We start from the raw sequence: 115,343 nt of genomic DNA, 5'->3' as shown, positions 1-115,343 counted from the left end.
TGCCCTTCCAGGCGATCCGGGTTGCGGCGTTTTTTTGCTTTGGCCCCACCGTCCGGGGTCGGCGGGTCGCCATGACGGCGCCCCACCTCGAAGCACTGACTCATTACCCGAGACTTTAACCGCTGAGGTGCGCGATGAACTCAAGCTTCTGGAAATCCGGCCACACCCCGACATTGTTCGCGGCCTTTCTCTATTTCGACCTGAGCTTCATGGTCTGGTACCTGCTGGGCCCCCTGGCGGTGCAAATTGCCGTCGACCTGCAATTGACCACCCAACAACGCGGCCTGATGGTAGCGACGCCGATCCTGGCGGGCGCGGTACTGCGCCTGCTCATGGGTCTGCTGGCCGATCGGATTTCCCCCAAGGCCGCCGGCATGGTCGGCCAGGTGATCGTGATCGGCGCACTGTTCTGCGCCTGGAAGCTGGGCATCCACAGTTATGAGCAGGCATTGTTGCTGGGGTTGTTCCTGGGCGTGGCCGGCGCATCGTTCGCCGTCGCCCTGCCACTCGCCTCCCAATGGTATCCGCCGCAGCACCAGGGCAAGGCCATGGGCATCGCCGGTGCCGGAAACTCGGGCACGGTCCTGGCCGCGCTGATCGCGCCGATCATGGCGGCCACGTTTGGCTGGAGCAATGTCTTCGGTTTCGCGCTGATCCCCCTTGGCCTGACCCTTGTTCTGTTCGCCTGGCTGGCCAAGAACGCGCCTGAGCGGCCGAAAGCCAAGTCCATGGCCGACTACCTCAAGGCCTTGGGCGACCGTGACAGTTGGTGGTTCATGTTCTTCTACAGCGTGACCTTCGGCGGTTTCATCGGCCTGGCCAGCGCCCTGCCCGGCTATTTCAACGACCAGTACGGCCTGAGTCCGGTGACCGCCGGCTACTACACCGCGGCCTGTGTCTTCGGCGGCAGCTTGATGCGACCGCTGGGCGGCGCCCTGGCGGACCGTTTCGGCGGCATCCGCACCTTGCTGGCGATGTACACCGTAGCGGCCGTCTGCATCGCAGCGGTAGGCTTCAACCTGCCGAACTCCTACGCGGCACTGGCCCTGTTCGTCTGCACCATGCTCGGTCTCGGCGCAGGCAACGGCGCGGTGTTCCAACTGGTGCCACAACGCTTCCGTCGCGAAATCGGTGTGATGACGGGGCTGATCGGCATGGCCGGCGGCATCGGTGGTTTCGCACTGGCGGCAGGCATGGGCGCTATCAAGCAGAGCACCGGCAGCTATCAACTGGCGCTGTGGTTGTTCGCCAGCCTCGGTGTACTGGCCTGGTTCGGCCTGCACGGTGTCAAGCGTCGCTGGAGGACCACTTGGGGTTCGGCAGCCGTCACCGCGGCTCGGGTATAAATAACGCATGAGCCTGCAACTGAGTTTCGCCGAAGCCAGTGCCATCGGCCCGCGTGAGGAAAACCAGGACGCCCTGCGCCTGGTCACGCCGGCCCCGGCGCTGGCCGCCAGCAAAGGTTACCTGTTCGCCATCGCCGATGGCGTGAGCCAATGCGCCGATGGCGGACTGGCCGCCCGCTCGACGTTGCAGGCGCTGGCCCTGGACTACTATTCCACGCCACAAACCTGGGGCGTGGCCCAGGCGCTCGACCGGTTGTTGCTCGCACAAAACCGCTGGTTACAGGCCAACGGCGGCGGGCAGCCGTTGCTCACCACTGTCAGCGCCCTGGTCCTGCGGGGCCGGCGTTTCACCCTGGCCCATGTCGGCGATTGCCGGGTCTATCGTTGGCACGGCGATCACCTGCAACGCGTCAGTGAAGACCACGTCTGGGAACAACAGGGCATGCAACACGTGCTCAAGCGTGCCTTGGGGCTGGATCAACACCTGATTCTCGACTTTCTCGACGGCGAATTGCGCACCGACGAAACCTTCGTCCTGCTCAGCGACGGCGTCTGGGCGGTACTGGGTGACACGGCCATCGCTGGCATCCTGCGGGACCAGACGGACCTGAACCTCGCCGCCCAGACCCTGGTCAACGCGGCGCACCTGGCCGGCAGCCAGGACAACGCCAGCGCCTTGCTGGTGCGGGTCGATGCGCTGGGTGAAGCGAGTATCGGTGATGCCCTGATCCAACTGCAGCAATGGCCCCTGCCCCCGACCCTTAAACCGGACCAGATGTTCGAGGGCTGGCGGGTCGAAGGGTTGCTCGGCCAGAGCCAGCAATCGCTGCTCTACCGAGTGCACGACAGCCAGGGCCAGCCCTGGTTGCTGAAGACCCTGCCCGGGCATCTGCGGGACGACACCCGGGCGGGACAGGCGTTGCTCTCGGAAGAATGGTTCCTCAAGCGGGTTGCCGGCCGGCAGTTTCCGGAAATCCATGGCGTTCCCCTGCGCCAGCATTTGTACTACTTGATGCGTGAATATCCGGGCATGACCCTGGCCGAGCTGTTCGACCGGGGTGGTGCCTTGCCGCTGGCTCAATGGCAAGACCTGGCGCAGCGGTTGGTGCGGGCGGTGGGGTTGCTGCACCGACGGCAGATCTACCACCGCGACATCAAGCCGGAGAACCTGCACCTGGGGGACGATGGGGAACTGCGCCTGCTGGATTTCGGCCTGGCGTACTGCCCGGGTCTTTCCGAGGACCAGGCCAACATCTTGCCGGGCACCCCCAGTTATATCGCCCCGGAAGCCTTCGGCGGCATCGCACCGACAGCGCAACAGGACTTGTATGCCGTGGGCGTGACTCTGTATTTCCTGCTGACCGGTCATTATCCCTACGGCGAAATCGAGGCCTTTCAACGACCACGCTTCGGCGTGCCCGTCAGTGCCAACCGCTATCGTCCTGACCTGCCGGACTGGCTCGGACAAAGCCTGGAGCGGGCGGTCGCGGCGGATCCGGTTCTACGTTTTGAAACGGCTGAAGAGTGGCTATTGCTGCTGGAACAGGGCGAACGCCGGAGCTTGAGCGTACGACCCCGACCGTTGCTGGAAAGGGAACCGCTGAAGGTCTGGCGGACGTTGGCGCTGGTGTCTTTGATGGTGAATCTGGTGCTGCTGTTCATGGTATTTCATAGCTGAGATCCGGTCGCGCCCATCGCGAGCAGGCTCGCGATGAGGGCAGGACTGCCAAATACACATCTAGCAGTCGGGCGCTCCATTACCGGGCAACACGCTTTGATTCGGTGCAATAAATCCTCCCGCAAACGCCTATCAGTGCCCTCATCCTCAATAAATCCGCACCCCTAACTCACTTGGCACAACCACTGCATAACCTCTTTCAACAGACATAAGGCAGCGCCTCCAACGATGAAGGCGATGCTTCCCGAGAGAACGGGACCAGGACAAAGGCGTCCTCGCTGGATCACCAGCGAGACGCCTTTTTTTGTTTTCGTGAAAATGACCGAGCCAGTCCGATCGCCGTGATGAAACGGACCTGAGTTCGCGGAGAAGCCTGATGAAAAAACTCAAACTGGTGATGATCGGCAACGGCATGGCCGGCGTGCGCACCCTAGAAGAGTTGCTCAAGCTCAGCAACGAGCTGTACGACATCACGGTGTTCGGCGCCGAACCGCACACCAACTACAACCGCATCCTGCTATCTCCCGTGCTCGCCGGTGAACAGACGTTCGAAGAAATCGTGCTCAACGACTTGAGCTGGTATCAGGACAACAACATCAACCTGTTGCTTAACCGCAAAGTCGTGCAAATCGACCGGGTCAAGCGCAAGGTCATCGCCGAAGACGGCACCGAGGCCGAATACGACCGCCTGCTGATTGCCACCGGCTCCACGCCGTTCATTCTGCCGATTCCCGGCCACACCCTGGAAGGCGTGATCGGCTACCGCGACATTGCCGACACCCAGGTGATGATCGAAACCGCCAAGACCCACAAGCATGCGGTGGTCATCGGTGGCGGCCTGCTGGGCCTGGAAGCGGCCAATGGCCTGAAGCTGCGGGGCATGGATGTCACCGTGGTGCACCTCGGTGAATGGCTGCTCGAACGGCAACTGGACAAGACCAGCGGCCAACTGCTGCAAACCGCTCTGGAAAGCCGCGGCCTGAAATTCCGCCTCAACGAACAGACCCAGGCCCTGCACGACGCTGGCAACGGCCGGGTCGGCTCCGTGCAGTTCAAGAATGGCGACATCATTCCCGCCGACCTGGTGGTCATGGCTGCCGGTATCCGGCCCAACGTCGAACTGGCGGAAAAATCCGGCATTCCGTGCAGCCGTGGCATCCTGGTCAACGACACCATGCAGACCTATGACCCGCGCATCTACGCCATCGGTGAATGCGCCAACCACCGCGGGACCGCCTATGGTCTGGTGGCCCCGTTGTTCGAACAGGCCAAGGTTTGCGCCAACCACCTCGCCCAGTTGGGTTTCGCCACCTATAAGGGCTCGGTGACCTCAACCAAACTCAAGGTCACCGGCATCGATCTGTTCTCCGCCGGTGACTTCATGGGCGGCGAAGGCACCGAGACCATCACCCTCTCCGACCCCATCGGCGGCGTGTATAAAAAACTGGTGATCAAGGATGACGTGCTGGTCGGTGCCTGTCTGTACGGCGATACGGCAGATGGCGGCTGGTATTTCCGCCAGATCCGTGAGAATGCCGCCATCAGCGAGATCCGAGATCACTTGATGTTCGGCGAAAACGCCTTGGGCGACGTAGGACATCAGGGCCAGAACAAAGCCATGAACATGGCCGACTCCGCCGAGGTCTGCGGCTGCAATGGCGTGTGCAAGGGCACCATCGTCAAGGCTATCCAGGAACACGGCCTGTTCAGTGTCGACGACGTGAAAAAACACACCAAGGCCGCCAGTTCCTGCGGCTCCTGCGCCGGATTGGTGGAGCAGATCCTGATCAACACCGTGGGTGGCGCGGCGGACGTCAAGCCGAAAAGCGAAAAAGCCATCTGCGGTTGCAGCGACCTCAACCATGGCCAGATTCGCCAGGCGATCCGCGACGAACACTTGCTGACGGTCGCCAGCACCATGAGCTATCTGAACTGGCGCACCCCGAACGGCTGCGCCACCTGCCGCCCGGCACTGAACTACTACCTGATTTCCACCTGGCCCGGCGAAGCCCATGACGACCCACAATCGCGCCTGATCAACGAACGCGCCCACGCCAATATCCAGAAGGACGGCACCTATTCCGTCGTTCCGCGCATGTGGGGCGGGGTTACCACGCCTTCGGAGCTGCGGCGCATTGCCGACGTGGCCGACAAATACAGCGTGCCCATGGTCAAGGTCACCGGCGGGCAGCGCATCGACTTGCTGGGGATCAAGAAGCAGGACCTGCCCGGTGTCTGGAAAGACCTGGACATGCCGTCCGGCCATGCCTACGGCAAGTCCATCCGCACCGTGAAAACCTGCGTAGGCAGTGAGTTCTGCCGCTTCGGCACCCAAAACTCCACACAACTGGGCATCGAGCTGGAGCATGACCTGTTCAATATGTGGTCGCCGCACAAGGTGAAACTGGCCGTCTCCGGTTGCCCACGCAACTGTTCGGAAGCCGGCATCAAGGATGTAGGCATCATCGGCGTCGACTCTGGCTGGGAGATGTACATCGGTGGCAACGGCGGCATCAAGACCGAAGTCGCCGAGTTCTTCGTCAAGCTCAAGACCGCCGAGGAAGTCCGTGAATACAACGGCGCCTTCCTGCAGTTGTACCGTGAAGAGGCTTTCTATCTGGAGCGTACCGTGCACTACCTGCAACGGGTCGGCATGGAGCACATCAAGAAAGCCGTGCTCGAAGACCCGGCGCGGCGCAAAGCGCTCCACGAGCGCCTGAAGTTTTCCCTGTCATTGGAACAGGACCCGTGGAAACAGCGCCTGGAACAACCCCAGTTGAAAAAAGAGTTTGAAGTCATCCCTGTGAAGAACCTGGAGGTGCCGGCATGAACTGGCTGGATATCTGCGCACTGGAAGACATCAATGCCCTGGGCTCGCGCATCATCAGCAGCCCGAAAGGCGATATCGCGATTTTTCGCACCAGCGACGATGAGGTTTTCGCACTCGATGACCGTTGCCCTCACAAAGGGGGCCCGCTGTCCCAGGGCTTGGTCTATGGCAAACGCGTGGCCTGCCCGCTGCATAACTGGCAGATCGACCTGGAAACCGGTCAGGCCCAGGCCCCGGACGTGGGCTGCGCCCATCATCATTCGGCACGGGTCGAAAACGGCCGGGTGCTGCTGGCATTGCGGGACGCAAGCCGATGAGCCGCCAGACCACTGCCTCGACCTGCTGTTACTGCGGGGTCGGTTGCGGCGTGCTGATCGAACATGACGACGAGCGCATCCTCGGCGTCAGCGGCGATCCCGCCCACCCGGCCAATTTCGGCAAACTGTGCAGCAAGGGTTCGACCCTGCACCTGACCGGTGACCTCGCCGCACGCGCCCTGTATCCCGAACTGCGCTTGGGCAAAGGCCTGGCCCGGACCCGTATCGACTGGGACAGCGCCATGGATCACGCCGCCAGCGTGTTCGCCGATACCATCGCCGAACACGGTCCCGACAGCGTGGCTTTCTACATCTCGGGCCAGTTGCTGACCGAGGATTACTACGCGTTCAATAAACTCGCCCGAGCGTTGGTCGGCACCAACAACATCGACAGCAATTCCCGGCTGTGCATGTCATCGGCGGTGGTGGGTTACAAGCGCAGCCTCGGCGCCGACGCGCCACCCTGCAGCTATGAGGACCTGGAACTGAGCGATTGCGTGATGATCGTCGGCAGCAACATGGCCTACGCCCACCCAATCCTGTTTCGTCGCCTCGAAGAAGCCAAATCCCGCCGGCCGCAGATGAAAATCATCGTCATCGACCCGCGACGCACCGACACCTGCGATCTGGCTGACCTGCACCTGGCGATTCTGCCTGGGACCGACGTCGCCCTGTTCCATGGGATTTTGCATCTGCTGCTGTGGGAAGACTGGATCGACCGCGACTTCATCAAGGCCCACACCGAAGGTCTGGCGGACCTGAAGAATCTGGTGCGCGATTACACACCGACCATGGTCGCCCAACTGTGCGGCATCAGCGTCGAACAACTGCACCAGTGCGCCGAATCCATCGGTACCACATCGAGTTTCCTCTCGTTGTGGTGCATGGGCTTGAACCAATCCACCGCCGGCAGCGCCAAGAACAGCGCGTTGATCAACCTGCATCTGGCCACTGGGCAGATCGGCCGGCCGGGCGCCGGGCCCTTTTCGCTCACCGGCCAGCCCAATGCCATGGGCGGCCGGGAAACCGGCAGTCTGTCGAACCTGCTGCCGGGCCACCGCGAAGCGGCCAACCCGGAACATCGCGCCGAAGTCGCCCGCTACTGGGGCGTTGAGCAATTGCCCGCCACCACGGGACTGAGCGCCATCGAACTGTTCGAGCAGGTGCGCAACGGCAAGATCAAGGCGCTGTGGATCGCCTGCACCAATCCGGCCCAATCGATGCCAGACCAGACAGCGGTGCGCGAGGCCCTGCAAGCCTGTCCGTTCGTGGTGCTGCAAGAGGCCTTCCGGACCACCGAAACCGCCGGCTTTGCCGACCTGCTGTTGCCGGCAGCCAGCTGGGGTGAGAAAGAAGGTTCGGTGACCAACTCTGAACGGCGCATTTCCCACGTTCGCCGCGCCATCGCGGCACCGGGCGAAGCACGGCCGGACTGGGCGATCACCGTGGATTTCGCACAACGCCTGGAGAAACGTCTGCGCCCTGGCCAGCCCAGCCTGTTCGCCTTTGACGCGCCCGCCCAACTCTTCGACGAGTACAAGCAACTGACGCGAGGACGAGACCTGGACTTGTCCGGTATCAGCCATTCGTTGATCGATCAACTGGGCCCTCAGCAATGGCCGTTCCCGGAGGGCGCCACCGAAGGCACGCCTCGTCTGTACGTGGACGGGATTTTCCCTACCGACAGCCGCCGTGCCCGTTTCGTGGCCGATCCTTATCACGCCGCCAGGGAACTGCGCGACGCCCGCTTCCCGCTGACCCTCAACACCGGTCGGCTGCGGGACCAATGGCACGGCATGAGCCGCACCGGCACCGCTGCACAGTTGTTTGGCCATGTGAACGAGGCCGTGCTCAGCCTGCACCCCGACGAACTGCTTCGCCATCGCCTGAAAACCGGCGACCTGGTCAGCCTGAAAAGTCGTCGCGGCAGCGTGATCGTGGCCGTGGACAGCGACGAAAGCGTTCGGCCCGGCCAGGCCTTTTTGCCTATGCACTGGGGCGACCGCTTCCTCAAGGGTGGGGTCAACACCCTGACCCAGCCGGCGTTCGACCCACTGTCGAAACAACCGGAGCTCAAGCACAGCGGCGTACGCCTGGAACCGGTGAACCTGCCCTGGCAGCTCTTCGCTCTGGTCGAAGGCGATGTCCAACAGCATCTGGAAACCCTGCGACCACTGTGTGAGGCGTTTGCCTACGTCAGCCTGAGCCTTACCGGTCGTGAGCGCCCGGCGCTGCTGATTCGCGCCGCCAGCGCCCTGGCCCCCGAACCACAACTGCTGCAGGCTATTGATGAACAACTGGGCCTGATCGAGGGGCCAGTACTGGCCTATGACGATCCGCGCCGCGCCATCGGCAAACGGGTGCGGATCGAAAATGGCCGCATCACCGCTATCCGTCTGGCCGGTGAAACCCTGGCCCGGCACTGGCTGCAGAATCTATGGCTGGAAGGTCGTGCCGACGAGCAGCTGCGACGCTGGTTGCTGGCGCCGCTGAGCGCACCGCCGGGGAATACTGGCGCCGCGCTGGGTGGCGGTAAAACCTTGTGCAACTGCATGAACGTCAGCCAGCGTGCGGTCTGCGCGGGCATCGAACGCGGCCTGGATCTGCAAGGGCTGAAACAGGAGCTGGGGTGCGGCACGCAATGCGGTTCCTGCGTACCGGAAATCAAGCGTCTGCTGGTCGCCACTGCGCGTCCGGTGGCGGCAGTCTCGTGAGGAAAACACTATGAACGCGAAAGTCTGGCTGGTGGGTGCAGGTCCTGGCGACCCCGAATTACTGACCCTCAAAGCCGTGCGCGCCCTGCGCGAAGCCGACGTGGTGTTGATCGATGACTTGGTCAACGAGGCAGTGCTGGAGCATTGCCCCGGTGCCCGTGTCATCGCCGTGGGCAAGCGCGGCGGATGCCGGTCCACGCCACAGGCGTTTATCCATCGTTTGATGCTGCGCTATGCCCGCCAGGGCAAATGCGTGGTACGCCTCAAGGGCGGCGACCCGTGCATCTTCGGTCGGGGCGGTGAAGAAGCGCAATGGCTGCGCGACCATGGCATAGCGGTGGAGTTGGTCAACGGCATCACCGCTGGCCTGGCGGGAGCGACCCAGTGCGATATTCCACTGACGCTACGCGGCATCGCCCGAGGTGTGACCCTGGTCACGGCCCATACACAAGATGGCAGCAGCCTGAACTGGCAAGCCCTGGCCCAGAGCGGGACGACATTGGTGGTGTACATGGGCGTGGCAAAACTGAGCGAAATTCGCGAGCAGTTGCTGGCCGGTGGCCTGGCAGCGGATACCCCGGTCGCCATGATCGAAAACGCCTCCCTGCCCCACCAACGGGACTGCCGCAGTGACCTGGCCTCGATGGAAGCCGACGCCAGCACGTTCGAGCTCAAGAGCCCGGCAATTCTGGTCATAGGGTCAGTAGCGGCCGGCGCACAGTTAACCCAGGCACAACAGACCTGGGTCCAGGCGGCAGCGCTGTAACCGCAAACGACAACGAACCTGTGGGAGCGAGCCTGCTCGCGCTAGCGGTCAGTCAGTCAACCCCTCTGTTGGCTGATCCGGCGCATCGCGAGCAGGCTCGCTCCCATAATCGATCGTTTGCGCTCACAAAATCACCACTCACCGCAGCCTCATTTCATGAATCGCAGGCAAAGAAAAACCCGGCCTGAGCCGGGTTTTTCCATAAGCCTTGGGGTAATTACTTGGCTTGGGTTTCTACTTCAGCTTCTACGCGACGGTTTACAGCGCGGCCAGCTTCAGTGGCGTTGTCAGCGACTGGGCGGGATTCGCCGTAGCCAACAGACTGTACGCGGGACGATTCAACACCGTACTGCTTGGTCAGAACGTCCTTGACGGCTTGCGCACGACGATCGGACAGCTTCTGGTTGTAAGCGTCAGTACCGACGGAGTCAGTGTGACCTTCAACAGTGGTGGTGGTCGATGGGTACTGCTTCATGAAGTCAGCCAGGTTCTTGATGTCGCCATAGCTGTTTGGCTTGACGACCGACTTGTCGAAGTCGAACTTGACGTCCAGCTCAACACGTACGGTTTCAGCAACAGCTGGGCAGCCATCAGCGTCAACGGTAACGTTGGCTGGGGTGTCAGGGCACTTGTCGACGTTGTCGCACACGCCGTCGTTGTCGCTGTCGGAGCAGACTTCAGCCGGAGCTGGAACTGGAGCAGCAGCAGGCTTGGAGCCGCCACCGAAGTTCACACCGATACCAACGCTAGGCGCCCACTCGGTGTCGCCCTGGTCGATGTTGTACTGAGCTTCAACGCCGGCACGGGCGTAGAAGTTCTCGGTGAAGTACAGCTTGGCGCCGCCGCCAACGTTGGCGAAGGTCGAACGGTTACGACCGTTGCTGCCATTCTGGTCGATGCTCTGGTCGGAGAAACCGGCCGAGACGTAAGGACGCAGCATGTCACCTGGGTTGTTGAAGTGGTACAGAGCGTCCAGAGCGGTGTTGGCGCCCTTGACGTTGGTACCATCGTCAGTGCGAGCGTTGTGCACTTCGTCGTAGGCCAGACGCAGTTCCACGTCGTCGGTCAGGAAGTAACCAACCGAACCGCCGAACAGGTTGCCGTTGTTCTTGAAGTTACGAGCGCTGTCGAATTGCTCTTTCTTGGCGAAGCCTTCGATTTCAACTGCGCCTTGGCCTTGTGCCAGAGCGCCGAACGAAGTGGCAGCAATAAGAGAACCAATGGCAAAGCCCAAGGTGTTTTTCAGTTTCATCCGTTAAATCCCCATCTGGTGATTGTGAAGCAGTCCCGCAAACCGGGGGACAACTCGGCGGCAAGTCTATCAGAACTTGCCTACACGTAAGAGATATTTGCGCCGAAGTTAAGTTTCGGCAATGCCTGCAAATTTCTCACGCAGCTTATCAAGAGCGCGCTTGTAACGCATTTTGGTCGCGCTCAAACCCATATGCATTATGTCTGCGATCTCCTGGAACTCCAGTTCTGCGACAAATCGTAGCACCAGAATCTCCCTGTCGATCGGGTTCACATAAACCAGCCAGCGATCGAGTCCGCCTTTTTCCTCCGGCTTGGGCGCCTTTTCATCAGACGCTTCCTCGAGAGGATCCAGGCTCAACGCATCCATCAAGCGACGCTTTCGCCGTTCCTTGCGGTACTGTGTGATGCATTCGTTGTAGGTGATGCTATATAGCCATGTCTTGAACTTCGATTTCCCCTCGAAGTTCTTCAGGCCGTAAAGCACCTTCAACATCACCTCCTGACAGACATCATCAGCATCGCGATCGTTCCCCAGATAACGTGCACAGACGTTAAATAATGTTCTCTGGTAACGGCGCATCAACTCTTCGTAAGCACGTGTTACGTGGAACAGCTCCGTATGCGCGCGCGCGACCAACTCCTCATCGGAGAGATCACGGGGGTCATAGCGCGTGGATAGCGATTGGGGTTTGTTCAAAACAAGTCGGGCCGACGGTCTAGGTCAATGTGCGCCGCAGCCTGCGGTAGCAGGCATTTTGCGGCGGCATACATTAGCAGAGTTTGCCGGGTTAGCGGCTACTCACATGCTGCTCCAGCAGGATCCGATTGGAGAGCGACACCAGTTCGCCCTCTTCGGTCAGCAATGTGGTCTTCACCGTGCCGATCTCCTCGATCTGGCCTTCGACCTCGCCAACACGCACTTGTTGTCCAACCTCATACAGCTCACGCACATAGATTCCCGCAAGAATCTGGCCGGCAATTTCCCGGCTTCCCAGCCCCATGGCCAGCGCAATCGCCAGACCAACGGTAATCAATACGATCACGATCACATGGTTGAGCAGGTCGGTCTTGACCTCCAACTGGCTGATCGCAACGGAAATACTGATGATGATCACCAGACCCTGGGCGATACGTCCAAGACCCGATGCATAATCCAACCCCACGCCTTCGGCCGCGCCGCGGACCAGGCCGTTGACCAGTTGCGCCAGCAGGACCCCGACCAGCAATACCAACGCAGCGCCGAACACTTTCGGCAGATACAGCGCAAGCATGTCGAGCGTAGCTGAAACGCGCTGCAGGCCAAGGGACTCTGCCGCGGAAACCAGGAAAATAAGCAATACGAACCAGTAGACGATCTTGCCGATCAGGGTCGAGATCGGCACCTGGATACCGCCACGGGACAGCAGCTTGGTCAGGCCGGTGCCCCCCATCAGGCGGTCAAGGCCCAGTTTGGCAAGCAGCTTGGACAGCAGCGTGTCGAGCAACTTGGCCACCACGAACCCCAGCAACACCACCACCAGGGCGCCGAACAGGTTCGGGATGAAGTTGGCCACCTTGGTCCACAACGCAGTCATTGCCGCGACAAGGCTCTGGGTCCAGAGATTCAATTCCATATTCAGTCAGCCTTATGAGCGGTGCGAGTAGCGGGTTTACGACGGGAAACCGGCAAGACGTGGGCCGAGCCGTTGTTCAAGGCGATCATCAGCGCGGGCAGCCAGCGGCCCAGCAGGCTGAACAGATCGCCGGCGCCCACCTGGCGGTTGGCGGTTTTCAGTACACGCCCCAGGCAGGCATCGTCGTCCCGGCTGGACGGCGAGGCCTTGAGCATGTCGCGCAAAGACTGTTCAAACGGATCGTGCATACGCACCTCTCGTGATGTCTGTGGAAGACGCGATCAACATTCGTCGGGTCACATGAAAGCCCCATCACACCCAGCGCAAGCGGCGGAACAGCCACCACTGCCCCGAGGCCACGCAGACCATCAGCAGGCAGGCGACCAGGAAACCGTAAGGGCTGTCGGAAAACGGAATACCGCCCACGTTGATGCCCAACAGGCCGGTGAGAAAACTCATGGGCAGAAAAATCCCGGTAATGATGCCGAAGCGGTACATGGTGCGGTTCATGCGTACCGAAAGGCGCCGGTCCTCGGCCTCCAACACCAGCCCCACGCGCTCCCGGGCCAATTCCAGCTCCTCCAGGTAGCGGGTCAGGCTGTTGTTCAATTCATTCCAGTAATCACCGTCGTCCTCGACGAACCAAGGCAACTTGATGCGCGACATCTGCCCAAAAATGTCTCGCTGTGGCGACAGGAAACGCTTCAGTCCGGCCGCTCGGCGACGGATATGCAAAATGGCGTCGTGCTCGGGGGTGTACCGTTCGTCGGCATCGAGCTTTTCTTCCTCGCCGTCGACGATTTCCGAAAGCTGGGACACCAGGTCCTGCACCTTGTCGGTCAGGTACTGCGCCATATACAGGATGAGTTCGGAGCTACTCTTCGGCCCTTCGCCCTCGGCCAGGTGCGCCAGCAGTTCATCTGTGGCGCGCAACGGACGAAGGCGCAGGGAGATGACCCGTTGGGCGGAAGCGAAGATACGCACCGACACCATGTCTTCCGGCTCGGCCCCTGGGTTGAGGTTGATTCCCCTGAGGAACAACAACAGCTCGGCGTCGGGCAACGGCAACAGGCGCGGCCGGGTGTTCTCCTCCAGCAGCAGGTCACAGTTGAATTCGCTGAGGCCGCTGGACTTGCGCAGCCAGGTATGCGTCTGGGGATGGCTGCGGTCCCAATGCAACCACAGGCTCTCATGTGCCTGCAGCTGCAGATCGTCAAGTTCGGTCCGGGCTATGGAACGCGCACCACCTTTACCATCAAGCACCAGGGCATGCACCAGCCCCCACTGCGCGTTTTCTTCCTCGAACATCCTCATCCCTTACGGCTTTGACGCTTCATTCAGGCATTTGCAACGGGCTGGGTGAAACAATCACGCCGTTGTTGTCCGCGTAGACATACTCGCCCGGACGGAAGGTCACGCCGGCAAACGTCACGACCACATTAAGATCGCCGATGCCGCGCTTGTCGGTTTTCATCGGATGGCTGGCCAGAGCCTGGACGCCCAGATCGGTCTGGGCAATGACGTCCACGTCGCGGATGCAACCGTAGATCACCAGTCCTTCCCAGCCATTCTTTGCGGCTTTCTCGGCCAGCATGTCGCCCAACAAGGCCCGACGCAGGGAACCACCGCCGTCGACCACCAACACCTTGCCGTTGCCCTTGAGCTCAACCTGCTCCTTGACCAGCGAGTTGTCCTCGAAGCATTTGATGGTCACGATTTCGCCACCGAAGGAGTCGCGGCCACCGAAGTTGCTGAACATCGGCTCCACCACCTGAACCAGGTCCGGATAGGCGTCGCACAGGTCGGGCGTGAGGTAATGCTTCATCGAATGACTCCCGCAAGGGCCCTGCAAGGGCTTGAACGTCAGGCTGAATGAACAACCGTTTATGACCGGAACAACGTAACGCGTCATATCTTAGCCGCAAGCCGGGAAGAGCGAAATGCCCTTGTCAGAGCCTGTGCTTCAAACCGCCTCGGCCAGAATGGGCTGGCTTGCCGGCAATGGCGCACGCTGGTTCTCCAGCCAATGCGCCACCAGCGGCCAGACCTCGGCCTGTGCGGCCTTGCTGACCAGCATCGCCACGTGGCCGAAATCGTCACTGAAACCATGCTGCCGGCCGAGGCAGACGAACTGCTTGTGTTCGGAACCGATCTGCTCGAAGAGCTTGCGACAAGCCCAGGTCGGATCCTGATGGTCGCCGACAGCGCTCACCGCCAGCACCGGCACAGGCACATCGGCCAAGCCGGCCCACCAGTTTTTCTCGGCATCGCCGAAACGGCCGAACAGGCCATACCAACGCATGCTCTCCAGGGCCAGGCCAATGGGCTCGTCCTCCGGGCCGCGCTTGAGCCTTGAACCGGAGAGTTGAGCAAACCGCTTGAGGATAAATCGTCCGCCCCACTCCACCGGTGGAATTTTCAACGGCCAGTAGGTGCGACTGACCTGGGTCCCGAAAAATGCCGCCGACGCCACGGCCGGCTCGCCCAGGTAATGACCACCCAGCGCCGCCGCCAGGGTGATACCACCCAGGGAGTGGCCGATCCAGTGGGGCACTTGCCCGCTCTGCTCGCGCACAAAGGCGCCGATGGCCGGCAAGTCGTAACGGGCGTAGTCGGCCACACGGTTCTTGCGGTAATCCTGATTACGCTGGGACAACCCGTGTCCGCGCATCTCGGGAATCCACACATCGAACCCCAGCCGCGTCAGATACGCCCCCAGGCCCAGGCCCTTGGGCGAATACCAGAAGCGCCGGTTGGAAAAACTGCCATGCAACAGGATTACCGGGACCCCGCGGGCCGCCTCGGTGGCATCGGCCATGCCCAGCCGGGTGACAGCCAGTTCGACGGTGCAGTCGGGACTGTTGCCAGGTTTCAAACGATAGACATCTTCGCTCAGATCGCCACGCCGCTCGGCGCTGATCAGGGCGACAGGAAATAGGTGACTGCTGCTTTGCATGATGCTCTTGCACAAAAAAGGGCGGCATCTGTCAGGAGCCCGCCCTACTTCAATCAAAAAGGACCCGGCTAAGCGCTCCCACCTGTGGGAGCGGGCTTGCTCGCGAAGACGGCAGAACAGTCAACATTGATGTTGTCTGACGCACCGCTTTCGCGAGCAAGCCCGCTCCCACAGGTTCGACGGTTAACTGGCCGGCTTTAGTCGATCAGGCCCTTCCCTCGATCAGACCGCGCCCTGCCCCTCAGCCAGGAAGAACCAGGTTTCCAGCACGGAGTCCGGGTTCAGCGAAACGCTTTCGATGCCCTGCTCCATCAGCCATTTGGCCAGGTCCGGATGGTCCGAAGGCCCCTGGCCGCAGATGCCGATGTACTTGCCGGCCTTGTTGCAGGCGGCGATGGCATTGGCCAGCAGTTTCTTGACAGCCGGGTTCCGCTCGTCGAACAGGTGCGCGATGATCCCGGAGTCACGGTCCAGACCCAGGGTCAGCTGGGTCAGGTCGTTGGAGCCGATGGAGAAGCCGTCGAAGAACTCCAGGAATTCTTCCGCCAGGATCGCGTTGGACGGAAGTTCGCACATCATGATCACGCGCAGCCCATTGTCGCCACGGGCCAGGCCATTTTCCGCCAGCAGGTCGACCACCTGACTCGCTTCGCCCAGGGTACGCACGAACGGCACCATGATCTCGACGTTGGTCAGGCCCATCTCGTTGCGCACGCGCTTGAGAGCGCGACATTCGAGCTCGAAGCAGTCGCGGAACGATTCGCTGATGTAACGCGAGGCGCCACGGAAGCCCAGCATCGGGTTTTCTTCCTCAGGCTCGTAGAGCTTGCCGCCGATCAGGTTGGCGTACTCGTTGGACTTGAAGTCCGACAGGCGCACGATGACCTTTTTCGGGTAGAACGCCGCCGCCAGGGTGCTGATGCCTTCCACCAGTTTCTCGACATAGAAGCCGACCGGATCGTGGTAACCGGCGATGCGTTTGTCGACGCTGTCCTTGATCTCCGATGGCAAGCCATCGTAGTTCAGCAGTGCCTTGGGGTGCACACCGATCATGCGGTTGATGATGAATTCCAGGCGGGCCAGCCCTACGCCAGCGTTCGGCAGTTGCGCGAAGTCGAAAGCCCGGTCCGGGTTGCCGACGTTCATCATGATCTTGAACGGCAGCTCCGGCATGGCGTCCACGGAGTTTTTCTTGACGTCGAAACCCAGTTCGCCTTCGAAGATATAGCCGGTATCGCCTTCGGCGCAGGACACGGTCACGCCCTGGCCGTCCTTGAGCAGTTCGGTGGCGTTACCGCAACCCACCACCGCCGGGATACCCAGTTCGCGGGCAATGATCGCCGCGTGACAGGTACGGCCGCCGCGGTTGGTGACGATGGCGCTGGCGCGCTTCATCACGGGCTCCCAGTCCGGGTCGGTCATGTCGGACACCAGGACGTCGCCGGCCTGGACCTTGTCCATCTCCGAGACGTCCTTGATGATCCGCACCTTGCCGGCGCCGATGCGCTGGCCGATGGCACGGCCTTCTACCAGTACGGTGCCGGTTTCCTTGAGCAGGTAGCGCTCCATGACGTTGGCCTGGGTACGGCTCTTCACGGTTTCCGGTCGGGCCTGCACGATGTACAGCTTGCCGTCGTCACCGTCCTTGGCCCATTCGATGTCCATCGGGCACTTGTAGTGCTGCTCGATGATCATCGCCTGCTTGGCCAGTTCGCTGACTTCGGCGTCGGTCAGGCAGAAACGGGCGCGATCGGCCTTGTCCACGTCGACGGTTTTCACCGAGCGACCGGCCTTGGCTTCGTCGCCGTAGACCATCTTGATGGCCTTGCTGCCCAGGTTACGGCGCAGGATGGCCGGGCGACCGGCTTGCAGGGTGCTCTTGTGAACGTAGAACTCGTCCGGGTTCACGGCACCCTGGACGACGGTTTCACCCAGGCCATAGGCGCCGGTGATGAATACCACGTCACGGAAGCCCGATTCGGTGTCCAGGGTGAACATCACACCGGCGGTGCCGGTTTCGGAACGGACCATGCGCTGCACACCCGCCGACAGGGCCACCAGCTTGTGGTCGAAGCCCTGGTGCACGCGGTAGGAAATGGCACGGTCGTTGAAAAGGGAAGCGAAGACTTCCTTGGCCGCGCGGATGACGTTGTCCACGCCACGGATGTTCAGGAAGGTTTCCTGCTGGCCGGCGAAAGACGCATCCGGCAGGTCTTCGGCAGTCGCCGAGGAGCGCACGGCGACGGCGATGTCGGGGTTGCCTTCGGACAGTTTGGCGAAGGCGGTGCGAATTTCGGTGTTCAGTCGCTCGGGGAACTCGGCTTCCATGATCCATTGGCGGATCTGGGCACCGGTCTTGGCCAGGGCATTGACGTCATCGACGTCCAGGGCATCGAGCGCATCGTGGATCTGCTTGTTCAGGCCGCTCAGTTCCAGGAAATCACGATAAGCCTGAGCCGTCGTGGCGAAGCCACCTGGCACCGAGACGCCGGCACCGGCGAGGTTACTGATCATCTCGCCCAGGGATGCGTTCTTGCCCCCCACATGCTCCACATCATGGACGCCGAGCTTATCGAGGGAAACTACGTACTCTACCAAGGTGATCTCTCCACTAACTGTGTTGGAAAAGCTCAAGGCACCGGTGGCTCCAGGGGAGCGAGTGCCGGCGATATGGCCTGGACCTGGAAAATAAGTGAGAATGCGGGCCATCGGCGGCCGGCAAATCGCGCCTATCATATCCAAGAATCGTCACTAGCTCACTAGGGCCCAAGGCGCAAATGAAACGATCCGCTTTCTTTATCTCCGACGGCACCGGCATTACGGCCGAAACGCTAGGTCAAAGCCTGTTGGCGCAATTCGAAAACATTACCTTCACCAAGTTGACACGCCCGTACATCGACAGCGTCGACAAGGCGCGGGCGATGGTACAGCAAATCAATAAAGCCGCCGAAACAGACGGCTTCCGCCCGATTATCTTCGACACCATCGTCAATCAGGACATCCGTGAGATTCTCGCAACGTCCAATGGTTTCATGATCGACATTTTTTCCACCTTCCTGGCGCCACTGGAGCAGGAACTGAGCGAGCATTCCTCCTACTCGGTCGGCAAATCCCATTCCATTGGCCACAACTCCAATTACATGGAGCGGATCGAGGCGGTCAACTTCGCGCTGGACAACGACGATGGCGCCCGCACGCATTATTACGACAAGGCCGACCTGATCCTAGTGGGGGTGTCGCGCTGTGGTAAGACGCCGACGTGTCTGTACATGGCGATGCAGTTCGGCATCCGCGCGGCCAACTACCCGCTGACCGAAGAAGATATGGAACGCCTGCAACTGCCCAGCGCCCTGCGCGCCCACCAGCACAAGCTGTTCGGCCTGACCATCGACCCGGACCGCCTTACGGCGATCCGCAACGAGCGCAAGCCCAACAGCCGCTATTCGAGCTATGCCCAGTGCGAATTCGAAGTGCGCGAAGTGGAAAACCTGTTCCGGCGGGAGAACATTCCGCACATCAATTCCACGCATTTTTCTGTGGAAGAGATTTCGGCGAAGATTCTGGTGGAGAAAGGGGTGGAGCGGCGGTTCAAGTAAACCCGCACAACACAAAACCCTGTGGGAGCGAGCCTGCTCGCGATTGCGCAGTGTCAGCAGAATTTGTGCTGGCTGACCCACCGCTATCGCGAGCAGGCTCGCTCCCACAAGGGATCAGGGTTTACTCTGAGTTCAGTGACTCAACCGCTCAACCAACTCCTGCCCCACCGCCAGCGCCGACGCCGGGTTCTGGCCTGTGATCAGTTCCCGATCCTTCACCACATGAGCAGTCCACGGCGTGGTGTTGCCGCTGTACTGCCCGCCGGCCTGTTGCAGCGCGGTCTGTGGGTAGAACTTCATGCTCCCGCCGCCCAGCAGTCCCTTGGCCAGTTCTTCTTCCTGATTGCTGATCACGGTCATTTTGTACCCGGCGTAGATCCAGTCCGACGGGGCCGAGGCCTGGCCTTTGGTGGTCAATTGACCGACGAAACCCTGGGCGTCTGGCAAAGCCGATAACAACGCTATCGGCCCGTGGCAGACCAGTGCAGTGGTTTTACCCTTGCCATGAAAATGCGCCAGCACCCGACCCAGTGGCGCGCTGGTAAGCAGATCCTGCATCGGCGCATGGCCGCCGGGAATGTACAGGGCATCGAAACGGTCCAGGCCCTGCTGTTCGACACGGGCCAGGCTGACCACGGGCGATTCGGTGGCCGAGGTGATCTTCAGTTGCGCCAGCAGCGCCTGGTAGCGCTCCAGCTCCGCCACATCATTGTTGAAATACATCTTGTCCACCGACGACCGATCCAGGGTCGGGGCCTTGCCCTCGGGGGTGGCGAAAGTGACCTGATGACCGGCGTCCAGCAACAGCTTGACCGGCTGCAACAGTTCGTTGAGGTAGAAACCGGTGGAAAACACCTTACCGTCGCGCAGATCCAGGTGATCGGCATCCGACAGGACCACCAGCACATTGTCGGCCTGGGCAGCGACGCTGGTGGCAGCCAGTGCAGCGGATAACGCAAGGGTGGAAAGCTTTTTCATGATGACTCCGAAGGCTGTGGAAGAAGACAGCCCTCACTGTATTGATGCCTTCACTGGAGATAAACTTGCCAACGAGAACATCACTTGGCCTTTGGAGACAATAATGGCCCGTCGATTCGATTACCTGGCCGACGTGGAAGCCTTCGTCACCGTTGTGGAGAAAGGCACGCTCAGCGCCGCCGCCGTGACCCTGGGCACCACGCCTTCGGTACTGAGCCGCGCCATCTCCCGCCTCGAAATCCGGCTCGGGGTGCAATTGTTGCGCCGCACGACTCGACGGCTGAACCTGACCGATGCCGGCACCTTGTATCTGGAACAATCACGTTCGGCCTTCGCCTTGATCGACGACGCCGAACGACGGATACAGGGTCAGGAGGGTGTCTTGACCGGCCGGGTACGCCTGAGCGTACCGACCACCTACGGCCATTACCGCCTGCCATCGTTGCTGGCACGCTTCGCCCAGGCGTTCCCACAGGTCCGGGTCGAGCTGAGTATTACCAACCGCAACGTCGACCTGGTCGCAGAAGGGTATGACCTGGCGATCCGTCTCGGTCAGTTGCCGGACAGCGGCCTGGTGGGGCGCAAGCTCGAAGATGCCCGCCTCTGCCTGGTGGCCTCTGCAAAATACCTGGATAGAGCAGGCATACCCCGGCAGGTCGATGAACTGATCACCCACAGTTGCCTGCCGTTCGTCATGCCCAGCAGCGGACGTATCGCACCCTGGTTGTTTTGCGAAAAGGGCGAAAATCGGGAGTGGATGCCGGCGGGTCACGTGCAGGTGTCCGACGACGTATTGGGCATCGTGTCGCTGGCGCTGGCTGGACTGGGGATCTGCCAGACCTACGATTTCATCGTCCGAGAGCGGATCGAACGCGGAGAACTGGTGGAGGTATTGGAGGCATTCGGCGGCCGCAGCCGCCCATTTTCGGTGATCTACCCGCCCCACCGGCAATTGCCGGCGGCGGCACGGGCGTTGATCGATTTTCTGGTGGGACAGGGCTGAAGCCGAAATCACGATCAACGTCGGACCACTGTGGAGCCCAGCTTGCTGGCGATGACGGCTGCATATCCAACATCATCGATGCAGACAGACCGCTATCGCGGGCAAGCCCAGCTCCCACAAAAATGCGTTGGCGCTATCAATGAACCGCAGTCGCCTGCTCTTCCATCTTCTTGCGCAGGCTCAAGGGCCGCATGTCAGTCCAGACTTCTTCGATATAGGCCAGACATTCCTTTTTGAAACCGCTTTTGCCAACAGTACGCCACCCCTCCGGGATGGCCTTGTAGTCGGGCCAGATCGAATATTGTTCTTCGTGGTTGACCACAACCTGGAAAACGATGTCCTCGCGGTCGAATATTGACGTCATGGGTGTCTCTCCATCTTTGCTCGAGGTTCGCTGCGCGGCACGCGCAGGCGGGGTATGAAAGGAACGTTTTGGGCCGGGCGAAAATTAAGCCTCGGTGACGGCCGCCTTCAAGGCTCGCCCGAAGATTTCCGCGACCCGGTCGACTTGCGTCGCGGTGATGATCAGCGGCGGCAGGAAACGTACCACGCCGCCCTGACGCCCCCCTAGCTCCAGGATCAGCCCGCGCTTGAGGCACTCGCGCTGCAACCGGGGCGCCAACCGTGCATGCACCGGCGGATGACCGAGGGTATCCGGCGCACCTGCCGGATCCACCAGCTCGACGCCGAGCATCAGGCCGCGGCCACGGATGTCGCCCAATTGGGGGAAATCCTGTTGCAGATTGCGCAGGTGCTCGCTCAAGCGCCGGCCCATGGCCGCGGCATGAGCCGGCAGGTCATGCTCCAGCAGATAGCGCATCACTGCGGAACCGGCGGCCATAGCCATCTGGTTACCCCGGAATGTCCCGGCGTGAGCCCCTGGAAGCCAGGTATCGAGCCACTCGCGGTAGACCACGACCGCCAGCGGCAGACTGCCCCCGATGGCCTTGGAGAGCACCACCACGTCCGGAATGATCCCGGCGTGTTCAAAGGCGAACATCTTGCCGGTGCGGCCAAAGCCGCTCTGGATTTCGTCGACGATCAGGGCAACCCCGGCCTGCTCGGTGATCCGGCGCAACCCGCGCAGCCAGTCGATGTCGGCCGGTATCACCCCGCCCTCGCCCTGCACGACCTCGACAATGACCGCCGCCGGCAACTGCACGCCGGCTTCGGGATCGTTCAGCAGGTTCTCCAGATAATGCAAATTGGCCTTCACGCCCTCGGCGCCGCCCAGCCCGAACGGACAGCGGTAATCATAGGGGTACGGCATGAACTGCACACCGTTGGCGAGCAAGGCTCCCAGGGGCTTTTTCGGCCCCAGGCTGCCCATCAGGCTCAACGCACCCTGGCTCATTCCGTGGTAACCGCCCTGGAACGACAACACGGTGCTGCGTCCAGTGGCGGTACGCACCAGCTTGAGCGCGGCTTCCACCGCGTCGGTGCCCGTGGGGCCACAGAACTGGATTTTTGCTTCAGCCGCAAACGCCGCCGGCAACAGGCCGAACAGGTCCTGGACGAAGCGATCTTTCACGGGCGTGGTCAGGTCCAGGGTGTGCAGGGGCAGCTCATCGGCCAGCACCTGCTGGATCGCCTCGATCACCACCGGGTGGTTATGTCCCAGCGCCAGCGTACCGGCACCGGCCAGGCAGTCGATGAACGTCCGGCCCTCGACGTCTTCGACATACAGCCCTCGGGCACGCTTGAGGGCCAGGGGAATCCGCCTGGGATAACTACGGGCGTTGGACTCCTGCCGGCTCTGTCGAGCCAACAGAGGCGATTCATCGAATTGGTAAAGCGTCTCTGCCGGAACGGGGCTGACCCGCGCCGGTTGTGCTTCGATAAGACTGTTGGCGACTGACATCTCTCGACCTCGCTGTGCACACATGTGCAGGTTTCCTGCTAGGGAAACGCATCAGCGAGGGAGGAATTTAGCTTTTGGGAACAGAGCCGGGCAGCGATTGCACCGGGACCGTCAACTCCACCCGCAAGCCATCTCCGCGACTGTCGAAATGCAGCCCACAGCCGCAGCGTTGAACGATGGCCTGGACAATCGCCAACCCCAGGCCACAACCGGTGCTCTGGCCATTGCGCCAGAAACGCTGGGTAAGGTGCTGCAGATCGTCGGCGGCAATGCCGGGCCCATGGTCGCGGACCTGGAAGCGCACCCGCTGGCCGATCATCTCCAGGTTCAGTTCCACATCGGTATCGTCCGAGGTGTGGCGCAGAGCGTTGTCCAGCAAGTTACGCAGTGCCGCGATGGAGAGCACCGACGGCATTTGCACCGGCGCCTCGGACACTTCGGGAGAAACCTGCAATTTGATCCGCTGGCGAGCCCCGCCGGCCGCGTCCTGGATCGCCAGCCGCGCCACCTGTTCGGCACTGCATTGCACGCCGTCGTCGAACGACAGGCTGCCTTCGACCCGGGCCAGCAGCAATAACTGCTCAAGGGTACGGTGCAACCGGTCGGCACCCTCCTCGGCCCGGGCCAGGGATTGATCCCGGGCGACGCCATCGGTCATGCGCGCCACTTGCAGATGCGTCTTGATGGCCGTGAGCGGGCTGCGCAGTTCATGGGCAGCGTCCCCCGTCAGCCGGCGCTCGCGCTCGATGGTCTTGCCGATGCGTTGGAACAGCTGGTTCTGGGTTTCCAGCAGCGGTCGCAGCTCACTGGGCAGCGGATGAATCTGCAGAGGTTCGAGGGAGTCGGCATTACGCCGCATCAGCGCGTCGCGCATGCGATTGAGTGGCGCCAGGCCCTGGCCGATGCCCAGCCACAACAGGCACAGACAACCCAGTAGCGCCACGCCAACCGGCACCGAGGCCGCCAGGAGCACTGACATGTTCAAGGCTTCGCGTTCGATCTGGCGGTCAGCGGTGGTGATACGCACGTCACCTCGGGCCAGGGTAAAGCTGCGCCACGGCGCGCCGTCGATGATCTGGTCATGGAACCCCATCTTCTCGGCTTCCAGGGTCTGTTCCGGAGTGCTGTGGCTGCGAGCCAGAATCTCACCGCGCAGGGAGCTGACCTGACAGGCCATGCCACCCGGTATGTTCAGTTGCTCGGCGCTGAAGTGCGTGCCCTCGCCCTTGCTGGATATGGGGGGCAACTGTTCCAGCAGCCCGGCCACCATCCGCGCCGAGGCCACCAGGCGTTGGTCGAGGGAAAACATCATCTGGTTGCGCAGATCGCTGAGCATCCAGGCCGCGGCCAGGGTCCAGATCAGGATGAAGGCAGCTCCCAATGTCAGGCTCAGGCGCAGTCGCAGGCTCATCACTTGGAAGGCTCCCCGCCATCGGCCGGCCCCAGTCGATAACCCAGCCCGCGCACCGTCTCGACAATTCCGTTGCCCAGTTTGCGCCGCAGGTGATGGATATGAACGTTGAGCGCATTGCTTTCCAGCTCGTCGCTGAAACCGTAGACGCTGTCCTTGAGTTGTTCGGTGGACAACACCCTGCCGCGGTTGTGCAACAGCGCCTGCAACAACGACTGCTCGCGACGCGACAGGTCCACCGGCTGGCCATCCAGGGTGGTTTCGCGGCTGCTGGGGTCATAAGTCAGGCGGCCATGCTCGATCAGGTTCACGCTGCGCCCCGCCACGCGCCGCAGCAGCGTATGCAGGCGCGCCGCCAGCTCACGCAGGTCGAAGGGTTTGAGCAGATAGTCATCGGCGCCGGCCTGCAACCCATCGACCCGGTCGGTCACTGAGTCCCGTGCGGTGAGGATCAGCACCGGAATTTCCAGGCCTTGCTGGCGCAATTGTCGCAGCAGCCTGAGACCGTCCTCGTCGGGCAACCCGAGGTCCAGCACCATGACGTCGAATGTGGCCACGGCGAGTATCGCCCGCGCCGCCGACGCCGTCGCCACGTGCTCTACGACCAGGCCCTGGGCCGTCAGGCCGGCGACGATGCCGCTGGCGATCAACTCATCGTCTTCGCAGACCAGTACGTGCATGGTAAGCCTCGTGGAAAAAGGTACATTAGGCCGCCGGCCGATTAAGCCGACATTATGCGACGAGCACCGCCCTATGGGCGATCATTGCGGCAAACCCGTTGTCGCCGGGTTAATCGACGGTTAATCGCCAGCCGCCATTGTGCCCTCACTTGCTTCGTTCTAAGGCTTCCTTACATGCGTCGATTGTTTTTGCTGTGGCTGCTCCTGCTCTCGGGCCTGGCCCAGGCCGCCAATCCCTTCGAAACCAAACCCGACTTCCTGCCGGTGGAAAAAGCGTTCGTGTTCACCTCCGAGCGCCTTGATTCCGGTGAAACCCAGCTGTTCTGGCAGATCGCCGACGGGTATTACCTGTATCAGCAACGGCTCAGGTTCGACGGTCTGGCCGAGGCGCAAAAACCGAAGTTGCCCGAGGGTGAAGCCCACAGCGACGAGTTCTTCGGCGATCAACAGGTCTACCGCCAGGCGCTGGAACTGAAGATTCCGGCGGGTGCTACCGGCAAGATCAAGGTGGGTTTCCAGGGCTGTGCAGACGCAGGCTTGTGCTACCCGCCCCAGACCCAGATGGTCGATCTGGGTGGCGACGCACCTGCGGTTGCCAGTGGCGAGGCGGCGGACCAGGCCCTGGCCAGCGGCCTGCAACAGCGGGCGCTGGGCTGGAGCCTGTTGGTGTTCTTCGGCCTTGGGCTGTTGCTGGCATTCACACCCTGCTCCCTGCCCATGCTGCCGATCCTCGCCGGACTGGTGGTGGGCAGTGGCGCCGGGCCCCGGCGCGGCCTGGCATTGGCCGGCAGCTATGTGAGCAGCATGGCCCTGGTGTACGCCGCCATGGGCGTGCTCGCCGCGCTGCTGGGGGCCAATCTGCAGGCACTGCTGCAACAGCCATGGCTGTTGGGTACCTTCGCGGCGGTGTTCGTGCTGTTGGCCCTGCCGATGTTCGGTTTCTTCGAACTGCAATTGCCGGCGGCCCTGCGGGATCGACTGGAAAACGCCGGTCGCCAGCGACGCGGCGGCAGCCTGCTGGGCGCCGGCATCCTCGGGGCGCTGTCCGGCCTGTTGGTGGGACCTTGCATGACCGCTCCGCTGGCCGGGGCGCTGCTGTACATCGCCCAGAGCGGCAATGCGCTGCACGGCGGGCTGATCCTGTTCGCCATGGGCATCGGCATGGGTCTGCCGCTGTTGCTGCTGGTGACCGTGGGCAATCGTTTCCTGCCCAAGCCCGGCGCCTGGATGGACCTGGTCAAGGGAGTGTTCGGCTTCCTGTTCCTGGGCACCGCGTTGCTGATGATTCGTCCCGTCATCAACGATTCGCTGTGGATCGGCCTGTGGGGCGTGCTGTTGTTGATTGCGGCCTACAGCGCCTGGCGGCAGACCGAAGGGTTCGGCCGCACCGCCTATGTGTGCGGCAGTGCGTCGCTGTTGTTCGGCCTGTGGGGCAGCCTGCTGGTGATCGGCGCGGCGGGCGGCAGCGATGATTTCTTCCAACCCTTGAAGGTCTACACCGGCGGCCAGGGCAGCGCGGCCGTCACAGCCCATGAGGCTTTCGTCACGGTCAGCGAACCCGCCGCCCTGCAACGGGAACTCGATGCCGCCCGGGCCCAGGGCCAATGGGTGTTGCTGGACTATTACGCCGACTGGTGCGTGTCCTGCAAGATCATGGAAAAACAGGTGTTCGGCCGTGCCGAGGTGCTGGACGCCCTGAAGGGGGTGCGCCTGCTGCGCCTGGACGTAACCGCCGACAACCCGGCCAGCCGTGAGCTGCTGAGCCGCTATCAGGTGCCAGGCCCCCCGAGCCTGTTGTGGATAGGCGCCGACGGCGAAGAACGCCGCAGCCAGCGGATCACCGGGGAAGTCGATGCCCAGGGCTTCCTGGCGCGCTGGAACGCCACTCGGGACGCACGCTGATGCTGACGCTCACCCTGGGCACCTTCGCCATTGCCCTTAATCATCTGTTGTTGATCAGCGCCCTGGCGCTGGCCACCTTCGTCGGCTGGCGGGTGGCCCGGCGCGGCGGCGAGAACCCCGAATCGGTGTTGTTCGTGCTGTTCCTGCTCGGGCTCCTGGTGGCGCGGATCGGCTTTGTCGCCGCCTACTGGGGCCATTACCAGGACGATCCGTGGCAGATCGTCGACCTGCGCGATGGCGGCTTCCTGGCCTGGCCCGGCATCGTCGCGCTGGTGATCGGCACGTTGTTGTGGGCTCGACGTCGCCCTCCCCTGCGCCGGCCGCTGGGTTTTGGCGTCGGCAGCGGCCTGCTGTTCTGGCTGGCGGCGACAATGTCGCTGGCGATCTATGAACAAGGCACCCGGCTGCCGGACATCAGCCTGCGCAACGCCGACGGCGAGACAGTGAAACTCACCGACTACCAGGGCGGCCCTTTGGTCATCAACCTCTGGGCCACCTGGTGCCCGCCCTGCCGGCGTGAAATGCCGGTGTTGGAAGAGGCGCAACGGCAACGCCCCGACCTGACGTTCCTGTTCGTCAACCAGGCCGAAAGCATGCAAAGCGTCAGTACCTTTCTCGCCACCCAGGGCCTGAGCCTGGACAACGTGCTGTTCGATGGCAGCGGCCGCCTCGGCCAGGCCGTCGGCTCCATGGCCTTGCCGACGACCTTGTTCTATAGCGCCAACGGCAGCCTGTTGGCCAGTCACCTGGGTGAACTGTCGGAGGCGAGCCTGGCCCGCGCCCTGGAGAACTTCGAAACGCCGGGCTCGACCACGGCCTCCCATCCCGCCATAAGGAAATCGCCATGCCCCGCTTCCGCCACTTGTTGACGCTGGTTGTCGCCACAGCGCTCACGCAAGCTCCATTGCTGCAGGCCGAAGAACTGCCCGCCGCCATCAAGAAGATCGAAGCCAAGGGTGCGAAAATCGTGGGTACTTTCGAGGCCCCGAACGGGCTTCGCGGCTATGCCGCGCAGTACCAGAACCGTGGCATGACGTTGTACCTGACACCGGACGGCCAGCACGTCCTGCTGGGCAATCTGTACGACGCCGATGGCAAGGACCTGAGCGCCGAGCCGTTGCAGAAACTGGTCTATGCGCCCATGGCCAAGGAGATCTGGGGGAAAATGGAGGCGAGCAACTGGATCGCCGACGGCAGCAAGGACGCACCGCGCACGGTGTACCTGTTCAGTGATCCGAACTGCCCGTACTGCAACATGTTCTGGGAACAGGCACGGCCCTGGGTCAAGGCCGGCAAGGTGCAGCTGCGGCATATCATGGTGGGCATCATCCGCGAAGACAGCCCCGGTAAATCCGCCGCGTTGCTGGCCGCCAAGGACGCGGAGAAAGCCCTGGAAGACCATGAAAAGGCCGGCAAGGGCAGCGCGCTCAAACCGCTCAAGGACATACCGCCGGCCATCCAGGCCAAACTCGACGCCAACCAGCAGTTGATGGACGAACTGGAGCTGTCCGCCACCCCGGCGATTTTCTACCTCGACGGCAAAGGCGACCTGCAGCAACAGCAAGGCGCCCCGTCGCCGGACAAGCTGGTGAAGATACTCGGGCCGAAGTAACCCGGCCTGACACCAATCCCTGTGGGAGCGTCAGTTCCCCAGGAACTCCAGCAGCGCAGTAGTCACGGCCTTCGGATTCTCCAGGTTGGAGATATGCCCCGCATCGGGAATCAGTATATGGGGGCAGCGAATCAGCTCGGCCATTTCCTGGGACTCGGACGGCGGGCGGGGTTTGTCCTGGTCGCCGCACATGACCCGCGTACGTCGGGGGTCCAGCTCACGCAAGCGTGGCAGGATGTCGTCCCGACCGAAGATGATCCGGCCCAGCGGCACGATGCTGTCGCGCAAGCGATCGGTCGGGAGTGCCGCCAGGGTGGCGCGGAACTGCTGGTACAGCGGTGATTGCGGATCGATGCCCGGCCGGAAGAAGATCGGCACGATAATGTCCAGCAGCGGCTCGGGGATGCTGCCATTGGCTTCGATCTTGTCGAACAGCGAAAAATAATACTGGCGGGTCGGCTCCGGCTCGACGCCCACGTAGGTGTCCATCAACACCAGTGCCTGGACCCGTTTCGGCGCCGCGAGCGCCAGCCGCGCGCCCCACATCCCGCCCACCGAAAGTCCTACCAGGCTGAAGCAATCGATGCTCAGGTAATCCATCAATTCCGTCATCTGGCGGGCCAGGTCATCGAGGGAGCTCATGCCCTCGGGCAAGCGCCCGGATTGACCATGCCCCCACAGATCCGGGGCGATGACCCGGAAGTGCCGGGACAGCGCCTCGATCTGCGGCGCCCACATGGTGTGATCCCACAAATAGCTGCCGCCCAGTACCACCACAGGGCCGCGCCCCTGGTCCAGGTAGTGGAGCGGTTGTCCGTCAATGTTGGCAAAGGGCATCGATGACCTCCTTGTTTGAATGTGGAAAACCGCGACAGCCTGACGTGACAAACCGCACGCCGTCAATCGCCGGTTGCCTGGACGGACCTGTAAGACCTGACAGTAGTTTTGCCGGGGCACTGACGATAGGGTGAAGACTCGATATCAATGGGTGGAGAACCGTCATGACCAAAGCCGAGCTTCAAGCGTTCGCCCAGGCGCAAGTTGATCTCTTGAGACCGAAAGCCGTGGATATCACGAAGGCTTCGGGGCAGAGGGCCAAAGGAAAGCTGCTGTTTTATGAAGCGTTGCTGGCGGTTTATGGCAACACCCAGACCCCGGAGCAGTTCGGGTTGCTGGATGCCGTCAATGACACCTTTCAGGAAATCGGGGCTTTTGCTTCCGGCGTGACCTTCTTCAGCAAGCCAGAAGAATGTTGCCAAAGCTGATGGCCTCATCGCGGGCAAGCCTTGCTCCCACAATGGATCTGAACCCACAGATGGGTCTGTATCCACAAATGGACCTGCGCACACAAACGGATCTGTGCACACAGGCCATGCGGGAGCAAGGCTTGCCCGCGATGAGGCTCTCAAAGCCGCTGTCTACATACCCTCCAGCTCCGCCATCAAGTCATTCAACCGGTCCACTTTCTCCTCGGTGATTTCACCGGCCGTCAGCCCTTCGATGTACGCGGCCAGTTCCTCCACGGTGCTGCATTCGAACATGGCCCGCAGCGGTACATTGCGTTGCAGGACCTTTTGTACTCGTGAGGCAATTTGCGTCGCCAGCAACGAATGGCCCCCCAGTTCGAAGAAATTATCCCGCACACCCACTCGCTCGACCTTCAGCACCTGTGCCCAGATATCCGCCAAGGTCTGCTCCAGCCCGGTACGGGGTGCCTGGTAATCCTGGCTGTGCGACTGGCCGATCTCCAGGGCCGGCAAGGCGTTGCGGTCGAGTTTGCCGTTAGCATTGCGGGGCAGGCATTCAAGCCATAGCCAGTGCAGCGGCACCATGTATTCCGGCAGTTCCGCCCGCAGGCGCTGCTTGATGCGCTCCAGGCGTTCGGTCGCTTGCAACATGGAATCCGAAGCAACCAGGTAGCCCACCAGATACTTGCCGTTGACACCCTCCTGTACTCCCACCGCGGCATCGCGCAGCTCCGGCTGCTCATGCAGTCGCGCCTCGATTTCCCCCAGTTCGATGCGGTAGCCCCGGATCTTGACCTGATGGTCGATGCGCCCGACGTACTCCAACACACCATCGCTGCGCCGACGTGCCAGGTCACCGGTACGATACAACCGCTCCCCCGGCGCGCCGAACGGGTTCGGCACGAACACCGGGGCGGTGCGCAATGGATCGCCGACGTAACCGCGCCCGACGCCGGTACCGGCCACGCACAGCTCACCCACGGCCCCCAGCGGCACCAGGTCCAGCGCACCGTCGAGCAGGTATAAACGGTTATTGTCGGTGGGCGTGCCGATGGGCAAGTAGCTGCCGCGGGTCGACGCGATGTCGACGCGAAAGAACGCCACGTCATCGGAGCACTCCGCCGGACCGTAGGCGTTTACCAGGCCGATGTCCAGGTAACGCGACAGCCATTGACGGGCCAGTTCCGGCGGCATCGCTTCGCCAGTGGGCAACATCCAGCGCAGGCCGTCCATGCCGACGTGCTCCTGGGCCAGCATGCCCTGGATCAGCGACGGCACACTTTCCAGCACGGTGATTGCCTGGCGCTGGACATGCATCGGCAACCCTTGCGGATCATGGGCGATAGCGTTGGGCACGATGTCCACCCGAGCGCCGAACAACGGCGCGGCGAGGAACTGCCAGACCGAAATGTCAAAGCTCTGGGAGGCCGTCTGGGCGATCACGTCGGACTCGCTCAGCGCCAGATAAGGCACCTTGCTGAGCTGGTTATTGAGCATGCCCCGCTGCTCCACCATCACGCCTTTGGGCTGCCCTGTGGAGCCAGACGTGTAGATCACATAGGCGAGGTTGTCCGGACCACTGTAGACACCAGGGTTCTGCGGCGAAACATCGCTGGCCTGGACGGCTTCCCACACCAGCAGCTTCGGCCGCTCGGAACAGGGGAATTCGTCGAGCAGCGCCACGGCCTGGGCATGACAGGCCTGGGTGCAGACCAAAAGCGGCGTGCGGCTCATGGCCAGGATCCGCCCCAGGCGCTGGTTTGGCAGGCCGGGATCCAACGGCAGGTAACCGGCACCGGCCTTGAAGCTGCCGATGATCATGCCCAGCAGATCCAGGCCCCGCTCGGCCAGCAGCGCCACCGGTTGATCGAGGCCCACGCCGGCAGCGATCAAGGCATGGCCGAGGCGGTTGCCGCACAGGTTCAACCCGGCGTAGCTGTGCTGCTGGTCCAGGCACGTGGCGACGATGCGTTGCGGATGGGCGGCGACTCGGGCCTCGAACAGCTCGACGTAACTGCGTTCCAGTGGATATGCCCGCTCGCTCTGGTTGCAACCCTCGATCAGGAAATCCTGTTCCTCGACACCTACCAGTGGCAGCGCGGCCATGTCACCGTGCACCCCCTCCATCAGGGCCAACAGCAAGCGCTTGAACTCACCCAGCAGCCTCTGGACGGTTGGCTCATCGAAATAACGCTGGTCGTAGGACAGGTGCAAGCCCAGGTCATCCCCCGGATAACAAACCGCCGTCAGCGGGAAGTTGGTGTGGGTGCGACCGGAGTCCGACGTGGCGTTGAGGCTCCGGGCGCGGTCCAGCACCGAAACCTCCACTGGCGCGTTTTCGAACACGAACAGGCTGTCGAACAACGGCTGGCCCTTGGGCAGCTCACTGACTTCCTGGATGCTCACCAGCGGCAGATATTCGTACTCGCGCAGGCGCATATTGCTGTCCAGCAGTTCGCCCAACCATTGGCGCACCGTGCGGCGCTGATGCTCCTCGGGTATCCGCACCCGCAACGGGACGCTGTTGATGAACAGCCCCACGGTGCGCTGCATCTGTGGCAGTTCCACGGGGCGTCCGGCCACGGTGACCCCGAACAGCACGTCCCGGTCGCCGCTCACCCGCCGCAGCACCAGGGCCCACGCCGCCTGGGCGAAGGTGTTGACCGTCAGTTGGTGGGCCTGGGCCAGTTCTCGCAGTCGCGCGCCGTCCTGCGGGTCGAGTCGGGTGTAGCAATCGCCGACGACCATGCCGCCGCTGTCACCGGCGTGTTCGCGCAGGAACGGCCGGTCGCCGGGGATCGACGTGGTCCGTTCGAAGCCTTGCAGGTTGTGCTTCCACCACTGCCGGGCCTCCGCCAGGCTCTGACGTTGCAGCCAGCCGATGTAGTCGCGGTAGCGTGGCGGCATCGCCAGCCGAGGCTCACGGTGTTCGCCAAGGGCGGTGTAGATCTCGAAGAAATCATCCATCAGCAGCGAACGGCACCATGCATCGATCAGGATGTGGTGGTTGCTCATCATGAACCAGTAGCGCGTCGCGCCGACCCGGATCAGCCGCAGGTGGAACGGCGCCTGGCTCAGCAGATCGAAACCGGCTTCGCGCTCGCGCTTGAGCAGCGTCTGGAGCTTCTCTTCCTGCTGGTCCTCGAGCACTTCGCGCCAGTCGAGATAATCCACGGGCGTGTTGCCGGGCTTGTGGATGATCTGCAGCATGTCTTCGCCGACGTTCCAGCAGAACGAGGCGCGCAAGGCCTCGTGACGGGCGACGACCGCCTGCCAGGCCTGGGCGAAACGCTGGGGGTCCAGATCGCTGTCGATGCGGTAGCGGTCCTGCATGTAGTACAGACCCGTGCCCGGCTCCAGCAGGGTGTGTAGCAACATGCCCTCCTGCATCGGGGTCAGCGGGTAGACATCTTCGATCTGCGCCGTCGGTACGGGCAGGCCGTCGAGCTGCTCCTGGGTCAATTTCGCCAGCGGGAAGTCCGATGGCGTCAGGCCGCCCGCCTCGTCTGTCAGGCAATGGGCGATCAGGGCGTGCAGTTGGTCGAGGTAGGCATCGGCCAGGGCGGCGATGGCCTGCCGGTCGTGGCGCTCGCCACTGAATGTCCAACGCAGCACCAATTCGCCACCACTGACCTGACTGTCGACACTCAATTCGTTGGGCAGCGGCGAATCGGGATCATGGATCGCCCCCAGCGGTGCGTCCAGCGGTTGGAACAAGGCGTCGTGGCCCAGGGTCTGGTCGAGCTGTCCCAGGTAGTTGAAGGTGATGGACGCTTGCGGCAGGGCAGCCATCGCCTCGCGAGTGTCCGCGTCGGCCAGGTAGCGCAGCACACCGTACCCCAGGCCCTTGTGGGGCACGGCGCGCAGTTGCTCCTTGATGGCCTTGATCGATGCGCCGAGATCTTCACCCGATGGGCTCAGGCGCACCGGATAGACACTGGTGAACCAACCCACGGTGCGGGTCAAGTCGAGGTCATCGAACAGCGCCTCTCGACCGTGACCTTCGAGTTGGACCAGAGCCGACTCATGGCCGCTCCAGCGGCACAGCGCCCGGGCCAGTGCCGTCAACAACAGATCGTTGACCTGGGTGCGGTAGGCGCTCGGTGCCTGTTGCAACAATTGCCGCGTGCGCTCGGCATCCAGGCGCACGCTGACAGTTTGCCCGTGACGCTCTTGAAGACCGCCGTCAGGATGGGCGCAGGGCAATGCCACAGCCGCACCACTCAGGCGCTCCTGCCAGCCGCCCAGTTCCTCGCGCAGGGATTCAGTGCCGGCGTAGGCCTGCAAACGCGCCGCCCAGTCACGGAACGGGCTGGTCTTGGCTGGCAGCAGCGCCTCCTGCCCAGCGCTGATCTGGCGATAGACGATTTGCAAATCCTCCATCAACACACGCCACGACACCGCGTCGACCACCAGGTGATGAATGACGATCAAAAGGCGCTGCCGCCCGTCGGGCACCTGCACCAGCACCGCCCTGAGCAACGGACCACCCGACAGGTCCAGGCTACGTTGGGCCTGCTCGAATAAAACTTCGCAGTGCTCCAGGGACTCGACGGACAACGACTGCAACAACGCAGCATCCGACACCGGTCGATGCTCGGCGCGCCAGTGGCCGGCGGCTTCATCAAAGCCCAGGCGCAAGGCATCGTGCTGCTGGAAAACAGCCCGCAACGCTTGTTCCAGCGACTGAGGATCCAGGGTCGTGGCCGGCTCCAGCAACAGCGCCTGGTTCCAATGCTGTCGATGGGGGATGGGGCGCTCGAAGAACCAATGCTGGATCGGCGTCAATCCCGACTCGCCGCTCAACAGGCCCTGTTCGGCGCTGACCTGCTCGCTGCGGGTGGCGACAGCCGCCAGGGTCTGCACCGTCTGGTGCTGGAACAAGTCGCGAGGCGTGAAGTGAATACCCTGCTGCCGGGCCCGGCTGACGACCTGGATGGACAGGATCGAATCGCCGCCCAATTCGAAGAAGTTGTCGTTGAGGCCGACCTGCCCCACGTTCAGCACTTCGCACCAGATGGTCGCCAGGGTCTGCTCCAGGGCGTTGCTCGGCGCCACGTAGTGTTGACGATTGAGCTCTGGATCCGGCGCCGGCAAGGCGCGACGGTCGAGCTTGCCATTGGCGGTCAGCGGCATGCTTGCCAGCAGGATCAGGTGCGTGGGCACCATGTAGTCTGGCAGTTGCGCCTTGAGATGGGTCTTCAGGGCTTCGCGCAGGATCGCTTGTTGGTCGGCTTCTTGTGCGGCGACGTCCGTCACCAGATAGGCAGCCAACTGCTTGCCTCCCGGCATGTCGAGCGCCAGTACCACAGCCTCGCGCACCGCAGCGTGCTCCAGCAGGCGGGTTTCGATTTCCCCCAGTTCGATACGGAAGCCGCGGATTTTCACCTGATGGTCGATGCGCCCCAGGTATTCGACCAGGCCATCGGCACGCTGGCGCACGAGGTCGCCGGTGCGGTAGAGCCGTCCACCGTCGGTGCCGAACGGGTCGGCGATAAAGCGTTCGGCGGTCATGCCCGGACGCTGGTGATACCCCTGGGCCAGCCCGGCGCCGCCGACATACAGCTCGCCGGTCGCCCCTTGTGGCACCAAGGCAAGATCGGCGTCGAGGATATAGGCCACCCGGGCGCCGACCACGCTGCCGATCGGCACGCTGCCCGCGCCCTCATCCAACTGCTCGGGCGCCAGGCACGCCAGTGGCATGACGACGGTTTCCGTCGGCCCGTAGGCGTTGAAAAACAGTGCCGGGGTGAACGCTGCCCGAATGCGCTGCAGATGCTCTCCGGTCAGGGCCTCACCACCCGTGATGCACATGCGTACGGGCAGCGTTTGCCCCTGGGACGCCAACCATTGAGCGAGCTGGCTGCCGTAGCTGGGCGTGAAGCCGAGCACATTCACGCCCTGTTTGCGGATCAATTCGCAGATATCCTGGGCGTCCCATTGTCCCTGGGCTCGCAGCACCACCTGGGCTCCGCTGAGCAGCGGCACCAGCAGGCGCTCGGTGGCGGCGTCGAAGTTGATGGAATAGAAATGCAGCTCGCAATCATCCGGGCGCATGCCGAAACGCTGAATCACTGCCCGGCAATGCATGGCGATTTCACCATGGGACACCACCACACCCTTGGGCTTGCCGGTGGAGCCTGAGGTGTAGATCAGGTAGGCCGGGTGCTGTGGCAGATTGACCAATGGCAACGCCTGTTCCGGGTATTGCGCCAGGGCCGTCGTGTCCTCTTCCAGGCACCAGCGCCCGACGCCGTCCGGCAACGGGCCCAGGGCCTGGAACATCGCCCGGTCGCTGAGCAGCAACCCGACGCCGCTGTCTTCGATCATGTAGTGCAAACGGTCCAAGGGGTACTCCGGGTCCAGCGGCACGTACGCACCGCCGGCCTTGAGAATCGCCAACAGGCCAATGACCATCTCCAGCGAGCGTTCCAAGGCCAGGCCCACCCGAACCTGGGGCCCGACACCGCGCTCACGCAGCATCCAGGCCAAGCGATTGGCGCGCCTGTCGAGTTCGCCATAGCTCAGGGTCTGTCCGGCAAAGGTCAGGGCCGGTGCCTCGGGACGGACCTGGGCCTGTTCGCTGAACAGGGGGTGCAGGCACTGGTCCAGGCGATGGGCGCCGGGTTCAGCACCGAGGCTGCGCAGCCGTTGTTGCCGCTCGCTGGCGTCCAGCAGCGGCAGTTCGCTCAGGCGCCGGGTCGGATCGTCCAGCAACGCCTCCAGCAGGTTGCGCCAATGCCCGGCCATGCGAGCGATGCGTGGCTCATCGAACAGGTCGGTGCTGTAGGTCAGGCAGCAACCCAGGCGATGATCCAGCTCGGTGACCTCCAGGTTGAGATCGAACTTGGTGGCCCGCGCATCGTTGACCAGATACTCCACCGTCATCCCGGCCAATGTGCGGCTCTGTTGGAATTCCCAGCGCTGCACGTTGCACATCACTTGGAACAGCGGGTTGTAGGCCGCGCTGCGCGGCGGTTGCAGAGCCTCCACCAGATGGTCGAACGGTAGGTCCTGGTGGGACTGGCCTTCGATCACCGTATGACGCACCTGCTCGAACAGCTCGCCCACCGACATCTGCCCGTCCAGTTGGCAGCGCAGCACCTGGGTGTTGAGGAACGCACCGATCAGCCCTTCGCTTTCCGGCCGGATACGGTTGGCCACCGGCGCACCGATGCGCAGGTCGGTCTGACCGCTGTAGCGATAAAGCAGCACAGCCAGGGCGGCGGTCATGGTCATGAACAACGTCAGACCGTGTCGGGCGTTGAAGGCGCGGACCCTGGCGGCCAGAGCGTCGCTGAGGTCGAAACGCAACAGCTCGCCGCGATGGCTCTGCACCGGCGGGCGCGGCCGGTCACTGGGCAATTCCAACAGCGGATGTTCATGGCCCAGTTGCGCGGTCCAGTAGTCCAGTTGCCGTTGGCGCTCACCGGATTCCAGCCACTGGCGCTGCCAGACGCTGTAGTCCAGGTATTGCACGGGCAGCGGCTCCAAGGGCGACTCGCGGTCGTCGATGAAGGCCTCGTACAGCGCACTCAGCTCGCGGGCGAAAATGTCCATCGCCCAGCCTTCGGTGACGATGTGGTGCAGGGTCAGCACCAGGTAATGCTCCTGCTCGCCGGTCTTGACCAGGCAAACTCGCAGCAGCGGCCCGGTTTCCAGATTAAAGGGCCGATGGGCCTCGCTGTCGGCCAGTGCCTGCACCTGTTGCTCGCTGATCTCGGCAGCGAGCGTCGAGAAATCTTTCCAGTCCATACGCAGGCCCGTCTCGCCGTGCACTTGTTGGCGGGGCACGCCATCGACGCTCGGGAAGGTGGTGCGCAGGGTCTCGTGGCGCAGGACCAGCGCCTGCAAAGCCGCCTCGAAACGCCCCACGTCCAGCACGCCGCGCAACCGCGCCATGCCGCCCACGTTATAAGCCGGGCTGTCCGGTTCCATCTGCCAGAGGAACCACATCCGTTGTTGGGAATAAGACAGCGGCACCGGTTGGCTGCGGTCGACTTTCTCGATGGGCGGCTGGCGGTTGGTCTGGCCGCTGACTTGGATCGAGCGTACCTGTTCGGCAAACGCCCCCAGCTCACTGGCCTCGAACAGCGTCCGTAGCGGCAACTCGACGTTGCAGGCCTGACGGGTGCGGGAAATGATCTGGGTCGCCAGCAACGAATGGCCGCCAAGGGCGAAAAAATCGTCCCGCAGGCCAATCCGGAAAAGTCCCAGCACTTCGCCCCAGATGTCGGCGAGCTGACGCTCCAGGGCGCTGACCGGCTCGACGTGCTCGCGCCCTTGCCACTGTGGCTCGGGCAAGGCCCGGCGGTCCAGCTTGCCGCTTGGCCCCAGGGGCATGGCGTCCAGGCGCATCAGCTGGGCCGGTACCATGTACTCCGGCAATTCGGCGGCCAGTGCCACTTTGAGCCGGTTGCCGAGGTCATCCTGGGCCTCGGTGACATCCGGTGCAGTGTAATAGCCGATCAACTGCGGGCCGGCCGAAGTATCGCGCACCAGCACGACCGCTTGGGCAACGCCCTCCTGGGCCAGCAATCGCGCTTCGACTTCCTGCGGCTCGACCCGAAAGCCCCGCAGCTTGACCTGCTGATCGAGGCGGCCGAGGTATTCGATCACTCCGTCGGCGCTCCAGCGTGCCCGATCGCCGGTGCGATACAGGCGCGCACCGGCCACGCCCAGCGGATCCGGGACAAAACGCTCGGCACTCAAGCCCGGCCGACCGAGATAACCTCGGGCCAGGCCCAGGCCACCGATGCACAGTTCGCCCGCGACACCGGCCGGTACCGGATTGAGCTCGCTGTCCAGTACACGACACGCCACGTTGCCCAGTGGACGACCGATAGGCGAGCGCTCGCCATCGGCCTCGCTGCATTGCCAATGGGTGACGTTGATGGCCGTTTCGGTCGGACCATATCGGTTGTGCAGTTGCGCCGCTGGCAGTTGCGCCAGCACCCGGTTGCGCAATTCGGCCGGCAAGGCTTCGCCACCGGAAAACACCCGGCGCAGGCTGGTGCAGCGAGCGCTCAACGGTTCATCGATAAACAGGCTGAGCAACGGCGGCACGAAGTGCAGCGTGGTCACGCCGAACTGCTGAACCAGTTGGGCAATACGATGCGGATCGCGGTGTTCGCCGGGGCTGGCCAGCACCAACCGGCTGCCGGTGATCAGCGGCCAGAAACACTCCCACACCGACACGTCGAAGCTGATCGGTGCCTTTTGCATCAACACATCGGCTTCATCCAGGCCATAGGTGGCCTGCATCCATTGCAGGCGCTCGGCCAGGGCGGCGTGGGTGTTGCCGACGCCTTTGGGCTGGCCCGTGGAACCAGAGGTATAGATCACGTAGGCCATGTGATCGCCCTGCAGATGCAGGCCCGGCGGGTTGCCCGGCCATTGCTCCAGGTGCAGCGCATCCAGGGCGATCACACTGACGCCCTCGCAGGCCGGCAAACGTTCGAGCAGCGCGGTCTGGGTCAGCAGCAAGTCGACGCCGCTATCCTGGAGCATGTAGGCCAGGCGCTCGGCGGGATAGTCTGCGTCCAACGGCACGTAGGCCCCCCCGGCCTTGATGATTGCCAGTACGCCGATGAGCAACTGCGGCGAGCGCTCGGCGGCAATCGCCACGCACACATCGGGGCCGACGCCTTTGTCCCGCAGATAATGCGCCAGGCGATTGGCCTGGGTGTGCAGATCGGCATAGGTCATTTCGCCGCCGTCCCAAAGCAGCGCGGTGCGACTCGGCGTGCGCCGGGCCTGTTCGTTCAGCAATTCCGGCAGCCATTGCGTCGCCGGTGTGCACGGGGCAACGCTCCATTGCTGCTGTTGCGCCTGTTCCTCGCCAGTCAGCAGCGGCACATCACCAATGGCTTGTCGTGGATCGGCGCAGACGGCTTGCAACAGGTTGCAGAAATGTCCCGCAAGACGCGCGATGGTCGCGGCGTCGAACAGCTCGTCGGCGTAGTCGAACGACAGCGTCAGCCGCCCGTTGCGATCCTCTTCGCTGTGCAGCTGCAAGTCGAACTTGGCTTCACGGCTGTGCCACGGCAACTCATCGGCCAGCAGCCCCGGCAGGCGACGCAGGGCACCCAGGTCCCGTTGCTGATGGTTGAACATGACCTGGAACAGGCCTTGTTCCCGAGCCTGTGGGAACGCTTCGAGCAATTGTTCGAAAGGCAGGTCCTGATGGGCCTGGGCGCCCAGCGTGGCCTCCCGGGCCTGGGCCAGCAACGCGGCGAACGACTGGCGCGAATCGACCTGCCCGCGCAGCACCTGGGTATTGATGAAAAAGCCGATCAACCCTTGGGTTTCCAGGCGTGGGCGGTTGGCGTTGGGCACGCCGACGCGGATATCCGCCTGGCCGCTATAGCGCTGCAGCAGTGCCTGGAAGGCCGCCAGCAACAGCATGAAGCAGGTCGCCTCGTGAGCCTGGGCCACCTGGCGCACGGCATCGCCGACGCGCTTGTCCAGGCGCAAGCTATAACGGGCGGCGCTGCGGCGGCGTTGGGCACTGCGAGGATGATCCGTACTCAGGGCCAGGACCGGGTGTTCATCGCCCAGTTGCTGTTTCCAGTACGCCAATTGGCGCTCGGCCTCACCCTGGGCGAGCCACTGGCGTTGCCAACAGCCATGGTCAGCGTACTGCAAGGGCAACGGCGCCAGCGTGGCAACCTGATCCTGGATCGCAGCGGCGTACAACCGGGAAAACTCATCGACCAGCACGTTCATCGACCAGCCATCGGCAATGATGTGATGCATCGTCACCAGCAGTTGGTGATCGTCTTCGTCGAGGCACAACAAGGTGACCCGCAGCAGTGGCCCTTTTTCCAGATCGAATGGCGCAATCGCTTCATCTTCCCGAATCTGCCCGGCCCGGGCTTCGCGCTGGTCGGCCGGCAGATTACTCAGGTCGATCCGTTGCAGGGTGAATTCAGCGGCCGGGTCGATCTGTTGCAAAGCCACGCCATCGCGCTCCAGGAACCGCGTGCGCAGGGACTCGTGGCGCTCGACCAGTTGCTGGAAGCTGGCCCGCAAAGCGCTTTCGTCCAACTCCCCGCGCAGGTGCAATCCGCCAGGGATGTTGTAGGCGCTGCTCGTCGGGTCCAATTGCCAGGTGATCCACAAGCGGCTCTGGGCCAGGGACTGGGGCAATGCCTCATGACGCGACAACGGGCTGATCGTGTCCTGGGACAGGTTGCCGTCCTGTTGTCGGCCCTCCACGGCGGCCGTGAAAGCGTGGAGCGTCGGGGCCTCGAACAGCAGGCGCAGGTCCAGCGTGACGCCCAGGGTTTCGCGCAGCCGCGCAACCACCTGGGTGGCGGTGATGGAGTTGCCCCCCAGCAGGAAAAAATGATCGTCCCCCTGCACTTCGTCAACCTGCAACAGCTCGCGCCAGACGAGGGCGATCTGCGCCTGCAACGGCGAGGCCGACTCCGCCGCATGGGCACTCGCGGCCTCGATCGACGGGAATTGCGCATAGCTGTCCAGGCTGCCATCGGCCAGGCGGGTGCGGCACGCCGAGCGTTGCAACTTACCGCTGGAGGTCTTGGGCAAGGCACCGGGATTGAGCAGTACTACCACGCTTGGCGCTTGCTGGCAGGCGTCAGCCACGACCTGGCGGATCGTCTTGATCAGCGCCTCGGGCGGCAGGATTTTCTGCACGCTGCGGCTGATTTCCGCCGCAATGCCAATTCCTTCTTCCGCGCCGTCGTCTACCGCAAATGCCGCCACCCGGCCTTTGCGCACCACCTCCACCTCTCGCTCGATGGTCTGCTCGATGTCCTGGGGATAGAGATTGTGCCCGCGCACGATCAGCATGTCTTTCAGGCGGCCAGTGATGAACAGCTCGCCGCCATGGAAGAACCCCAGGTCGCCGGTACGCAGCCAGGTGCGGCCTTCATGCTGGACGAAGGTCTTGGCCGTGGCCTCGGGATTACGCCAATAACCGTGGGCGATACTCGGCCCGGTGGCCCAGACTTCGCCCACCTGTTGATCGCCCAACGGTTGCAGCGTGTTGGGTTCGACGACCAGCACCCCGTGCCCGGGCTGGCCGATACCGCAGCTCATCACCGCGCTGCCCTGCCCCGGCTCGGCGCGGTTTTGCGCCAGTGCCGCGTCGTCTATGCGCAATGAAGGAATGCCGTGGCTGCGGGGCGTGCCGGCGACAAACAGAGTGGCTTCCGCCAGGCCGTAGGACGCCATGAAGTTATCCGACGTGAAACCACACGGCGCAAACTTCTCGGCGAAGCGTTCCAGGGTGTCGAGCCGAATCGGCTCGGAGCCCGAATAAGCCACCCGCCAGCTGCTCAGGTCGAGGCGCTGCAAGGCCGAGTCGCTGACCCGCTCGCTGCACAACCGATAGGCGAAGTCCGGGCCACCGCTGATGGTGCCGCCATATTCGCTGATCGCCTCCAGCCAACGCAGCGGCCTGGCCAGGAAATACGCCGGCGACATCAACACGCATGGCACGCCACTGAAGATCGGTTGCAGCAGGCCGCCGATCAACCCCATGTCGTGATACAGCGGCAGCCAGCTGACGATAACGTCATCTGGATTCAGGTCGATGCCGAAGCCCTGGCGGATCAACAGTTCATTGGCGACCAGATTGCCGTGACTGACCTGCACGCCCTTGGGCAATGCAGTGGAGCCGGAGGTGTATTGCAGGAACGCAATGTTATCGTCCTGCAAGGTCGGCGCGACCCACTGTCCGGCACGTGCCGGGTCGAGGCTGTCGACGCATAGCAATGGTGGTGCGGACTCGATGGCCTGCAAGGCTTCGCGCAGATCGCTGCTGGTAAGTAGCAGGCGCGGCACGGCGTCGGCGATGATCGACAGCAGGCGTTCCTGGTGATGACGACGGGCCGACTCCGGTGGATAGGCTGGCACGGCGATCACACCGGCGTACAGGCAACCGAAAAACGCCGCGACATAGTCCGGGCCGCTGGGAAACAGCAGCACCGCGCGATCGCCGACTGTCGCCCCGGCCTGCAAGGCGGCGGCAATGGTGCGGGCGCGCAGGTCCAGATCGCGATAGCTCAGCACCACGCTCTGTTCCGGCGTGTCGGCAAGGAAGCGCAAGGCCACGCGGTCCGGCGTCAAGGCGGCGCGGCGCTGGAGGGCATGGGCCAGGGTGCGGGGAAGTTCGAACGCGTCGGTCATGGGGGTTCCTGCCTGAAATTCGGCTTGCAAGTTGTCCCCCAAGGAACGGACAACACAGGCAAATAATTAGTCAGGGGCGCAGCGCAGCGGACCGTTCGACGACAACGTCCCTGCGGCAACGGGTCGCAGCGCTCGCGCCGAATCGCAGCTCATCAATAATTCTTTTTCTCAATTGACAATAATTATCATTAAGCCTAATTTGGCGCTCGATGTGCAGGACGCCCGCCTTTACCGCTCGTCCTGCTAACTTTTTGCAGCAAGGTGAATTCCATGACGGAACAAGTATCCACAAGCAGGTGCGACTCACCGTTACTTCAGGCGTTCGTCGATAACCGGGTGATCCTGGTCAAGATCGCAGCACGCATTACCGGTTGCCGGTCCCGCGCGGAAGATGTGGTACAGGATGCGTTTTTCCGGCTGCAATCGGCGCCCCAAATCACCTCTTCCATCAAGGCTCAGCTCAGCTACCTGTTCCAGATCGTGCGCAACCTGGCGATCGACCACTACCGCAAGCAGGCGCTGGAACAGAAATATTCGGGGCCGGAGGAGGAAGGACTGAACGTGGTGATCCAGGGTGCTTCGCCGGAAACGTCTCACATCAACTTTTCCACGCTGGAGCACATTGCGGACGCGCTGACCGAACTGCCCAGTCGCACCCGCTACGCCTTCGAGATGTACCGCCTGCACGGCGTCCCACAGAAGGACATCGCCAAGGAACTGGGGGTCTCGCCGACTCTGGTGAACTTTATGATCCGCGACGCCCTGGTGCACTGCCGCAAGGTGTCGGGGGTACGGGCAGACACCTTCTCCCGGCGCTGAGGCTGTGTGTCAGTCCCGGTGTCATCGCGGGCAAGTCTTGCCCGCGATGACGGCCGGCAGACCGCCCCGATCTACATCAACGCACACCGCTCAAAAAATCGCTCGCGCCCAAGGATCATCAGCGCCGCTCGCTTGTGAGGAAAGTCGAATTCCTTTTCACAGTGGAAACACTGGTTGTGCAGGTGGCCGATCATCCGTGCATTGTCGGCGCGGGGCTCGGCCACTACACGCTGGGTGCGTGGATCATCCAGGAACAGATAGTGCACCAGCGCCGACAGCCAGCTCGCCACCTTGTGCGGGCCCCGGTGCTGCTCTTCGCCCACCAGCATATGAATGCCACGATCGTAATCCGCCGCCTCATAGAACGGCGCGATACGATCCTCCTTGGCCCAATAGGCTTCGAAGTAGGCAAACGGCTGGTCGTCGAAACAACCGATCAAGGTCAGGACCCGTGGGTCGCGCTGCAACTTGTCCAGGTATTCGCGGTGCTGTTCCAGGCTGCCCTCCTCCTGCCAGAAGCTCGCCACCCGGGGACTGTTCTGCCAGCGATTGAAACGCGCCAGGTCCTGCTCGATTTCCAGCGTGCGCAAGGACACCCAGGCCCCCAGACGCGCATCGAAACGCCGATACACTTCGCCGCGCGGCTTCACGGGTCGACGCGGATGCCGCTTGCCGTCCGTGATGATCATCTGCTGCGGATAACTGCCATTGAATGACTCACCCAGCCAAGGTTGTGGCAACTGCCAGAACATCGTGCGCTCGCAGACATATTCGGCGGCCTGACCGGTGGCCGTCAGCAGGCCACTGAGCAAGGCTTCAACGGGGCGCTCAGCAAGGTGCCAGATCAGGCGCTGGCACTGCGGCTCTCGGGCAAACAGCCAATAGCAGGCTGCCCAAAGGGCCGGACCTACGGGCCGGTCGTTGATTTCCTGCAAATGCACCCGCAACTCGGGACCACGATCCAGGCGCAACCGGATCAGGGGTGCGCCTTCGAGCATGAGGCTCAGATGGCGCTCGGTTTCATCGGCACCCAAGCGACGCCCACCGGGCAAGGGCAGCATGGTCGGTTGAAAGAGGTCAGGCATGGCAGAGGCTCGCGTGTTCGTCGATAGTCAACGTGGGACGTGAGCCGGTAGGGGAAATTTAGTCGCCGGTCAATGGCTGTGCACCGGCACCAGCGCTATCTGGTAAGGCTTGAAAATCGCCAACAGTTCACCGTTGTCCCGCAGCGTTTGCAGCAAGCGGGTAAATGCTTCGCCGGTGATCGGCGCCTGGGGCCGGATCAGCGCGTAGTGATGGTAGATCTGGTCGATACGGTCGGATATCAGCAATTGGGGACCTACTTCGGGATTGCGCAAGATGTAATCGTGCAAGTACGAACGGGTCACCAGCGCCATGTCAACGCGCCCGCGCAGGACCATCAACAGGTTGCTGTCGTGGGAATACGTCAGCGTGGCGTTGTACTGGCCGATCAGGAATTTGGGGTCGGCGTTGAATTCGGCAAAGGCGTAGTGGTAGCCACTGAACAGGGCCAGGCGCTTGCCCCTGAGATCGGCGAAATAGCTTTGCTGGCGATCTGGCTGGCGCTGGGTGACGAAGATCTCCGCGTCCTCCAGGCCCATGTCCACCGCCGTGTGGGGCACGTCTTTCCAGCCCCATTCGGGGTTCTCGAAAATCGCCATGTCCACCCGGCCCTGTTTGAAATCATTGAAGCGGCGCGGGATCGACGTTGGCACCAGCACGAACTGATAGTCAGTCTGGGAGCGATTCAGGGCCTCGACCAGTTGCGGCAACAGGCCGGTGTCGGCTCCATTCTCGGGACGGACCGTATACGGTGGAAAATGCGCGGCACCGATACGGACCAATTGCGCCGCCGAAGCGGGCAAGACCAGGAAAACGGCCAGTATGGCCAGTAGAACACGGGAGGTCATCCCCATCGTCGAACACGTCAAGGTCACCCACTCCCCATAAGTCATACATTCAAGCTAGGCGGTTTCAGCCATTTGGCCAGCCACTTGGCCAGCGAATGGGACAGCCCTGTTATTGTTTTTCTTCAAGCACCAGGATCAATGCCTGTTCGGCCAGGTCATCCAGACTCAGACTGCCTTCGGCGCGAAACCAGGTGGTAGTCCAGGACAATGCACCTGTAAGGAACCGCCGGGTGATGGCCACGTCTGCGCGAATATACCCGGCATCCTTGGCCTGACCCAACACCTCCAGCCACAACTGCTCATAAATATCGCGCAAGGCCAGCACCCGCCGCTGCCCGTCCTCGGATAACGAGCGCCATTCATAGACCAGCACGGCCATCGCCTCGCCGGTTCCGCCCATGATCGACTGCAGTTCGCAACGGATCAGCGCCAGCACCCGTTCACGCACACTGCCCGCCTCGGCCAGGGCTGCTCGCATCAGCGCAGTGTTGTAGCGGACGGTTTCTTCCATCACCGCCCGCAAAATCTCATCCTTGCTCTTGAAGTGATGAAAGATGCTGCCGGACTGGATACCCACGGCACTCGCCAGGTCACGCACCGTGGTGCGTTCGAAGCCTTTGTTGCGAAACAGGTGAGCGGCTGTCTGGAGCAGCTTGCCGCGCGCGCTGTCCGGATCGGTCAGTTGCCCGAGTTCAACCAACTCCCGCATCACCTTGAGGGCTTTTTGCTCATCCACCCTTTCTCTCCTACAGTCGTTCGACGTGGCGCCGGCAATTTAAGCCGGGTGGATCAACCAAGCAAGCGCTCGGGCCAAAGAACTCAACGCCGTTTACAGACCAAGCGCTTGCTTGGTAGTCTCGGACCACGTTTGCTGGAGGGATTCCCCATGCCAAGCACGATCCGTATCGGTTGCGCCAGCGCCTTCTGGGGCGACACCCGTGTTGCCGCGGCGCAGCTGGTCGAAGGTGGAAACCTGAATTACCTGGTGTTCGACTACCTGGCCGAGATTACGCTCTCGATCATGGCCGGCGCACGCTTGAAAGACCCTCGGGCGGGTTATGCCACAGACTTCGTCGAAGTGCTGGCGCCGCTACTCCAGCGTTTGCAAGCTGGCGCCATCCGTGTCATCAGCAACGCCGGCGGGGTCAACCCCCAGGCATGTGCCGCCGCCCTGCAAGCGGCCTGCGACGCCGCGGGCGTGTCGTTGAAGATCGCCGTGCTGCTGGGGGACGATCTGCAATCACAGAGCCAACGGCTCGCCGAACAGGGAATCCGCGAGATGTTCAGCGGCGAGCCATTGCCCTGGACCTGTATTTCCACAAACGCCTACCTCGGAGCCCCCGGCATTGTCGAAGCCCTGCGCCTGGGCGCCGATATCGTGATCACCGGCCGCGTGGTGGACAGTGCGGTGGTCAGCGCCGCATTGGTGCACGAATTCGGCTGGGCCTGGCACGACTACGACAAACTGGCCCAGGCCGCATTGGCCGGGCACCTCATCGAATGTGGCGCCCAATGCACGGGCGGCAATTTCACCGACTGGCGGGACGTACCGGATTACGAGCACATCGGCTTTCCTATCGTCGAAGTCAGTGCGGACGGCCAGTTCATCGTCACTAAAGTCGAAGGCACCGGCGGGCTGGTCACGCCGCTGACCGTCGGCGAGCAACTGCTCTATGAAATCGGCGACCCGCAGGGCTATCTGCTGCCGGATGTGATCTGTGACTTCAGCCACGTCAAGTTGATCCAGCAAGGCAAGCAGGCAGTCCGCGTCCATGGCGCCAGGGGGCTGCCGCCCACCGATCGCTACAAGGTGTGCGCCACCTGGCCAGACGGCTTTCGCTGCACGGCCCTGTGCCTGATCGCCGGCATCGATGCGGTGGCCAAGGCCGAGCGGGTCAGCCAGGCGATTATCGCCAGAACCTCGCACATGTTTATCCAGCAGGGATGGGCGCCTTACAGCGAAGTGAACGTCGAGTTGCTGGGCAGCGAGGCCACTTATGGCCACCACGGCCAACGCCAGGACAGTCGCGAAGTGCTGATCAAACTGGCGGTGCGCCACCCGGAACGCCCGGCACTAGTACTGTTTTCCCGGGAAATCGCCCAGGCTGCCACCGCCATGGCGCCGGGCCTGACCGGTCTGGCGGGCGGCCGTCCGACGGTACAGCCGCTGATTCGCCTCTTCTCGTTCCTGATCGCCAAAACCGCCTGCCCACTCGAAATCGAACTCGACGGCCAGCGCCACCCTTGTGCCCTGCCCGTGCCCGAGCCCCTGGAAACCCGCGAATTGCCCGTTGCCCCGCAACTGCCCAAACCCCATGGCCGGGCCGATGCCAGCGTCCCGTTGGTCAAGCTGGCGGTGGCCCGTTCCGGCGACAAGGGCAACCACAGCAACATCGGCGTGATCGCCCGGGAACCCGAATATTTACCGTGGATCGCCGAGGCGCTGACGCCGGAGGTGATGGTCGACTGGATGAGCCACGTACTCGACCCGTTGCTGGGCCGCGTCGAGCGCTGGTACCTGCCGGGCACCCACAGCCTGAACTTCCTGTTGGAAAACGCCCTCGGCGGTGGTGGTGTCGCCAGCCTGCGCATCGACCCCCAAGGCAAGGCGTTCGCACAACAATTGCTGGAGATCCAGATTCCGGTCCCCCAGGACATCGCCGACCGGGTCAACTGATGCAAACGTGTCCGACAAGGAGCCATGGCCATGCCCGTCATCGAATCGCACCTGGACCCGCACGGCGCTGACTTCGCCCGCAATCATGCGGCAATGCTGGCCGCTGTGGAGCAACTGCGCCGACTCGAACAGACCATGCTGGAGAAAGCCGCCCAGGCCCAGGCCCGATTCGACCAGCGCGGCCAATTGCTGCCGCGCCAACGCCTGAACCTGCTGCTCGATCCCGGTGCGCCGTTCCTCGAACTGGCGAGCCTGGCCGGCTACAAGCTCCACGAAGACAAGGATGGCAGCGAGGCCGGCGGCGGCTTGATCGCGGGTATCGGCTTTGTCTGCGGCGTACGGGTGTTGGTGATGGCGAATAACAGCGCCATCAAGGGCGGGACCATTTCCCCCAGCGGCCTGCAAAAGACCCTGCGCCTGCAACAGATCGCCATGGAAAACCGACTCCCACTCATCACCCTCGCCGAAAGCGGCGGTGCCAATCTCAACTATGCCGCGCAGATTTTCATCGAAGGCGCGCGTAGCTTCGCCAACCAGGCTCGGATGTCGGCCATGGGTCTGCCGCAGATCACCGTGGTGCACGGTTCGGCCACCGCCGGCGGCGCTTATCAACCGGGCTTGTCGGATTACGTCGTGGTGGTGCGCGACAAGGCGCGGCTGTTCCTGGCCGGACCGCCGCTGCTCAAGGCCGCCACCGGTGAAGTGGCCACCGAGGAAGAACTGGGCGGGGCGCAGATGCATGCCCAAGTGGCGGGCACCGCCGAATACCTGGCTGAGAACGACGCCGACGGCATCCGCCTGGCCCGGGAAATCGTTAGTCTGCTGCCCTGGAATGCGCAGTTGCCGCCACGACCTGAACGAACCTGGGCAGAACCGCGCTACGCCGCCGAAGAACTGTTGGGCGTCGTCCCCGATGACCCGAAGAAACCCTACGATGTGCGAGAAATCATTGCCCGCCTCGCCGACGGCTCGAACTTTCTCGACTTCAAGCGCGAATTCGACCCCCATACGGTCTGCGGCCACTTGCACATTCGCGGTCATGCCTGCGGCGTGATCGGCAACAACGGCCCGATCACGCCCAAGGGCGCGAGCAAGGCGGCGCAGTTCATCCAACTCTGTGACCAGAGCCGCACGCCTCTGCTGTTTCTGCACAACACCACCGGGTTCATGGTGGGCACCGAGGCGGAACAGCAAGGCGTGATCAAACACGGTGCCAAGATGATCCAGGCCGTGGCCAACGCCCGCGTACCCAAGCTCACGATCGTGGTGGGCGGTTCCTACGGTGCCGGCAACTACGCCATGTGCGGGCGCGGGCTGGATCCGCGTTTCATCTTCGCCTGGCCCAACAGCCACACGGCCGTGATGGGTGGCGCCCAGGCCGGCAAGGTGCTGCGCATCGTCACCGAAGCCGCGCAACTCAGGAACGGCGTCACTCCCGACCCGAAGATGCTGGACCTGCTCGAACACACCACCGCGCAGACGCTCGACAGCCAGTCCACCGCCCTCTACGGCAGTGCCAACCTGTGGGACGACGGGCTCATCGACCCGCGAGACACCCGCACGCTGCTGGGCTACCTGCTGGACATCTGCCACGAGGCCGAGGCCCGCCCACTGCAATCCAACAGTTTCGGAGTCGCCCGTTTCTGACCGCAGCCGCCCAGGAGAGCAACGAACATGATCTTCACCCAGGAACACGAAGCACTGCGGCGCACCGTTCGCCAGTTTGTCGACCGCGACATCAACCCCTACGTCGACGAATGGGAAAAGGCAGGGCGTTTTCCAATCCATGAGATTTTCCGCAAGGCCGGCGACTTGGGATTGCTGGGGATCTCCAAGCCGCAAGCCTTTGGCGGCATGGGCCTGGACTACAGTTATTCGATCGTCGCGGCCGAGGCGTTCGGCACCATCCATTGCGGCGGCGTGCCGATGTCCATCGGCGTCCAGACCGACATGTGTACCCCGGCCCTGGCGCGTTTCGGCTCCGATGAACTACGCGAAACATTCCTGCGCCCGGCCATCCGTGGCGACCAGGTGGGTTGCATCGGCGTGTCTGAAACCGGCGCCGGTTCCGATGTCGCCAGCCTCAAGACCACGGCGCGCAAGGATGGCGACGACTATGTCATCAATGGCAGCAAGATGTGGATCACCAATGCGCCGAGCGCCGACTTCATCTGCCTGCTGGCCAACACGTCGGACGACAAGCCGCACCTCAACAAATCGCTGATCATGGTGCCCATGGACAGCCCCGGCATCAGCCTCGGTGCGCACTTGGACAAGCTGGGCATGCGCAGCTCGGAAACCGCCCCGGTGTTCTTCGATGACGTGCGAGTGCCGCAACGCAATCGCATCGGCCAGGAAGGTGCCGGGTTCATGATGCAGATGATCCAGTTCCAGGAGGAACGGCTGTTCGGTGCCGCGAACATGATCATGGGTCTGGAACGCTGCGTCGACAGCACCATCGAGTACTGCCGGGAACGCAAGACCTTCGATACAGCGCTCATCGACAACCAAGTGATCCACTTCCGCCTGGCAGAACTGGCGAGCGAAATCGAATGCCTGCGGGCGCTGGTCTACCAGGCCACCGAGCAATACATCAACGGACAGGACGTCACGCGGCTGGCTTCCATGGCCAAGCTCAAGGCCGGGCGCCTGAGCCGGGAAGTCACCGACAGTTGTCTGCAATACTGGGGCGGCATGGGGTTCATGTGGGACAACCCGGTGGCGCGGGCCTATCGCGACGTCCGGCTGGTGTCCATTGGCGCCGGAGCGGATGAAATCATGCTCGGCATCATCTGCAAGCTGATGGGGATTTTGCCGGGGAAGAAGAAATGAGCCGCTTGCCCACCTTCAGCAAAATCCTCATCGCCAACCGCGGCGAGATCGCCTGCCGGATCCAGCGCACCGCCCAGGCCCTGGGCTATCGCACGGTGGCGGTTTTCAGCGAGGCCGACGCCGATGCCTTGCATGTGCGCATGGCCGATGAAGCCGTCTCGATCGGCCCTGCCCCGGTGCAACAGTCCTATCTCAACCAGCCGGCCATTCTCGCGGCGGCTCGACGCACGGGCGCCGATGCGATCCATCCGGGCTACGGTTTCCTTTCGGAAAACGCCGGGTTCGCCAGGGCCTGCGAAGACGCCGGCCTCCTCTTCATAGGCCCCAGCCCCGAGGCCATCGAGCTGATGGGCAGCAAGCGACGTTCGAAAATCGCCATGCTTGCCGCCGGCGTGCCCTGCATCGCTGGCTACCAGGGCGCCGCTCAGGACGATGACACCTTGAGCCACGAAGCCAAACGCATCGGCTACCCACTGATGATCAAGGCCAGCGCCGGCGGTGGTGGCCGGGGCATGCGGTTGGTCCAACGGGCCGAAGACCTTCTGGAGCAGCTGCGCAGCGCTCGCTCCGAAGCCCTGCATGGCTTCGGCAGCGACGAGTTGATTCTTGAACAGGCGTTGGTCGATCCGCGGCATGTGGAGGTGCAGATTTTCGGCGATCATCACGGGCATCTCATCCACCTCGGCGAACGGGACTGCTCGATCCAGCGCCGACATCAGAAAATCATCGAGGAGGCGCCCTGCCCGGTCATGACTGCTGATCTGCGCCGGGCCATGGGCGAGGCGGCGCTCAAGGCCGGCCGCGCGGTGAGTTACGTCGGTGCCGGCACCGTGGAATTCCTGCTGGCCGATGATGGCCAGTTTTATTTCCTGGAGATGAATACCCGATTGCAAGTCGAACATCCGGTCACGGAGCAGGTCACCGGCCTGGACCTGGTGGCCTGGCAACTGGACGTCGCCGCAGGCTTGCCATTGCCCCTGCGCCAAGACCAAGTACAACTCAGCGGCCATGCCATGCAAGCACGACTTTACGCCGAAGACCCGGCCGAGGCGTTCCTGCCCCAGACCGGACGATTAATCGGCTGGAAGCCGCCTCAGCGGGAGGCGCGCATCGATCATGGCCTGTTGGAAGGCCAGTTCGTCAGCCCGTTCTATGACCCAATGCTGGGCAAGTTGATCACCCATGGCGCCACTCGCGAAGAGGCCCGGCGCAAGTTGCTGCGGGCGGTGGAGGATTGCGTATTGCTGGGGGTCCGCAGCAACCAGCGGATGTTGGCGGCGCTGCTGGCGCATCCGCGATTCGTCGAAGGCGACTTCAGCACCGGCTTCATCCCACGGCATTTCAACGATCATCCGGCCCTCCAGCCCCATGCCCCCTCGCTCGAACAACTCGCCATCGCCACCGCACTTTTCTATCAGGCCAGCGGGGCACGTCATGGCCACGGTCTGGCTGGATGGCGAAACACCGCCGGCGCGACGCTGCAATATCGACTCGGTACGGGAGAGCTCGACTGGAGGCCGAGCCTGACCGCCGAAGCCGACGGCACGCTGCGAGTCCGCCTCGACGATTCCGTGGTGGAACTGAAACTGCTCGATGTGGACGGGAGTGATGCCACCGTATGGGTCGATGGCGTTCGCCAGCACTGCACCTGGCGTCTCGACGGTAGCGATCTCTGGCTGTTCACTCGGCCCGGTAGCTTGCACCTGCAAGACCGGACCCAGGCCAACGTCACACCCCGCGCAGCGGTCGGCGACGGTATGCTCAGGGCGCCCATGGATGGCGCCATCGTCGAACTGCGGGTCGAAGAGAACAGCGTGGTGCATCGGGGGCAGCTATTGATGGTGCTCGAAGCAATGAAAATGGAGCATCCGCTCGAAGCAGACCGGGACGGGGTGGTCCGGGCATTGCAAGTCAAGCAGGGTGAGCAGGTACGGAACCGACAGATTCTGTTGCGGATCGAAACAGACCATTAGGCTTTTCATACAGAGCCTAGGCGGATGCGTCGGGTTTGACTACGCTCAAACCCATCGGCTTGCCTTCTATCGGAACCCTGCGATGCCCAACTGGCTGGTGATTGACCTGGAGGCCACTACCGATGAGGGTGGCTGGCCAGTAACCGAAATGGAAATTATCGAGATCGGCGCCTCGCTGGTGAATCGCGACGGCCACGAAGTGGATCATTTTCAGCGTTTCGTTCGCCCGCTGAGGCGGCCCCTGCTTACACCGTTCTGCCGCGAGCTGACGCGCATCACCCAGGCCAATATCGACGGGGCAATGCCTCTTTCCGAAGTCTGGCCGGCGTTCGAACGCTGGCTGACACCGTACCGGACGAACCTGGGAGGCTGGGTCAGCTGGGGCGACTACGACCGTAAGCAATTGCTTCAGGAATGGCAGCATCATCAGATACAGAGCTTTCTCGGCCAGGTGCCACACATGAACCTCAAGCAGCGCTTCGCCAAGGCCCGTCGGCTTGAACGTCCCTTGGGCCTCAATGGGGCATTGCAATTGGCCGGCCTGCAATTCTGCGGTCAACAGCATCGGGCCCTGGAGGATGCACGCAATACGGCGCGACTGTTGCCTCTGGTGCTTACGGACTGAACGACCCACCCTGCGTTGCAGATGACGAGTGCTGATGCCTTGTGCATACTGGCCGGCCTTTTTCAGCCCTTTTTCGAGGAATCGCCCATGTTCAAAGTCAACGAATACTTCGACGGCACAGTCAAGTCGATCGCTTTCGGGACTGCCGAAGGCCCTGCGACCATCGGTGTCATGGCACCGGGCGAATACGAGTTCGGTACCGCCCAGCGGGAAATCATGCACGTCGTTTCCGGCGCTCTGACCGTGAAACTGCCCGACAGCACCGAATGGGAAACCTTCGCGGCCGGCAGTCAGTTCAATGTTCCGGCCAACAGCAAGTTCCAGCTCAAGGTCGCCGTCGACACGGCCTACCTGTGCGAATACCGCGGCTGAGATTGCTTCGAGCATGAAAAAGCCCGTGTCCAGTGACACGGGCTTTTTCATGCTCGTGGCCTGTACGGTTAATTTGAGTGTACGAATCAGCCACACAGGCCACTGGTTATTCGAGCACTTCAACCGGCATGCCGACTTCAAGTCGGCCGTTGCCATCGTTGACCAGATTCTGGCCAAACATCGCGCCGTCCGGCGTGGAACGATACTGCTGCAAGGTAGCGAACGGCTCGCGGTTCGGGTCGCGCTCGCCGGTTTGCGGATCGACCGTCGTCATGATGCAGCGCGAGCAAGGCTTGACCACGCGAAACTCCACATCGCCGATACGGATGCGCTTCCAGTCATCCTCGGCAAACGCCCCGCTGCCCTCGATCACCAGGTTGGGACGAAAGCGCAGCATCTCCAACGGGCGCCCGACCCGGTTCGAGAGGTCCTGCAGAGAGGCCTGGCCAATCAACAGCAGCGGGAATCCATCTGCAAAGGCGACTTTGTCGTCATCCTTGCCATAACCGGCCGCCGTGGTGCGTGCCATTTCCACCGGAACATGCACCAGCCGGGTGGCGTTGCCGATGAATTCACTGACCCAGCCGGCCGCCTCGTCACCGGCATCCGGGACACGCAGGGTGTCGCGCCAGATCGTCACCCCGCGCAGTTGCTCTTGAGTAGCAGAAGGCAGCGCCACGTCGACACTGCCATAGCCTGGCGCACTGAGCGTCAGGCCGCCCGCCTCATTCCACAGGGCCGAGAGTTGGCTCATCTTCGCCACGGCCCGCTGGGTCAGGAAGCGTCCGCTGGCTTCATCCACCAACATCCAGCGCCGATCACCGTCCAGCCCGAGCTTGTCCAGGCCAATTCCCGGCAGGGACTGGCCCTTGCCGGATTTCAACGGGTAACGGTACAGCGCGCTCAGCCGCAACATGGTCAGCTCCCTGATGGCGAAAAAATGCCACCCTATACGAACCGGCCATCGAAGCAAACCATGTTCGGTTTCAGCCGAGCATCAGTCGCTGGCGCACCACATCCACCAATTTGTCCGGCTGGAATTTGGAGAGGAAATTGTCGCAGCCGACCTTCTTGACCATCGAATCGTTGAAGCTGCCCGACAGCGAGGTGTGCAGCACGACATAGAGCCCACGCAGACGCGGGTCATTGCGGATCTCGGTGGTCAGGCGATAACCATCCATTTCCGGCATTTCCGCGTCGGTGAAGATCATCAGCAATTTGTCGGTCATCACCTCGCCGGTGTCAGCCCAGGCCTTGAGCATATTCAAGGCTTTCAGACCGTCGCTGGCGATGTGCATTTTCACGCCCAACTGACCCAGCGTGTCGCGCAGTTGCGAAAGCGCCACGTTGGAGTCGTCCACCAGCAACACTTCGCGCCCCCGAGCCTTTTCCAACACCGGATCTTCGAGCTTGTCCCGGGAGACCTTGGCGTTGTACGGCACGATTTCGGCCAGCACCTTTTCCACGTCGATGATTTCCACCAACTGGTCGTCCACCTTGCTGATAGCCGTCAGGTAGTGTTCACGGCCGGCGCTGCCCGGAGGCGGCAGGATCGCTTCCCAGTTCATGTTGACGATACGATCCACGCCACCTACCAAGAACGCCTGGACCGAACGGTTGTACTCGGTAACGATGATCGTGCTATTGGCTCCCGGCACCAGCGGACGCATGCCGATGGCCTGGGACAGGTCGATCACCGGCAGCGTCTGGCCGCGCAGATTGACCACGCCACACACGAACGGATGGCGTTGCGGCATCAACGTCAGCTTCGGCAGTTGCAACACTTCCTGGACCTTGAACACGTTGATGGCGAACAACTGCCGCCCTGCCAGGCGAAACATGAGAATTTCCAGGCGATTCTCACCCACCAGCTGGGTTCGTTGATCTACTGTGTCGAGAATGCCGGCCATTATTGATGACTCCTGGGATTGTTCGGATAAATCCAATAATGCAACTATCGGCCGCGCGAGCCGGATCTTGACCCCTCGATGAAATACATCTCGGGGCATTGATATCACCTTAACATCATGCTTTACTGGCCTCACGCTTTAATCCGCTTCCCCTTCCGCGCTGCGCGACCTCGTTTTTCGCGTATGGTTCCCTTGCCTAAGGGAATCCCCTAGCAACAATCAGGTCCAACCTGATATTCCCAATTTCCAATAGCCATTAATGTGACGCCATTCTCATTGCTGAACGGAGTCAGGCCTTTGTGCGCGACAGCAGGACATCGGACTTTCAGCCTTTCGGCCGATCCCACCCTTGCAACTATCCGCGTGCTCTGTCCTGCCGTATGGCAAGGATGTGCCGACGCACTTTCGTTCGTTGCCAGTCGTGAGATCCAGCCGTTCGCCACACGTGATTTTCTTTCGTCTGACATGATGTTGTGGAGATAAGCATGCCGAACGATCGTAAGGACTGGTCTCAGCGCCTGCCCGAATTCCTGATCGAAGCCGAAACGCTTCTGGCCAAATCGGAGGAGTGCCTGAGCCATCTGCAACTGATCAGTAACGATAAGGATGCGATCGATTGCATGCTCAGTACCTTGTTGAAGCTGGCAAACAAGGCCGATGCCCTGGCGCTGGAAGCCGTTTCGGAATTTTCCCTGCATATCCACGGTTTGCTCAGCCATGCGCAGAGCCACATGGACCTGCATGAGCAGGCCCTGGACGCATTGAAGGATTGCTTCACCCTGATGGCCTGGCAACTGGAGCTGGTCGACCCCACCACCGGCCAACTCAGCCTGGACAACAGCGAACAGACCTCACTGATCGAGGCATTTGCCTTCCAGGTAGGCCGGACGCCTTGCGAAGAAGTCCACGCAGCACACCGGCTGGCCCTGGTGCCTTACTCCCAGAAGCAAGCCTGACAAAGCTCCGGCCCGCCATCCGATGCATGGCGCTTTCACGACACCATGCCGAACGCGACCAACGTTAGATGAAGTGGTACTATGTCTCGCGTCAGTCGTTTCAAAAGTACGGCGTGGTGAAAGCCGTCCATCGAAGCCAACCTCGACCCGAAGCACTTACCCAACCCGGCCTGTCAGATCCGCTGACCGGCCAGCCCGCAGCGAACATTCATTGGCTCCATCCGCTATGTACGCCAGCCTCAAGTCATTCGTCACCTGGCCACCCTCCCGAGAAAACGCCCGCCGGTTCACACTGTTTCTGTGCATGAGCTCGACCCTCGGCAACCTGCTGGTTTACCTGTCCGCCCAAACCATGCCGGTAAGCCTGCTGGCGCTGGATGTCGCCGCCTTGACCTGTGTCTGGATCCATTACCGGCTGTCGCGCAAATCCATCAAGTTCCAGCCCCAGGAACTGGCCGACCGGTTACTCGAAGTTCAGGAAAACGAACGTCATCGACTCAGCCGGGAACTGCATGACGATATCGGCCAGTTACTGACCGCGGCGAAACTGCAAGGCGAGTGGCTCAAGCGCCGGATACCGGAGGAATTGCAAGGTCAATGCTCGGTCCTCTGCGAAACACTGGACGAAACCCTGCACAAGGTCCGCGATGTATCGGCAATCCTCAACCCTCGCCAATTGACCAGCCTTGGGCTTGAAGCCAGCCTGCGTGCGCACCTGCTCAAGACATTGGCCAATACCTCGCTAAAGTGGAGCCTCGATTGCCAGCAGCGCATGACTGGCATTCCGGAGGAAATGGCCGTCGCCGCCTTTCGGATCACACAGGAGGCCGTCACCAATATCCTGCGTCATGCCCAGGCGCAGAATCTGCTGGTGCGTCTACAGCGCCTGCCCGAAGGCCTGTTCCTGTTGATCAGCGACGACGGCCAGGGATTCGTCCCGGCGGACCACCCCGCCCGGGCAGGCCAACGGGGTATGGCCGGCATGTCGGAGCGGGCCCAACAATTGGGCGGCACCCTCAAGGTGACCAGTGAAGCCGGCAAGGGCACACATATCGAAGCACGTTTTCCCTGGGCCCCTCGGACCCTGGCGCGGGCCAGTAAGAATAAGGTTCTCCATTGACTTGTAATTTACTTCTCGTAGATGACCACTCGTTGATCCGAGCCGGCGTACGCGCCCTGGTCACGGATTTGCCTGGTTATGCCGTCATCGGCGAAGCCAGTGACGGCACCCAGCTGTTGGAGCTTGTAGAACGGTTGGCGCCCGACATCGTGCTGCTGGACATTTCCATGAAAAACACCAGCGGCCTGGAGGCCTTGCAGCAGCTCAAGCAGGCGCGTCCCCACAGCAAAGTACTGATCCTGTCGATGCACACCGATCCGGCGCTGATCATGCAGGCGCTGGAGTCCGGCGCCCACGGGTATCTGCTCAAGGACACCACCGCCACCGAGCTGGGGCACGCCTTGGACGCGTTGCGCAACAACGAACGCTACCTGAGCCCGGCCATCGCCCACACGGTGATCAACCAGGCGCTGACCCGCGCCCAGAAGCTTCAACCCGCCCCCGTCCAGACCCATAACCTGACGGCGCGCCAGTTGGAAATCTTGCGGCTGATCGTGCGCGGCAAGTCGACCCGGGAAATTGCCAATGGCCTGAGCCTGAGCATCAAGACCGTGGAAACTCACCGGGCCCAGATCATGAAGCGCCTGCAGATCCACGATGTGGCAGGGCTGGTGCTTTTCGCCGTGCGCGAGCAGATCATCAGTCTGGACGATTGAGTAGCGCAGAAGTCGTCATCAGAGGCGAATCGGACGGCAGATGCACACGCAACGCCCGCTCACGCACCGTAAACTTCAGACTGTCGACCTGCAACGGCTCACCATCAAGATTGATGTCCAGGCCTTGGGCGACCTTGATTTCCACCCAGGGCAGGCGCACGCGCACGAACATGTTGTCGATGCCCAGGCCTCCGGCCAGCAAGTCCTTCAAGGTACTGACCACTTCCTGGGGGGCCGGCAGGATACTGATGTCGAGCAAACCATCATCGACCAGTGCTTGCGGGCATAACTGATGGCCTCCCCCGGCCTGCCGGCCATTGCCGATACCCAGCGCCAGCAAATCCCCCTGCCAGCTGAATCCGGGGCCCTGCAATTCGCCATAGGCCGCACTCAGCTCACTGAAGCGCGTCAGACCGGTGAACAGATAAGCGGCGCCCCCCAGCACCTTCTTGAGGTCCTCGGAAGTGTTTGCCGTGACCTGACTGCCGAAACCACCCGTGGCCATATTCAGGAATATCCGCCCGCCGACTTCGCCCAGATCGATGGCTTGCGGCTCGACATCCAGCAAATCAAGGGCCTGGTCCGGTTCCAGCGGAACGCCCGCTGCCCGGGCAAAATCATTGGCCGTGCCCAATGGCAACAGCACCAGACTGGCATCTGTCGACTGACGCGCAAGCGCTTCGGCAATATCCCGCAAGGTACCGTCCCCGCCACCGGCAATCAGTCGCGTGTAGCCTGCCGCCAGCGCCTCGTCGACACAACGCTGGGCATCGCCGGCCTCCCACGTCAACCTTACCGCCAGGTCCCAGCCTTGCTTGCGCCTGGACATCACTGCTGCCCGAACCTCTTCGTTGAGCGCTTGCTTGCCATGCAGGATCAACAGCGCCTTGCCTTTGCTCATCATCGTCTCCGTCATTGGAAGGTTCCAGGAAATCGGACCGCTCAATCAGCCGAAAAAGCCCCCCACGGATCAATTTCGATCAAAAAAAAGCAAATGCCTTGTCCATGAGAGGACGCCAGTCCGGACTACCGGACGGAGACTTCTTCACTCAAAGAGTTTTCTTACAAGGCGTGGCGAATCCGCTCAATTGACCCTCTAGCTGTATTGAGACACCTTGGCACTCTGTTGTCTGGACCTTCAAAACACTCATCACACAAGGATGTGCTACCCCATGGATGGATACGTCACGGCCCACAAGGGCCTTATCAGTGGCTCGAACCGGGTTGATCGAAGGGACGAGCGAGCCCATGCATAGCCAGGAATATACGCTGTCACACAGGCCGCTCGCCTCGATTGGAAGCGAGCGGGCCGAGAACCGGAACGAATGCAAAAGTTGCAGCAATCCTGCTGGAGGAGTCGATTTGGAACCGCGCGTCGTCGAACTGGAAACCCACCTCAAATACATCCGCAGAGACATGGATGAGATCCGCACCGACGTAAAGATCATCCGACACCGGCTCGCCTATTCGGCTGGCGCGGCAGCGGTGATCCTCGGCCTGCTGGGTTGGCTCGCAAACAGTCGTTTCGATCAGTTGGTCATGCTGCTCTCACGCTAACGACGGTGGGTGCCACGGCCCAGGCAGCGGGTCCGGGCCGGAGCAAACCCTTTGCGCCCTTTTAGCCCAGAACTTCGCTTAAAGGGATGAAACCGACCTCATCACCTTCGACCAGGGTCTGCCCTTCGAACACTTCGACCAGCCCGTCGGCCCAGGCCGCACTGCGCAGAACACCGGAGCTTTGGTTCCGGTAGAGGGTGGCCCTTCCATTCTCCAGTCGACCCCGCAAATATTCTCGCCGGTTGCCGGCCTTCGCCCAGACGAATCCGGCCGGCACCTTGAACTTGAGCGGCTCGACCGACTCCACACCCTGGCGTCGCAACAGGTAAGGCCGGGCCAGTAGCGCAAAAGTCACCAGTGTCGAGGCGGGGTTTCCGGGCAGCCCTATCACCGGGACGCCACGGAAATGCCCGACCGTCAGCGGTTTCCCCGGCTTGATGGCAAGCTTCCAGAGCGTCAACTCGCCTTCTTCCCGCAATGCGGTGCCGAGGAAGTCAGCCTCTCCGACCGACACACCGCCGGTGGACAAAATCAGATCGACGTCCGACAGTTGGGCCAGGCGTGCACGGGTAGCGGGTAAATCGTCTGGCAGGATGCCCGCGTCGACTACATGACAGCCCAGCCGTTGCAACCAGCCGCAGAGCAACACACGGTTACTGTTATAGATCTGACCTGGACCCAGTGCCTGACCGGGTTCGACCAGTTCGTCACCGGTGGACAGGACGGCAACGCTGACCTTGCGCACCACTTGCAGCGTCGCACAGCCCAAGGATGCCGCCAGCCCCAACTCGATTGGCCCCAGGCGAGTGCCCACTGGAAGGACCTGTTCGCCCACAGTGGTTTCCTGGCCCTGGGGACGAATGTTTTGCCCGCTGACCAGAGGTGCGGTAAACCGTACCCGCTGGTCACTGTCCACCACCGCGTTTTCCTGCATCTCGACGCAGTCAGCACCGGCAGGCACCGGTGCTCCCGTAAAGATCCGCGCACAGGTTCCTGCAGCCAATGGCTGCGGGGCCTGGCCGGCAAAGATTCGCTGGCTGACCGCCAGCGGCTCGCCATGCCAATCGGCCAGCCGCAAGGCATACCCGTCCATCGCGCTGTTGGGCCAGGGAGGCAAGTCGAGGGACGACACCAGATCCTCGGCGAGCACGCGCCCTTGCGCCTCACTCAAGGGTACCTGCTCACGCTGGGTAATCGGTGCCGCCGCCGCCATCTCGAGCAGCCGCTGCAACGCGACCTCGACGGCCATCAAAGTGCCGGTCTTGCCTGGTTTACCCACGGGATTCACAAGGGGCCGCCTGTTTCAGATGGGCCACGAAGTTACACGGGCGATGTCGCGCATCCAGTTGCTCGGCCAGGATTGCGTCCCAACCGGTACGCACTGCGTTGGTCGAGCCCGGCAGGCAGCACACCAGCGTACCGTTGGCCAGACCCGCCAATGCTCGGGACTGGACAGTGGAGGTACCGATATCCGCCACGGAAATCTGTCGGAACAGCTCTCCGAAACCATCGACCTGCTTGTCCAGCAGGCAGGCCACGGCTTCCGGCGTACTGTCGCGACCGGTAAAACCGGTACCGCCGGTAATCAGTACGACTTGCACGATCTCATCGGCTATCCAGGTCGCGACTTGCGCCCGGATCTTGTACAGATCATCTTTGAGCAGGACCCGCTCAGCCAGATTATGACCCGCCGCCATCAGCCGATCGACAAAGACCTGCCCGGAGGTATCGGTTTCCAGGGTGCGGGTATCACTGACTGTCAGCACCGCGATGTTGAGCGGCACGAAAGGTACATCAGCCTTGGCTTTCATAGGCTCGTCCAGTTGTGGGAGAAACAGCCCGGTGTTATATCACAGCGCTTCATTTTTCCGCCTGTGGGGAAACACACCATGACCTCGAATATTTCCTTGCCACCGTGCTCCATCCTGCTGCTGGCAGGTGGACGCGGACAACGGATGGGCGGGCGGGACAAAGGCCTGGTGGAATGGCAGGGCGAACCGCTGATTGCCCATCTCCATCGTCATACCCGCGCGCTGAGCGATGACCTGATCATTTCCTGCAATCGCAATCCGGAACGCTATGCGTTGTATGCCGATCAACTGGTGCATGACGATGAGGGTGACTTTCCTGGCCCGCTGGCGGGCATACGGGCGGGCTTGAGGGTCGCGAAGCATCGTTTTTTGCTGGTGTTGCCCTGCGACGTACCGAACATCGACTCGAACCTGCTGGACGATATGCGCCAAACAGCAAGCCAGCATCCCGACAAGCCGCTGATGGTGCGCCACGGCGAACACTGGGAACCGTTGTTGTGTGTCATTCCGCTGGCTGTGGCAGCCACATTCGAAGAGGCCTGGCGCGAAGGCGAACGCAGTCCGGGCCGGATCATGCGAATGCTGCACGCAGTTGCCTTGCAATGTCCGGCTGACGATCCCCGGCTGGCGAATCTGAATACACCTGAACTGCTGTACCAACACCAAGAGCGCTGATGCCGGCATTCAATTTCACGCTACAGGCCTCTAGCCAGGAACTTGCGCACGTTGTATACGTCTGAAGGTCAGTAACCTGAAGAATTCCATTTCGGAGAAACACCATGACTCAACGGACCCTCGCCACTTTCATGCTCGCACTGGGCCTGGCCACTCTTGCAGGGTGTGCATCGCCAACTGTGATCACCTTGAATGATGGTCGCGAAATCCAGGCCGTCGACACTCCCCATTACGACGAAGACACCGGTTTCTATGAGTTCGAACAGCTGGACGGCAAGCAAACCCGCGTAAACAAGGATCAGGTCCGCACCGTTAAAGACCTCTAAGCACCAACGCCGCACCGATACGAAAAAGCCCGCAAACAAGATTGCGGGCTTTTTCATGCCTGACGCAAAGCCGCAGCGGCTACCATTGCAGCGTGATACCGCTTTCAAAAATACGCTCCTGCCCCGTGACCGGATCGACGAAGCGCAGCCCCTGGGCCAGCAATTTAAGCGGATTGGCATAGTCGTCCGGCGCATCCCGCTGCACATCGGGATAAAACGGGTCGTTGCAGATGCCCGCCCCAAGGGCACTCATGTGCACTCGTAACTGATGCTTCTTGCCAGTGACCGGATAGAGTCCGTAGCGCCACAGTTCGCCATTCTTTTCCAGCACCTCGATGGTCGTTTCGGTATTGGGTTCGCCCGGCCCTTCCTGCATCCGGAAAAACGGCTCACCGTCGACCATCCGGCTTCTATGCACCCGGGGAAACGTCAACTGAGGCAACGCCGGCGCAATGGCCTGGTAGCGTTTGTCGATCTGCCGCGCAGGGAACAGTGACTGGTAAGCCGATCGGCTTAGCGGACTGGCTGAAAACAACACCAGCCCGGCGGTGTGCCGGTCGATACGGTGCAAGGGGACCAGATGAGGATTGTCCAATCGCCGGATCAATCGTCGCAACAGGGTCTGCTCGACGTACTCACCTGCGGGAGTGACTGGCAGAAAATGGGGTTTGTCAGCCACCACCAGATGCTCGTCGGCGTACAGGACCGTCTCGACGACCGGGATCGGCTTCTCATCGGGCACCTCGCGAAAATAGTGGATGCGCAGTCCTTCACGGTAGGGCAAGTCGATTCGGATCGCCTTGCCCTCACCGTCCAGCACGCGCCCCCGGGCAATCCGGTCCAGCCATTGCTCGCGGCTGATGGCGCTGAAATGCTCGCACAGACATTCCAGCACCGTTTGCCAGGGACCGGGGGGTAGATACAAGGTACTGGCCTGATGGTGTGCGGCGGAAAAGGATGAACCGGACATTCGAAACTCTTGGGCAATATTTACAAGGCGACATTATCCGACAGGTGCGCAAGTCAGCCCAGCCATGATTGACTCAGGCAGTGATCGGGGTAGAGGCTGCCGTCGCTTCGGTGAACTCCTTCAGCCAGCGCAGCACTTCCACTGCCTCCCAGCGCCCCGGGTCGTACAAAGCGTACAACAACCCCTGGTAACCCACGACATCCAGCTGCTTGTGATAACCGGCACGCTGGAACAGCGCCTCGATCTCAGCGAAACAGGTGTTGAAATGCAGCTTGTTGAAGGGTGTCTTGCCCTCGGTTACCAGTCCGTCGAGACGCAGCTCCAGCACGGCCTCGCGCACGACGTCCACGGACATCCTGTTCACGCTGTTCTTCAATTGTTCGACGTTGAGCAAAGTCACGCACTCCAGATAGCTGTATGGACATACAGTAACCGAAGAATTCCCTTTTCGCCAATGGCAATGCTCGGACACGGAACGCACAAAGGCGCTCAACTGAGAAAAACAGCCACCTGGTTGGCATTATCGAAAGGCCAATCCAGTTCCTCGCCGGTATCGTTCCTGCGCAATACCGGGATGCGCAACCCATAGGTTTCGGACAGGAACTCGCTTTCGGCGATATCCACCAGCTCCACCAACAACCCATGTTCAACGAAAGGCATCAGCACCCCTTCGGCAACTTCGCAAAGATGACAACCCAAGGTACCGTACAGCTGACATTCAGGGAGTTCGCTTCCAGGAGGCATGACAGGTAGACCCACAAAAGATAGACGGTCATTCTAGGCCCGCTCCCGAAAACCGTCGAGCCGCGTAAGCCGCATCAGTCCCTTTCGGCAAAACGCTGATGCAAATCATTGAGCGCAAATGCTTTTTGGCGTCTTCTTGTCTTCTAAGCTATGTGTCACAAGTCCTGATACGGAGTGTCCCTTGTTTGCCAACCTGCTGATCATTCTCGCCTCCTCCCTGGTGGTCATCGCCCTGTTCAGGCGGCTGCGGCTGCCACCGGTGCTGGGCTATCTGTGCGTCGGGCTGGCGGTCGGACCCACTGCGCTGGGCTGGGTGAACGACAGCGAGGAACTGCCGGACCTGGCCGAGCTCGGGGTGGTTTTCCTGTTGTTTTCCCTGGGGCTGGAGTTCTCTCTGTCCAGGATGCTTGAACTGCGGCGTGTCGTGTTCGGTCTCGGCAGCCTGCAAGTGGCATGCTCCGGGGCACTCCTGGGTAGCGTGCTGGTGGCGTGCGGCGCACCGGTTCCGGTCGCGCTGTTGCTGGGGGCCGGGCTGGCCCTGTCATCCACCGCCATCGTCAGCAAGGAGCTGACCAGCCTCGGGGAGATTTTCAGCAGCCACGGCCAGAACGCTATCGGTGTGCTGCTGTTCCAGGACATCGTCGCGGTATTGCTGTTGACCCTCGTACCGGTGTTCGCCGGCAGCAGTACACAGGCCTGGTATTGGGCGCTGCCCCTGACACTGGGCAAGACCCTGGTGCTGTTCGGCGGCCTGCTGCTGACCAGTCGCCTGCTACTGCCCCGATTGTTCCATGAGGTGGCTGCGTCCCGCTCCGCCGAATTGTTCGTGCTGCTGGCCCTGGTCATCGTTTTGCTGACGGCATGGCTGACCCATCTGCTCGGGCTCTCGCCAGCCCTTGGCGCGTTCCTGGCGGGCATGCTGCTGGGGGAAAGTCATTACCGGCATCAGATCGAGGCAGACATCCGGCCGTTCCGCGACATTCTGTTGGGCCTGTTTTTTGTCAGCATCGGCATGCTGATCGACCTGCAGTTGTTCGTGGACGACGGCTGGCTGATCCTTGGCCTCACCCTGGGACTGATGCTCATCAAGGGCTGCGTGGTCGCCCTCCTGGTGAAATGGCGAGGCAGCGACGGCGAAACCGCGTGGCGCAGCGGCCTGGCCCTGGCCCAGGGCGGAGAGTTCTGCTTTGCCCTGATGGCCTTGATGCAGCAGAACCGCCTCATGCCGACCGATCTTGGCGGCCCGCTGCTGGCAGCGACGTTCAGTTCGATGCTGCTCACGCCATTGTTGCTGCGGGCCGCGCCGGGTATCGCCGCCCGCCTGCACCGCAAGCCCAACGAAGCCGCCCAACTGGACCAGATCAGCGAACTCAATGCCGGCCTGTCTGGCCATGTGATCATTTGTGGGTACGGGCGCGTCGGCCAGTCTATCGGGCGCTTCCTGCGTCGGGAAGACCAGGCCTTCGTCGCCCTGGATGACGATCCGGTGATCATCCAGGAAGCCACCGTCGGAGAAAGCTGCGTGTATTACGGCGATTCACGACGTGCAGACCTGCTCGCCGCCGTCGGCCTGGGCCGTGCCCGACTGGTGGTAATCGCGGTGGACAAGACCGACATTGCCATCAGTGTGCTCAGGGAGGCCCGTCGGCTCAACCCGCAGGTACCGATTCTGGTGCGTACCCGCGACGACAGCCAACTGGCCGAACTGCAGGCCGCCGGGGCCAGTGAAGTGGTTCCGGAACTGCTGGAGTCAAGCCTGATGCTCGCGTCCCATGCCCTGATCATGCTCGGTCTGGCCGAGCAGCAGGTTCGCCAGCATGTGGATCAGGTCCGCCACGACCGCTATCGGCTGCTGCACGGTTTTTATCCCGGCAACCAGGACAAGGAGCCCTGATGCCTCCTTCAGTCCTGGCTGACGGCGCCTATCTTGTGAATCGACAGGTCGGCACCGTAATACTCCTGTTCCTGCGTCAGCCGAAGCCCCAATACGACCTTGATCAGGCCATAGACCGCGAACCCACCGACCAGGGCGACCGCCACACCCAATGCACTGCCAATCAGTTGGCTGGTCAGGCTGACCCCACCCAGGCCGCCCAGGGCAGCCTGACCAAAGATACCGCAGGCAACGCCACCCCAGACTCCGCACAACCCGTGCAATGGCCAGACGCCGAGCACGTCGTCGATCTTCCATTTGACCTGGACCGCGGTGAAACACCAGACAAACAGGACGCCGGCAATGGCACCGGTGGCCAGCGCACCCACCGGGTGCATCAGATCGGAGCCGGCGCAGACCGCCACCAGCCCGGCCAATGGGCCGTTGTGCAGGAAGCCCGGGTCGTTGCGTCCGACGATCAGTGCCGCCACGGTTCCGCCGACCATGGCCATCAACGAGTTGACCGCCACCAGTCCGCTCACCCCCGGCAGCGTCTGGGCGCTCATCACGTTGAAACCAAACCAACCGACAATCAAAATCCAGGAACCGAGCGCGAGAAACGGAATACTCGATGGCGCGAACGCCACCAGTCGACCGTCCCGGTATCGACCGTTGCGCGCGCCAAGCAGCAGGACAGCGGCCAGCGCCAACCAGCCGCCCATGGCATGCACCACCACAGAACCGGCAAAGTCATGAAAGCCAGCGCCGAACCGGGCTTGCAGCCAGGCTTGCAGGCCAAGATTGCCATTCCACACCAAGCCTTCAAAAAAGGGATACACGAACGCCACGATCAACACCGTGGCGCACAACTGCGGTGCGAATCGCGCACGTTCGGCAATACCACCGGAGATGATCGCCGGGATCGCAGCGGCGAAGGTGAGCAGGAAAAAGAACTTCACCAGGCTGTAGCCATGATCGGTGCTCAGCACCGCTGCAGGCTGCAGGAACGTCATGCCATAGGAAATCCAGTAGCCCACGAAGAAATAGGCCAAGGTCGAGACTGCAAAATCGCTGAGGATTTTCGACAATGCATTAACCTGGTTTTTTTGCCGGACGGTCCCCACTTCCAGGAACGCAAAACCGGCGTGCATGGCCAGGACCATGACCGCGCCGAGCAGAATGAACAGCGTGTTGGAGCTGTGGACCAGACTGTCCACAGCGCTTTGCAGATTTTCCATGGTATTGGCAGACCTGAAAAAGTTGAAAGAAGCATCCGAGCGGATCGCACCGCCTGCAGTGCACCAAGTTGAACCGATTCGCCTGTCACTCGAAGGCCGACGAACCGCTTTGTTGCATGAATCAGATCAATACAGAGGTGATGCTTCGCCGGTTCTGTTTATTTGAGTTAAGGTCTTGCTGCCCTGCGCCCGACATCGGCGCACGGAGACAGCCGATGCACCAGTGCATGGCAAACCTTGGGCCAGGACCGAGCAAAAGTTGTACCAGTCAATTTCACTGAACCTTCCGGCAACGCTTACACTCGAACGCATCAGATGTCATTTCACGGAGATCCATCCATGGCCAGCCCCCAGGCAAAGACTGCACAAGAAATCCTGAAGGAAGATTTTCAGACACTGGTCAGCGACACCGAACGCCTGTTGGAACATACCGCGACATTGGCGGGTGACCAGGCAGACGAACTGCGCAGCCAGATCCACGAAACCCTCCTGCGTGCCCGCGACACCCTCAAAGTGACCGAGGACTCCATGCGCGAACGCGGCCAGGCGGCAGTGATCGCCACAGAGCAATACGTACAGGCCAACCCTTGGCAATCGGTCGGCATCGCCGCTGGGGTGGGCTTTTTGATCGGTCTGCTGGCGACACGGCGCTGATGATGGGTATGAACGAACCTGGCTCGTCCGAAGCGGCGGGCACGAAATCTTCGGCACGCCGTCTGGGGGCTGCGTTTCTCGGGCTGCTGCACAGCCATGTCGAACTGTTCGGCATGGAACTGCAAGAGCAAAAGGCCCGTACCGTCAGCCTTCTGTTGTTCGCCGGTCTGGCGCTGGTGTTTGCACTGTTGCTGCTGGTAGGACTCTCGACACTGGTGCTGATTCTGGTGTGGGATACCTATCGGATGGCGGGAATCATCGGCCTGTGCCTGTTTTACCTGCTGGCGGCATTATTCTGCGGACTTCGGCTCAAGGCGGCGATCTACGACGAATCATCCCCCTTTCACGCCACGCTGGAAGAACTGTCCAACGACCGGGAGCGCCTGCTGCCATGAGCCTGCCCGATATCCCTCAAGCCCGGACACGACAGGAAATGCGCAAGGCACTGGTGCGCTTGCGCATGGAAATGCATCGCCAGGAAATCCGCCAGGAAACGAACCAACTGTTGCAACCCTTGCAGCGGGTACGTGGCTTCACTCAGAACTGGCACGAAGGTTTCGGCATCAAGCATGCCCCCCTCTGGGGCATGGCCGCGGTGACGCTGTTGGGCTTCCTCACCGGCAAGCGCACCCGACGCGGACGCAGCACTGGCTTGCTTCGCCTGGTGCGACTGGCAACGACGCTGCTGCCATTGATCAAACTGGCCAAGAGCGCACGCAAGCCTTGACGGGCTTGCGGGGCGCTGCCCGAACAGGGAAGCTAGCGACAAATCCTCAACGGAGCAACCGGCCTTGGACTGGCACACCCTGCTGACTCGCGAACGCCTCGGGAAACCGCTGCACAGCTCGGAAGAACTGGGCCGAAGCCCTTTCCATAAAGACCATGACCGCATCATCTTTTCCGGCGCCTTCCGGCGATTGGGACGCAAGACCCAGGTGCACCCGGTTTCCAGCAATGATCACATCCACACACGCCTGACCCATTCGCTGGAAGTCAGTTGCGTCGGACGCTCCCTGGGGATGCGCGTGGGGGAAACCATTCGCGGCGCCCTGCCCGACTGGTGCGAACCGAGCGACCTGGGCATGGTGGTGCAGTCGGCCTGCCTGGCCCACGACATCGGTAACCCACCGTTCGGCCATTCCGGCGAGGACGCTATCCGCTATTGGTTTCAACAGGCGGCAGGCCGTGGCTGGCTCGATGCCATGAGCGAGGCCGAACGCAACGACTTTCTCCACTTCGAAGGCAACGCCCAGGGGTTCCGGGTCCTCACACAACTTGAATACCATCAGTTCGACGGCGGCACCCGCCTCACCTACGCCACCCTCGGCACTTATCTGAAATACCCCTGGACGGCCCGCCATGCCGATTCCCTGGGCTACAAGAAGCACAAGTTCGGATGCTACCAGAGCGAATTGCCCCTGCTTGAGCAGATTGCCCACAAGCTTGGCCTGCCGCAGATCGAAGACCAGCGCTGGGCGCGGCACCCATTGGTGTACCTGATGGAAGCCGCGGACGATATCTGCTACGCCCTGATCGATCTGGAAGACGGCGTGGAGATGGACCTGCTGGCTTACTCGGAGGTGGAGTCGCTGCTCCTGGACCTGGTGGGTGACGATCTGCCGGAAACCTACCGTCAACTCGGACCGCTGGATTCACGCCGACGCAAACTGGCGATCCTTCGAGGCAAGGCCATCGAGCACTTGACCAACGCCGCCGCCCGGGCATTCGTCGAACAGCAGGAAGCATTGCTGGCCGGCACGCTGCCAGGCGATCTCGTGGAGCACATGCATGGACCGGCCAAGCGCTGTGTGTTGAATGCCAAGGACATGGCGCGCAAGAAGATATTCCAGGACAAACGCAAAACATTGAATGAAATCGGCGCCTACACCACGCTGGAAATCCTGCTTAACGGATTTTGTGGGGCCGCCCTGGAACAACATGGCGGGCGTACCCCTTCATTCAAGAATCGACGTATCCTCGACCTGCTGGGGAACAACGCGCCCGACCCCAATGGATCCCTGCATGCGGCGTTCCTGCGGATGATCGATTTCATCGCTGGGATGACAGACAGTTACGCCAGTGAGATGGCCCAGGAGATGACGGGTCGCATCCGTCAATAAAAACTTATTGCACGTCACATACCCATGACCCACCGCTCGCATGAGATCGGGCTTTTTGCTGAAGTTGCAAAAAGCCCTCGATCTGTTTGTCATTAACCAAATGATAAACATCTCTAAACATGACGCCCGCTAATAAAGCTCACCCAACTTCACGCCAATGACCTACTAAAAAACCAAATACCTCGTAGTATTCGACCTCTTTTTTTGTAGGAAACTTCTGAAACAAAGGATGAATGCCCGTCTCCTCGTACGGCCTGGGCTTTAACTGGGCTAAGGTGCGCGCTTTATTTAGGCTCGCATGGGACTTTTATTCATGAACTCCGTTTTCATTGTCGACGATCATCCGGTCATCCGCCTCGCTGTTCGCATGCTGCTGGAGCATGAGGGCTATAAAGTCGTAGGGGAAACCGACAATGGCGTCGATGCGATGCAAATGGTGCGCGAATGCATGCCGGATCTGGTGATTCTGGACATCAGCATTCCCAAACTTGACGGGCTGGAAATCCTTTCGCGCTTCAACGCCATGACCACACCGCTCAAGACCCTGGTGCTCACGGCGCAATCACCGACGCTATTCGGTATCCGTTGCATGCAATCCGGTGCCTCCGGTTACGTTTGCAAGCAGGAAGACCTCAGCGAACTCGTCAGTGCGATCAAGGCGGTATTGTCAGGCTACAACTATTTTCCGAGCCAGGCACTTAATCCGGTGCGCCCCGATGATCCTCGAAGTATCGAGCTGGATCTGTTCAAGAACGTCAACGATCGCGAGTTGATGGTATTGCAACTTTTTGCCCAGGGCCGTACCAACAAGGAAATAGCCAAAGGCATGTTTCTGAGCAACAAGACAGTCAGTACCTATAAGAAACGGTTGATGCAGAAACTCAAGGTCAAGTCCTTGGTAGAACTCATAGAGATGGCGAAACGAAACGCACTGGTGTGAGAAAAAACAGGATGTCCACAGGCATAAAAGGAACTTTCCTGCCATTGATCGCAGGGCTATTTGCAGAACTCGTCGCGGCCACCCCCGCTGCACCCGAGCATTACACGCTCCTGGGCCGCTCGAGCACGGCCCGGGCCGAGGTCAACCTCAATGACTCCCAACGCGCCTGGCTGCGAGAACGCCGGGAACTGGTCCTGGGTACCTCCGCGCCGGATTATCCGCCCTTCGATCTTTCGACCAGTGGACGCGACTATGAAGGCATGACCGCCGATTACGCCGCCGTCATTGCCAAGGCGACCGGGTTGCCCATGAAGGTTCTGCGGTTCGACTCCCGTGGTGCGGCCATCGCCGCGCTCAAGAACGGACAGATCGACATGCTGGGGACCGCCAACGGCTTTGAAGGCCGCGACCCCGACCTGGTCCTTTCGACGCCCTATGCCGTGGACCAACCTGTTCTTGTTACCCGAACCCGTGAAAACCGGTCCCTGGCCGAGGATCTGGAAGGTCTGCGTCTGAGCATGGTCTATCACTACCTGCCGGAGCAGGACATCGAAAGGCTGTACCCAAAGGCACGAATCACCACCTACCCCTCCTACCAGAACGCCCTCAACGCCGTCGCCTTCGGCCAGGCCGATGTATTTCTCGGCGATACCATTTCTACCCACTACATGATCAACAAGGGTTACCTGAACAACATCCGCATGGCCAGCTTCGGCAAGCATGAATCCCATGGATTCGGTTTCGCGGTACGACGTCAGGACACTCGGTTGCTGGAAATAATCGATACCACGCTCAACCGGATTCCGGTTACCGAACAGGCGGCGATCTCCAAACGCTGGAGCGCAGGCAGCGATCTCTACCTCACCGAGCATCGGATACAACTGACCGACCGGGAACGACGCTGGCTGGCCAGTCATCCGGTGGTTCGGGTGGCTGTGAACGAAACATTCGCTCCATTCACATTCTTCGATCCGGATGGCGATTTACGTGGGATAAGCGCCGACCTGCTGGAGCTGATCCGGCTGCGTACAGGCTTGCGCCTGGATATCCAGCGCCATCGCGGCGACAGCGAGGCGATTGCCGCGCTGGGCAATGGTCAGGCCGACATGATTGCGGCACTCTTGCCCAGCAGCGAACGGCAACGGCATCTCAGATTCAGTCGTCCCTACGTCGACAGCTCATTCGTCCTGCTGAGCCGCAAACCATCCGACGCGCCCACGACGCTCGACCAGTTCGAAACGAGAAGCCTGGCAATCGCCAAAGGCAACCCGATCATCGATTGGCTACGGCGCCAGTACCCACGTATCAGGATCATCGAAACCACCGATTCCGCGCACGCCGTGCAAATGCTTGCCCAAGGCCAGGTCGAAGGCAGTGTGCATTCCCTGGTGATGGCCAACTATTTTCTTTCGTTCCACACGTTCAAAGACACCTTGCAGATCAGCAGCACCGTGGGCACCGAGCAAGCCCTGTTCTCCCTGGCCACCGCCGGAAACGCCACCGAGCTGAGCTCCATTCTCGACAAGGCTCTGACCAGCATCGACCCCGACGAACTGGGGGTCATCAACAACCGATGGAGGGGTTACATCCCGGCATCGGAGCAGACCTGGCGCACCTATAACCGCCTGTTCCTCCAGGCCGTCGCGGGGGTCGGCCTGCTACTGCTGCTGTCCTTGGCCTGGAACGCCTACATGCGACGGCAGATCCTCCAGCGCCAACGAGCGGAACTGGCGCTCAACGATCAGCTCGAGTTCATGCACTCGCTGCTCAACGGCACTCCGCATCCCATTTACGTCAGAGACCGCAACGGCGTCCTGCAGAGCTGTAACGACAGCTATCTGCAAACCTTCGACGCCAAACGCGAAGACGTCATCGGCAAGGACGTGATGCCCGGTTCGATGAGTAATGCCTTCGAAGCCCAGGAGTACCAGGCGGACTACCTGCGTGTCATGGAAGAAGGCACCCCCTTGATCGTCGACAGGCCGCTGTGCATCGGCGACAGGACGCTGACGATCTACCACTGGGTCCTGCCCTATCGCAACTCCGCCGCGCAGGTGCAGGGCATCATTGGCGGCTGGATCGACATCAGCGAACGACGGCAGCTGTTCGATGAACTTCGGGCGGCCAAGGAACGTGCCGATGAGGCGAACCGGGCCAAGAGCACCTTCCTGGCGACCATGAGCCATGAAATCCGCACCCCCATGAACGCGGTGATCGGCATGCTTGAACTGGCCCTGAAACAGGCCGACAAGGGACAGGTGGACCGCGCCACCATCGCTGTCGCCTACGAATCGGCCTCCGGCATGCTGGATCTGATCGGCGACATCCTGGACATCGCCCGCATCGAGTCGGGGCATCTGAGCCTGGCTCCCGAGCGGGTGAACCTCAGGGCCCTGCTTCAATCGGTCATACGGGTATTCGAGGGCCTGGCCCGACAGAAGAACCTGACGCTGACCCTGCAGTTCGACCCGGCGGATGCCAACCCGGACGTGCTGATGGACCCCCTTCGATTCAAGCAGGTGGTTTCGAATCTGGTCAGCAATGCCCTCAAGTTCACGGAACAGGGCTGGGTACGGATTCACGCCCGGTGGTCCCGAACCGACCGGGACGACGTACTGCAGCTGCAACTGGACATCAGCGACAGCGGCATCGGCATCAGTCCGACCGACCTGCAACGCCTGTTCGAGCCTTTTGCCCAGGCCGACAATACCGGCCGGATGGCCCGCAAGGGCGCCGGGCTGGGCCTGGTGATCAGCCGTAACCTGTGCCGGATGATGGGAGGTAACCTGCACATGAACAGCCAACCGGGAGCCGGCACGCAAGTCCGGATTTGCCTGCAATTGAGCGTGCTGCCAACGATTGACACCTGCACACCTCCCCCGCCCGTGATCGAAACGGCATCGGTCGCCCTGAACGTGCTGGTGGTGGATGATCATCCGGCCAATCGTTTATTGATGTCACAGCAACTGGAGTACCTCGGCCATCACTACCAGGTCGCCGACGACGGCGAACAAGGGCTTGCGGCCTGGCAGGACGGGAGTTTCGATCTGGTCATCGTCGACTGCAACATGCCCGTCATGAGCGGCTACGAGCTGGCCCGGTCGATCCGCCGGCACGAGTCCGAGCGGCATCTTCCGCCCTGCACGCTCCTGGGGTTCACCGCCAATGCTCAACCCGAAGAAAAACAACGCTGCCTGGACGCGGGGATGGACGACTGTCTGTTCAAGCCGATCAGCCTGACTGTCCTGAGCCAATGGATGAACACGGTCAGCCCCGCCAGCCAGCCACGAGCCTTCAATGTTCACAATCTGCGAGCGCTCACGGGCGGTGATCCTTCGTCCACCCGGCGGCTGTTGGCAGAGCTGCTGAACAGTAACCGCTCCGATCGCCAGGAACTGCTCGATATCGCCCGGGGAGGGAACCGGCAGGCGCTGACCGAAACGGCACACAAGATAAAGGGCGTTGCCCGTATCGTGCAGGCCACCGATCTGATCCAGCGATGCGAAGCATTGGAGCATGCCTGTCTTCAAGACCGGGCACCCGAACGAATCCAGGCGTGCGCCCAAGCCCTCGAACGCGCCATGACGGAGCTGGAGCGAGTGCTGGAAAACGAGGTCGCCAAGGCAAAATAGCCCGGTATTTACTATGCTGGCCGATCAGCAGTGCGTACCCACACTTGGAGTGACTGCAATGCCCAGCGCACCGCGTCCGGAACAACGCCGATTCCCCCTGCACGTGCACATCAGCGTGATGTTCACCCTGCTTCTGCTGCTGACCGGCGTGGCACTGGGCCTCTTCAATTACCGGCAGACCACGCAGGTCATCCTGTCGAGCAGCGAACAACTGTTCAACCGCATTGAGCGGGACGTGCGTCTGGACCTGTACGACACCTACGAACCGATCCGTCATGTGTTGAGCCTGCTGGCCGATTATCCGGCGACGCGGGCGCCCGGAATGGAGCAACGCCTGGCGCTGCTCACCCCGTTCAGCCAGGCACTGCGGGACAACCCGAACCTGGCCTCGTTGTACCTGGGCGATCGCCATGGCAATTTCCTGATGGTCCGGCCGCTGCGCACCCAGGCGCTGAAGACCGCGCTGAACGCGCCAGTCGACGCAGTCTATCAAGTCTGGACGATAGACCGGACGAGCCTGCCGGGCCAGGTGCGCTCCCAATCGCTGTTCTACGATCAGGCACTGGCTTTCATCAGTGCCCAGGACAATGCCGATGGCACTTTCGATCCACGCACACGTGACTGGTTTCGCAGTGCTTTGGACACTGCCGGGCAGATCACGACCGAGCCCTACGTTTTCTTTTCCACCCGCAACATCGGCACGACCCTTGCCCGCCGAAGCGGCGAAGACGCGGTCATCGGTGCAGACCTCACCCTCGCGGCCTTGTCCCAGACGCTCGCCAAGCACAAGGTGACCCTCGGCACCGAGATCGTGCTGATCGATCCCCAAGGCAACGCCGTGGGTTATCCCGACAGTGATCGGTTGCTCGCTGACACGGCATCGGCCCGACTGATCCAAGCCCGCGAGCTCAACCCAGCCATCGCCGCCGCGCTCGACGTCAACAGTGACGCGACGCACCTGGAGGCAGCCGGCCGTCAATGGATCGTGGCCCGCAGTCATATGCAGGAAGGCGGCCCACAGGGCCTGGAGCTGGCGTTGCTGGTGCCCGAAGATGAATTGCTGGCCGATGCCTATCGCATGCGCTGGCAGGGCGCCCTGATTACCCTGGCCACCCTGCTGCTGTGTCTGCCCTTGGGCTGGCTGACTTCCAGGCTGCTGGTCAAGCCGCTGAGCGCATTGGTGCGGGAAGCGGATGCCATTCGCAGTTTCGACTTCACTCATCCGGTGTCGCGCCATACCTTGGTGCTGGAGATCGATCAGTTGAGCCTCTCGATGGCCCGAATGAAAGAGACACTGGCAAGCTTCTTCGAAATCACCGCCAGTCTGCGCGCCGAAACCCGCTTCGCCCCACTGCTCGAACGGGTGCTGTTCGAGACTGTGAAAATCGGCCAGGCCCAGGCTGGCCTGATCTATCTACGCGAGAACGATAGCGACCAGATCAAGCCGTACGGACTGGTCATCGATGGGGCCGTACAGTCGCTGGCGGCCTTTGAACTGCAAAGCCATGCGCTGGCCGGCGATACCAGCCCACCCTGGCTCCGGCAACTGGCCCTCACGGACAACCTCGTCACCTCCCTGGGCTTCGAGCAGACCGGTGATCTGCAGCGTATCCTGCAGATACTCGAATCTCCCCGGGTCCATCTGATCGGCATCCACCTGCGCAACCGCCACCAGGACACCATCGGCGTGCTGGTGCTGCTGATCTGCGATACGGGCACCGAAGCCGACCTGGAGAAACTGCAACCAGACCGCATCGCCTTCCTGCAGGCGGTATCCGGCGCCGCCGCCGTGAGCATCGAAAGCCAGCGCCTGCAAACCCGCCAGAAACAGTTGCTGGATTCGTTCATCCAGTTGCTGGCCGGTGCGATCGATGCCAAAAGTCCCTATACCGGAGGTCATTGCCAGCGGGTGCCAGCCCTGACACTGCTACTCGCCCAGGCCGCCGCCGCGAGCACCGCTCCGGCGTTCGAAGGCTACCAACCCACCGAAGATGAATGGGAAGCGCTGCACATCGCCGCCTGGCTGCACGATTGCGGCAAGGTCACCACCCCCGAGTACGTGGTGGATAAAGCCACCAAGCTGGAAACCCTGAACGACCGGATCCACGAAATCCGCACCCGCTTCGAGGTGCTCAAGCGCGACGCCTGGATCGACTACTGGAAAGCCCTGGCAACGGGAGGCGAACCTTCCTTGCTGGCGCACAAACGCGATGAAACGCTGGCCGGCCTCAATGACGACTTCGCGTTCGTCGCGCGTTGCAACCTGGGTACCGAAGCCATGGCCGACACCGACCTGCAACGTTTGCAGAAGATTGCCCAGCGCCCCTGGGTCCGGACACTGGACGATCGCCTGGGCGTGTCCTGGGAAGAGAGCCGGCGCCAGGCACGCACGCCCGAGCCAACGCTCCCGGTCGTCGAAAGCCTATTGTCCGACAAACCCGAACACCTGGTGGCGCGACACGAGGCCGAACTGATCCCGGCAGACAACCCATGGGGCTTCCAACTGGATGTGCCGGCCTGGAAATACAACCGTGGCGAACTTTACAACCTCAGCATCCCGCGGGGCACGCTGACCCGCGAGGAACGCTACGTCATCAATCACCACATGGTGCAGACGATCCTGATGCTCAGCCAGTTGCCCTTCCCCAATCACTTGGAGCACGTTGCGGAAATCGCCGGTGGTCATCACGAAAAAATGGATGGCACCGGATACCCCAAGCGACTCAAGCGCGAGGAAATGAGTCTGCCGGCCCGCATGATGGCCATCGCCGATATTTTCGAAGCACTGACGGCGGCTGACCGCCCCTACAAGAAAGCCAAGAAACTGAGTGAAGCCCTGGGCATCATGGCCACCATGTGCCATGACGCCCATATCGATCCGGAGCTGTTCAAGCTGTTCATCGATGAACGGGTCTACCTGAGCTACGCCGAGCAGTTCCTCGATCCGAGCCAGATCGATGACGTCGACGAGGAACGGCTCCTGGCTCAGGCGGGACTGCTGCCATGCTGATCGCAATCGCCCCCGTTCGAGCCGAGCCTGCTCGTTCAGCAGTCGGTCAGACGCAGGAAAATCTGCGCCAACTGCTCGATGCCGGCCTGGTCATGCTCGCTGAAGCGCGCCAGCTTCGGGCTGTCCAGGTCAAGCACGCCAATCAGGCGTCCATCCTTGAACAGCGGCACCACCAGTTCACTGTTCGACGCACTGTCACAGGCGATGTGACCCGCGAAGGCATGCACGTCCTCGACGCGCTGAGTCTGGCCGGTTGCCGCCGCCGTGCCGCAAACACCCCGGCCGAAGGGGATCCGCACGCAAGCGATCTGGCCCTGGAACGGGCCCAGCACCAGCTCTTCGTTGCGATTGAGGTAAAAGCCGGCCCAGTTCAAGTCATCCAGCTGACTGAACAGAAAGGCCGAAAACTGCGCGGCATTGGCAATGAAATCACGTTCATCGGCCAACAGGGATTGCAGCTGTGCCGATAACAGCTCGTAGCCATCGAGGCCCTGGCCGGTGCTCTTCAGATCGATCATGCCTTATGCTCCAGAAGTTTGAGGCCTACCCAATAACGGGCAAATTGATAAGCGCAACGTCCGTTGCGGTTGCCCCGCCCGGTGGCCCACCGGACTGCTTGTATATCGAGTGCTTCATCACGCTGCCAGGCCAGTCCGGCCTTGGCCGCCAGTTCGCCGATCCAGTGCTCGACCACGTTGAGAAAATGTTCTTGGGTAAAGGGATAGAACGACAGCCACAGCCCGAAACGGTCGGACAACGCGATCTTGTCCTCAACGGCTTCGCTGGGGTGCAGCTCGCCATCGACCCGCTTCCAGTTCTCGTTGTCGCTTTCCTTTTCCGGCACCAGATGGCGGCGGTTGGAGGTCGCATACAACAACACATTGTCCGGAGCCTGTTCGAGAGAGCCATCCAGCACGCTCTTGAGCACCCGGTAATCACCTTCGCCGGATTCGAACGACAGGTCATCGCAGAACAACACGAAGCGCTGGGGCAGCTTGGCGACCTGCTCGACCACCCGAGGCAGATCCGCCAGGTGATCGCGCTCGATCTCGATCAATCGCAAGCCCTGCTGGGCATGTTCGGCCAGCAAGGCGCGCACCAGGGACGACTTTCCCGTACCCCGCGAGCCCCAGAGCAACGCGTGGTTGGCCGGCATCCCCTGAATGAACTGGTGCGTGTTGCGGCCCAGTTGTTCGACCTGGCGCTCGACGCCGATCAGGTCCGACAGGCGCATGTCGAGGCTGACCTGCAGCGGCAGCAGATACCCGCTGCGGCCGTCGCGCTGCCAGCGGGCAGCCAGGGTTGCGGTCCAGTCAATGGCAGGCCGGGGCGCGGGCAGCAAAGGTTCGATACGGGCCAGCACCGCATCGGCGCGCTCAAGAAAAGCATTCAATCGCGAGTCCACGTCTTTTCCTCGGGCAAGTTCACAGTAATGATGGTGCCACGGCGACGAAACACCGTATTCATTGGCGGGTCTATCCCACACAACATAAACCGGCCGGGCCGGTATTCAGAGATGATCAGCTATGCTTGAGCGGCGAAGGGAAACGTAAGTGGTTCACCATTCCATGGACATCAGGTTCACCCAACGGCTGTCATACAAGCAGGCTCGACTGACCGTCCTGGTGGGTTTCGTACTGGGCACTTTGCTCAGCCTGGTGCAGATAGGCATCGATTATGCCAGCGAAGACGCGTCGATCAACCGCGAGATCCTGTCGCTGATGGAAATCAGCCACAACCCCGCCTCGCGCATCGCCTACAACATCGACGCCGAACTGGCCCAGGAACTGTCCCTGGGGCTGCTGCGTTCACCGGCGATCATCGGCGCCGAACTGGTCGACAACAACAATACCGTACTGGCCAGCGTCAAACGACCCGAACTCCAGAGCAGTTACCGATTCATCAGCGACTTTCTGTTCGGTGCACAGCGCCAATTCGAAGACCGGCTCTACCTGGACCATCTGCCCGGCGAATCCCTGGGCGTGCTGCGCCTGGACGTCGACACCTATACATTCGGCAGTCGTTTCCTGCGCCGGGCCGAGGTTACGTTGCTCAACGGCTTTGCCCGCAGCCTGATCCTGACCGGGCTGTTACTGGCGTTGTTCTACGTGATGCTGACCAAACCCCTGGTGCGGGTGATCCGTGAGTTGAGCAGTCGAGACCCGGCCAGCAGCGAACAGAGCCGGCTGGACTGCCCTTCCGGCCACCAATACGACGAGATCGGCGTACTGGTCTCGGTCGCCAACCAGCAGTTCGAGAATATCTCCACCGAAATCCAGCAGCGGCGTACCGCCGAAAATCGCCTCACCGAATATCTGGCGCAACTGGAAAACATCGTCTCGGCGCGCACCGCCGAACTCAAAGCCATCAATGATCGCCTCAGCCAATCCAACGAAGAACTGGAAGTGGCCAGGCGTACCGCCCTGGACATGGCCGAAGCCCGTTCCGCCTTCCTGGCCAGCATGAGTCATGAGATCCGCACGCCGCTCAACGGCCTGCTGGGGATGATTGCCTTGTCCCTGGATGGGCCCCTGACCGCTGAACAACAACAGCAGCTCTCGATTGCCCATGACTCGGGCAAGGTATTGGTGGAACTGCTCAATGACATTCTCGATCTGTCGAAATTCGATGCCGGCCAACTGGAACTCGAACGCATCCCGTTCGATCTGGCCTCCCTGATCGAGGACACTGCCAACCTGCTTTCCCAGAACGCCGCTCCCAGTGTCGAGCTGGCCTGCCTGATCGATCCACGATTCCCGGCGCAGGTGCTTGGCGACCCGACCCGGGTGCGTCAGATTGTCAGCAACCTGTTGTCCAACGCACTCAAATTCACCCGCTTCGGCCGGGTCGATGTACGACTGACTGCCTACGAAGGCGGTGTACGCATCGAGGTCTGCGACACCGGCATCGGCATTCCCCAGGAGGCCCAGGCAAGGATCTTCCAGCCCTTCACCCAGGCCGGTGCCGGCATTACCCGCCAGTTTGGTGGAACCGGCCTGGGCCTGGCGCTGACCAACAACCTCTGCGAAGCCATGCAGGGCCGGTTGACGATCAGCTCCGAAGCCGGCTTCGGCAGCCAGTTCTGCGCTGACCTGCCCCTGCCTTGCCATACCCCGGCGATGCCCGCCGAACCGTTGCACGGCAATATCGTCGCCATCACCGCCGGCAGCAGCGGGTTGGCCGAGTTGCTGGACATGCTGCTGCCCACCTGGGGGCTGGACTACCAGCGACGCTCCGTGGATGACTCGCTGCTGGGCCTCAAGCCCGATGTGCTGATCACCGACTGCCCTGAATGCCTGTTCAACTTGAGACCGACCTTCAGCGCCCCCATCCTGCTGGTCACCGCCTACGGCAGTTTCATGCCCAGCCAGGAAGCCGCAGCCCTTGCCCCTCTGTTGCAACAGGCCCGCCCGCTGGCACGCCATGCCCTGTATCAGATCCTGCGTCGCGCCCTGCAAAGCGAAGCGACCACCATCAACGAAACGCAGGTCGAGACGCCGCCACTGTCCAGGCGCGCCCAGGTCTTGCTGGTCGAGGACAATCCGGTCAATCAATTGGTCGCCAAGGGCATGTTGGTGAAGCTGGGCTGCGAAGTCACCGTCGCAGCCCACGGCGCGGAAGCATTGAATCAGCTCGAACAGCGGGATTTCGACCTGGTGCTGATGGATTGCAACATGCCGGTGATGGACGGCTACGAAGCCAGTCGGCAAATACGCCGAAGCGGGCGCTGGCCGGACCTGCCGATTGTCGCACTGACAGCCAATGCCATGCCCGAGGAGCGGGAACGCTGCCGGACCGCCGGCATGAGCGACTACTTGTCCAAACCGTTCCGCCGCGAGGAACTGGCAGCGGTACTGGATCAGTGGGTACCGACTAAGTCAGCGCCTTGATTTGTGCCAGCAGGTGATCGAGATCCTCGCGCAACGTCCCCAGGCCGTCCAGGTCGATCCCGCTGTCGCATAACAGGCGGGCCTTCAGCGGGCCGACCTGGTCACGCAGGGCCCGTCCTGTATCCGTCAGGCTCAAGTGCACTTCGCGCTCGTCCCGGGCCGAACGCTGGCGCTGCACCAGCGCCAGCTGTTCCAGACGCTTGAGCAGCGGCGTCAGCGTCCCGGAATCCAGCAGCAACCGTTCCCCCAGGGCCTTGACCGTGGGTTGCTCCGGCGCGGTGTCCTGCCATTCCCACAGCACCAGCATCGCCAGGTATTGCGGGTAGGTCAGGCCGAGCTGGTCGAGCATCGGCTTATAGCCGCGTATCACCGCCCGCGACGCGGCGTACAGCTTGAAGCACAACTGGCTGTCGAGCCTCAATGCATCGATCGACAGGTCATTCATTTGAGCAGGGCTTCGATCTCTGAAGTGAGGTCCTGGGGCTTGGTGGTCGGGGCAAAACGCTTGACCACTTGGCCATCCTTGCCGATCAGGAACTTGGTGAAGTTCCACTTGATGCCCTTGGACCCCAGCACGCCAGGGGCACGCTGCTTGAGCTGGACGAACAGTGGATGAGCATTGGCGCCATTGACTTCGATTTTCTTGAACAGCGGGAAGCTCACGCCGAAATTCAGCTCGCAGAACTCGGAAATCGCGCCCTCGTCACCCGGCTCCTGCTTGCCGAACTGATTGCAGGGAAAGCCCAGCACCACCAGGCCTCGATCCTTGTAGGTCTGCCACAGCGATTCGAGGCCTTTGTATTGCGGCGTGAAACCGCACTGGCTGGCGGTGTTGACCACCAGCACGGCCTTGCCGGCGAAATCGGCGAGAGTCTTTTGCTCGCCCTTGATGGTGGTGCAGGGGATGCTCAGCAAGTTGTCGCTCATGGCAAGGCTCCGAAGAAATGGGACAGACGTGCAAGATAGCGAGCAATTCAATTGTGTGCAATTTAATTAGCAGGACTACCAACGCCATAGACTGTTCAAGAGCAAGGCCTGTAGGAGCAAGGCCTCGCTCCTACAGGGGTTTATTCGCGGGCCACGAGGTCCAGGCACACCGAGTTGATGCAATAGCGCAATCCCGTCGGCGGCGGGCCGTCGGGGAATACATGCCCCAGGTGGGCATCACACTTGGCGCACACCACCTCCGTACGGATCATGCCGTGGCTCATGTCCCGCACCTCCATCACCGCGTTGCCCTCGATAGGCGCGTAGAAGCTCGGCCAGCCGCAGCCGGAATCGAACTTGGTGTGCGAATCGAACAGCGGCTCGTGGCAGCAGATGCAGTGGTACACGCCATCGGTCTTGGTGGCGTTGTACTTACCGGAGAACGGTCGTTCGGTACCTTTCAATCGACAAACGTTGTACTGCTCCGGATCGAGCATGGCGTGCCACTCTTCAAGGGTTTTCTGCAACTTTTCCATCGTCTTGCCTCGGCAATTGAAAAAGCCCGATCCGACGCTTTTCCACGGGTCGGGCGGCACGTATGATTGCGCCTCGTCAGATGCCAGTCTGGCAGTCGCGTCCTGCGTATTCAAACGGATTGTGACGCCCATGCCGCGTCAAGCCCGGGTACAGACGCAGGATCACCAGTGCGGTCGTCGAGGCGCCCGCCTGGATCGTTCATTTTCGGGAACACATCGCCATGCAGGTCAGCAAATCGAACAAGCTCGCCAACGTCTGCTACGACATTCGCGGCCCGGTGCTCAAGCACGCCAAACGCCTGGAAGAGGAAGGCCATCGCATCCTCAAGCTGAACATCGGCAACCCGGCACCCTTTGGTTTCGAAGCGCCCGATGAAATTCTCCAGGACGTGATCCGCAACCTGCCGACCGCCCAGGGCTACAGCGACTCCAAGGGCCTGTTCAGCGCCCGCAAGGCGGTGATGCAGTATTACCAGCAGAAGCAGGTCGAAGGCGTCGGCATCGAGGACATCTACCTGGGCAACGGTGTGTCCGAGCTGATCGTGATGTCGATGCAGGCACTGCTCAACAACGGTGACGAGGTGCTGGTACCGGCCCCGGACTACCCACTGTGGACCGCTGCCGTGAGCCTGTCCGGTGGCAACCCGGTGCATTACCTCTGCGACGAACAGGCCAACTGGTTCCCCGATCTGGCGGACATCAAGGCCAAAATCACGCCGAACACCAAGGCACTGGTGATCATCAACCCGAACAACCCGACCGGCGCGGTCTACTCCAGGGAAGTGCTGCTGGGCATGCTGGAGCTGGCCCGCCAGCACAATCTGGTGGTGTTCTCCGACGAGATCTACGACAAGATCCTGTACGACGATGCCGTCCACATCTGCACCGCCTCCCTGGCCCCGGACCTGTTGTGCCTGACCTTCAACGGCTTGTCCAAATCCTACCGCGTGGCGGGTTTCCGCTCCGGCTGGATTGCCATTTCCGGGCCCAAGCATCACGCCCAGAGCTACATCGAAGGCATCGACATGCTGGCCAACATGCGCCTGTGCGCCAACGTACCGAGCCAGCACGCCATCCAGACGGCGCTGGGCGGCTACCAGAGCATCAACGACCTGGTATTGCCCCCGGGCCGGCTGCTGGAACAGCGCAACCGCACCTGGGAACTGCTCAATGACATTCCCGGCGTCAGTTGCGTCAAGCCGATGGGCGCGCTCTACGCCTTTCCACGGATCGATCCGAAAGTCTGCCCGATCCACAACGACGAAAAATTCGTACTCGACCTGCTTCTGTCCGAAAAGCTGCTGATCGTCCAGGGCACGGCGTTCAACTGGCCGTGGCCGGACCATTTCCGCGTCGTGACCCTACCGCGGGTCGATGACCTGGAGCAGGCCATTGGCCGTATCGGCAATTTCCTCAAGTCCTACCGTCAATAAGCCGGTTCAGCGTGCGAGGCACCTCGCCTCGCGCGCTGACTGATTCAGCAACATATCTGTTCAGTCGGTTTTGAGGGGCCTTCTACACTGACTGTCCAGCACCCGATGGGCTGCAGGCCCCCATGCTCACGGGGGAAAGGCGGCATATTTCACTCCTCTGGTACTTTCAGAAAAATCTTTCAATCATTTGGGAAGCCTGTAGGACACAGTTTGAAATAGTCGGTGAGTTGAATAGGCTGCTACAGCACCTTATATACCCCGCATAACGCTACATCCTAAGCATGAGGAGTTTGCTACCACCATGATGCGCATCCTGCTGTTCTTGGCCACTAACCTGGCGGTCGTGCTGATTGCCAGCATCACCCTGAGCCTGTTCGGCTTCAACGGGTTCATGGCGGCCAATGGGGTTGATCTCAACCTCAATCAGCTGCTGATCTTCTGTGCGGTGTTCGGTTTCGCCGGCTCCCTGTTCTCGCTGTTCATCTCCAAGTGGATGGCGAAGATGAGCACCGGCACCCAGATCATCAGCCAGCCGCGCACTCGCCATGAACAATGGCTGCTGCAGACCGTCGAGCAGCTGTCCCGCGAAGCCGGCATCAAGATGCCGGAGGTCGGGATCTTCCCGGCCTACGAAGCCAACGCCTTCGCCACCGGCTGGAACAAGAACGACGCGCTGGTCGCGGTCAGCCAGGGCCTGCTCGAGCGATTCTCGCCCGATGAAGTCAAGGCGGTGCTGGCCCACGAGATCGGCCACGTCGCCAATGGCGACATGGTGACCCTGGCGCTGATCCAGGGCGTGGTGAACACCTTCGTGATGTTCTTCGCCCGCATCATCGGTAATTTCGTCGACAAGGTGATCTTCAAGAACGAAGAAGGCCAGGGTATCGCCTACTACGTGGCGACCATCTTCGCCGAGCTGGTCCTGGGCATCCTCGCCAGCGCCATCGTCATGTGGTTCTCGCGCAAACGCGAATTCCGCGCCGACGACGCCGGCGCCCGCCTGGCTGGCACCGGCGCCATGATCGGCGCCCTGCAGCGCCTGCGTGCCGAACAAGGCCTGCCGGTGCTCATGCCCGACACCCTGAATGCGTTTGGCATCAACGGCGGCATCAAACAGGGCCTGGCTCGCCTGTTCATGAGCCACCCGCCGCTGGAAGAGCGTATCGACGCACTGCGTCGTCGCGGCTGATCAGTTCGAACGACAAAAAGAAGCCCGCAGCGATGCGGGCTTCTTTTTGTGTCGCCTCTCCCGCTCCCCACATCAGCGATTTGAAACCCGATAAACTCGCTCATCCAACCTCGTCACCCCAGCCTGCAAGAACTTCCAGCTTTCCCCCAGCACATCCTGCTCCTGCAAGACCTCCAGTCGCCAGTTGCTCCCCAGCAGCCGCTGCACCTCATCATCCCCCACGGCAAAGGGTGGTCCGGGCATCTGCGCCTGGTCGTAATCCAGGGTGATCAGCAGGCCGACACAGTCCGGCAAGAGACTCTGAAGGTGAGCGGCATACTGTTCGCGCATCGGCGCAGGCAAGGCAATCAACGCCGCCCGATCGTATAACGCCGTGCAGTCGGCCACATCCTCTGCCGTCAAGGCGAAGAAATCACCGCAACGGAGCTCGATGTCACCAGCACGGAAGACCTTGAACACCCCCTCTTCGCTCACGCTCGGCTCCAATCGATGCTCCTGGAAGAAATCGGTGATGGCTTTTTCCGATAACTCCACGCCCAACACCGAATGGCCCTCATGGGCGAGCCACAGCAGGTCCAGGGTCTTGCCGCACAATGGCACGAGCACCCGACTGCCCTGCTCCAACGCCAGCCGCGACCAGAAACGATGCAGATAGGGATTCACTTCCGGCAAGTGAAAGCCGATCTGATTGGCCGACCATCGCTGATGCCAAAACGCAGGGTCCATGATGTGCTCCAAAAATATCGATGAAAACGGGCTAAAACTTATATTAGATTCCGATCATAAGCCTGATGGAAGATGACGACATCTTAACGTTCAGGAGCCGTTTCATGCTGCCCAGCCTGTTTATCTCACATGGCTCGCCAATGCTCGCTCTGGAGCCCGGCGACAGCGGCCCTGCGCTGGCTCGCCTTGCCGCTCAACTGCCCAGGCCCAAAGCCATCGTCATTGTGTCCGCCCACTGGGAGAGCAACGAGCTGCAGGTCAGCGCCAACCCACAGCCGCGTACCTGGCACGATTTCGGCGGTTTTCCGCCCGCGCTGTATCAGGTGCAGTATCCCGCACCGGGAAACCCCGAGCTGGCGGCGAAGGTGGCGGACCTGCTCAACGCTGCGCAACTGCCCGCGCACCTTGACACTCAACGTCCCTCTGATCACGGCGTCTGGGTACCGCTGGCCTTGATGTATCCCGAGGCCGATATCCCGGTGGTGCAGGTTTCCCTGCCCAGCCATCAGGGACCGACCTTGCAGACCCAGGTCGGCAGAGCGCTGGCGAACTTGCGCCAGGACGACATCCTGTTGATTGGCTCCGGCAGCATCACCCACAACCTGCGCGACCTCGATTGGAATGCTGGCCCTGAAAGCATCGAACCGTGGGCGAAGGCGTTTCGGGATTGGATCGTGGAAAAACTGGCGGCCGATGATGAGGTCGCGCTGCATGACTATCGCCGCCAGGCACCCAATGCCGTGCGCAGTCACCCCAGCGACGAGCACCTGTTGCCGCTGTATTTTGCCCGAAGCGCCGGGGGAAGATTCAGCGTGGCTCACCAAGGGTTCACGATGGGGGCGTTGGGGATGGACATTTATAGGTTCGATTGACCATACCCCGAGTCGCCTCGATCGCAAGCAGGTTCGCGATCGAGGCGACTCCAACTACAGGAAAAGCACCGGACAACAGGCAAAAAAAATCCCCGAACCAGTCGGGGATTTTTTATGCTCGATCAGTCAGCAGGCAAGCCGATCAATCTTCGCGATAACGACGCAGCTTGAGTTGCTTGCCAGCCACGCGAGTGTCCTTGAGCTTGGTCAGCAACTTCTCCAGGCCTTCTTCCGGCAGTTCCACCAGACTGAAGCTGTCACGTACCTGGATGCGACCGATGGCTTCCCGCGCCAGACCACCTTCGTTGAGGATGGCACCCAGCAGGTTCTTGGCGGCGATGCCGTCACGGGCACCCAGTGCGGTACGGCAGCGGGCACGACCTTCGGCCAGCGGGATCGGCGCACGGCGCTCACGATCACCACGATCCGGACGGTCACCGCGCTCAGGACGGTCGCCACGAGGCGTGCTGTTCGGTACCAGCGGACGCTCCTTCTCGATCGCAGCCAGGTCCAGCGCCTGTCCATTGGTCGCCTTGCGCAACAGGGCGGCGGCCAGGGCACGCGGGCTGCAACCGATGTCGGCAGTCAGGCGATCGAGCAGATCACCGTGAGTCGACTCGGCATCCGCTACCAGCGGCGACAGGCTGTTGGTCAGTTTCTTGATGCGAGCATCCAGAACGGCCTGGGCATCCGGCAGGCGGACTTCCGCAACCTTCTGACCGGTCACACGCTCGATCACTTGCAGCATGCGGCGCTCACGAGGAGTGACCAGCAGCAACGCACGACCTTCGCGACCGGCACGACCGGTACGGCCGATACGGTGAACGTAGGATTCCGGATCGTACGGCATGTCCACGTTGAAGACGTGGGTGATGCGCGGAACGTCCAGGCCACGGGCCGCAACGTCGGTCGCCACAACGATGTCCAGACGGCCATCCTTGAGGGAGTCGATCACGCGCTCGCGCTGGTTCTGGGCAATGTCACCGTTCAGCGCAGCGGCTTTGTAGCCTTTGGCTTCCAGGGCGCTGGCCAGGTCCAGGGTCGCTTGCTTGGTGCGCACGAACATGATCAGGGCGTCGAAATCCTCGACTTCCAGCAGGCTCAGGACGGCAGAGGTCTTCTGGTCGGCGTGAACCAGCAGATGAGCCTGCTCGATCGCGGTGACGGTCTGGGTCTTGCTCTGGATCTTGACGTGTTTCGGGTCTTTCAGATGACGCTCGGCGATCGCACGGATCGACTGCGGCAGGGTGGCCGAAAACAGTACAGTCTGGCGGGTTTCCGGCATGGCCTTGAAGATCACTTCCAGGTCATCCATGAAGCCCAGCTTGAGCATTTCGTCGGCTTCGTCGAGAACCAGGTGGTTCACGGTAGCCAGGACTTTTTCGTCGCGACGCAGGTGGTCGCACAGACGGCCCGGCGTGGCGACAACGATCTGTGCGCCATTACGGATTGCTTTCAGTTGTGGGCCCATCGGCGCGCCGCCGTAGACAGCCACGACAGTCACGCCCGGCATCTGCTTGGCGTAGGTTTCGAAAGCGGTTGCAACTTGCAGCGCCAACTCGCGGGTTGGGGCCAGGATCAGAGCTTGCGGCTCGCGCTTGGACGGATCAATGCGGTGCAGGATCGGCAGGGCGAACGCGGCGGTTTTACCCGTACCGGTTTGCGCCTGGCCAATCATATCGTGACCGGCGAGAATGATCGGGATCGACTGCTGCTGAATGGCCGAAGGCTCTTCATAGCCGGTAGCGACTACTGCAGCGACAATATTGGGATGAAGTTCAAGAGCGGCGAAGCCGCCGATTTCCTGGGTCATGGGTCTGCCTCTAAGTGCATCCGCAAAGACCCATGCTCCAAAGCTGCGCATGCCGTGTTGAGACTCAAGAGTCGCCCTGGCAGCTTTGTCGGCGGGGATTTGCGAAAACGAATGAATGAAAAAGAACGTCGAGAAAGCGTCCGTTATACGGACATGCAACCGAAGCTGGCTTCGTAACTGCGCTGTCTTGACGCGGCCCGGCTAAAGGCCGGCGCGCACTATACCGGAATTCGCCCGAAAAGGGAGCTTTTTTTACAGTCGCTAAACCGTTTCATCCTGAGGAATGTGGGTGCCACGCTTGTATCAGGTCGCAGGCCGGATCGCCTTGATCAACGGCAGCAACGAATAGCCCAATCGCGGCGCCAGCGCCTCGGCCCGGGCAACCAGCCCTTCCAGGTCCACGGCCTGCTCCAGGTCCGCCGGCACGATCAGGATCACATTGCCTTCCTTCACCGGCAATTCCCAGTAATGCCGGTGGTACAGGCCGCGCAATAGAGCCGCGCCCAAGGGCTTGCCGTCATCGGTGGCCCATTGGTTGATCACCAGCCAGCCGCCCGGGTTCAGGCGTTTCTGACAATCCTCCAGGAACCCCCAGGCCAGATGCCCGACGCCGGGGCCGACATCGGTATAGAGATCGACGAAGATCAGGTCTGCAGGCTCGGCGGTTTCCAGCAGCTCCAGGGCGTCGCCGACCCGGATATACAAGCGCGGATCGTCGTCCAGCCCCAAGTATTCGATCGCAAGGCGCGGTACATCGGGGCGCAACTCGATGGCCTCGACGTCTTCCAGCGGCAGGAACTTGAGACAGGCCTGGGTCAGCGTACCGGCCCCCAACCCCAGGAAAAGCGCGCTTTCCGGCTGCTCATGACATAACGCACCGATCAGCATGGCACGGGTGTAATCGTATTCGAGCCAGCTGGGATCGGCAGTGAACACACAGCTTTGCTCAATGGCGTCGCCGAACTCGAGGAACCGGTAGTCGGCCACTTCGAACACCCGGATCATGCCGAACTCATCGTGCACCTCGGCGAGCAGATGCTCGACGCGCTCCTCTGTCATTTCATCTCCTGATGGCAACCGAAGCGCCTCACAACGGGCCAAGCCAATGGGCAGCCTGGGCAAAAGCGCGATTGTCGGCCATGCGACGGGAGCAGGTCACGCACTAATTTGCTGATAACATGACCGCCCGAGCGTAAACCACCTAGAGATCATGATGAGCCAACCCTGGAGCCCTGACAGCTGGCGCGCCCTGCCGATCCAGCAACAACCCCGCTACCCCGACGCGGCGCATCTGCTGCGTGTCGAGCAGACCCTGGCCAGCTATCCGCCGCTGGTGTTTGCCGGAGAGGCGCGGGAGTTGCGCCGTCAGTTCGCCGAAGTGACCCAGGGCCGTGCCTTTTTGCTGCAGGGCGGCGACTGCGCCGAAAGCTTTGCCGAATTCTCGGCGGCCAAGATCCGCGATACGTTCAAGGTGCTGTTGCAGATGGCGATCGTGATGACCTTCGCCGCCGGCTGTCCGGTGGTCAAGGTCGGGCGCATGGCCGGACAGTTCGCCAAGCCGCGCTCGGCCAACGAAGAAACCATCGACGGCGTGACCCTGCCGGCCTACCGGGGCGATATCGTCAACGGCATCGGCTTCGACGAACAGAGCCGAGTGCCGGACCCGGAGCGCCTGCTGCAGTCCTACCACCAGTCGACGGCCACGTTGAACCTGCTGCGGGCGTTCGCCCAGGGCGGGTTCGCCGACCTGCATCAGGTGCACAAATGGAACCTGGACTTCATCGCCAACTCGGCCCTGGCAGAAAAATACAGCCACCTGGCCGACCGCATCGACGAAACCCTGGCGTTCATGCGCGCCTGCGGCATGGACAGCTCGCCGCAACTGCGCGAAACCAGCTTCTTCACCGCCCACGAAGCCCTGCTGCTCAATTACGAAGAAGCCTTCGTGCGCCGTGACAGCCTGACCAACGATTATTACGACTGCTCGGCCCACATGCTCTGGATCGGTGATCGCACCCGTCAGCTGGACGGTGCCCATGTCGAATTCCTGCGCGGCGTGAACAACCCGATCGGGGTCAAGGTCGGGCCGACCATGGACCCTGACGACCTGATCCGCCTGATCGATGTGCTCAACCCGGACAACGATCCGGGCCGCCTGAACCTGATCGCGCGGATGGGTGCGAACAAGGTCGGCGACCACCTGCCATCCCTGCTGCGCGCCGTGCAGCGTGAAGGCAAGCAGGTGCTGTGGAGTTCGGACCCGATGCACGGCAATACCATCAAGGCCAGCAGCGGCTACAAGACCCGGGATTTCGCGCAGATCCTTGGCGAAGTGAAACAGTTCTTCCAGGTCCACGAAGCCGAAGGCACCTATGCCGGCGGCATCCACATCGAAATGACCGGCCAGAACGTCACCGAATGCATCGGCGGCGCGCGGCCCATCACCGAGGATGGGCTGTCAGACCGCTACCACACCCATTGCGACCCACGGATGAACGCCGACCAGTCGCTGGAGCTGGCGTTCTTGATTGCCGAGACGTTGAAGCAGGTTCGGCGGTGAGTCAGGTGATTATGCAGCGCCTGTGATTCCCTCATCGCGAGCAGGCTCGCTCCCACATTGACCGCGTCGCGCACAGATCCTGTGTTCGTCAGCATTCCACTGTGGGAGCGAGCCTGCTCGCGATAGCGCCAGATCAGTCACCCGAGATCTCGGCCAATGCCCCCGCCAACCGAACCCCACCCACCCGCCGACAATTAAGCTGTACCCGCTCCAACCCCAGCCAGTCAGCCAGACGATGCAAGTTCGCCGCTAACGCCTGCATCCCCTCCTCGTCCAACCCCGGTTCTTCCTCGTGCACGGCATGCACCGCCAGCCGGCCCTGGGCTCTCTCGGCCCGCAGATCAACACGCGCCGCGATGCGTTCGTTATGCAGGAACGGCAACACGTAATAGCCATACACCCGCTTGTGGGCCGGGGTGTAGATTTCCAATCGATAACGAAAGTCGAACAACCGCTCGGTACGGCTGCGCTCCCAGACCAGCGAATCGAACGGCGATAACAAGGCACTGGCCGCCACCTTGCGGGGGATTTTCGGGGCGGGCCGGCACCACGCGGGCTGCTTCCAATCCTGCACCTGACAGCGCATCAACTCGCCGGCCTCCTCCAGCTCGGCCAGCCGCACCCGGCTGTCGGCGGGATCGAGGCGGAAGTAATCGCGCAAGTCCTTCTCGGTGCCGACGCCCAAGGCATCGGCGGCATGCAGCAATAACGCACGCTGGGCCTGGGCCTCGTCCGGCAGAGGTTGTTGCAGGACCGAGGCCGGGAGTACCCGTTCCGGCAAGTCGTACAGCCGTTCGAAACCACGCCGCCCCGCCACCGTGACCTCTCCCGCGGCGAACAGCCATTCCAACGCGTGCTTCTCGGCGCTCCAGTCCCACCAGGGCCCGGCCTTTTCCTGGCGAGTGGACAAGCTGCCCGCACCCAGGGCACCCTGCTCCCGCACCGAAGCCAGGACACGGCGGATGACGTCCTGGCGTTCCTGGCCAAAACGCGCCAGTTGTTGGTAAATGCCTTCACCCTGGGACGCACGGGCCATGCGCCAGCGCATCAGCGGATACATCGACAAGGGCAAAAGGGAAGCTTCGTGGCCCCAGTATTCGAACAAGGTACGACGTCGCCCCTGGCTCCAGGCCGCTTGATCGAGCAAATCGGGATTGTAGTGACCGAGGCGGGAGAACAGCGGGAGGTAATGCGAGCGCACCAGCGCATTGACCGAATCGATCTGCAGCACGCCGAGGCGTTCGATCAGACGGTTGAGGCGAGAGGGTTGCACCGAAGCCGGCGGCAGCCGCCCATCGAATCCCTGGGCGGCCAACGCCAGACGCCGGGCCTGTTTGAGGGTAAAGGATGCAGTCGCGGGCATGGAGATCTCCTTGTCTGCTCGCAACCTACCTCACCAAGAGTCGATTTGTGTAGGGAAGGATGGCTCATTTGTGCATGGGGTCATCCCAGAACGGCCGAACCACTTCCTGTTCAACATCCGCACGGCTGACGCCGATGTCCTTGAGCGCCTCGTCGCTTAAACCGGCGAGCAATTCGCGCTCGTGGTGCAATTCATACCAGCGGCTAAACTTGTGGAACAGCTCGCCGAGGGAAAACCGGTGGGATGAGTGTTTATCGATCGATATGTATCCTTTCTGACCTTTCATCGTGATGTCCTCCGTTGGGGGTGGTTCAAGTCTCGCGCCACAGCTAAGATCAATCCAACGAATGTTTCTGATGCAATACATCTCGGAGATTGATCCATTGTCGAGTTACCCCAGCATCGATACGGAAGTGCTACGAACCTTCGTCGCCATCGCTGACCAGGGCGGTTTCACGCGCGCCGGTGAACTGGTGAACCGCACCCAGTCGGCCGTCAGCATGCAGATGAAGCGCCTGGAAGAAGATGTATTGCAGCGCCGACTGTTCGAGCGTGACGGGCGGCAAGTCAAGCTCACCGCCGAAGGCCAGGTGCTGTTGGGCTACGCCCGGCGAATCCTCAAGCTGCACAGTGAAGTGTTCAATACCTTGCGCGAACCGCACATGGTCGGCACGGTGCGCATCGGCACCCCGGACGACTACGTCATGCGGTTCCTGCCGGGCATCCTGCAACGTTTTGCCCAGTTCTATCCGCTGATCGAAATCGAGGTGCACTGCGAGTCGTCCAAGCAGCTGTTACTGCGCCAGGACCTGGACCTGTCCATCGTCACCCGTAAACCGGGAGACGAGATAGGCCAGTTGCTGCGCAAGGAACGCTTCGTCTGGGCCGAAGCGGCCTGTTTCAGCGCCCACGAAAAAACACCGCTGCCGCTGGCGATGTTCAACAGTGACTGTTTCTGCCGGCAATGGGCCTGCAATGCGCTGGATGCCATGGGCCGCGAGTATCGCGTGGCCTACAACAGCTCCAGCCTGTCGGCGCTCATGGCCGTGGTGGGCGCGGGCCTGGCGATCACCGCGCAATTGGAAAGCCTGCTGACGCCGGACATGCGCGTGCTGGGCGAGGCGGAAAACCTGCCGGAACTGCCCGAGGCCAGCATCATGCTGATCCGCAACCTGCATAATCCATCGCCGATCACCGAATGCCTGGCCGAGCACATCGTCGAAGGCTTCAAACTTTAAGGGCGAGCAGCACCGCGCAGACCACCAGGAAGCCACAGAACAGTGCCCGCAGCAGCCGTTCCGGCATGGCGTGGGCGACTTTCACCCCCCAACTGATGCTCAACAGGCCACCCGCGGCCAGTGGCAATCCGATCCACCAGTCCACCTGATGGTGAAAGGCATAGGTGGCGAGGGTCACGCCGGTGCTGGGCAGGGCCAGGGACAGCGACAAACCCTGGGCAACCACTTGAGTGGTGCCGAACAGGCTGGTCAGGATCGGCGTCGCGACGACCGCCCCGCCTACACCGAACAGACCGCCCATGGTACCGGATACCGCACCCAGCACACCCAGCCATGGCCAGCCATATCGCATCTGCGCCGATGCCGGCGCAGTCGCGGTGAACATGCGGATCAGGTTGTAGGCTGCCAGGACGATCAGGAACACCACGAAGCCGATCCGCATGCTCTCCGAATCGATGCCGACGGCCCAGATCGAGCCCAGCCAGGCAAAGCAGAAACCCATCGTGGCCAGCGGCAGCACGTGACGCAGCTCGATACGGTTACGCTGGTGATAACGCCACAACGCGAGCATCACGTTGGGGACCACCATGACAAGCGCCGTGCCTTGAGCAATCTGCTGGTCAAGACCGAACCAGACGCCCAGCACTGGAATCGCGATCAGTCCACCACCGATACCGAACAATCCCCCCAAGGTGCCCAATGCAGCACCCAATACCAGATACAACAGACTCTCGATCACAGACGACTCCTCTTCATCAAGGCACATATCCTACGCAGTCAATGCCTTGGGGGGAACGTGATGTCCGCTCGATACATCGGAATTATCTGGCGCATTAAAGATTCACCCGCTAGATTTGTGACGTTCACTGTATTCATTGATGAAGGTTTTACCCATGAGCACCCAGCGCGACACCCCTGAAGCCTGCGAAGCCCTGCTGCTCGACAATCAGGTGTGCTTTGCCTTGCATTCCACCTCGCTGTTGATGACCAAGGTCTACAAGCCCCTGTTGCAGGCCCTGGGCCTGACGTATCCGCAATACCTCGCCATGATGGTTTTGTGGGAAAAAGACGGTTTGACCGTAGGCGAGATCAGCAACCGCCTGCTGACCGATCCCGGCTCCTTGACCCCACTGCTCAAGCGTCTGGAGGCCGAGGGCCTGCTGAGCCGCACCCGCAGCCGGGAAGACGAGCGTGTGGTGAATATCGAACTGACCGAACGAGGCCGCGCCCTGCGGGAAAAAGCCCTCGACATTCCCCAGTGCATCCTCGCCTCCAGTGGCCAGACGCTGGAGCAGCTGAAGAAACTGCAAATGGACCTGCAGGCATTGCGCGCAAATCTGCAGGACAGCCTCTGAAGGCATATTCACCGCATCGCGGACAGGCTCGCCCTCCTACAGATATCGAGCTGATCCAGTGGGAGCGGGCTTGTTCACGAAGGCGGTACACCAATCTCATCACAAACCGACCCTCCGCGTTCGCGAGCAAGCCCGCTCCCACACAGTTCTCAACTAGCCCACGGCATTGACCTGCCATGCTCCCACAAAAAATTTTTCCCCATCACAAACCGCTCTAATTCAATGGTTGCAGAGCTTTTCAGCTTGTTGATTCGCGCGCTTCTCAAAAATTTATCTTGCGCGCTAAATATTAACGAACTATATTCGTCTCACACCTACTTAGCGCACAAACATTTAGCGCAAACGACCACTGAGAACGAGGCAAACATCATGAAAACTCTCTATACCGCAATCGCAACCTCCACCGGCGGCCGTGACGGTCGTGCAATCTCCAGCGACAACATCCTCGACGTCAAACTCGCCACGCCCAAGGAACTCGGTGGCGCAGGCGGTGCGGCGACCAACCCGGAACAGCTGTTTGCCGCGGGCTACTCGGCCTGCTTCATCGGCGCGTTGAAATTCGTCGCCGGCCAGAGTAAACGCAAGATCCCGGACGATGCCTCGATCACCGCCCATGTCGGCATCGGCCAGATCCCCGGTGGCTTCGGTCTCGACATTGACCTGCACATCAGCCTGCCCGGCCTGGACCAGGCCGATGCGCAAAGCCTGGTGGAAGCGGCTCATCAGGTCTGCCCGTACTCCAACGCCACCCGTGGCAACGTCGATGTACGCCTGCACGTAACCGTTTAACCACCGACCCGGCACCGAATCCAAGGAGACCCACATGAACACATTCAGCAAAGCCCTGACCGGCACCCTTCTCGCACTCAGCGTCAGCAGCGCCTTTGCCAACGGCATCGTCGAACACAACACCCAGGCGTTCCTCGATGCCCTGAACGCCGGCACCGGTAAACCCCTGGAGCAACTGTCGCCCAAGGACGCCCGTGCGGTACTGAGCGGCGCCCAGGCAGGTGTAAAGCTGACCTTGCCCAAGGCTGAGGTCAGCGAGAAAACCATTCAGGTCGATGGACAGGCAATCAACCTGACCATCGTTCGTCCGGCCGGCGTCAAGGGTGAGCTGCCCGCGTTCATGTTTTTCCACGGCGGCGGCTGGGTACTGGGGGACTTCCCGACCCATGAAAGGCTGGTCCGGGACTTGGTGGCGGGATCGGGGGCGGTTGCGGTGTTCGTCAACTACACGCCTTCACCTGAAGCGCATTACCCGGTGGCAATCAACCAGGCCTACGCCGCGACAAAATGGGTGGCCGAGCATGGCAAGCAGATCAATGTCGATGGCAAACGCCTGGCTGTAGCGGGTAATAGCGTCGGCGGCAACATGGCGGCCGTCGTGGCCCTGATGGCCAAGGACAAAGGCACACCGGCGATTCGGTTCCAGGCCCTGCTGTGGCCGGTGACCGATGCCAGCTTCGAGACGGCGTCCTACAACCAGTTCGCCGAGGGGCACTTCCTCACCAAGAACATGATGAAGTGGTTCTGGGACAACTACACCACCGACGCCGGGCAGCGTAACGAGATCTACGCCTCACCGTTGCGGGCGACCACTGCGCAACTCAAGGGCCTGCCGCCAGCATTGGTGCAGACCGCCGAAGCCGATGTATTGCGTGACGAAGGCGAAGCCTATGCCCGCAAACTGGACGCCGCTGGCGTGCCTGTGACCGCCGTACGCTACAACGGCATGATCCACGACTATGGCCTGCTCAACGTGGTGAGCCAGGTGCCCGCGGTGCGCTCGGCGATGTTGCAGGTGTCCGAAGAGCTCAAGCAGCACTTGAAGTAACGTGTAGCTCTACACAATCAGAAATGAAAAAGCCCGACTCAATGGTCGGGCTTTTTCATGCAAAAGACTTCGCTTATTTAGCGCGGCCTTTGTAGGAACCGCCGTCGCGGGTATCGATCTCGATCATGTCGCCGATTTCGATGAAGTCAGCGACCGACAGTTCGGTACCGTTCTTCAGTTTGGCAGGCTTCATGACCTTGCCGGAAGTGTCGCCGCGAGCGGAACCTTCGGTGTAGTCAACCTGACGCACGATGGTGGTCGGCAGTTCTACGGATACCAGGCGGCCTTCGAAGAATACGGCTTCACAGACGTCGGTCATGCCTTCTTCAACGAATGGCAGAACGCTTTCGATGTCTTCGGCGTTCAGCTCGTACATGGTGTAGTCAGTGGTGTCCATGAACGTGTAGGAATCGCCGCTGATGAAGGACAGGGTCGCTTCCTTGCGGTCGAGGATCACGTCGTCCAGCTTGTCGTCCGCACCGTAGACGGTTTCGGTCTTGTAACCGGTCAGCAGGTTCTTCAGCTTGGTCTTCATGATCGCGCTGTTACGACCCGACTTGGTGAATTCAGCTTTCTGAACCAGCCAAGGATCGTTGTCGATACGAATCACGGTACCGGGTTTGAGTTCTTTACCAGTTTTCATTGCGAATATCCGAATTTGGATGGGATTGACAAAAATCTAGGCCGCGTATCATATCCAATTTCCATAAAACTTCACCAGCGCCGTGGCAAGATCGGACCGCGAAGCCTGTTCCAGACACCACGCCTGGGCATGTTCGGCCAGTTCCTGCTGCTGTTCGCAGGTGTTTTTCCAGTGACCGGCCATGTCCTGGCCGGCATTCCATGCCCGCCACAGGCCGCTCATCGCCTTTTGCGCCGACTCAGAAAGTCCCTGGGTGTAGAGCCCGAGAAAGGCTTCGAGCTTTTCCAGATGGACGTCTTCTTCCTGTTGATAGATGTGCCAGAGCAGCGGTCGACCGGCCCATTGGGCGCGCACGAAAGAATCTTCGCCCCGCACGGCGTTGAAATCGCAACACCAAAGCAATGAGTCGTACTGGTCCTGTCGGACGAACGGCAGCACCTGCACCGTCAGGGCACCGCGTCGGTGCACCGCCCCTGCCGCCAGGCCTTCGACCCCGAGCCAACGCCCGACGTCCCCCAGCACCCGCCCTTCGGGAACCAACACATGAGCAGCCTGGACATCGGCCGCCATCGCGTCGAACCAGCTCGCCAGGCCAGTGTTTTCGTAAGCAAACAGCGAAATCAGACGTGCGTCTGGAACCCGCTCCACGCCCAGCCCTTGCAGGAACCGGCCCTGCGCCTCGGCATTCTGCTGGAACCGCTGCCGTCGCTCCAGTAACCCCGCTTCACGCAGCAAGCCCCCCGTACCTTCTCGAAAGCCAGGGAAAAAGAAGTATTTCTGGACGTGTTTGTATTTGACCGACGGTAATCCGTGGCACCCGACAACCCAATCTTCAGCGCTCAGGTAGTCGAGGTTCATCCACAGCGGCGTCACCTCACGTTCAGCCATCGCATCCATATAAGCGCTTGGCAATTGACAGGCAAACGCGGCGATCACCACATCGGCGGCTTCAGCGGGAAGCCACTCCCGAGGCCAATGGCGTACATCCACGCCTTGTTGCCACTGCTGCGCAAGCGTGACATCGACTTCCGGACACAGTCGCTCGAAAGCACCCAGATCATCGACCCACAGCCGAACGGCGCATCGATGCTCGGCCACCAGTTGCCGGGCCAGGCGCCAGGTGACGCCAATATCACCAAAGTTATCGACGACGGTGCAAAAAATGTCCCAACGCACAGCCATTCCCGACTCCCCGTGGCAAAGCGCCGATTGTCCCGAATAAACCGATGATGCAGAAGAGCCGACGACGATTAATCTTCATGCGACAATCACGGCTTTACGTGCCCCTGCCAGGAAGCAGCCATGCCCGACCATCCATCCGCCCCACGCCTTGGTGCCTTGCAACTGACCCTCAGCATTGCCTTGGGATTATGGCTGGGTTTCCTCGCCATCATTCTGACCGGCTGGCTGCTGTCGAAATTCCTGTTCAGTGAACAACTGGCTCCGGTGGCTGCCGCCGTGCATCAACTGGCGCAACCGCCCGCCATGCAGCCACCGGCTGAACCGCCTACCCCGATGTTCGAGCAGTACCAACAGAACCTGCAACGGAACGAGCAGCGCCAGGCCCTTGATCAGGCCCGCAACAATCCCCGCAATCTGTCCAACCCCAAGTGCCAGTTCTGGCTGCAACAGGATCAGAACGCTCCCAGCGAGAAAAGCCGCGCCAACGTCCTGCAATTCTGTGAATGACCATGAACAAACAGACCGTCCACCAGTTGATTCTCGACCGGCTCAAGGCCGACCTGGAGATCGCCGAGCGCGCCGCACAGACCGCCTACGAAGCCGCGACCCACGAAGAGAATATTGCCGAGAATAAATACGACACCCTGGGCCTCGAAGCGTCCTACCTCGCTGCCGGACAAGCCCGACGTGTGGAGGAGATTCGTCAAGCCCTCGCCCTTTGCCAGAACCTGACGCTCAGACCGTACGACGAGCAGCGTGGCATCCAGCTGGGCACGCTGATCGGGCTGGAAGACGAGGAAGGTCGCGAACAATGGTTGTTCCTGGGACCGGATGCCGCGGGGTTGAAAGTCTCGCTGGTGGGGCAACCCATCACGGTCATCACCCCTCGTTCACCGCTGGGCCGGGGCCTGCTGGGCAAATTCGAAGGTGATGAGGTGGAGATCGTCGTGGGAGGCACCCGGCAACAGTTCGCTGTCACCGAGGCGTTCTAGAATAAGGGTTAGTGCACCGGCAGTTCGACACCTTCGAACAACTCTTCAAGCTCCTGCTTGTTGTGGCACTGGATGGCCTTGGCCATGACTTCGCGGGTCAGGTGCGGCGCGAACTTCTCGATGAAATCGCACATGAACCCGCGCAGGAAGGTGCCGCGGCGGAAACCGATCTTGGTCACGCTCGATTCGAACAATTCGCTGGCGTCCAACACCACCAGGTCGCTGTCGAGCTTGGTATCGACCGCCATCTTCGCCACGATGCCCACGCCCAGGCCCAGGCGCACGTAAGTCTTGATCACGTCGGCGTCGGCAGCGGTGAACACCACTTTCGGAGTCAACCCTCGATGGCTGAAGGCTTCATCGAGTTTCGACCGGCCGGTAAAACCGAACACGTACGTGACGATGGGGTATTCGGCCAGCGCTTCGAGGGTCAGCTTCGGCAGCTTCGTCAATGGATGGCCCTGAGGCACGGCCACGCAACGGTTCCAGCGATAGCAGGGCATCATCACCAAATCACCGAACAACTCCAGGGCCTCGGTAGCGATGGCAAAATCCACGGTGCCGTCGGCGGCCATTTCGGCGATCTGCATCGGCGAGCCCTGATGCATGTGCAGGGCCACGTCCGGGTATTGCTTGATAAAATTGCTGATCACCGGAGGCAGCGCGTAACGTGCCTGGGTGTGAGTGGTAGCGATCGACAGGGTGCCTTTCTTCTCGTTGGAGAACTCCTGGGCAATCTGCTTGATGCTTTCGACCTTGCGCAGGATTTCGCCGGCCGTGGTAATGATGCGCTCACCCGCCGGGGTGACGCGGGTCAGGTGCTTGCCACTGCGGGCAAATACCTCTACGCCCAGTTCGTCTTCCAACAGGCGGATCTGCTTGCTGATGCCAGGTTGCGACGTGTAGAGGCTTTGCGCAGTAGCGGAAACGTTGAGGTCGTGGTGCGCCACTTCCCAGATGTAGCGCAGTTGTTGAAGCTTCATATGTATCCCTCAAAGCAGTTGGACGCCACGGGCATCAGCGACAGCGACGGTATATAACTATATGGATGGTTTGCGCAATAAATCTAGAACTTTTTTATAAAAAAGCCATCATTTAGCCTCACGCCTCTCCCTGACGCCGACGCTGCACCAGCGGCACCAGGTAGACCGGTACCCGGGATAACTGCAATACCCGTGCGGCGGTCCTGCCCAGGGGCGTCTCACCACTTGCTCCCTGGCAGTGACTGCCTACGATCAGCAGATCGACGGAGAGTTTCGCAGCCTGTTCGAGAATGACCTGGGAAGGATCACCCTGATACACCCTGACCGATCTGATCAGCTTCAAGTCCTGCTGCCCTTCCCCCAGTTCCTCGCGAAAGCTGTCGAGTACCCGTTGTTCGATATTGGCCATCACCGTATTCAGACCCTGGCGATGAAATTCGTTCAGCGCCTGCTCATCGAGATAGCTTTGCAACACCGATTCGGCGAACAGCCCCATCGGCTCTACCGCATGCACCACATACAACTCGGCTTCAAACGTCCGTGCCAACGCCAAGGCATGCTGCATCACATAAGGGGCATAGAGCCCCAAGTCTGTGGCGTACAGCATCGAACGAATCATGTGACCTCCTCGCGTGCCAGAATGGCGGAGTTGGATTCAGCTTAGCAGTGCCTTGAGGACTACGACGTGCGGCTTGACGTCCCGGACAGCGGCTCGTCAGGGCTTCACTTCGTTACTGATGCCGTGGGGTACATGGCCCGTGGCGACCACTTCGCGAGCCAGTTCGCAGTGGCCGGTCTGATCATCGAAAAACACGTCGGCAGCGAAGGCTTCGAGAAACGCCGATTTGGTCAGGCCACCGAGGAACAGCGACTCGTCCAGGCGGATATCCCATTCGCGCAGAGTGCGGATGACCCGCTCGTGAGCAGGTGCCGAACGTGCGGTGACCAGTGCGGTGCGGATCGGACAGGCATCCTCGGGGAACTCGCGCTGCAGCGCGTTGAGTGCTGCCAGGAAGCCCTTGAACGGCCCACCTCGCAACGGCTCGCGAGCGGCTTGTCGCTCACTGGCCTGGAAAGCCTCCAGGCCGCCGCTCTGATAGACGCGCTCCGACTCGTCGGAAAACAGCACCGCATCGCCATCGAAAGCAATGCGCAACTCGTCGCTGGCAGCACGGCTGGCACCTCCCGACAGGATGGTCGCGGCAGCAAATCCGGCATCCAGGGCGCTGCGCACATCCTCGGCATGGGTGGAAAGAAACAAGTCACAGCCGAACGCCTTGAGGTAAGGGTAAGGACTGCGACCGCCGACGAATGCCGCACGGGAGATCGCCAGACCATAATGATGGATCGAGTTGAATACCCTGAGGCCCGTGTCGGCACTGTTGCGTGACACCAGAATCACCTCGACCCGGGCACGCCCCAGATGCTCGTTGAGGCTGAGCAGCTTTTGCACCAGGGCGAACGCGTCGCCGGGTGCCAGGACTTCATCTTCATGCTCGATCTGGTATTGCCGATAGGCCTCGACGCCGCTCGACAGATAGACCTTGTGGCTTTCCCTCAGGTCGAACAGCGCCCGAGACGAGATCGCCAGCACCAGCCGGTCGTCGATATTATTTGCCATGCCTTCCCCCTCTCGCCCGGTCAGCGGTTGCGTCGATCCATGAACACCAGCGCCTGATACAAGGCTTCGATTTTCGGCAATTCGCAGCCCGCCGCCCTTGCCGATGCCAACGGCCGGCCGTAGATGGCCTCCAGTTCCAACGCACGCCCGTGTGAATAATCGTGGTACATGCTTGGCCAATAGTCGGGCATCTTTTCAGTCATCGCGAACAAGTAATCGGCATAGCCTGGCTCGACGTAATGGCCACAGGCCTGGGCTCCACGCACCACTTCGCCCATCAGCGCCTGAATCAAACCGCGGCTGCCGCTGTCAGCCATCAATGGCGTGGTACTGGCCCCCAGCAGGACCGAAAGGCCGTTGTAGGGCACGTTCCACACCAGCTTCTGCCAGCGGGCCTGCCTCAGGTCAGGCATGGCCTGGGAGTCGATACCGGCGGTACGAAACAGCCCCACCGCCTCTTCCACTATTGTCATGCGACCCGCCTGATCGCCGCACGAACCGCTGTGATAACCGATATTGACAGAACCCAGTGCCTGATGGGCGATGACGCCAGGGCCGACTCGGTGCACACAGACCAGGCACAAGCCGCCCAGCAGGTGCAGCGACTCGGGCAGCAGCGGCCTAAGATCGTCTTCGACATCGAGGCCGTTCTGCAGTAACAGGACTTTCGCGCCGTCAGCCGCCGCCTGGACGATGGCCGGGGCCAGGTCGGCATTACTGGTGGTCTTGGCACCGACCAGCAGCCAGTCACAGGGCGGCATGTCGGTAGCAGACCGATACGCCTGGACCGGATCGAGCTGCAACGGCCCGTGAACTGCACTTTCCACCCGCAGGCCCTTTTCGACGACCGCGCCGAATTCGCTGCGCAATAAAAAGTGCACATCGAAACCGGCCCGCGCCAGCATCACGCCGTAGAATCCGCCGATCGCCCCGGTGCCAATTATCCCGATCCGCGGTTTAACGCCTGTCTGCATCTTGCCTCTCCTAGGTGACCCTGCTTCCATCATTACACAGCCCCTTGATGGCAAGGGGTTTTGCTGTAGGGAGCCAACCACAATTAAACCAGCGCCTGCCCATTGTCGAGCAACCTCGTAACGCGATAAGGTTCGGCTCCCCGACGCGCTTAAATCCGCTGTGCACCGCCGCGCGGGGATCGCTGGCGGCCGGCACCCGTGACCTGACGAGTAACACGATGGCTGATTTACCGATCAATGACCTTAACGTCGCCTCCAACGAGACCCTCATCACGCCTGACCAGCTCAAGCGCGATATCCCCCTGAGCGACGCAGCCCTGCGCACCGTGACCAAGGGCCGGGAAGTCATCCGCAACATTCTCGACGGCACCGACCATCGCCTGTTCGTGGTCATCGGGCCTTGCTCGATCCATGACATCAAGGCCGCCCACGAGTACGCCGAGCGCCTGAAAGTGCTGGCGGCGGAAGTCTCCGACACCCTGTATCTGGTCATGCGGGTGTATTTCGAGAAACCCCGGACCACTGTCGGCTGGAAAGGCCTGATCAACGATCCGTACCTGGACGACTCGTTCAAGATCCAGGACGGCTTGCACATCGGTCGTCAATTGCTGCTGGACCTGGCGGAAATGGGCCTGCCCACTGCCACCGAGGCCCTGGACCCGATCTCCCCTCAATACCTGCAGGACCTGATCAGTTGGTCGGCCATCGGTGCGCGTACCACCGAATCCCAGACCCATCGCGAAATGGCCTCGGGCCTGTCCTCGGCCGTGGGCTTCAAGAACGGTACCGACGGCGGCCTGACCGTAGCCATCAACGCCTTGCAGTCGGTGTCCAACCCTCACCGTTTCCTGGGCATCAACCAGGAAGGCGGTGTCTCCATCGTCACCACCAAGGGCAACGCCTATGGCCACGTGGTGCTGCGTGGTGGCAACGGCAAGCCAAACTATGACTCGGTCAGTGTCGCGCTGTGTGAACAGGCCCTGAACAAAGCGAAGATCAAGCCGAACATCATGGTCGACTGCAGCCACGCCAACTCCAACAAGGACCCGGCACTGCAACCTCTGGTGATGGAAAACGTGGCCAACCAGATCCTGGAAGGCAACCAGTCGATCATCGGCCTGATGGTCGAAAGCCACCTGAACTGGGGCTGCCAGGCGATTCCGAAGGACCTCGCCGACTTGCAGTACGGCGTCTCCATCACCGACGCCTGCATCGACTGGAGTACGACTGAGAACACCCTGCGCAGCATGCACGCCAAGCTCAAGGATGTGCTGCCCAAGCGTCAGCGCACCTGATCGGCATTTTCAATGCATAAAAAAACGCCGGGCTTTCGACCCGGCGTTTTTTTGGGGAATCCGTTGCGTCATAGCTTCGCCGCATGTCGCTGGTGACGCTCCATGTAGCGTTCCACGTAGGAACAGGACGGGATCACCGTATAGCCCATCTCTTCGGCGTACTGCAGCGCCTTCTCGGTCAACGCCGCCGCGATGCCCCGGCCACGAAGGGCGTTGGGCACGAACGTGCGATAGATGTCCAGGGTCTGCTTGCCCAGATCCATGTAAGTCAGATAGGCACGATGACCGTCCACAGTGGTCTCGAACTGATGACCAGCCTGGTCATGGTGGATGGACAACGCCTCGCTCATCATTACTCCTCGCGGGTCTGAATGCTGACCCTACCTTACCGATGTTTTTCCGGCGAAGGAACATCTACGCCACCCCGTGCCTGTCCGGCCACCGAGCGCTAGGCTTTGTAGGAAAGTGCCTGCACGGCGCTCGGCGACTTTTCGTACGAAGCCTGAAACCTAACCGCTCAAACCCGAGCACGTCGTGAATAGTAGGCACCAATGACGCAAATGCTCAAGGCACGCCTGTCATTGAAGGGTAAGCCCGTCGGTTTTAGCGATTTGAACGCTGCCGTCATGCTGAAGTCAGCGAAGGTGCATTAGCTGAACAACGCCAGTTGTTGAGTCTTGAGACGAGCGAGCGTAGTTAAAGTCACCAACTCCAATAAAGATGCTCGCGGTGCTGCGCAAAAAATGAACAAAAATCCAGACGAATCAATAAGCAGCGACTTTAGCGGGCGTGACAGAGTTCTTCTCCGCAGCGGAACTTTTCTCCATCGGCACGTTCCATTCAGAGGCTTGCAGCTGTATATTTTTTAAACAACTGCAAGAAAAGTTGCTCGAAAAAGAATCACCGCCTACAATTTTTTTGCTTCTTGCGCTACGTCAGTTTACTTACTACAAGTAATGGGTAGTATGTACGCCGGCTAACTCCTCGCCCTGAGGAGACAGTCATTTAATAGAAAGTCCTTGAAGGGGAACACGATGAACAACGTTCTGAAATTCTCTGCTCTGGCCCTGGCCGCAGTTCTGGCTACCGGTTGCAGCAGCGCATCGAAAGAAACCGAAGCACGTCTGACTGCTACCGAAGACGCAGCAGCTCGCGCCCAAGCTCGTGCAGACGAAGCATACCGTAAAGCTGACGAAGCTCTGGCTGCTGCTCAAAAAGCACAACAGACTGCTGACGAAGCTAACGAGCGTGCTCTGCGCATGCTGGAAAAAGCTAGCCGCAAGTAATAATCCTTCGGGATTGTTATCGAGCCGACCCATTTTTGGGTCGGCTTTTTTATGGCCGGGTGTTTTGCAGGCGATAAAAAACCCGCCGACGTCGCAAGACACCGGCGGGTCTGAAAAAACTCTTACTGCTGCAAGTCGACCGGGGCGCTCGAAACCATCGGTGCAGAAGCGCTCGGCACGGCGATTTCTACAGGCAAGCCGTCTTCGGCGGCGACCACGTCACGCACAACATCCCAATCCATGCGCAGGTTGCTGGTGATGTCCTCACGCTTGAGCATCGCGTTGATCACTGCGGTGTGCTTGTCCACCACCGACGGATTGCCCTTGTCGTCCAGCGGGGTGTGGGCTTCGAGATATACCTTGCCACCACTGAGCCCCAGCTTGTAAGGGTCGTTGATGATCCGCACCGATGTGCCCACCGGAACCATGCCGGCCATTTCCAGGACGTTGTTGTTGAACATCCGGAAGCAGCCGTGGCTGGTACGCATGCCGATACCGAACTTCTTGTTCGAGCCATGGATGAGGTAACCGGGGGTGCCCAGGGTGAACTTGAACGGACCCAATGGGTTATCGGGACCGGCCGGCACCACGCTTGGCAGGATTTCGCCATCGGCGGCATGTTCAGCCCTGATCGAAGCCGGCGGAGTCCACGTCGGGTTCGGCGTCTTGGCAATGATGCTCGTATGGGCAATCGGCGACCCCCAGCCTTCACGACCAATCCCCAGCGGGAAGGTGTAGACCACGCTCCGACCCTTGGGGAAGTAATAGAGGCGGTATTCGGCGAGATTGATCACGATGCCTTCGCGCGGGCCCGGCGGCAGGATGAAACGGGTCGGCAGGACGATCTCGGTGCCAGCGCCCGGCAGCCAGGGGTCGACACCCGGGTTGGCGGCGACCATTTCGCTGTAGCCCAGGTCATACTTGGTGCCCAGGTCAGCGAAAGTGTCTTCGTATTGGGCCTTGATCACCTGCACCTGGCCGACAATGTCTTCGCCCGGCGGTGGCAGAGGCAGTTCCAGTGCGGCAACGGGGCCCGCCACACACAGGGCGGCAAGAGACAGGCAGCGGGCGACGGCAGGCAAGCGCGGCAACATCCGGGGAATCCTTCGCAGATCGAACAGAGGTATAGAGGAAGCGATTGTACACTGCCCCCCGTTATTTCGGGGAGGTGGGCATCAATTGTGGTGGCGGCTCGCTTCCACAGTCGGAGCCATGTTCACGGTCGGTGCTTACAACTCGAACCGCAACTCGGGCCAGATCGGCGAGGTGCCGCGCTTCTGGGACTCCAGGATCGCCCGGCATAATGAACAAAGGCGGTGATCCTGAAATATCTTGCGATCCACCGCCGACCAGCGCGGCTGGGCCGGCAGTAGACTGCCACAGAGGGTCCGGTCGGCCGAGCCACCAAGCTCCAACTGCCGGGTCACCAGATGTACCCGCACTTCCTGGCAGGCGAACAGGTCCAGCTGTTCGTCTGGCTCGATCAATTGATAGGCAAAAAGGGACCAGGCGGGACGCGGCATCGGGGGCTCCAGATCGGGGGCGCCACATTAGCCGAAAGACCGCCGCTAGAAAAGCGTCAAAGCAGTGGTTTGAGCGTCGGCCAGACATTTTCCAGCAACTTGCCCTGGGCGGCGACGGACGGGTGCAATCCATCAGCCTGCATCATCCCGGGAACCCCTCCGACATCCTGGAGAAAAAACGGCACCAGCGGCACTTTTTTCTCTTCGGCCAGGGTGCTGTAGACCTTGGCGAAGGCATCGGTGTAGCGCCGTCCGTAATTGGGCGGCAGTTGCATACCCAGCAATAGCACCTTGGCACCGCTCGCGCGGGCGCTATCGATCATTGCTGCAAGGTTTTGTTGCAATTGTGTTGGCGGCTGCCCGCGAAGGCCATCGTTACCCCCCAACTCCAGAATCACCAAGTCCGGCTTATGGGCTGCAAGCAGCGCCGGCAGGCGTGCCTGGCCTCCTGCACTGGTGTCGCCACTGATGGATGCATTGACCACTTTGTCGTCAAAACCTTCGGCCTTGAGCCGTTGTTCGAGCAATGACACCCAGCCTTGCCGGGTATCCAGGCCGAAAGCGGCGCTGATACTATCGCCAACGATCAGGACTGTACCCGCCGCTGCGTTCTGGACCATGCACATCAAGGCCAGGCCGGCACTCAAAAACCACACACGCATCGGATTCTCCATGGGCTCAAGCATTCTCACCGCGAAGGACCTTAGCAAAGTGGTCCCCAGCGCGGAAGGTGAACTGACCATCCTGCACGAACTCAGCCTGGAACTGAACAAGGGCGACAGCCTGGCCATCGTCGGCGCGTCCGGCTCCGGCAAATCCACCCTGCTGGGCCTGCTGGCCGGCCTCGACCTGCCCAGCAGCGGCGAAGTAACCCTGGCCGGACAGGCTCTCAGCGCACTCGATGAAGACCAGCGGGCCCGGATCCGCGCCGAACACGTCGGTTTCGTCTTTCAGTCGTTCCAGTTGCTCGACAGCCTCAACGCGCTGGAAAACGTCATGCTGCCGCTGGAGCTGGACGGCCGCAGCGATGCCCGCGAACGCGCCACGGAACTGCTGCAGCGAGTCGGCCTGGGCCAGCGCCTGGCCCACTCGCCCCGACAACTCTCCGGCGGCGAACAACAACGGGTAGCCATTGCCCGCGCCTTCGCCGCCGAGCCCGACGTGCTGTTTGCCGACGAACCCACCGGCAACCTGGACAGCCATACCGGTGAGCGCATCAGCGATCTTCTGTTCGAACTGAACAAGGAAAGCGGCACGACCCTGGTGCTGGTCACCCATGATGAACGCCTGGCCCACCGTTGCCGGCGCCTGATCCGACTTGAAGCCGGCCAGATGGTCGCGCCCCTGGAGCCTTGATGGCACGCTTGCCGCTGTTGCGCCTGTTCAGTCTCGCCGTCCGCCAGTTACTGCGGGACGCCCGTGCCGGAGAGCTGCGCGTGCTGTTCTTCGCCCTGTTGGTGGCGGTGGCGGCGAGTACCGCCATCGGTTACTTCGGTGCCCGCCTCAACGGCGCGATGATGATGCGCGCCACCGAATTCCTCGGCGCCGACCTGCTGCTCGAAGGCAGTTCGCCTACCCGTCCCGAACAGATCCGCAGCGGCACCGAGTTGGGCCTGGAACATGCTCGGGTGGTGGAGTTCTCCAGCGTCGTGGCCACGGATAACGGCATCCAACTTTCCAGCGTGAAGGCGGTCGATGACGCCTACCCCTTGCGCGGAGAGCTGAAAAGCGCCCCGACCCCGTTCGCTCCGGAAGAAACCGGCGGCCGCCCGGCCCCGGGCGAAGCCTGGGTCGAGGCACGACTGCTGACGGCCCTGGACCTGAAGATCGGCGACAGCATCGACGTCGGCAATGCCACCCTGCGTCTGAGCCGCATACTGACCTACGAACCGGATCGCGCCGGCAACTTCTACAGCCTCACGCCTCGGGTCATGATCAACCTCAAGGACCTCGACTCCACTGGCGTGGTCCAGCCCGGCAGCCGTGTCAGTTATCGCGAACTCTGGCGAGGCCCGGCACCGGCACTGCAAACCTACCGCGACCTGATCAAGCCTGGCCTGGAAGCCAACCAGCGCCTGCAGGACGCCCGCGACGGCAATCGGCAGATCGGTGGCGCCCTGGGCAAGGCCGAACGCTACCTGAACATGGCCAGCCTCGTCGCCGTGCTGCTCTCCGGTGTCGCCGTCGCCCTCTCCGCCAACCGCTTCGCCACTCGGCGCTTTGATGCCAGCGCCCTGCTGCGCTGCCTGGGCCTTTCACGTCGGGAAACCATGGTGCTGTTCAGTCTGCAACTGACGGTACTGGGCCTGTTGGCCAGCATCGGTGGCGCCCTGCTCGGCTGGGTCGCGCAATTGGGACTCTTCGCCCTGTTGCAGGATCTGCTGCCTGCCACCGTCCCGCCGGGTGGCCTCTTGCCGGCCGTTGCCGGGATCGGCACCGGGCTGGTGGCGCTCGCAGGGTTCGCACTGCCGCCCCTCGCCGCGTTGGGGCGCGTGCCGCCGTTGCGCGTATTACGCCGGGACATGCTGCCGATCCCCCCCAGCACCTGGCTGGTCTACGGCGCCGCGTTGGGTGCCCTGGGCCTGATCATGTGGCGCCTGAGCCTGGACCTGGTGCTGACGTTCGCGCTGCTTGGTGGCGGCGTCATCGCCGCATTGGCCCTCGGGGGGCTGTTGTTGCTGTTGCTTCAGAGCCTGCGCCGGATGCTCGCCCGTGCCCCGCTGCCGTGGCGGCTGGGGCTCGGCCAGCTCTTGCGCCATCCGCTGGCGGCGGCCGGCCAGGCACTGGCGTTCGGCCTGATCCTGTTGTCCATGGCATTGATCGCCCTGTTACGCGGCGAACTGCTCGACACCTGGCAAAACCAACTGCCGAAAAACGCGCCGAACTACTTCGCCCTGAACATTCTGCCCAACGACAAGCAGGCCTTCACCGACAAGCTGCTCCAGCTTTCGGCGCAATCGGCCCCGCTCTACCCTGTCGTGCCGGGGCGACTCATCAGCATCAATGGCGAACCGGCCAAGGAGTTCGTCACCAAGGATTCGGCTGGAGACCGCGCACTGCAACGCGACCTGAGCCTGACGTGGGCCGCGGACTTGCCAGCGGGCAACGTTGTCACCGCCGGAAACTGGTGGCCGCAGCAGCCACCGGACGACATGCCGGGGGTTTCGGTGGAAGGCAAGGTGGCCGAGAACCTCAAGATCAAGCTGGGCGACCGACTGCTGTTCAGCGTAGGCGGCGTCAACCGTGAAGCGAAAGTCACCAGCCTGCGCGAGATCAACTGGGACAACTTCCAGCCCAACTTCTTCATGATCTTCCAGCCTGGCACCTTGAAGGACCTGCCGGCCACTTATCTCACCAGCTTCTATCTGGCGGCCGGTCACGACCAGCAGATCGTTGAACTCTCGCGAGCCTTTCCGGCCGTGACGATCCTGCAGGTGGAAGCCTTGCTCGAGCAGTTGCGCAGCATCCTGGCCCAGGTAACCCTGGCCGTGGAATACGTGTTGCTGTTCGTGCTCGCAGCAGGCATGGCCGTCCTGTTCTCCGGCCTGCAGGCCACCCTCGACGAGCGGATTCGCCAAGGCGCGTTGTTGCGGGCCCTGGGTGCCGGACGAGCGCTGCTGGTCAAGGCGCGGCGTATCGAGTTCGGCTTGCTCGGTGCGGTCAGCGGCTTGCTGGCGGCACTGGGTTCGGAGCTGGTGAGCCTGGTGCTGTATCGCTACGCCTTCGACCTGCCCTGGCATCCGCACCCCTGGTTGCTGGTGTTGCCGGTGGTGGGCGCACTGCTGATCGGCGCTGCCGGTGTGTTCGGCACCCGTCGCGCCCTCAACGCCAGCCCGCTGACAGTGTTGCGCGAGGGTTGATAGACTTCGGTCTCATCCTCACAAGAATTCGCCATGAGTCGTTATCGTCCACCACGCACCGCCGGCACCGCACTGATCACTCCCGAGGGGGAAGCGCGGATGCGCGCCGAATTTCATGAGCTATGGCATGTGCGCCGCCCGCAGGTCACGCAGGCGGTCAGCGAAGCGGCAGCCCAGGGGGACCGCTCGGAGAATGCCGAGTACACCTACGGCAAGAAAATGCTGCGGGAAATCGACAGTCGCGTTCGCTTCCTGACCAAACGCCTGGAAGCGCTCAAGGTGGTGACGGAAAAGCCCAGCGACCCGAACAAGGTGTACTTCGGCGCCTGGGTCACCGTCGAAGATGAAGATGGCAAGGAGTCTCGCTATCGCATCGTCGGGCCCGACGAACTGGATTTGAAACAGAACCTCATCAGCATCGACTCGCCGTTGGCTCGGGCGTTGATCGGCAAGGCGCTGGATGCTGAAGTCAGGGTGCAGACGCCCACCGGGGAAAAACTGGTCTACATCGTGGACATCACTTACCCCTGAGCCGTCCACCGCGCTCAAAGCCCGCCGGCTGGAAACATCCCTCCAAACTTGAACCTTTGACAAGGTAGCCGCGCTGCGCAGAATGATGGGCGCGGGCGGCCTCACGCCTGTTGCCCAGAACATTATTCAAGGAAGAATAATCGTGAAAGCGACCCATCATGGACTCGACAACTGGATGTATAACACTCCGGGGTTGGACACACTGCGTATCGATGAACTTATCCTGCCTGGCACCCATGACTCGGGTGCCGACAAAGCAGCGCCCAGCCCGACCTTGCTTCAGGAGAAAACCCAGGACGTTCCAATCATCGAACAGATTCTGGCAGGCTTTCGTGTGCTGGACTTGCGCGTGGTGTTCAGCGCCCACGCGCCCGCCGACAGCGACAAGCGCTTCCAACTGTTCCACTTCAGCTCTTCCGGTCGCACCGTGGGTGGCGATGTCCTGGACCCGTTGAATCATTTCTATGACGACCCCGACAACAAGGCAACCAGGGCAAAGGAAATCGTCATCCTGAACTTTCACAAGTTCAAGCACTTCACTCGTGCGACCCACCAGGAGTTGCACAAATTGATCAATACGAAACTGGGGTCACGCTTGATCCCCCGGAACTGGCGACGTTCAACGGTGGGCGACATCTGGACCCATCGCCCGGAACGAACCGTGGTGATTGCCTACAACCATCGTGTCAGGGCGAAGTACTGGAAAGGTGTGGAACATCAATGGAGCGGCCAGAACCTGAACACAACCGCCGAGTTGAAAAAGTTCATGGACGAGCAGTCCGCCAGGCAAAAACCGGACTTCGCATTGCGCTCGATACAATGCGCCAAGTACGTGCTGCCCCTGCATGTCCCGGATGATTTCAGCGACAAGATCGACGCATGGTTCGACTCCAGGAACAGCAACAGCTATATCCAGCGCTTTCATATCATCAATACCGACTGGTCGACCCGTAGCCGGATTGTGTTCAACTGCATGCACGCCAACGGGGTCAGAGCGATGGCAAAGGCCGACCGTCTCAACGCCGAGTGATCAATCCCTGCCGCGCAATGCGGGTCAGCTGTCGGATCATCTCGGGGGCATCCGCTGCGCTGGGGGACTGGATGACGGCCAGGTCGAAACTGTCGTTGGCAAAACGTGCCAGCGACTCGCCGTCTTCGACAAACTGGATCAGGAACGCGGCAGGCCCGTGACTACGCCTTGGCCATCCGTCGAGATAGCGCAACAGTGTCGGCTGATGGGTACCGCCCAGGAGAATTTTCGGATTGCGCTGCAGTAGACTTGCCGTAATAGGCGCCAGACGGGCCAGGGAGTTGGGTGCGTTCATCGTGTCGTGTCTCTGCCTCGAAAGTCTGCATGGCAGGTGAGAGGCAACACCGAACCAGCGCTTTAGCGGTATTTCGAAGCCGTGTCTCTGGCTTCTGACGGCAACTCCCTGAGTCACCTGGCGCCCCGCAAGTAGCTGTTTAAATCGGCGCATGGGCAGCATCCTAGAGAAGCCGACCGGCCGGTGTCAAGAATCAGCGTCCATAAAAAAGGCCCGTACCAGACGGGCCTTTCAAGGACGGATTTGACTATGAGCGAGCGACAGCGCCGTCGACCGAGAACTTGCCCGCACCTTCGATCAGTACCGCAATGCTGCCGGCCAACAAGGCCAGGGCGAACTCATAACCATTGTTTGCCATGAACAGACCGTTACCGATATGGACCGAAAAAATCGCCACCAGCGATAGGAAAGCCAGGCCCAATGCCGCCGGACGGGCCAGCAAACCGATGACCAACGCCAACCCGGCGAAGAACTCCGTGCCGCCTGCCAAAGTCGCCATCAGGTAACCGGGGGTCAGCCCGATGCTTTCCATCCATTGAGCCGTCCCGGCCAGACCGTAGCCACCGAACAGGCCGAAGAGTTTCTGCGCGCCATGAGCGACGAAAATGATGCCCACCGCTATACGCAAAACGGTCAGGCCATAGCCAGCGCGGGTAGATAGGACTTTGTTGATGACGGTGCTCATAGCGTGCATTTCCTGAGTGAGTGCAGTTGATGGTCGCTATATTAATCAAATAAACAAATGACAAAAGTGGAAAATATCCGTCATTCATATCAAATGATTAGATCACTTCCGTGTGGCGACTTTTTGCTCCTTAGGCTCCAGCGACTCTCGTTCCCGATCAAACGCCAGATAGTACTTGTTCACACTATTAACGTAGCTGACGGCGCCCATTCCCACCTGCTCCATGGCAATGCGCTCGACCTGGAAGAACCACTGGTTGGGATTGAGGCCCCGTCGCCGGGCCTCGGCACGCATGCCCTGCACCCGCTCCGGTCCCATGTTGTAGGCTGCCAACACGAAGGCCATGCGTTCGCGTTCGTTG

The 115,343-nt window shown here is 61.5% G+C and carries 101 protein-coding genes (1 of these 101 running past the window's edge); 50 read left to right on the top strand and 51 right to left on the bottom strand.

Annotation, left to right across the window (positions count from 1 at the left end):
* Window positions 1–134 precede the first annotated feature (134 nt).
* The 6 genes from AD666_RS19290 (at window position 135) to cobA (ending at window position 9,651) form a co-directional block, all read left to right on the top strand.
* Window positions 135–1,346 (top strand): NarK/NasA family nitrate transporter, encoded by a 1,212-nt coding sequence (locus AD666_RS19290; RefSeq protein ID WP_053155329.1) that lies wholly within the window; start codon window positions 135–137, stop codon window positions 1,344–1,346.
* 7 nt (window positions 1,347–1,353) lie between these two features.
* Entirely contained in the window at window positions 1,354–3,024 is a 1,671-nt protein-coding gene (locus AD666_RS19285) for a bifunctional protein-serine/threonine kinase/phosphatase (protein WP_053155326.1), read from the top strand.
* 376 nt (window positions 3,025–3,400) lie between these two features.
* Window positions 3,401–5,854 carry a nitrite reductase large subunit NirB gene (nirB, locus tag AD666_RS19280; RefSeq protein ID WP_053155324.1) on the top strand — a complete coding sequence of 818 codons (2,454 nt, stop codon included), beginning with the start codon at window positions 3,401–3,403 and terminating at the stop codon, window positions 5,852–5,854.
* Window positions 5,851–6,171: a nitrite reductase small subunit NirD gene (gene nirD, locus AD666_RS19275; protein ID WP_053155322.1), complete on the top strand. Its 321-nt coding sequence runs from the start codon at window positions 5,851–5,853 to the stop codon at window positions 6,169–6,171. The genes nirB and nirD overlap by 4 nt, the downstream gene beginning before the upstream one ends.
* On the top strand, window positions 6,168–8,885 hold the full coding sequence (locus tag AD666_RS19270; protein WP_053155320.1) for a nitrate reductase: 2,718 nt from the start codon (window positions 6,168–6,170) through the stop codon (window positions 8,883–8,885). The genes nirD and AD666_RS19270 overlap by 4 nt, the downstream gene beginning before the upstream one ends.
* 10 nt (window positions 8,886–8,895) lie before the next feature.
* Window positions 8,896–9,651 (top strand): uroporphyrinogen-III C-methyltransferase, encoded by a 756-nt coding sequence (cobA, locus tag AD666_RS19265; protein WP_053155319.1) that lies wholly within the window; start codon window positions 8,896–8,898, stop codon window positions 9,649–9,651.
* Window positions 9,652–9,868: 217 nt separating this feature from the next.
* Here cobA and AD666_RS19260 read toward each other — a convergent pair whose 3' ends face one another.
* The 8 genes from AD666_RS19260 to ppsA form a co-directional block, all read right to left on the bottom strand.
* Complete coding sequence (locus AD666_RS19260; RefSeq protein ID WP_053155317.1) at window positions 9,869–10,903, bottom strand: OmpA family protein; 1,035 nt, start codon at window positions 10,901–10,903, stop codon at window positions 9,869–9,871.
* A gap of 108 nt (window positions 10,904–11,011) precedes the next feature.
* Window positions 11,012–11,602 carry an RNA polymerase sigma factor SigX gene (gene sigX / locus AD666_RS19255; protein ID WP_053155315.1) on the bottom strand — a complete coding sequence of 197 codons (591 nt, stop codon included), beginning with the start codon at window positions 11,600–11,602 and terminating at the stop codon, window positions 11,012–11,014.
* Window positions 11,603–11,693: 91 nt separating this feature from the next.
* Window positions 11,694–12,518 (bottom strand): mechanosensitive ion channel domain-containing protein, encoded by an 825-nt coding sequence (locus AD666_RS19250; RefSeq protein ID WP_053155313.1) that lies wholly within the window; start codon window positions 12,516–12,518, stop codon window positions 11,694–11,696.
* A gap of 2 nt (window positions 12,519–12,520) precedes the next feature.
* The gene (locus AD666_RS19245) at window positions 12,521–12,772 is read right to left on the bottom strand and encodes a CrfX protein (RefSeq protein WP_371259599.1); all 252 of its coding nucleotides are present in this window, start codon (window positions 12,770–12,772) and stop codon (window positions 12,521–12,523) included.
* A 58-nt stretch (window positions 12,773–12,830) separates the two neighbouring features.
* The gene (locus AD666_RS19240; RefSeq protein WP_053155309.1) at window positions 12,831–13,826 is read right to left on the bottom strand and encodes a zinc transporter ZntB; all 996 of its coding nucleotides are present in this window, start codon (window positions 13,824–13,826) and stop codon (window positions 12,831–12,833) included.
* Window positions 13,827–13,851: 25 nt separating this feature from the next.
* A complete protein-coding gene (gene rraA / locus AD666_RS19235) occupies window positions 13,852–14,343 on the bottom strand; it encodes a ribonuclease E activity regulator RraA (protein ID WP_053155307.1) in 492 nt (163 codons plus the stop codon).
* 138 nt (window positions 14,344–14,481) lie between these two features.
* Entirely contained in the window at window positions 14,482–15,474 is a 993-nt protein-coding gene (locus AD666_RS19230; protein ID WP_053155304.1) for an alpha/beta fold hydrolase, read from the bottom strand.
* Window positions 15,475–15,696: 222 nt separating this feature from the next.
* Window positions 15,697–18,072, bottom strand: coding sequence for a phosphoenolpyruvate synthase (gene ppsA / locus AD666_RS19225; protein WP_053155302.1), 2,376 nt, complete (start codon window positions 18,070–18,072; stop codon window positions 15,697–15,699).
* A 179-nt stretch (window positions 18,073–18,251) separates the two neighbouring features.
* Between ppsA and AD666_RS19220 the strand changes: the two genes are divergently transcribed.
* Window positions 18,252–19,070 carry a pyruvate, water dikinase regulatory protein gene (locus AD666_RS19220; protein WP_042732259.1) on the top strand — a complete coding sequence of 273 codons (819 nt, stop codon included), beginning with the start codon at window positions 18,252–18,254 and terminating at the stop codon, window positions 19,068–19,070.
* Between the two features lie 132 nt (window positions 19,071–19,202).
* Here AD666_RS19220 and AD666_RS19215 read toward each other — a convergent pair whose 3' ends face one another.
* The gene (locus AD666_RS19215; RefSeq protein ID WP_053155300.1) at window positions 19,203–20,048 is read right to left on the bottom strand and encodes a type 1 glutamine amidotransferase domain-containing protein; all 846 of its coding nucleotides are present in this window, start codon (window positions 20,046–20,048) and stop codon (window positions 19,203–19,205) included.
* 103 nt (window positions 20,049–20,151) lie between these two features.
* Between AD666_RS19215 and AD666_RS19210 the strand changes: the two genes are divergently transcribed.
* On the top strand, window positions 20,152–21,051 hold the full coding sequence (locus tag AD666_RS19210) for a LysR family transcriptional regulator (RefSeq protein WP_053155298.1): 900 nt from the start codon (window positions 20,152–20,154) through the stop codon (window positions 21,049–21,051).
* A 136-nt stretch (window positions 21,052–21,187) separates the two neighbouring features.
* Here the strand turns inward: AD666_RS19210 and AD666_RS19205 are convergent, their stop codons facing one another.
* The 4 genes from AD666_RS19205 to AD666_RS19190 form a co-directional block, all read right to left on the bottom strand.
* Entirely contained in the window at window positions 21,188–21,415 is a 228-nt protein-coding gene (locus AD666_RS19205; protein WP_053155296.1) for an MbtH family protein, read from the bottom strand.
* Window positions 21,416–21,499: 84 nt separating this feature from the next.
* Complete coding sequence (locus AD666_RS19200) at window positions 21,500–22,912, bottom strand: aspartate aminotransferase family protein (RefSeq protein WP_053155288.1); 1,413 nt, start codon at window positions 22,910–22,912, stop codon at window positions 21,500–21,502.
* 67 nt (window positions 22,913–22,979) lie between these two features.
* On the bottom strand, window positions 22,980–24,326 hold the full coding sequence (locus AD666_RS19195) for an ATP-binding protein (RefSeq protein ID WP_053155286.1): 1,347 nt from the start codon (window positions 24,324–24,326) through the stop codon (window positions 22,980–22,982).
* Window positions 24,323–25,003: a response regulator gene (locus AD666_RS19190; RefSeq protein WP_053155284.1), complete on the bottom strand. Its 681-nt coding sequence runs from the start codon at window positions 25,001–25,003 to the stop codon at window positions 24,323–24,325. The genes AD666_RS19195 and AD666_RS19190 overlap by 4 nt, the downstream gene beginning before the upstream one ends.
* Window positions 25,004–25,177: 174 nt before the next feature.
* Between AD666_RS19190 and dsbD the strand changes: the two genes are divergently transcribed.
* From dsbD to dsbG, 3 genes are read left to right on the top strand one after another with little or no spacing between them, the layout of a single operon-like run.
* Window positions 25,178–26,905, top strand: a complete 1,728-nt coding sequence (dsbD, locus tag AD666_RS19185) for a protein-disulfide reductase DsbD (protein ID WP_053155283.1) — start codon at window positions 25,178–25,180, stop codon at window positions 26,903–26,905.
* A complete protein-coding gene (locus AD666_RS19180) occupies window positions 26,905–27,774 on the top strand; it encodes a TlpA disulfide reductase family protein (RefSeq protein ID WP_053155281.1) in 870 nt (289 codons plus the stop codon). Before dsbD ends, AD666_RS19180 begins: the two co-directional genes overlap by 1 nt.
* Window positions 27,750–28,517, top strand: a complete 768-nt coding sequence (gene dsbG, locus AD666_RS19175; protein WP_053155279.1) for a thiol:disulfide interchange protein DsbG — start codon at window positions 27,750–27,752, stop codon at window positions 28,515–28,517. Before AD666_RS19180 ends, dsbG begins: the two co-directional genes overlap by 25 nt.
* A 30-nt stretch (window positions 28,518–28,547) precedes the next feature.
* Here the strand turns inward: dsbG and AD666_RS19170 are convergent, their stop codons facing one another.
* Window positions 28,548–29,354 (bottom strand): alpha/beta fold hydrolase, encoded by an 807-nt coding sequence (locus tag AD666_RS19170; protein ID WP_053155277.1) that lies wholly within the window; start codon window positions 29,352–29,354, stop codon window positions 28,548–28,550.
* A 164-nt stretch (window positions 29,355–29,518) separates the two neighbouring features.
* Between AD666_RS19170 and AD666_RS19165 the strand changes: the two genes are divergently transcribed.
* Window positions 29,519–29,782 (top strand): hypothetical protein, encoded by a 264-nt coding sequence (locus AD666_RS19165; RefSeq protein WP_053155274.1) that lies wholly within the window; start codon window positions 29,519–29,521, stop codon window positions 29,780–29,782.
* A gap of 153 nt (window positions 29,783–29,935) precedes the next feature.
* On the opposite strand, the gene AD666_RS19160 is transcribed toward AD666_RS19165, so the two are convergent.
* Complete coding sequence (locus AD666_RS19160) at window positions 29,936–42,922, bottom strand: non-ribosomal peptide synthetase (protein WP_053155273.1); 12,987 nt, start codon at window positions 42,920–42,922, stop codon at window positions 29,936–29,938.
* Window positions 42,923–43,192: 270 nt separating this feature from the next.
* On the opposite strand from AD666_RS19160, the gene AD666_RS19155 reads away from it, so the two are divergent.
* Window positions 43,193–43,741, top strand: coding sequence for an RNA polymerase factor sigma-70 (locus AD666_RS19155; RefSeq protein ID WP_053155271.1), 549 nt, complete (start codon window positions 43,193–43,195; stop codon window positions 43,739–43,741).
* Window positions 43,742–43,812: 71 nt separating this feature from the next.
* Here the strand turns inward: AD666_RS19155 and AD666_RS19150 are convergent, their stop codons facing one another.
* From AD666_RS19150 to AD666_RS19140, 3 genes are all read right to left on the bottom strand, one after another.
* Window positions 43,813–44,826 carry a GNAT family N-acetyltransferase gene (locus AD666_RS19150; RefSeq protein WP_053155269.1) on the bottom strand — a complete coding sequence of 338 codons (1,014 nt, stop codon included), beginning with the start codon at window positions 44,824–44,826 and terminating at the stop codon, window positions 43,813–43,815.
* A 69-nt stretch (window positions 44,827–44,895) separates the two neighbouring features.
* Window positions 44,896–45,672: an ABC transporter substrate-binding protein gene (locus AD666_RS19145; protein ID WP_053155268.1), complete on the bottom strand. Its 777-nt coding sequence runs from the start codon at window positions 45,670–45,672 to the stop codon at window positions 44,896–44,898.
* A 109-nt stretch (window positions 45,673–45,781) separates the two neighbouring features.
* A complete protein-coding gene (locus tag AD666_RS19140) occupies window positions 45,782–46,408 on the bottom strand; it encodes a TetR/AcrR family transcriptional regulator (RefSeq protein WP_053155266.1) in 627 nt (208 codons plus the stop codon).
* Between the two features lie 150 nt (window positions 46,409–46,558).
* Here AD666_RS19140 and AD666_RS19135 point away from each other — a divergent pair, with 150 nt between their 5' ends.
* The 6 genes from AD666_RS19135 (at window position 46,559) to AD666_RS19110 (ending at window position 54,151) form a co-directional block, all read left to right on the top strand.
* Complete coding sequence (locus AD666_RS19135; RefSeq protein WP_053155264.1) at window positions 46,559–48,349, top strand: acyclic terpene utilization AtuA family protein; 1,791 nt, start codon at window positions 46,559–46,561, stop codon at window positions 48,347–48,349.
* Window positions 48,350–48,379: 30 nt separating this feature from the next.
* On the top strand, window positions 48,380–49,996 hold the full coding sequence (gene atuC / locus AD666_RS19130) for a geranyl-CoA carboxylase subunit beta (RefSeq protein WP_053155262.1): 1,617 nt from the start codon (window positions 48,380–48,382) through the stop codon (window positions 49,994–49,996).
* A gap of 27 nt (window positions 49,997–50,023) precedes the next feature.
* Entirely contained in the window at window positions 50,024–51,181 is a 1,158-nt protein-coding gene (gene atuD, locus AD666_RS19125; RefSeq protein WP_053155260.1) for a citronellyl-CoA dehydrogenase, read from the top strand.
* Window positions 51,182–51,186: 5 nt separating this feature from the next.
* Window positions 51,187–53,154 carry an acetyl/propionyl/methylcrotonyl-CoA carboxylase subunit alpha gene (locus AD666_RS19120; RefSeq protein ID WP_053155407.1) on the top strand — a complete coding sequence of 656 codons (1,968 nt, stop codon included), beginning with the start codon at window positions 51,187–51,189 and terminating at the stop codon, window positions 53,152–53,154.
* An 82-nt stretch (window positions 53,155–53,236) separates the two neighbouring features.
* Window positions 53,237–53,779: an exonuclease domain-containing protein gene (locus AD666_RS19115; protein ID WP_053155258.1), complete on the top strand. Its 543-nt coding sequence runs from the start codon at window positions 53,237–53,239 to the stop codon at window positions 53,777–53,779.
* An 87-nt stretch (window positions 53,780–53,866) separates the two neighbouring features.
* Window positions 53,867–54,151: a pyrimidine/purine nucleoside phosphorylase gene (locus AD666_RS19110; protein WP_053155256.1), complete on the top strand. Its 285-nt coding sequence runs from the start codon at window positions 53,867–53,869 to the stop codon at window positions 54,149–54,151.
* A 106-nt stretch (window positions 54,152–54,257) separates the two neighbouring features.
* Here AD666_RS19110 and AD666_RS19105 read toward each other — a convergent pair whose 3' ends face one another.
* Window positions 54,258–55,067 carry an MOSC domain-containing protein gene (locus tag AD666_RS19105; RefSeq protein ID WP_053155255.1) on the bottom strand — a complete coding sequence of 270 codons (810 nt, stop codon included), beginning with the start codon at window positions 55,065–55,067 and terminating at the stop codon, window positions 54,258–54,260.
* 70 nt (window positions 55,068–55,137) lie between these two features.
* Window positions 55,138–56,061, bottom strand: a complete 924-nt coding sequence (locus tag AD666_RS19100; RefSeq protein WP_053155253.1) for a chemotaxis protein CheV — start codon at window positions 56,059–56,061, stop codon at window positions 55,138–55,140.
* Between the two features lie 485 nt (window positions 56,062–56,546).
* On the opposite strand from AD666_RS19100, the gene AD666_RS19095 reads away from it, so the two are divergent.
* The 3 genes from AD666_RS19095 (at window position 56,547) to AD666_RS19085 (ending at window position 58,793) form a co-directional block, all read left to right on the top strand.
* Window positions 56,547–57,017, top strand: a complete 471-nt coding sequence (locus AD666_RS19095; RefSeq protein WP_053155251.1) for a hypothetical protein — start codon at window positions 56,547–56,549, stop codon at window positions 57,015–57,017.
* Between the two features lie 226 nt (window positions 57,018–57,243).
* Window positions 57,244–58,137, top strand: a complete 894-nt coding sequence (locus AD666_RS19090) for a sensor histidine kinase (protein WP_053155249.1) — start codon at window positions 57,244–57,246, stop codon at window positions 58,135–58,137.
* Window positions 58,134–58,793 (top strand): response regulator transcription factor, encoded by a 660-nt coding sequence (locus AD666_RS19085; protein ID WP_053155247.1) that lies wholly within the window; start codon window positions 58,134–58,136, stop codon window positions 58,791–58,793. The genes AD666_RS19090 and AD666_RS19085 overlap by 4 nt, the downstream gene beginning before the upstream one ends.
* Here AD666_RS19085 and yegS read toward each other — a convergent pair.
* Window positions 58,777–59,694, bottom strand: a complete 918-nt coding sequence (gene yegS, locus AD666_RS19080) for a lipid kinase YegS (RefSeq protein WP_053155405.1) — start codon at window positions 59,692–59,694, stop codon at window positions 58,777–58,779. The two genes, AD666_RS19085 and yegS, sit on opposite strands and share 17 nt — an antisense overlap.
* 347 nt (window positions 59,695–60,041) lie before the next feature.
* Here yegS and AD666_RS26835 point away from each other — a divergent pair, with 347 nt between their 5' ends.
* Window positions 60,042–60,350: a hypothetical protein gene (locus AD666_RS26835; protein WP_232775412.1), complete on the top strand. Its 309-nt coding sequence runs from the start codon at window positions 60,042–60,044 to the stop codon at window positions 60,348–60,350.
* Window positions 60,351–60,411: 61 nt separating this feature from the next.
* Here the strand turns inward: AD666_RS26835 and glp are convergent, their stop codons facing one another.
* Together glp and moaB are read right to left on the bottom strand one after the other, a co-directional pair.
* Window positions 60,412–61,599, bottom strand: a complete 1,188-nt coding sequence (gene glp, locus AD666_RS19070) for a gephyrin-like molybdotransferase Glp (protein ID WP_172679653.1) — start codon at window positions 61,597–61,599, stop codon at window positions 60,412–60,414.
* Window positions 61,600–61,621: 22 nt separating this feature from the next.
* Window positions 61,622–62,161 (bottom strand): molybdenum cofactor biosynthesis protein B, encoded by a 540-nt coding sequence (gene moaB, locus AD666_RS19065; RefSeq protein ID WP_053155241.1) that lies wholly within the window; start codon window positions 62,159–62,161, stop codon window positions 61,622–61,624.
* A 78-nt stretch (window positions 62,162–62,239) separates the two neighbouring features.
* On the opposite strand from moaB, the gene mobA reads away from it, so the two are divergent.
* Window positions 62,240–62,836, top strand: coding sequence for a molybdenum cofactor guanylyltransferase MobA (gene mobA, locus AD666_RS19060; protein WP_053155239.1), 597 nt, complete (start codon window positions 62,240–62,242; stop codon window positions 62,834–62,836).
* A 104-nt stretch (window positions 62,837–62,940) separates the two neighbouring features.
* Window positions 62,941–63,162 (top strand): YgdI/YgdR family lipoprotein, encoded by a 222-nt coding sequence (locus AD666_RS19055; protein WP_053155237.1) that lies wholly within the window; start codon window positions 62,941–62,943, stop codon window positions 63,160–63,162.
* Window positions 63,163–63,241: 79 nt separating this feature from the next.
* Here the strand turns inward: AD666_RS19055 and AD666_RS19050 are convergent, their stop codons facing one another.
* From AD666_RS19050 to AD666_RS19040, 3 genes are all read right to left on the bottom strand, one after another.
* A complete protein-coding gene (locus AD666_RS19050) occupies window positions 63,242–64,132 on the bottom strand; it encodes a pseudouridine synthase (protein ID WP_053155235.1) in 891 nt (296 codons plus the stop codon).
* A 73-nt stretch (window positions 64,133–64,205) separates the two neighbouring features.
* Complete coding sequence (locus tag AD666_RS19045) at window positions 64,206–64,526, bottom strand: hypothetical protein (RefSeq protein WP_053155233.1); 321 nt, start codon at window positions 64,524–64,526, stop codon at window positions 64,206–64,208.
* 95 nt (window positions 64,527–64,621) lie between these two features.
* The gene (locus tag AD666_RS19040) at window positions 64,622–64,876 is read right to left on the bottom strand and encodes a glutaredoxin family protein (protein WP_053155231.1); all 255 of its coding nucleotides are present in this window, start codon (window positions 64,874–64,876) and stop codon (window positions 64,622–64,624) included.
* A gap of 181 nt (window positions 64,877–65,057) precedes the next feature.
* Between AD666_RS19040 and AD666_RS19035 the strand changes: the two genes are divergently transcribed.
* Window positions 65,058–66,770 (top strand): monovalent cation:proton antiporter-2 (CPA2) family protein, encoded by a 1,713-nt coding sequence (locus AD666_RS19035; RefSeq protein ID WP_053155229.1) that lies wholly within the window; start codon window positions 65,058–65,060, stop codon window positions 66,768–66,770.
* 8 nt (window positions 66,771–66,778) lie between these two features.
* Here the strand turns inward: AD666_RS19035 and AD666_RS19030 are convergent, their stop codons facing one another.
* On the bottom strand, window positions 66,779–67,987 hold the full coding sequence (locus AD666_RS19030) for an ammonium transporter (RefSeq protein WP_053155227.1): 1,209 nt from the start codon (window positions 67,985–67,987) through the stop codon (window positions 66,779–66,781).
* A gap of 339 nt (window positions 67,988–68,326) precedes the next feature.
* Between AD666_RS19030 and AD666_RS19025 the strand changes: the two genes are divergently transcribed.
* The 7 genes from AD666_RS19025 (at window position 68,327) to AD666_RS18995 (ending at window position 78,343) form a co-directional block, all read left to right on the top strand.
* Window positions 68,327–68,641: a YqjD family protein gene (locus AD666_RS19025; protein WP_053155225.1), complete on the top strand. Its 315-nt coding sequence runs from the start codon at window positions 68,327–68,329 to the stop codon at window positions 68,639–68,641.
* Between the two features lie 2 nt (window positions 68,642–68,643).
* Window positions 68,644–69,036, top strand: a complete 393-nt coding sequence (locus tag AD666_RS19020) for a phage holin family protein (protein ID WP_053155222.1) — start codon at window positions 68,644–68,646, stop codon at window positions 69,034–69,036.
* Window positions 69,033–69,368, top strand: a complete 336-nt coding sequence (locus AD666_RS19015) for a hypothetical protein (RefSeq protein WP_053155220.1) — start codon at window positions 69,033–69,035, stop codon at window positions 69,366–69,368. Before AD666_RS19020 ends, AD666_RS19015 begins: the two co-directional genes overlap by 4 nt.
* A 64-nt stretch (window positions 69,369–69,432) precedes the next feature.
* The gene (locus AD666_RS19010) at window positions 69,433–70,761 is read left to right on the top strand and encodes a deoxyguanosinetriphosphate triphosphohydrolase (RefSeq protein ID WP_053155217.1); all 1,329 of its coding nucleotides are present in this window, start codon (window positions 69,433–69,435) and stop codon (window positions 70,759–70,761) included.
* A gap of 313 nt (window positions 70,762–71,074) precedes the next feature.
* Entirely contained in the window at window positions 71,075–71,701 is a 627-nt protein-coding gene (locus tag AD666_RS19005; protein ID WP_024776711.1) for a response regulator transcription factor, read from the top strand.
* Between the two features lie 11 nt (window positions 71,702–71,712).
* Window positions 71,713–75,333 (top strand): transporter substrate-binding domain-containing protein, encoded by a 3,621-nt coding sequence (locus tag AD666_RS19000; RefSeq protein ID WP_053155215.1) that lies wholly within the window; start codon window positions 71,713–71,715, stop codon window positions 75,331–75,333.
* Window positions 75,334–75,391: 58 nt separating this feature from the next.
* Complete coding sequence (locus AD666_RS18995) at window positions 75,392–78,343, top strand: HD domain-containing phosphohydrolase (protein WP_053155213.1); 2,952 nt, start codon at window positions 75,392–75,394, stop codon at window positions 78,341–78,343.
* A gap of 35 nt (window positions 78,344–78,378) precedes the next feature.
* On the opposite strand, the gene AD666_RS18990 is transcribed toward AD666_RS18995, so the two are convergent.
* The gene (locus AD666_RS18990; protein WP_053155211.1) at window positions 78,379–78,861 is read right to left on the bottom strand and encodes a GAF domain-containing protein; all 483 of its coding nucleotides are present in this window, start codon (window positions 78,859–78,861) and stop codon (window positions 78,379–78,381) included.
* Window positions 78,858–79,748, bottom strand: coding sequence for an ATP-binding protein (locus AD666_RS18985; protein WP_053155210.1), 891 nt, complete (start codon window positions 79,746–79,748; stop codon window positions 78,858–78,860). Before AD666_RS18985 ends, AD666_RS18990 begins: the two co-directional genes overlap by 4 nt.
* A gap of 163 nt (window positions 79,749–79,911) precedes the next feature.
* On the opposite strand from AD666_RS18985, the gene AD666_RS18980 reads away from it, so the two are divergent.
* On the top strand, window positions 79,912–82,233 hold the full coding sequence (locus AD666_RS18980; protein ID WP_053155208.1) for a response regulator: 2,322 nt from the start codon (window positions 79,912–79,914) through the stop codon (window positions 82,231–82,233).
* Here AD666_RS18980 and AD666_RS18975 read toward each other — a convergent pair.
* From AD666_RS18975 to msrB, 3 genes are all read right to left on the bottom strand, one after another.
* Window positions 82,217–82,678 carry a MarR family winged helix-turn-helix transcriptional regulator gene (locus AD666_RS18975; protein WP_053155205.1) on the bottom strand — a complete coding sequence of 154 codons (462 nt, stop codon included), beginning with the start codon at window positions 82,676–82,678 and terminating at the stop codon, window positions 82,217–82,219. The genes AD666_RS18980 and AD666_RS18975 overlap by 17 nt on opposite strands.
* Window positions 82,675–83,160: a glutathione peroxidase gene (locus AD666_RS18970; RefSeq protein ID WP_053155203.1), complete on the bottom strand. Its 486-nt coding sequence runs from the start codon at window positions 83,158–83,160 to the stop codon at window positions 82,675–82,677. Before AD666_RS18970 ends, AD666_RS18975 begins: the two co-directional genes overlap by 4 nt.
* Window positions 83,161–83,300: 140 nt before the next feature.
* On the bottom strand, window positions 83,301–83,696 hold the full coding sequence (gene msrB, locus AD666_RS18965; protein WP_053155201.1) for a peptide-methionine (R)-S-oxide reductase MsrB: 396 nt from the start codon (window positions 83,694–83,696) through the stop codon (window positions 83,301–83,303).
* 221 nt (window positions 83,697–83,917) lie between these two features.
* Here msrB and AD666_RS18960 point away from each other — a divergent pair, with 221 nt between their 5' ends.
* Together AD666_RS18960 and htpX are read left to right on the top strand one after the other, a co-directional pair.
* The gene (locus AD666_RS18960) at window positions 83,918–85,129 is read left to right on the top strand and encodes a pyridoxal phosphate-dependent aminotransferase (protein ID WP_053155200.1); all 1,212 of its coding nucleotides are present in this window, start codon (window positions 83,918–83,920) and stop codon (window positions 85,127–85,129) included.
* A 301-nt stretch (window positions 85,130–85,430) separates the two neighbouring features.
* Window positions 85,431–86,318 (top strand): protease HtpX, encoded by an 888-nt coding sequence (htpX, locus tag AD666_RS18955; protein WP_053155198.1) that lies wholly within the window; start codon window positions 85,431–85,433, stop codon window positions 86,316–86,318.
* A gap of 72 nt (window positions 86,319–86,390) precedes the next feature.
* Here the strand turns inward: htpX and AD666_RS18950 are convergent, their stop codons facing one another.
* Window positions 86,391–87,044 carry a thiopurine S-methyltransferase gene (locus AD666_RS18950; protein ID WP_053155197.1) on the bottom strand — a complete coding sequence of 218 codons (654 nt, stop codon included), beginning with the start codon at window positions 87,042–87,044 and terminating at the stop codon, window positions 86,391–86,393.
* A gap of 104 nt (window positions 87,045–87,148) precedes the next feature.
* Between AD666_RS18950 and AD666_RS18945 the strand changes: the two genes are divergently transcribed.
* On the top strand, window positions 87,149–87,916 hold the full coding sequence (locus tag AD666_RS18945) for a class III extradiol ring-cleavage dioxygenase (RefSeq protein ID WP_053155195.1): 768 nt from the start codon (window positions 87,149–87,151) through the stop codon (window positions 87,914–87,916).
* A 142-nt stretch (window positions 87,917–88,058) separates the two neighbouring features.
* Here AD666_RS18945 and AD666_RS18940 read toward each other — a convergent pair whose 3' ends face one another.
* Together AD666_RS18940 and AD666_RS18935 are read right to left on the bottom strand one after the other, a co-directional pair.
* Window positions 88,059–89,729 carry a DEAD/DEAH box helicase gene (locus AD666_RS18940; protein ID WP_053155193.1) on the bottom strand — a complete coding sequence of 557 codons (1,671 nt, stop codon included), beginning with the start codon at window positions 89,727–89,729 and terminating at the stop codon, window positions 88,059–88,061.
* 303 nt (window positions 89,730–90,032) lie between these two features.
* A complete protein-coding gene (locus AD666_RS18935) occupies window positions 90,033–90,788 on the bottom strand; it encodes a spermidine synthase (protein WP_053155191.1) in 756 nt (251 codons plus the stop codon).
* 154 nt (window positions 90,789–90,942) lie between these two features.
* Here AD666_RS18935 and AD666_RS18930 point away from each other — a divergent pair, with 154 nt between their 5' ends.
* Window positions 90,943–92,289 (top strand): class II 3-deoxy-7-phosphoheptulonate synthase, encoded by a 1,347-nt coding sequence (locus tag AD666_RS18930; RefSeq protein ID WP_053155189.1) that lies wholly within the window; start codon window positions 90,943–90,945, stop codon window positions 92,287–92,289.
* A 133-nt stretch (window positions 92,290–92,422) separates the two neighbouring features.
* Here AD666_RS18930 and AD666_RS18925 read toward each other — a convergent pair whose 3' ends face one another.
* Both AD666_RS18925 and AD666_RS18920 read right to left on the bottom strand, forming a co-directional pair.
* Complete coding sequence (locus tag AD666_RS18925; protein WP_053155188.1) at window positions 92,423–93,652, bottom strand: winged helix-turn-helix domain-containing protein; 1,230 nt, start codon at window positions 93,650–93,652, stop codon at window positions 92,423–92,425.
* 64 nt (window positions 93,653–93,716) lie between these two features.
* A complete protein-coding gene (locus AD666_RS18920) occupies window positions 93,717–93,938 on the bottom strand; it encodes a DUF1127 domain-containing protein (RefSeq protein ID WP_053155186.1) in 222 nt (73 codons plus the stop codon).
* Between the two features lie 97 nt (window positions 93,939–94,035).
* Here AD666_RS18920 and AD666_RS18915 point away from each other — a divergent pair, with 97 nt between their 5' ends.
* A complete protein-coding gene (locus tag AD666_RS18915; protein WP_024776693.1) occupies window positions 94,036–94,890 on the top strand; it encodes a LysR substrate-binding domain-containing protein in 855 nt (284 codons plus the stop codon).
* Here the strand turns inward: AD666_RS18915 and AD666_RS18910 are convergent.
* Window positions 94,880–95,629: a sulfite exporter TauE/SafE family protein gene (locus AD666_RS18910; protein WP_053155182.1), complete on the bottom strand. Its 750-nt coding sequence runs from the start codon at window positions 95,627–95,629 to the stop codon at window positions 94,880–94,882. The two genes, AD666_RS18915 and AD666_RS18910, sit on opposite strands and share 11 nt — an antisense overlap.
* A gap of 154 nt (window positions 95,630–95,783) precedes the next feature.
* On the opposite strand from AD666_RS18910, the gene AD666_RS18905 reads away from it, so the two are divergent.
* From AD666_RS18905 to AD666_RS18895, 3 genes are all read left to right on the top strand, one after another.
* Complete coding sequence (locus AD666_RS18905) at window positions 95,784–96,245, top strand: MarR family winged helix-turn-helix transcriptional regulator (protein ID WP_053155180.1); 462 nt, start codon at window positions 95,784–95,786, stop codon at window positions 96,243–96,245.
* Between the two features lie 369 nt (window positions 96,246–96,614).
* Complete coding sequence (locus AD666_RS18900) at window positions 96,615–97,034, top strand: organic hydroperoxide resistance protein (protein ID WP_053155178.1); 420 nt, start codon at window positions 96,615–96,617, stop codon at window positions 97,032–97,034.
* A 34-nt stretch (window positions 97,035–97,068) separates the two neighbouring features.
* Complete coding sequence (locus AD666_RS18895) at window positions 97,069–98,082, top strand: alpha/beta hydrolase (protein WP_053155176.1); 1,014 nt, start codon at window positions 97,069–97,071, stop codon at window positions 98,080–98,082.
* Between the two features lie 73 nt (window positions 98,083–98,155).
* On the opposite strand, the gene AD666_RS18890 is transcribed toward AD666_RS18895, so the two are convergent.
* Both AD666_RS18890 and earP read right to left on the bottom strand, forming a co-directional pair.
* Window positions 98,156–98,725, bottom strand: coding sequence for an elongation factor P (locus AD666_RS18890; protein WP_053155174.1), 570 nt, complete (start codon window positions 98,723–98,725; stop codon window positions 98,156–98,158).
* A gap of 48 nt (window positions 98,726–98,773) precedes the next feature.
* Window positions 98,774–99,907, bottom strand: a complete 1,134-nt coding sequence (earP, locus tag AD666_RS18885) for an elongation factor P maturation arginine rhamnosyltransferase EarP (RefSeq protein WP_053155172.1) — start codon at window positions 99,905–99,907, stop codon at window positions 98,774–98,776.
* Window positions 99,908–100,027: 120 nt separating this feature from the next.
* On the opposite strand from earP, the gene AD666_RS18880 reads away from it, so the two are divergent.
* Window positions 100,028–100,414, top strand: coding sequence for a cytochrome b/b6 domain-containing protein (locus AD666_RS18880; protein WP_053155170.1), 387 nt, complete (start codon window positions 100,028–100,030; stop codon window positions 100,412–100,414).
* A gap of 2 nt (window positions 100,415–100,416) precedes the next feature.
* Complete coding sequence (locus tag AD666_RS18875; protein ID WP_053155167.1) at window positions 100,417–100,899, top strand: GreA/GreB family elongation factor; 483 nt, start codon at window positions 100,417–100,419, stop codon at window positions 100,897–100,899.
* Between the two features lie 8 nt (window positions 100,900–100,907).
* On the opposite strand, the gene cysB is transcribed toward AD666_RS18875, so the two are convergent.
* The 4 genes from cysB to AD666_RS18855 all read right to left on the bottom strand — a co-directional run bounded on the left by cysB (window position 100,908) and on the right by AD666_RS18855 (window position 104,477).
* Entirely contained in the window at window positions 100,908–101,882 is a 975-nt protein-coding gene (cysB, locus tag AD666_RS18870; protein ID WP_053155165.1) for an HTH-type transcriptional regulator CysB, read from the bottom strand.
* A 118-nt stretch (window positions 101,883–102,000) separates the two neighbouring features.
* Complete coding sequence (locus AD666_RS18865; RefSeq protein WP_053155163.1) at window positions 102,001–102,501, bottom strand: universal stress protein; 501 nt, start codon at window positions 102,499–102,501, stop codon at window positions 102,001–102,003.
* Between the two features lie 96 nt (window positions 102,502–102,597).
* A complete protein-coding gene (locus AD666_RS18860; RefSeq protein WP_053155161.1) occupies window positions 102,598–103,503 on the bottom strand; it encodes a 5'-nucleotidase in 906 nt (301 codons plus the stop codon).
* A 20-nt stretch (window positions 103,504–103,523) separates the two neighbouring features.
* Window positions 103,524–104,477, bottom strand: a complete 954-nt coding sequence (locus AD666_RS18855) for a putative 2-dehydropantoate 2-reductase (protein ID WP_053155159.1) — start codon at window positions 104,475–104,477, stop codon at window positions 103,524–103,526.
* A gap of 218 nt (window positions 104,478–104,695) precedes the next feature.
* On the opposite strand from AD666_RS18855, the gene AD666_RS18850 reads away from it, so the two are divergent.
* Window positions 104,696–105,772 (top strand): 3-deoxy-7-phosphoheptulonate synthase, encoded by a 1,077-nt coding sequence (locus AD666_RS18850; RefSeq protein ID WP_053155158.1) that lies wholly within the window; start codon window positions 104,696–104,698, stop codon window positions 105,770–105,772.
* Window positions 105,773–105,840: 68 nt separating this feature from the next.
* Here AD666_RS18850 and AD666_RS18845 read toward each other — a convergent pair whose 3' ends face one another.
* Window positions 105,841–106,122, bottom strand: a complete 282-nt coding sequence (locus AD666_RS18845; RefSeq protein WP_042728324.1) for a GNAT family N-acetyltransferase — start codon at window positions 106,120–106,122, stop codon at window positions 105,841–105,843.
* A gap of 684 nt (window positions 106,123–106,806) precedes the next feature.
* Between AD666_RS18845 and oprI the strand changes: the two genes are divergently transcribed.
* Window positions 106,807–107,058: an outer membrane lipoprotei OprI gene (gene oprI, locus AD666_RS18840; RefSeq protein ID WP_011335311.1), complete on the top strand. Its 252-nt coding sequence runs from the start codon at window positions 106,807–106,809 to the stop codon at window positions 107,056–107,058.
* A gap of 122 nt (window positions 107,059–107,180) precedes the next feature.
* Here oprI and AD666_RS18835 read toward each other — a convergent pair whose 3' ends face one another.
* The 3 genes from AD666_RS18835 to AD666_RS18825 form a co-directional block, all read right to left on the bottom strand.
* Entirely contained in the window at window positions 107,181–108,152 is a 972-nt protein-coding gene (locus AD666_RS18835) for a L,D-transpeptidase family protein (protein ID WP_053155156.1), read from the bottom strand.
* 135 nt (window positions 108,153–108,287) lie between these two features.
* On the bottom strand, window positions 108,288–108,581 hold the full coding sequence (locus AD666_RS18830; RefSeq protein ID WP_047226351.1) for a hypothetical protein: 294 nt from the start codon (window positions 108,579–108,581) through the stop codon (window positions 108,288–108,290).
* Between the two features lie 56 nt (window positions 108,582–108,637).
* On the bottom strand, window positions 108,638–109,243 hold the full coding sequence (locus tag AD666_RS18825) for an arylesterase (protein ID WP_053155154.1): 606 nt from the start codon (window positions 109,241–109,243) through the stop codon (window positions 108,638–108,640).
* A 10-nt stretch (window positions 109,244–109,253) separates the two neighbouring features.
* Here AD666_RS18825 and AD666_RS18820 point away from each other — a divergent pair, with 10 nt between their 5' ends.
* The 4 genes from AD666_RS18820 (at window position 109,254) to AD666_RS18805 (ending at window position 114,002) form a co-directional block, all read left to right on the top strand.
* Window positions 109,254–109,937, top strand: coding sequence for an ABC transporter ATP-binding protein (locus tag AD666_RS18820; protein WP_053155152.1), 684 nt, complete (start codon window positions 109,254–109,256; stop codon window positions 109,935–109,937).
* Complete coding sequence (locus AD666_RS18815; RefSeq protein WP_053155150.1) at window positions 109,937–112,441, top strand: ABC transporter permease; 2,505 nt, start codon at window positions 109,937–109,939, stop codon at window positions 112,439–112,441. The genes AD666_RS18820 and AD666_RS18815 overlap by 1 nt, the downstream gene beginning before the upstream one ends.
* 33 nt (window positions 112,442–112,474) lie before the next feature.
* Window positions 112,475–112,972: a transcription elongation factor GreB gene (gene greB / locus AD666_RS18810; protein WP_053155148.1), complete on the top strand. Its 498-nt coding sequence runs from the start codon at window positions 112,475–112,477 to the stop codon at window positions 112,970–112,972.
* 142 nt (window positions 112,973–113,114) lie between these two features.
* Window positions 113,115–114,002 (top strand): hypothetical protein, encoded by an 888-nt coding sequence (locus tag AD666_RS18805; protein WP_256222708.1) that lies wholly within the window; start codon window positions 113,115–113,117, stop codon window positions 114,000–114,002.
* Here AD666_RS18805 and AD666_RS18800 read toward each other — a convergent pair.
* The 3 genes from AD666_RS18800 to AD666_RS18790 all read right to left on the bottom strand — a co-directional run.
* The gene (locus AD666_RS18800; RefSeq protein ID WP_053155145.1) at window positions 113,989–114,297 is read right to left on the bottom strand and encodes a hypothetical protein; all 309 of its coding nucleotides are present in this window, start codon (window positions 114,295–114,297) and stop codon (window positions 113,989–113,991) included. The two genes, AD666_RS18805 and AD666_RS18800, sit on opposite strands and share 14 nt — an antisense overlap.
* 247 nt (window positions 114,298–114,544) lie before the next feature.
* Window positions 114,545–114,982, bottom strand: a complete 438-nt coding sequence (locus AD666_RS18795; RefSeq protein WP_053155143.1) for a DoxX family protein — start codon at window positions 114,980–114,982, stop codon at window positions 114,545–114,547.
* A gap of 102 nt (window positions 114,983–115,084) precedes the next feature.
* Window positions 115,085–115,343, bottom strand: partial view of a transglycosylase SLT domain-containing protein gene (locus AD666_RS18790; RefSeq protein ID WP_053155141.1) — the end only. 1,163 nt of this gene lie beyond the right edge of the window; 259 of the gene's 1,422 nt are visible here — the last part of the coding sequence; its start codon lies off the right edge, out of view; its stop codon occupies window positions 115,085–115,087.

The organism is Pseudomonas sp. Pf153 (genome assembly GCF_001269775.1).
Lineage (GTDB): Bacteria > Pseudomonadota > Gammaproteobacteria > Pseudomonadales > Pseudomonadaceae > Aquipseudomonas > Aquipseudomonas uvaldensis.
The sequence above is the reverse complement of the archived record's forward strand: the minus strand, read 5'-3'. Positions and strand labels throughout refer to the sequence as shown.

Bases quoted from the DNA above. Each gene is read 5' to 3' on its own strand.
- htpX (WP_053155198.1), top strand. From the start codon at position 85,431: ATGATGCGCATCCTGCTGTTCTTGGCCACTAACCTGGCGGTCGTGCTG.
- rraA (WP_053155307.1), bottom strand. From the start codon at position 14,343: ATGAAGCATTACCTCACGCCCGACCTGTGCGACGCCTATCCGGACCTG.
- AD666_RS19165 (WP_053155274.1), top strand. From the start codon at position 29,519: ATGACCAAAGCCGAGCTTCAAGCGTTCGCCCAGGCGCAAGTTGATCTC.
- glp (WP_172679653.1), bottom strand. From the start codon at position 61,599: ATGGCCGTCGAGGTCGCGTTGCAGCGGCTGCTCGAGATGGCGGCGGCG.
- AD666_RS19250 (WP_053155313.1), bottom strand. From the start codon at position 12,518: ATGGAATTGAATCTCTGGACCCAGAGCCTTGTCGCGGCAATGACTGCG.
- AD666_RS18795 (WP_053155143.1), bottom strand. From the start codon at position 114,982: ATGAGCACCGTCATCAACAAAGTCCTATCTACCCGCGCTGGCTATGGC.
- earP (WP_053155172.1), bottom strand. From the start codon at position 99,907: ATGGCTGTGCGTTGGGACATTTTTTGCACCGTCGTCGATAACTTTGGT.
- AD666_RS18895 (WP_053155176.1), top strand. From the start codon at position 97,069: ATGAACACATTCAGCAAAGCCCTGACCGGCACCCTTCTCGCACTCAGC.
- AD666_RS18905 (WP_053155180.1), top strand. From the start codon at position 95,784: ATGAGCACCCAGCGCGACACCCCTGAAGCCTGCGAAGCCCTGCTGCTC.
- AD666_RS19110 (WP_053155256.1), top strand. From the start codon at position 53,867: ATGTTCAAAGTCAACGAATACTTCGACGGCACAGTCAAGTCGATCGCT.
- AD666_RS19030 (WP_053155227.1), bottom strand. From the start codon at position 67,987: ATGGAAAATCTGCAAAGCGCTGTGGACAGTCTGGTCCACAGCTCCAAC.
- AD666_RS18825 (WP_053155154.1), bottom strand. From the start codon at position 109,243: ATGCGTGTGTGGTTTTTGAGTGCCGGCCTGGCCTTGATGTGCATGGTC.
- oprI (WP_011335311.1), top strand. From the start codon at position 106,807: ATGAACAACGTTCTGAAATTCTCTGCTCTGGCCCTGGCCGCAGTTCTG.
- AD666_RS18820 (WP_053155152.1), top strand. From the start codon at position 109,254: ATGGGCTCAAGCATTCTCACCGCGAAGGACCTTAGCAAAGTGGTCCCC.
- AD666_RS18835 (WP_053155156.1), bottom strand. From the start codon at position 108,152: ATGTTGCCGCGCTTGCCTGCCGTCGCCCGCTGCCTGTCTCTTGCCGCC.
- AD666_RS18950 (WP_053155197.1), bottom strand. From the start codon at position 87,044: ATGGACCCTGCGTTTTGGCATCAGCGATGGTCGGCCAATCAGATCGGC.
- AD666_RS18925 (WP_053155188.1), bottom strand. From the start codon at position 93,652: ATGCCCGCGACTGCATCCTTTACCCTCAAACAGGCCCGGCGTCTGGCG.
- AD666_RS19000 (WP_053155215.1), top strand. From the start codon at position 71,713: ATGTCCACAGGCATAAAAGGAACTTTCCTGCCATTGATCGCAGGGCTA.
- greB (WP_053155148.1), top strand. From the start codon at position 112,475: ATGAGTCGTTATCGTCCACCACGCACCGCCGGCACCGCACTGATCACT.
- AD666_RS19190 (WP_053155284.1), bottom strand. From the start codon at position 25,003: ATGCACGTACTGGTCTGCGAAGACGATGAGTTGATCGCCAGCGGCATC.
- AD666_RS19150 (WP_053155269.1), bottom strand. From the start codon at position 44,826: ATGCCTGACCTCTTTCAACCGACCATGCTGCCCTTGCCCGGTGGGCGT.
- AD666_RS19115 (WP_053155258.1), top strand. From the start codon at position 53,237: ATGCCCAACTGGCTGGTGATTGACCTGGAGGCCACTACCGATGAGGGT.
- AD666_RS18960 (WP_053155200.1), top strand. From the start codon at position 83,918: ATGCAGGTCAGCAAATCGAACAAGCTCGCCAACGTCTGCTACGACATT.
- AD666_RS19240 (WP_053155309.1), bottom strand. From the start codon at position 13,826: ATGTTCGAGGAAGAAAACGCGCAGTGGGGGCTGGTGCATGCCCTGGTG.
- AD666_RS18945 (WP_053155195.1), top strand. From the start codon at position 87,149: ATGCTGCCCAGCCTGTTTATCTCACATGGCTCGCCAATGCTCGCTCTG.
- AD666_RS19095 (WP_053155251.1), top strand. From the start codon at position 56,547: ATGCCGAACGATCGTAAGGACTGGTCTCAGCGCCTGCCCGAATTCCTG.
- AD666_RS18860 (WP_053155161.1), bottom strand. From the start codon at position 103,503: ATGGCAAATAATATCGACGACCGGCTGGTGCTGGCGATCTCGTCTCGG.
- AD666_RS19210 (WP_053155298.1), top strand. From the start codon at position 20,152: ATGGCCCGTCGATTCGATTACCTGGCCGACGTGGAAGCCTTCGTCACC.
- AD666_RS19285 (WP_053155326.1), top strand. From the start codon at position 1,354: ATGAGCCTGCAACTGAGTTTCGCCGAAGCCAGTGCCATCGGCCCGCGT.
- AD666_RS18830 (WP_047226351.1), bottom strand. From the start codon at position 108,581: ATGCCGCGTCCCGCCTGGTCCCTTTTTGCCTATCAATTGATCGAGCCA.
- AD666_RS18865 (WP_053155163.1), bottom strand. From the start codon at position 102,501: ATGATTCGTTCGATGCTGTACGCCACAGACTTGGGGCTCTATGCCCCT.
- AD666_RS19090 (WP_053155249.1), top strand. From the start codon at position 57,244: ATGTACGCCAGCCTCAAGTCATTCGTCACCTGGCCACCCTCCCGAGAA.
- AD666_RS18920 (WP_053155186.1), bottom strand. From the start codon at position 93,938: ATGAAAGGTCAGAAAGGATACATATCGATCGATAAACACTCATCCCAC.
- AD666_RS18880 (WP_053155170.1), top strand. From the start codon at position 100,028: ATGCCCGACCATCCATCCGCCCCACGCCTTGGTGCCTTGCAACTGACC.
- AD666_RS18935 (WP_053155191.1), bottom strand. From the start codon at position 90,788: ATGACAGAGGAGCGCGTCGAGCATCTGCTCGCCGAGGTGCACGATGAG.
- yegS (WP_053155405.1), bottom strand. From the start codon at position 59,694: ATGAGCAAAGGCAAGGCGCTGTTGATCCTGCATGGCAAGCAAGCGCTC.
- AD666_RS18875 (WP_053155167.1), top strand. From the start codon at position 100,417: ATGAACAAACAGACCGTCCACCAGTTGATTCTCGACCGGCTCAAGGCC.
- cysB (WP_053155165.1), bottom strand. From the start codon at position 101,882: ATGAAGCTTCAACAACTGCGCTACATCTGGGAAGTGGCGCACCACGAC.
- AD666_RS19015 (WP_053155220.1), top strand. From the start codon at position 69,033: ATGAGCCTGCCCGATATCCCTCAAGCCCGGACACGACAGGAAATGCGC.
- AD666_RS19135 (WP_053155264.1), top strand. From the start codon at position 46,559: ATGCCAAGCACGATCCGTATCGGTTGCGCCAGCGCCTTCTGGGGCGAC.
- AD666_RS19180 (WP_053155281.1), top strand. From the start codon at position 26,905: ATGCTGACGCTCACCCTGGGCACCTTCGCCATTGCCCTTAATCATCTG.
- AD666_RS19145 (WP_053155268.1), bottom strand. From the start codon at position 45,672: ATGACCTCCCGTGTTCTACTGGCCATACTGGCCGTTTTCCTGGTCTTG.
- AD666_RS19160 (WP_053155273.1), bottom strand. From the start codon at position 42,922: ATGACCGACGCGTTCGAACTTCCCCGCACCCTGGCCCATGCCCTCCAG.
- AD666_RS19155 (WP_053155271.1), top strand. From the start codon at position 43,193: ATGACGGAACAAGTATCCACAAGCAGGTGCGACTCACCGTTACTTCAG.
- atuD (WP_053155260.1), top strand. From the start codon at position 50,024: ATGATCTTCACCCAGGAACACGAAGCACTGCGGCGCACCGTTCGCCAG.
- AD666_RS19200 (WP_053155288.1), bottom strand. From the start codon at position 22,912: ATGTCAGTCGCCAACAGTCTTATCGAAGCACAACCGGCGCGGGTCAGC.
- AD666_RS19170 (WP_053155277.1), bottom strand. From the start codon at position 29,354: ATGCCCTTTGCCAACATTGACGGACAACCGCTCCACTACCTGGACCAG.
- AD666_RS19040 (WP_053155231.1), bottom strand. From the start codon at position 64,876: ATGCCTCCTGGAAGCGAACTCCCTGAATGTCAGCTGTACGGTACCTTG.
- AD666_RS18800 (WP_053155145.1), bottom strand. From the start codon at position 114,297: ATGAACGCACCCAACTCCCTGGCCCGTCTGGCGCCTATTACGGCAAGT.
- AD666_RS19020 (WP_053155222.1), top strand. From the start codon at position 68,644: ATGGGTATGAACGAACCTGGCTCGTCCGAAGCGGCGGGCACGAAATCT.
- AD666_RS18900 (WP_053155178.1), top strand. From the start codon at position 96,615: ATGAAAACTCTCTATACCGCAATCGCAACCTCCACCGGCGGCCGTGAC.
- AD666_RS18815 (WP_053155150.1), top strand. From the start codon at position 109,937: ATGGCACGCTTGCCGCTGTTGCGCCTGTTCAGTCTCGCCGTCCGCCAG.
- AD666_RS18975 (WP_053155205.1), bottom strand. From the start codon at position 82,678: ATGAATGACCTGTCGATCGATGCATTGAGGCTCGACAGCCAGTTGTGC.
- AD666_RS19025 (WP_053155225.1), top strand. From the start codon at position 68,327: ATGGCCAGCCCCCAGGCAAAGACTGCACAAGAAATCCTGAAGGAAGAT.
- AD666_RS18940 (WP_053155193.1), bottom strand. From the start codon at position 89,729: ATGACCCAGGAAATCGGCGGCTTCGCCGCTCTTGAACTTCATCCCAAT.
- AD666_RS19230 (WP_053155304.1), bottom strand. From the start codon at position 15,474: ATGCAAAGCAGCAGTCACCTATTTCCTGTCGCCCTGATCAGCGCCGAG.
- AD666_RS18980 (WP_053155208.1), top strand. From the start codon at position 79,912: ATGGACATCAGGTTCACCCAACGGCTGTCATACAAGCAGGCTCGACTG.
- cobA (WP_053155319.1), top strand. From the start codon at position 8,896: ATGAACGCGAAAGTCTGGCTGGTGGGTGCAGGTCCTGGCGACCCCGAA.
- AD666_RS19050 (WP_053155235.1), bottom strand. From the start codon at position 64,132: ATGTCCGGTTCATCCTTTTCCGCCGCACACCATCAGGCCAGTACCTTG.
- atuC (WP_053155262.1), top strand. From the start codon at position 48,380: ATGCCCGTCATCGAATCGCACCTGGACCCGCACGGCGCTGACTTCGCC.
- AD666_RS18995 (WP_053155213.1), top strand. From the start codon at position 75,392: ATGCCCAGCGCACCGCGTCCGGAACAACGCCGATTCCCCCTGCACGTG.
- AD666_RS19105 (WP_053155255.1), bottom strand. From the start codon at position 55,067: ATGTTGCGGCTGAGCGCGCTGTACCGTTACCCGTTGAAATCCGGCAAG.
- AD666_RS26835 (WP_232775412.1), top strand. From the start codon at position 60,042: ATGCATAGCCAGGAATATACGCTGTCACACAGGCCGCTCGCCTCGATT.
- AD666_RS18890 (WP_053155174.1), bottom strand. From the start codon at position 98,725: ATGAAAACTGGTAAAGAACTCAAACCCGGTACCGTGATTCGTATCGAC.
- AD666_RS19220 (WP_042732259.1), top strand. From the start codon at position 18,252: ATGAAACGATCCGCTTTCTTTATCTCCGACGGCACCGGCATTACGGCC.
- AD666_RS19205 (WP_053155296.1), bottom strand. From the start codon at position 21,415: ATGACGTCAATATTCGACCGCGAGGACATCGTTTTCCAGGTTGTGGTC.
- moaB (WP_053155241.1), bottom strand. From the start codon at position 62,161: ATGAAAGCCAAGGCTGATGTACCTTTCGTGCCGCTCAACATCGCGGTG.
- dsbD (WP_053155283.1), top strand. From the start codon at position 25,178: ATGCGTCGATTGTTTTTGCTGTGGCTGCTCCTGCTCTCGGGCCTGGCC.
- AD666_RS19290 (WP_053155329.1), top strand. From the start codon at position 135: ATGAACTCAAGCTTCTGGAAATCCGGCCACACCCCGACATTGTTCGCG.
- AD666_RS19055 (WP_053155237.1), top strand. From the start codon at position 62,941: ATGACTCAACGGACCCTCGCCACTTTCATGCTCGCACTGGGCCTGGCC.
- dsbG (WP_053155279.1), top strand. From the start codon at position 27,750: ATGCCCCGCTTCCGCCACTTGTTGACGCTGGTTGTCGCCACAGCGCTC.
- AD666_RS19260 (WP_053155317.1), bottom strand. From the start codon at position 10,903: ATGAAACTGAAAAACACCTTGGGCTTTGCCATTGGTTCTCTTATTGCT.
- AD666_RS18855 (WP_053155159.1), bottom strand. From the start codon at position 104,477: ATGCAGACAGGCGTTAAACCGCGGATCGGGATAATTGGCACCGGGGCG.
- AD666_RS18970 (WP_053155203.1), bottom strand. From the start codon at position 83,160: ATGAGCGACAACTTGCTGAGCATCCCCTGCACCACCATCAAGGGCGAG.
- msrB (WP_053155201.1), bottom strand. From the start codon at position 83,696: ATGGAAAAGTTGCAGAAAACCCTTGAAGAGTGGCACGCCATGCTCGAT.
- AD666_RS19005 (WP_024776711.1), top strand. From the start codon at position 71,075: ATGAACTCCGTTTTCATTGTCGACGATCATCCGGTCATCCGCCTCGCT.
- nirB (WP_053155324.1), top strand. From the start codon at position 3,401: ATGAAAAAACTCAAACTGGTGATGATCGGCAACGGCATGGCCGGCGTG.
- AD666_RS18850 (WP_053155158.1), top strand. From the start codon at position 104,696: ATGGCTGATTTACCGATCAATGACCTTAACGTCGCCTCCAACGAGACC.
- mobA (WP_053155239.1), top strand. From the start codon at position 62,240: ATGACCTCGAATATTTCCTTGCCACCGTGCTCCATCCTGCTGCTGGCA.
- AD666_RS19100 (WP_053155253.1), bottom strand. From the start codon at position 56,061: ATGGCCGGCATTCTCGACACAGTAGATCAACGAACCCAGCTGGTGGGT.
- AD666_RS18845 (WP_042728324.1), bottom strand. From the start codon at position 106,122: ATGAGCGAGGCGTTGTCCATCCACCATGACCAGGCTGGTCATCAGTTC.
- AD666_RS18990 (WP_053155211.1), bottom strand. From the start codon at position 78,861: ATGATCGATCTGAAGAGCACCGGCCAGGGCCTCGATGGCTACGAGCTG.
- AD666_RS19270 (WP_053155320.1), top strand. From the start codon at position 6,168: ATGAGCCGCCAGACCACTGCCTCGACCTGCTGTTACTGCGGGGTCGGT.
- AD666_RS18930 (WP_053155189.1), top strand. From the start codon at position 90,943: ATGAGCCAACCCTGGAGCCCTGACAGCTGGCGCGCCCTGCCGATCCAG.
- AD666_RS19215 (WP_053155300.1), bottom strand. From the start codon at position 20,048: ATGAAAAAGCTTTCCACCCTTGCGTTATCCGCTGCACTGGCTGCCACC.
- nirD (WP_053155322.1), top strand. From the start codon at position 5,851: ATGAACTGGCTGGATATCTGCGCACTGGAAGACATCAATGCCCTGGGC.